Here is a 110,295-nt window from a genome sequence, read left to right as displayed (position 1 = left end):
AACGATGTAGCCTGGCTACATGGACGTGCGGCGATTGGACCTGCTTCGAGAACTCGCCGAACGCGGCAGCGTGACGGCGGTCGCCGAGGCCACCGGCCGCACACCGTCGGCGGTGTCGCAGCAGCTGAAGGTGCTCGAGCGCGAGGCCGGCATGCCCCTCACCGAGCGCAGCGGCCGCGGCGTCGTGCTGACGAGCGCCGGGCACGCCCTCGCCCGCAGCGCTGCCGACGTCGCCGTCGCCCTCGAACGCGCCACCGCCCTGTGGGACGAGTTCCGAAACCACCCGAGCGGCGAGGTCTCGCTCGTCACGTTCCCCACAGTCGGCGCGACCCTGCTGCCGGCGGTGCTCACCGACCTCGCCGAGGTCGCCGGCCTCGTCGTGCGAGCGACCGACCTCGACCCCGAGGCGGCCGAGTTCGCCGACCTCACCTCCGACTTCGACATCGTGCTCGCGCACACGATGCCGGGCGTGCTGCCCTGGGGCGGCCGCGGCCTGAAGGCCGTGCCGCTGTTGACCGAACCGCTCGACATCGGTCTTCCGGCCGACCACCGTCTCGCCGGACGGGCGCACCTGACGCCCGCCGATCTGGTCGACGAGACCTGGCTCGGGGTGCCGCCCGGGTTCCCCTTCGAGCGCATCCTGCACGCGATCGAGCAGCAGGCCGGGCAGCGGGCCACGGTCAGCCAGCGCTTCAGCGACATGCGCATCATCGAGGCCTTCATCGAGGCCGGTCTCGGCATCGCGTTCGTGCCACGGTTCACGAGCGGCGCCGTGCCCGATTCGATCGTGTTGAAGCCGCTGCGCGGCGTGGCATCCGCTCGGCAGATCGTGGCGCTCGTGCGTCCGGATGTCGCGGAGCGCCTCGCCGTGCGCACCGTGCTCGACGTGCTCGTGGCGCGCGCCGCGCGGCTCGAACATGCGCACGCCGCGGTCTGAGCGCTCTGCTCAGTGGATGCACTGAGCATCCGAGGGCGTCGCTGCTCTATCGTGTCGACATGAAGACACGGATGGTGGCCGTACTCGTCGCGCTCGCTGCGGTGACCGCGCTCGGCGCGTGCGCGTCCGCGCCCCCGACGCCCTCTCCCGTGCCGAGCGCGAGCACGTCGCCGACGCCCTCGCCGGCACCGGAACCGGTCGCGGCATCCGTCGCCATCACGGCCGAGACCATCAGCGTGCTCGATGCCGACGGAGGGGTGCTCGCGAGCTTCGACTACTTCCAGCCCACCACCGAGGTGGTCGCCGGCCTCACCGAATACCTCGGCGAGCCCGTCGACACCCCGAACCCCGGCAGCATCGAGTCGTCACCCGGCGTCGACCACGAGTGGGGCGGGCTCCGTCTCTACGACACCGACACTCCCGGCACACCGCCCGAGATCCCCAACCACTCGGTCTTCGTCACGGGCCCGACGGCCGGACCACTGCCGATCGGCACCGCTGCCGGGGTCGGCGCCCCCTCGGGCCTGCACGTGGGCGACCCCGGCACGAGCGTGACGGTCGGAATCGAGTCGGCCGGCGAGTACACGAATCCGACGACCGGGCGCACCGTCGTGCTCTCCCGAGTGGGGCTGATCGAGCTGCCGCCGCACCCCGCCGCCCCGACCGAACCGCGCAACTTCGCCGTGATCGTGCACAGCTACACCGACACCGGGCTCATCGAACAGTTGATCGCGCCGAGCGCGAACTTCGGCGTCTGACGAGCACCGGGTAGGCTTCCGCTCCATGAGCGATGACGCGATCCTGTTCGAGGTCGAGGGTGGGCTCGCCCGCCTCACCCTCAACCGCCCGAGCCGGCTGAACGCGGTCGACCCCGAGGCGATCGGGCGCTGGCAGGCCCTCGCCCATGAGATCGCCGAGCGCGACGACATCGGCGCGGTGCTCTTCGACGCCAACGGCCGCGCGTTCTGCGCGGGCGGCGACGTGCGGGCGATGTCCGAGCTCGCGGCCTCCGCCGTCTCGAGCGGCGGGGAGTCCGCCGCCGCGACGATCACGGCTCTCGCCGACGCGATCCACGACGGCCACCGCACGCTCCGCGAGAGCTCGAAGCCGATCGTGGCCGCCGTGCAGGGCCCGGTCGCCGGCGGAGGGCTCGGCTTCATGCTCGTCGCCGACCTCATCGTCGCCTCCGAGCACGCGACGTTCGCGAGCCGGTACGCGGATGTCGCGCTCACGCCCGACTGCGGCGTCAGCACCCTGCTGCCCGAGGCCGTCGGCACCCGACGCGCGCTCGAGCTCACGCTGACCTCGCGCACCCTCACCGCTGCCGAGGCACTCGACTGGGGACTCGTCGCCGAGGTCGTCGCGCCCGATGCGCTCGAGGCGCGAGCGCGGGAGATCGCGCAGAGCTGGATCGACGGGGCGACCGGTGCCTTCGGCCAGGCGAAGCGCCTGGTGCGCTCTGGGCTCACCCGCGACTTCCAGTCAGCGCTCGACGACGAGGCGCGCACGATCGGCGCCGCCTTCGAGACCCCGGAGGCGAGCGCCCGCATCGCGGCATTCGGTCGATCGAGCCGCCCGAGCTAGCCGGCGTTCGCCTGCGCCCGGAGCGCCCCGAGCGCCCGGAGCGCCTCGACGATCTGCTCGACGGTCGGCACGCCGGCGAGGCCCACCGGAGTCGGGGAGACCCGGCAGGCGAGCGAGTCGGTCGCGCCGTCGGACGGGCAGTCGTCGATGTGGAGGATCGCTCCGTGCACGGCCCCATTCTCCTCCTCCCTGCTGCGTCTCAGTGCCTGCCCTGATTCCCGACGGGGAGCGCCCGTCGGTAGGGTCGTGCCATGCGCCCGCTCCGCCTCAGTGCACTCCTCGGTCTCGGCATCGCGACGCTCGCCGGGGTCACCGCATGCACCGCGCCGCCGGCGGACCCCGCGCCACCGTCGGCGTCGAGCACGTCGACGCCCGTCCCGACGGCCGCGCCTGCAGCCGAGGTCGCCACGAGCATCGTCATCTCGCCGGAGTCGATCACCGTGGTGGGCGATGCCGACGCGGTACTCGCGACGTTCGACTACCACCAGCCGACCGGCGAAGTGGTCTCCGGACTCAGCGAATATCTCGGCGAGCCCACGGACTCCCGCGTCGAACCCGGCTCCGAGACGCCGCCCGCGACCCTCCACGAATGGGGCGGGCTGCAACTCCTCGACACCGACCAGGTCGAGGAGGCCCCGTACTGGCCGAACCATGTGGTCTACGTCACCGGTGCCGAAGCGGGCGGCCTGCCCGTGACGACATCCACGGGCATCTCGGTCGGCAACGCGCTCGACTCGATCGACATGGCGGGCGCCACGGCTCCCGTCGACTACACCGTGCAGGAGACCGGCCGCATGCAGCGCATGTTCCGGGTCGACCTCGTCGCGCTGCCGCCGGGCGAGGGCACCGGCGCCTCGCCCGACATCGGAGTCCTCGTCACCGGATACCTCGACGACGCCGTCGTCGACTACATCGAGTCGCCGAGTTCGAACTACGGTCACTGAGCGTCCGACCCGCGCCGCACCCCGCGCGCACTAGTCGTGCTGCGGGAACCCCAGGTTCAGGCCGCCGTGGCTCGGGTCGAGCCAGCGCGACGTGACCGCCTTCTCCTGCGTGAAGAAGTCGAAGCCGCGCGCGCCGTAGGCCTTGGCGTCGCCGAAGAGCGAATCTTTCCAGCCGCCGAACGAGTGGTACGCGACCGGCACCGGGATCGGCACGTTGATGCCGATCATGCCGACCGTCACCTCGCGCTGGAACCGCCGCGCGGCCCCGCCGTCGTTCGTGAAGATCGCCGTGCCGTTGCCGTAGCGCGAGGCGTTGATCACGTCGAGCCCCTCCTGGTACCCGTCGACGCGAACGATGCCGAGTACCGGGCCGAAGATCTCGTCGCGGTAGACGGATGAATCGAGCGGCACCTTGTCGACGAGGGTCGGGCCGAGCCAGAACCCGTCGTCGTCCCCGTCGATCGGAGTGTCGCGCCCGTCGACGACGACGGTCGCCCCGTCGGATGCCGCCACGTCGAGGTAGCCGACGACCTTGTCGCGGTGCTCGCGGGTGATGAGCGGCCCCATGTCGCAGCCGCGGGTGCCGTCGCCCGTGGTGAGCCGCGACATCCGCTCGCTGATCTTGGCGACCAGCTCATCGGCGACCGAGTCGACCGCGAGCACGACCGAGACGGCCATGCAGCGCTCCCCCGCCGAGCCGAAGCCGGCGTTGACGGCGGCGTCGGCCGCGAGGTCGAGGTCGGCGTCGGGCAGCACGAGCATGTGGTTCTTGGCGCCGCCGAGCGCCTGCACCCGCTTGCCGTTCGCAGTCGCGGTCGCGTAGATGTACTTCGCGATCGGCGTCGAGCCGACGAACGAGATCGAGCGCACGACGGGGTGCTCGAGCAGCGCGTCGACGGCGACCTTGTCGCCGTGCACGACGTTCAGCACGCCGTCGGGCAGGCCCGCCTCCTGCATGAGGCGGGCGAGCCAGATGGCGGCAGACGGGTCCTTCTCGGAGGGCTTCAGCACGACCGTGTTGCCCGTCGCGATCGCGAGCGGGAAGAACCACAGCGGCACCATCGCCGGGAAGTTGAACGGGCTGATGATGCCGACGACACCCACGGGCTGCTTCGTCGAATACACGTCGATGCCGGTCGACACGTTCTCGGAGTACTCGCCCTTCGTGTAGCCCGGCATCGCGCAGGCGAGCTCGACGACCTCGAGGCCGCGGGCGATCTCGCCGGCGGCGTCGGAGAGCACCTTGCCGTGCTCGCTCGTGAGGATCGCGGCGAGCTCGCCGCTGCGGGCGTTGAGCAGCTCGCGGAACGCGAACATCACCTGCTGGCGCTTGGCGATCGAGGTGTCGCGCCACCCCGGGAACGCGCGTGCGGCCGCCTGCACGGCGACGTCGACGTCCTCGGTCGAGGCGAAGCGCACGCGCTTCTGCTCGACGCCGCGCGCCGGGTTGTAGACGGGCCCGCTGCGGGCTCCGTCGCCGGCGACGGATGCCCCGTCGATCCAGTGCTCGATGCTCGCGAGTCCGCCGTCGAGCGGCTGGGTCTCGGCGAGCGACGCGGCCTGCGCGGCGCTCCGATCGTTCTGGTCTGTCTGGCTCATGGGTCAGCCCTCTCCTTCGAGTGCGGTGCGGAGTACGTCGTCGTAGATCACCATCGCGTCGGCGACCTCGTCGGCCGTGACGACGCACGGCGGCACGACGTGGATGCGGTTGTCCTGCACGAACGGCAGGAGCCCGCGCTCGACGAGCGCGGACTTGAGGCGGCCGATCGCGGCCGCAGGCAGCGGCTCGCGGGTCGCAGGATCGGCGACGAGCTCGATCGCCCAGAAGACGCCCTCGCCGCGCACCTCGCCGATGGCGGCATGGCGTTCGGCGAGCTCGGCGAGCGCCGGTCCGATGATCGTGGAGCCGATCTCGCGAGCGTGGTCGACGATGCCCTCCGACTCCATCGCGTCGAGCGCCGCGACGATCGAGGCCATCGCGAGCGGATGCCCCGAATAGGTGAGCCCGCCGGGGAACACCCGGTCGTCGAACGTCGCGGCGATGGGATCCGAGATGATCACGCCGCCGACCGGCACGTACCCCGAGTTCACGCCCTTGGCGAAGGTGATGAGGTCGGGCCGCACGTCGTAGCCGTCGAAGGCGAACCAGCGGCCGGTGCGGCCGAACCCCGCCATGACCTCGTCGAGGATCAGCAGGATGCCGTGCCGATCGCAGAGCTCCCGCACGCCGGAGAGGTACCCGGGCGGCGGCACGAGGATGCCGGCGGTGCCGGGGATCGTCTCGAGCAGGATCGCCGCGATCGACGACGGTCCTTCGGCTTCGATCACGCGGCGCAGGTGCTGCAGCGCCCGCTCGGACTCCTGCTCGGGCGTCGTCGCCCAGAACTCCGAGCGGTAGAGGTACGGGCCGAAGAAGTGCACGTGCCCACGCGCGAACTCGTTGGGGATGCGACGCCAGTCGCCGGTCGAGACGATCGCCGCACCCGTGTTGCCGTGGTACGACCGGTAGGTCGAGAGCACCTTGTCCCTGCCGGTGTGCAGGCGCGCCATGCGGATCGCGTTCTCATTGGCATCGGCGCCGCCGTTGGTGAAGAAGACCTTGCGGAATCCGGACGGCGCGCGCGCGACGATGCGCTTGGCGGCCTCGCCTCGCGCGAGGTTCACCGTCGACGGGGCGACCGTGGTGAGGAGTTCGGCCTGCTCCCTGATCGCCTGCACGACCGACGGGTGCTGGTGGCCGATGTTGACGTTCACGAGCTGGCTCGAGAAGTCGAGGTATTCGCGGCCGGCGTGGTCCCACACCCGACTGCCGCGACCGCTCGCGATCACGAGACCCGACGGGTTCGCCTGCGCGGACCAGGAGTGGAAGACGTGGTCTCGGTCGAGTTCGCGAGCGAGCTCGTCGAGGCCCTCGGTGAGGTTGTCGGTCATGGCACGGTGCCTTTCCTTCGCGTGCGACACGGGTCGCAGATGGTGCGGTGGCGGATGCCGCGCGGCCGGCCGGTTGCGCCGGCCCACGCGGCATCCGACCGATCAGTTGCCGCCCTCCTCGAGGGTGACGTCGATGGGTTCGAAGCCCTCGCCCGTGAGGTCGAGTCCCTCGCCCTCGAGCTCGTCGAGCGCCTTCTGGATCCAGTCGTTCGTGTACGCGGTCGACGGCGGCTCCTCGGTGATGAGGTGCGCCCCCGACTCGTTCACGGCCGCGAGGGCACCGGCGACGGTCTTGTCCCATGCGGCCTGGTCGATGATGCCGATGCCGTCGGGTGACGGCCAGATGAGCTTGTTCGTCTCGTTCACCATCCAGAGCTCGTGGCTCGGGCCCCAGCCGGAGCCCGCGGCGATCGTGATGTCCGACGCCTCCTGGGGGTTCTCGGCGGCGTAGACCCAGCCCTTGATGACGGCCTTCAGGAACTTGACCGTCGTGTCCTGGTAGTCGGTGTCGTCGGCGAGCCGTGCCGTGTCCGCCCAGATGGCGTCCTGGAGCATGGCGCCCTCGGTGTCCTCGTAGCTGATCACGTTGAAGTCCTCGGGCTGGTAGAGCTCGCCCGTGTCGGGGTTCACCGTCTCGAGCAGCTGCGCGTACTCGTTGTAGGTCATCGCCTGGGCCGCGTCGATGTCGCCCTGCAGGAAGGCGTTCATGTTGAAGTCCTGCGTGATGATCTGCACGGTCGTGGCGTCGAGTCCCTCGGCGGCCATGGCCGCGAAGATCTCCCACTCGTTGCCGAAGCCCCACGAGCCGATCTTCTTGCCCTCGAAGTCGGCGACGGAGTCGATGCCGGAATCGGCCATCGAGACCTGCAGCGTTCCCGACCTCTGGAAGATCTGGGCGATGTCGGTGAGATTGGCTCCCTGCTCGATCGAGCCGAGCACCTTGGGCACCCACGCGATCGCGTAGTCGACGTCGCCGTTCGCGAGCGCGTCCTGCGGAACGATGTCGCCGCCCGAGGGGATGATCTCGACGTCCAGGCCCTCCTCCTCGAAGAAGCCCTGGTCGACGGCCGCGAAGTAGCCGGCGAACTGGCCCTGCGGCAGCCACTGGAGCTGGAGCTTCACGGGGGTGAGGTCGCCGTCGCCGCCTCCGTCGGTCTCCCCGGTCCCGCCGCCGGATCCAGAACATGCGGTGAGTGCGAGCGCCGCCGCGAGGGCGAGCCCGCCGATCGTCGCGAAGCGACGTCTGCTGTGGTTCATGTCAGTCCTTTCGTGGTTCTCGGTGCGTGCGGTGGTGCGGTGGTGCTGGTTCCGCCGGGCGCGAGGCCGCGGGGGTCGGTGTCAGGGGCGTCGTCGCGCCTGGGGTGTGTGACGCTGCAACAGTCGCTCGAGCGCGAGCGTCGCCAGATAGAAGAGGAGCCCGAGGGCGATGGATGCCAGCACATACGCCCAGGCGCGGGCGTAGGCGCTCGATGCGGCAGAGGTGGAGATGAGCCCGCCGAGGCCGCCCCGCGGGCCGCCGAAGTACTCGGCGACGAGGGCGGAGATCACGGCCAGCGACGAGGCGATGCGGATGCCGGTGAGGATGAAGGGTCGCGCGGTCGGCAGGGTGAGCGTTCGCAGCACCTGGCCGGAGCTCGCCGCGTAGGCCTTCATCAGGTCGCGGTGCACGGGCGTCGTCTGCCGGAACCCCCGCAGCGTGTTGATGAAGACGGGCACGAACGACGCGATCGCGGCGATCGCCTGACGGCCGAACTGGCTGTCGGCGCCGAACATCGAGTTGAGCACGGGGGCGAGGGCGACGATCGGGATGACCGCGAGCGAGGCCACGACCGGTGCGCTCATCTGGTCGATCGGGCGCCACCGCGCCGCGACGGCGGCCAGCAGGATGCCGAGGATCGAGCCGACGACGAGGCCGACCAGCGCGTTGGTGCCCGTGATGAGCATCGCCTGCGCGATCGAAGGCCAGTAGGCGACGAACTCCTCGATGATCGAGGCCGGACTCGGCAGCAGGTAGTCGGAGACGCCCACCACGCTGACGAGGAACTGCCACGTGCCGAGCACGATGAGCCCCACCGCGATGGGCGCGATGATGCGCAGCGTCGTCTCGGTGCGCGGACCCATGCGCGCCGGCCGGGTCGTACGGGCCGTACGGGTCGTTGCGGCGGGCGCACTCATCAGCGCGTCTCCACTCCGCGCGGTCCGGTGCCGACGGGTGCGCCGCCGTGCAGCGCCTCGCGCACGGCGGTGACCATGTCGAAGAACGCGCGCTCCTCGCGGAGCTCATCGGTGCGGGCCGCGCGCTTCGCATCGGCGCCGAGGCGCATCGGCACGATCTCCCGGATGCGCCCGGGCCGCGGCGACATCACGACGACGCGATCGGAGAGGAACACGGCCTCGGGGATCGAGTGGGTCACGAACACGACGGCGGCGCCGGTCTCGGCCGAGATGCGCACGAGGTCGGACTGCATCTTCTCGCGCGTCATCTCGTCGAGGGCGCCGAACGGCTCGTCCATGAGCAGCAGCCGCGGCTGCTCGGCGAGCGAGCGGGCGATCGCCACGCGCTGCTGCATGCCGCCCGAGAGCTGGTCGGGGTAGCGGTCGGCGAAGTCGGCCAGCCCGACCATGTCGAGCAGCTCGGCGACGCGGTTCGCGCGGGCCCCGGATGCCACTCCGTGCAGCTCGAGCGGCAGTGCCACGTTCGCGGCGACCGTGCGCCATGGCAGGAGCCCGGCCGACTGGAACGCGATGCCGTACTCCTGGTCGAGGCGCGCCTGGCGCGTGGACTTGCCGAAGACCGTGAGCGTTCCGCTCGAGGGGTCGTCGAGGTCGGCGATGAGGCGCATGAGCGTGGACTTGCCGCATCCGCTCGGACCGATCAGCGAGACGAACTCGCCCGCGGCGACCGTGAGATCGATGGCGTCCAGCGCCTGCACCTGACCGCTTCGGGTCTCGAACCGCTTGTCGACGCCGCGCACCTCGACGGCGGTCGCGGCCGCGGGCGTCGGCACTGCTGCGGGTTGAGCCGGTCGAAACCCCTGGGGCTCGCTCATGCGGCCTCCTCCGTTCGTCGGTAGTTCTTGAGGATCACGCCGAGCAGGGCGATCGAGCCGGCGGCCACGAGCCCCAGCACGATCGCGCCGAAGATCGGCGCCCACGCCTTCGCCGGGTCGCCGGAGGCCTGCCCGGCGAACTGGATGAGGATGCGACCGATGCCGCCCTGCAGGCCCGTCGAGACCTCGGCGACGACCGCACCGATCACGGCGTTCGCCGCGCCGAGCCGGAGCGCCGGCAGCAGATAGGGCACGGATGCCGGGAAGCGCAGCTTCACGAGTGTCGACCAGTATCCCGCCGCGTAGGTCTGCATGAGCTCCTCGTGGATGCGGTCGGGCGACTGCAGTCCCTTGAGCGCGCCGATCGCGATCGGGAAGAACGCGAGGTAGCTCGCGATGAGCGCGACCGACATCCAGTCCTGCCACTCGAACGAGCCGATCTCGACGCGGGACCCCCAGCTCTTCACGACCGGCGCGAACGCGATGAGCGGCACGGTCTGGCTGATCACGATCCACGGCAGGAGGCCCCACTCGGCGAGGCGCCAGCGCTGCATCACGAGTGCGAGACCGATGCCCACGACGACGCCCACAAGCCATCCGGCCGCGGCGATGCCGAGCGTTGTGAGCGCAGCCAGCGCGACGACGCTCCAGAGCGGCAGCGCGTCGTCGGCACGGGTGACGGGTTCGGCGAGACGGGTGCCCATGTCCCAGATGTGAGGCATGGCGAGATCGGTCGTGCGCGGCAGGACTCGCAGCTCGCCGAGCACCACGCCGTCGGCGGGGCCGAGCAGCTTGTAGCTCTCCCAGATGAGCGCGATGACGAGGATGCCGGCGAGACCCCAGGCCCAGCGGCCGAGCTCGCGGCCCGCCCGCCCCGGGCGACGCGGCGCGCGGCGGCCCGGCGCCGGCGCCGCGGCATCCGTCGCCGTCGTCTCGCGCACGCCGGCCTTGATCATGCCTTCGCCGTGAGGTGCTCGGAGAGCGCCGGGATCACGGTCTCGCCGTAGACCCGCAACGTCTCCTCTTTGTTGTCGTGCTGGAGGTAGCCGGCGAACTGGTCGACGCCGAGCGCCTTCAGCTGCTCGAGCTTCTCGATGTGCTGCTCGGCCGTGCCGAGCACGCAGAACCGGTCGACGATCTCGTCGGGCACGAAGCTCGTGTGCACGTTGCCCGCGCGGCCGTGCTCGTTGTAGTCGTAGCCCTCGCGGGCCTTGATGTAGTCGGTGAGCGCGTCGGGCACCGCGCCGTGCGCGCCGTACTTCGCGACGATGTCGGCGATGTGGTTGCCGACCATTCCGCCGAACCAGCGGCACTGCTCGCGCATGTGCTCCCAGTCGTCGCCGATGTACATGGGCGCGGCGACGCAGAACTTGATCGACATCGGGTCTCGCCCCGCGGCCTCGGCCGCGTCGCGCACGTGCTGGATCATCCAGGCGGCGATGTCGACGTCGGCGAGCTGCAGGATGAATCCGTCGCCCACCTCCCCCGTCAGCTTCAGCGCCATCGGACCGTACGCGGCCACCCAGATGTCGAGCTCCGAGCCGTGGCTCCACGGGAACTGGAGCTGCGAGCCGTGGTACTCGACCGGCCGGGAGTTCGCGAGCTCTCGGATCACGTGGATCGCCTCGCGGAGCTCGGCGATCGTCGTGGGCTTGCCGTTGGTGACGCGCACCGCGGAGTCGCCGCGGCCGATGCCGCAGATCGTGCGGTTGCCGTACATCTCGTTCAGAGTCGCGAAGATCGACGCGGTCACCGTCCAGTCGCGCGTCGCCGGGTTGGTGACGAACGGCCCGACCTTGACCTTGCGGGTCTCGGCGAGGATCTGGCTGTAGATGACGTACGGCTCCTGCCAGAGCAGGTGCGAGTCGAAGGTCCACACGTGCGTGAACCCGTGGTTCTCGGCGAGCTTCGCGAGCTGGATGGTGCGCGATGCCGGGGGGTTGGTCTGCAGGACCGCTCCGAAGTCCATCCGTGCTCCCTTTCGTCTGCGGGTCGAGGAGGCCACTCGCGGCCGTCTCGCAACCGGGTGGCTAGATGAGGTACTGGCTCAGGCCGCGCCTGAGGAACCGGCCGTCGCCCTTGGCGCCGAGGTACTGGTCGCCGTCGACGATGACCTTGCCCCGCGAGAGCACGGTGTCGACGTGGCCGTCGATCTCGTACCCCTCCCATGCGGAGTAGTCCATGTTCATGTGGTGGGTCTTGTCGAGCCCGATCGAGGTGTGCCCGTTCGGGTCGTAGACGACGATGTCGGCGTCGGCGCCCGGCTGGATCACGCCCTTCGTGCCGTACAGGCCGAACATGCGGGCGGGCGTCGTGCTCGTGAGCTCGACCCACCGCTCGAGCGTGATCTCGCCGGTGACGACGCCCTGGTACATGAGGTCCATGCGGTGCTCGATCGAGCCGATGCCGTTCGGGATCTTGCGGAAGTCGCCGAGGCCGAGCTCCTTCTGGTCCTTCATGCAGAACGGGCAGTGGTCGGTCGAGACCATCTGCAGGTCGTTCGTGCGCAGCGCCTGCCACATCGAGTCCTGGTGGCCCTCCTCGCGGGAGCGGAGCGGCGTCGAGCAGACCCACTTCGCTCCCTCGAACGAGCCCCACTGCTCGCCCTTCGCGCCGAGCTGGTCTTCGAGACTCAGGTAGAGGTACTGCGGGCAGGTCTCGCCGTAGACGTTCTGGCCCTTGTCGCGCGCCCAGGCGAGCTGCTCGACCGCCTGCTTCGCCGACACGTGCACGATGTAGAGCGGGGCGCCCGTGAGCTTGGCGAGCATGATCGCGCGGTGGGTGGCCTCCTCCTCCATCTCCCAGGCGCGGGCGACACCGTGATAGAACGGCTCGGTCCTGCCCTGCTCCACGAGCTGGGCCGCGAGCACGTCGATCGCCGGGCCGTTCTCGGCGTGCATCATCGTGAGCATGCCCGTGTCGCGCGAGACCTGCATGGCCTTCAGGATCTGCGCGTCGTCGGAGTAGAAGACGCCCGGATAGGCCATGAACATCTTGAAGCTCGTGATGCCCTCGTCGGGCAGGCGGCGGAGGGTCGCGAGCGACGCCTCGTTCACGTCGCCCACGATCTGGTGGAAGCCGTAGTCGATCGCGCAGTTGCCGGCCGCCTTCTCGTGCCACGCCGCGAGCCCGTCTTCGATGCGCTGCCCGTAGGTCTGCACGGCGAAGTCGATGATCGAGGTCGTGCCGCCCCACGCGGCCGCGCGGGTTCCGGTCTCGAAGGTGTCGGATGCCTCGGTGCCGCCGAACGGCAGCTGCATGTGGGTGTGGGCGTCGATGCCGCCGGGGATGACGTACCGGCCGGTCGCGTCGATCACGCGGTCGACGGATGCCGCGACATCCGTACCCAGGAGGCTCGAGCCCGGCTCGAGCAGGGCGCGGATGGTCTCGCCGTCGACGAGCACGTCGGCAACGGCGCGGCCCGTGGCGCTCACGACGGTGCCGCCGGTGATGAGGGTGGTGGCCATTGGTACTCCTTCGTCTCTGCGGGTCGAGGAGGCGCTCCGGCGCCGTCTCGAAACCGGTGACCTACGGCTTGGGGATGGAGGTGTAGGAGTCGGGCCGGCGGTCGCGGTAGAACTGCCAGGCGTTGCGGACGCCCCGGATCATGTCCATGTCGAGGTCGCGCACGACGACCTCCTCGTCGGTCTCCGAGCCGTACCCGCCGACGATGTTGCCCTGAGGGTCGCAGAACTGGCTCTTGCCGTAGAAGTTCACCGCCAGGTCGCCGTACTCGTTGTCCTCGAGGCCGACGCGGTTGGCCGCTGCCACGAAGTAGCCGTTCGCGGCGGCCGCGGCCGGCTGCTCGATCTCCCAGAGGCGGTTCGAGAGGCCGGGCTTCGTCGCGTTCGGGTTGAAGACGATCTGCGCACCGTTCAGGCCCAGCTCGCGCCACCCCTCGGGGAAGTGCCGGTCGTAGCAGATGTAGACGCCGATGGGCCCGACGGCGGTGTTGAACACGGGGTAGCCGAGGTTGCCGGGGCGGAAGTAGAACTTCTCCCAGAACTTGTCGAGGTTCGGGATGTGGTGCTTGCGGTACGAGCCGAGGATCGTGCCGTCGGCGTCGACGACAACCGCGGTGTTGTAGTAGACGCCCGGCTGCTCCTCCTCGTAGATCGGCAGCACCATGACCATGCCGAGCTCCTTCGCGAGCGCGGCGAAGCGCTGCACGATCGGGCCGTCGGCCGGCTCGGCGTAGTCGTAGTACTTCACGTCTTCGGTGATGCCGAAGTACGGGCCGTAGAAGAGCTCCTGGAAGCAGATGACCTGGGCGCCCTGCGCCTTCGCATCACGGGCGAACTGCTCGTGCTTGTCGAGCATGGACTCCTTGTCGCCGGTCCAGGTCGTCTGCGTGATGGCCGCTCGGACGATCGTCATGTTGCCTCCTGAGTCGGTCGGCGTCGTTGCCGTGCACTCGATGGGCGTGGAACAGAGGTGCTCACCGGGTGGTGCTGTGACGCCGAGGCTGTGCTGCGGACTGCAAGTCCGGAGCTTCCGAACGGGTGCGCGACCCGTTCTGTTATTGTTCGGCGTGAACATTTCTCTTGTGTTTCACACTGTGACGTTGTGGTTACTTATCTTGTCCCTCACGTCGTGAGGAGGCAATGGTCGTGTCAGGTATTCATGTGAATGGATCTCGGATGACTGCGGTTCGACTGGAGGGCGCGGAGCTCATCGCGCTCGCGGAGTTCGGCGAGACGACCCCGCGCGGCATCGCCGGGGTGATCGCGCGGCTCGTGAACTCGGGCGAGCTCGCCGCCGGCACCCGGCTGCCGACCGTGCGCGAACTCGCCGGCGAGCTCGGCGTCAGCCCCGCCACCGTGAGCCAGGCCTGGCAGGCGCTCTCGCGAACCGGACTCATCGAGTCGCGCGGGCGGGCCGGCAGCTTCGTGCGTCCCCTCTCGCAGGGCTGGCTCGCGCCTCGCATGCGCGGCATGGCCGCCCCGAACGATCCCGTGCGCCTCGACCTCTCGCGAGGCACGCCCGACCCGCTGCTGCTGCCGGCGCTCGGCCCGGCGCTCTCGCGGGTCTCGGCGCGCGCCGAGACCGGCAGCTACCAGGCGGAGCCCGTGATCCCGGGGCTCGCGGCGGTGCTCGCCGACTCCTGGCCGTCGGAGACCGAGACGATCATGGTCGTCGACGGCGCCCTCGACGCGATCTCGCGCGCGCTCGACGAGGTCGTGCGGTACGGCGACCGGGTCGTCGTCGAGAGCCCCGGCTTCCCGCCGTTCCTCGACCTGCTCGACCTGCTCGGCGCCGAGGCGGTGCCCGTCGCCGTCGACGAAGCCGGCATGACGCCCGACGGGCTCGCCCGCGCGCTGCACCAGCAGCCCGTCGCGGTGCTGCTGCAGCCGCGGGCGCAGAATCCCACCGGGGCGTCGATGACGGTCGGCCGCGCCGAGGCGCTGGCGCGCGTCATCCGATCGGCCGAACGCGCGGGCGATGTGGTCGTGATCGAAGACGACCACTCGGGCATGATCTCGACCGCGGGCGACGTGACGCTCGGCACGTGGCTGCCCGAGCAGGTCGTGCACGTGCGCAGCTTCTCGAAGTCGCACGGCCCCGACCTGCGCATCGCCGCCGTCGGCGGGCCGCGCGACCTCGTCGACCGCATCGCCGCGCGGCGCATGCTCGGCCCCGGCTGGACCTCGCGGATGCTGCAGACGATCCTGCTCGACCTGCTCACCGACGGCACGTCGCTCGACGCCGTCGCCGAGGCGCGGCGGCAGTACTTCACCCGGCAGCGCGCACTCGGCGATGCACTCCGAGCTCGCGGCGTGCCGGTCGCCCCGGCCGACGGCGTCAACCTGTGGATGCCGGTGCTCAGCGAACGCTCGGCGCTCGTGCAGCTCGCGGCAGCCGGGGTGCGCGTCGCGGCGGGCACACCGTTCCTCGCCGCGTCGACGGCCGGCGGGAACGGCTCGGGCAACGGCCGCTCCCGATCCGGCGGCGACTACGTGCGGGTCACCGTCGGCATGGTGCGCGATGGCGTCGACGAGGTCGCCGATGCGCTCGCCACCGCCGCTCAGCACGTCGTGGCCGGCGGGTACTGACCGGGAGCCTCCCCGACACGAGATCCTCGGCGTGCCGGCGTGCGTGAGCCACCCGTCACCCCTTGGCGCTGCTCGGCACCTTCGCGTAGTGATCGGCGCTCATCGACAGCTCGGCCCGGCCCCCCGTGATCGAACGCAGGTCGAGCACGTAGCGGCCGAGTTCGGCCTCGGGCACGTTGGCCACGATGCGGGCGCGGCCGTCGCCGACGACCTCGGTGGCGCTGACCCGCCCGCGGCGGCCCGAGAGATCGGTGAGCACCGTGCCCTGCAGGTCGCTCGGCACCGTGACGGTCACGAGCGACACAGGCTCGAGCAGCACCGTGCCCGCCTCGGCGAGCGCCGCCTTCGCCCCGATCGAGGCCGCCGTGCGGAACGCCATGTCCGACGAGTCGACCGAGTGCGACTTGCCGTCGACCAGTTCGACGCGCACGTCGACGACCGGATGCCCCTGCGGCCCTCCTGCCGCGAGGGCGTCGCGCGCGCCCTTCTCGACGGCCGGGATGTAGGAGCGCGGCACGGCGCCGCCGACGACCGAGTCGACGAACTCGAACCCGCCGCCGAGCGGCAGCGGCGAGACCCGCAACTGCACGACGGCGAACTGGCCGTGCCCGCCCGACTGCTTCTTGAGCCGCCCCTCGACCTCCGCCCGGCCCGCGATGGTCTCGCGGTACGCGATCGGCGCCGGCGCGGTCGTGACGTGCACGCCGAAGACGCGCGCGAGCCGCTCGACGGCGACGTCGAGGTGCGTGTCGCCGAGGCCGCGGAGGATCGCGTGCCCGCCCGTGCGGTCGATCACGAGCGTCGGATCCTCGGCGACGATGCGACCGAGGGAGGTCATGAGCTTCTCGTCGTCGGACTGCGTGACCGGGGTGAGGCTCAGCGCGAACACCGGCTCGCGATGCGGCAGCGGCGCGGGCTCGGCGCTGCCGCTCCCGCGAGTCCAGAGCAGGGTGCCGGTCGGCGAACCGGTGAGCTTCGCCACCGCGCCGACCTCGCCGGCCCGCAGCGCATCGGCGGGCAGGTGCTCCGCCCCGCGCAGGCGGAAGAGCCCGTGCAGGCGCTCGTCGGCGCCGGTCGTGGCATTGACCAGCCGATCGCTCGGGTGCACGACGCCCGAAAGCACCTTGAACATCGACACCTGCCCGACGAACGGGTCGGCCACGGTGCGGAAGACGTGCAGCACCGTGTCGCCGTCGGGGTTCGGCGCCACGGCGACCTCGGTGCCGCCCATCACGATGCGGCTGTCGTGGTCGAGCGCCGACGGCGCAAGCGCGCACACGAGGTCGGCGACCCGGTCGACGCCGGCGCCGGTGAGCGCCGAGCACACGACCACCGGGATCGCCCGGCCCGCCGCGACCTCGCGTGCGAGCGTGCGTTCGAGGTCGGATGCCGCGGGCTCGCGCCCGTCGAGGTACGCCTCGAGCTGCTCGTCGTCGTGCGACACGATCTCCTCGGTGACCTCGACGTGCAGCCGGTGCTCCTCGGGTTCGACCGCAGCGGGCAGCGGTTCGTCGCGATGATGGCCCGAGCCGTCGTAGACGAGGGCCTGCTCGCTCAACACGTCGGCGAGTGCGGTGAAGTCGTGCTCCTCGCCGAGCGGGAGCTCGAGCGCCACGAGGCGGTCGCCGAACAGCTCGCGGAGCTCCCCCAGCACCCGGCGGAAGTCGGCCCGAGCCTTGTCCTCCTGCGTGATGACGACGATGAGCGGCGCCCCGGCCGCCTGTGCGGCGGCCGCCGCGAAGCGCGTGCCTGCGGTCACGCCGTCGACCGCGCTCACGGTCAGCAACGCGGCATCCGCCACCGCCAGCGCCGTGTCGAGGCCGCCGACGAAATCGGGATGCCCCGGTGCGTCGGCGAGCGTCATGGTGTGCTCGACGCCGTCGGGCGCGGCCCAGCCCAGATGGGCGAGCGAGAGCCCGAGGGTCATGCCTCTCGCGATCTCCTCGGGCTCGTGGTCGCCGGTCGTGGTGCCCTGCTCGACGCTGCCCGCCCTCGGGATCGCGCCGGCCCGCAGCAGCAGCGCTTCGAGCAGGCTCGTCTTGCCGGAGCCTGCGGCGCCCACGAGGGCGACGGTCCGGTGGGTGGGGGTCGATGCCGAGTTCATGTGGCCTCCCGCGCCGGTGCGGTGCTGTCCGTCCCATCGTGTACCCGGAGGGCGATGACCGCCAGCCCTCTGCGGCTCGGGCGTGCGGTCGGCGTACGATCAGCGTGCGGAGACGAACCGCACCCCGGCCCGGTCGAGTTCGCGCATCGCCGGCGAGGCCGCGTCGGCGTCGGTCACCACGCCCGCCACCTCGTCGAGCGACATCACCCGGTAGGTCGAGGCCGCGCCGATCTTCTCGGTGCTCGCGAGCACGTAGGTCTCGGCCGCCGATCGCGCGAGCGCGCGCTTCATCGCCGCCTCCTCCGAATCGCCGGTGGTGAGGCCCGCCTCGGCGTGCACGCCGGTGACGCCGAGGAAGAACAGGTCGGCACTCACCTCGCGCAAGGCCTCGACGGCGATCGCGCCGCACGTGACCATCGAGTGCCGGTAGACCCGGCCGCCGATGAGCTGCAGCTCGATGTGCTCGTGCTCGGCGAGCGCCACGGCGATGGTCGGGCTGTGCGTGATGACGGTCGCGTGCAGCGAACGCGGCAGTGCGCCGACCAGGGCGAGCGTGCTCGTGCCGCCGTCGAGCAGCACGGTCGCGCCCGGCTCGATGAGGGCGGCGGCGGCCACGGCGATGCGGTGCTTGCTCTCGGGCTCGATGCGGGTGCGCTCGTCGTACGGCGACGTGGCCGGCGACGCCGGCAGCGCTCCCCCGTACACGCGCTGGCAGAGGCCCGCCGCCGCGAGTTCGCGGAGGTCGCGGCGGATGGTGTCCTCGGAGATGCCCAGGTCGGCCGCGGCATCGGCGGCCACGATGCGGCCGTCGCGGTGCAGTCGTTCGAGCAGCAGTTCACGACGTTGCGCGGTCAGCATGCACGTTCCTCCTTGTTTCTACACATTCTTGCACGTTATGGTGACCGACATGTCGAAACCACTGCTCATCCTCATCGCCGGCCCCTACCGCTCGGGCACCGACGGCGACCCCGCCCGCATCGCCCGCAACCTCGAACGCCTCGAAGCGGCCTCCTGGCCGATCTACGAACGCGGCCACGTGCCGATGATCGGCGAATGGGTCGCGCTGCCGATCCTGCGCGTGGCCTCGACGGATGCGTCGGGCCCCGGCGCATCCGATGGAAGCATGCCGACCGGCGCGGGCCCCGTCGAGGGCGACGTCATGTACACGACCGCGCACCGCCTGCTGCAGCACTGCGACGCCGTGCTGCGCCTCGAGGGCGCCTCGCACGGCGCCGATCAGGACGTGCGCATCGCGGAGGCCAGGGGCATCCCGGTCTACCGCTCGATCGACGAGATCCCGGTGTTCGCGGCCGACGCCGCGGCGTGACGCCTCGCAGCTCCCACGAGTCGTGTGCGAGTCGGGATCGGGCTCGCACACGGCCGTAGGGTTGAACGGTGCAGATCACGGTGCTCGCGGGCGGAGTCGGAGGCTCGCGCTTCGTGCGCGGCGTGCGCGAGGAGTGCGCGCGGCGCTGGCCAGACGGCAACGGGGGCACCGAGGCATCCGTCACCGTGATCGTCAACACCGGCGACGACATCTGGCTCGCGGGCGTGCGCCTCATGCCCGACTTCGACTCGCTGCTCTACTCGCTCGCGGGCGTCAACGACACCGAGCGCGGCTGGGGCCGGGCGGGCGAGACCGAGCGCGTCGCCGCCGAGCTCCGCGAGTGGGGCGTCGGCTGGCCGTGGTTCACCCTCGGCGACCTCGACCTCGGCACCCACCTCGCGCGCACGGCCTGGCTCCGCGAGGGTGCGACGCCGTCGGAGGTGACGCACCGCCTTCAGCAGCGCTGGCCGCTCGGCGTGCACCTGATTCCCGCGACCGACACCGAGGTCGACACCGACGTGCTCGTCGCCGACCCCGACAAGCTCGACGGCGAGCGCGAGATGCACTTCCAGGAGTGGTGGACGCGCTACCGCGCCACCCTGCCCGCGATCGCGTTCCGACAGCGGAACATCGAGGCGGCACGCCCGGCGCCCGGCGTCGTCGAGGCGATCGCCGGAGCCGACGTCGTGCTCATCGCGCCCTCGAACCCGGTCGTCTCGATCGGCACGATCCTCTCGGTGGCCGGCATCCGCGAGGCGCTCGCCGAGACCTCGGCGCCCGTCGTCGGCGTCTCGCCGATCATCGGCGGCAAGGTCGTGCGCGGCATGGCCGACGCCTGCCTGCCCGTCATCGGCGTCGAGACGAGCGCCGAGGGGGTCGGCCGGCACTACGGCGCACGGTCGGCGGGCGGCCTGCTCGACGGCTGGCTCGTCGATGAAGCGGATGCCGCGGCGCTTGCGCCGCTCGCAGCGATCGGGCTCACCGCGGCATCCGTGCCCCTCTGGATGCGCGACCTCGACACCTCGGCCGATCTCGCCGGTGCGGCGCTCGACCTCGCGGTCTAGGATGGTGGCCGACCCGCTGGTCTGGATCTGATCGGCGTGTGCGGCCCGGCATTGGGCTGCGAGTCCCCGACCTTGTCGGTGCCCTACTCGCACGCCACCCGGAGGCCTGATGCCCATGTTCCGTCCCCTCTTCATCGCCGCGCCCGTCGCCGCCCTCCTGCTCCTCGCCGGATGCGCGAGCGGCAGTACGGCCGGCCCGGCCGAATCCGCTGGTGCCGACGACGCCGCGGCGTCGGGATTCCCGCTCACGATCGACAACTGCGGCACCGAGGTGACGTTCGAGTCGGCGCCCGAGCAGGTCGTCACGATCAAGTCGTCGACCCTCGAGCTGCTGCTCGCCCTCGGCCTCGAAGACCGCGTCATCGGCTCGGCGTTCAGCGACGGGCCGGTGCCCGAGGCATACGCCGACGCGGCGTCGGGCATCGAGGTGCTCTCCGACAAGGTGCCGTCGCAGGAGGCGACGCTCGCCGCGGAGCCCGACCTCGTCTTCGCCGGATGGGAGTCGAACCTCTCGTCCGAGGGCGCCGGCGACCGCGCGACGCTCGAGAAGCTCGGCGTTGCGACGTATGTCGCCCCCGCGGCGTGCAAGGGCGAGGGCTACATGCCGAACCCGCTCACCTTCGACGAGGTCTTCCGCGAGTTCGAGGAGGCTGGCGACATCTTCGGTGTTCCGGATGCCGCGGCCGAACTCGTCGCGAAGCAGCAGGCCGAGCTCGACGCGATCGAGCCGAACGCCGACGGCCTCACGGCCCTCTGGTACAGCTCGGGCGACGAGACGCCGTACGTCGGCGCCGGCATCGGCGCACCGCAGATGATCATGCAGGCCGCCGGCCTCGAGAACATCGCCGCCGATGTCGAGGACACGTGGACCGCCATGGGCTGGGAGGCGATCGTCGCCGCGAACCCCGACGTCATCGTGCTCGTCGACGCGCCGTGGAACACCGCCGAGCAGAAGATCGCGCACCTCGAGTCGAACGCCGCGACGGCGGCACTGCCCGCCGTGCAGGCGAAGCGGTACCTCGTCGTCGACTTCCCGGCCACCGAGGCGGGCGTGCGCAACGTCGGCGCGGTCGCGTCGCTCGTCGAGCAGCTCGGGACGCTCGGCTGATGACGCTCCGGCGGGTTGAGGAGCCTCTGCGGGTTGAGCCTGTCGAAACCTCCCCCGGGGGAGGTTTCGAGACGCTCGCTGCGCTCGCTCCTCAACCCGCGAAGCGGCGGCGCGCACGCACGGCGCTCTGGGCCGTCGCGCTCGGCGCGGCGCTCGTGGCATCCGTCGTCGCGGCCGTCACCATCGGTCCGGCCGGACTCGCTCCGAGCGACGTCGTCGCGAGCGTGCTGGCGCACCTCGGCATCGGCGAATCGACGCTCAGCCCGCTCCGCGACGGCATCGTCTGGGAGCTGCGGATGCCCCGGGTGCTCACGGCCGCCGCCGTCGGCGCCGGACTCGCGCTGTGCGGTGCGGTCATGCAGGCGCTCACGCGCAACCCGCTCGCCGACCCGTACCTGCTCGGCCTCTCGTCGGGCGCCTCCGTCGGCGCGGTGATCGTGATCGTGCTCGGCGTCGGCCTGCTGCTGCCGCTCGCGGCATTCGCCGGCGCACTCGCCGCCCTCGTTGCGACCATCGCCCTCGCGGGCGCGGCCGGTCGCGGCTCCGGCGGGCCAGGCGGCGGGCTCTCTCCCACCCGCACGGTGCTCGCCGGACTCGCCGTCTCGTCGATGTTCGGCGCCGTCACGAGCCTCGTCATCTTCTGGAGTGCCACCGGCGACAGCTACCGCGAGATCCTCAACTGGCTGCTCGGCTCGCTCGCCGGCACCGACTGGGTCTCGGTCGCGATCGCGGGCGGGGCGCTCGTCGCCATCGGCATCCCGCTCATCGCGAGCGCCCGCACGCTCGACGCCTTCGCGTTCGGTGATGCCGCGGCATCCGCGCTCGGGGTGCACGTCGGCCGCAGCCGGGTGCTGCTGCTCGGCGGCACCGCGCTGCTCACCGGAGCGCTCGTCGCCGTCAGCGGGTCCATCGGGTTCGTCGGCCTGATCCTCCCGCACGGTGTGCGCCTGCTCGTGGGCTCGCGCCACCGCGCGTTGCTGCCCCTGTCGGCACTTGCGGGCGCGCTGTTCCTGGTCTGGGCCGACACGGCCGCGCGCACGCTCTTCGACCCGCGGGAGCTGCCCGTCGGCATCATCACGGCCCTCATCGGCGGCCCGGTGTTCGCGGTGCTCCTCATGCGGAGGAGGGTCTCATGACCGACGGACTCGACCTCTCCCGCGTGCGCTTCTCGCGCACCGGCCGCCTCATCGTCGACGACGTCGACGTCACCGTGCCGGCGGGCGCACTCGGCGCACTGCTCGGCCCGAACGGCGCCGGCAAGTCGACCCTGCTGCACCTCATCGCGGGCATCGAGCGAGCGGATGCCGGTGCACTCGCGTTCGCCGGCAGCGACCTCGCCGCGCTGCGCCGACGCGACCGGGCACGCCGCATCGCCCTCGCCGAGCAGGAGACGCACGATGCCCCCGAACTGCGAGTCCACGAGGTCGTCGCGCTCGGTCGCACCCCGCACCTCGGCCCGTGGTCGGGCCTCGGCGAGCGCGATCACGCCGTCGTCGCCGAATCGCTCGCGGTGCTCGGCCTCGAACCGCTCGCGATGCGCGAGTACGCGACGCTCTCGGGCGGCGAGCGCCAGCGGGTGAACCTCGCCCGTGCACTCGCGCAGGAGCCCGAGCTGCTGCTGCTCGACGAGCCGACCAACCACCTCGACGTGCGCGCGCAGCTCACGAGCCTCGAGCTGCTCCGCACGCTCGCCGCCTCGGGGCGCACAGTGCTCGCTGCGCTGCACGATCTCGGACTCGCGGCCGCGTACGCCGATCACGTCATCGTGCTCGACGGCGGGCGGGTGGTGGCATCCGGCGTCCCGGCCGACGTGCTCGAACCGCGGCTCATCCGCGAGGTCTGGGGTGTCGAGGCCGAGGTGCTCGCTCATCCCTCGACGGGGCGGCCGCTCATCGCCTACTCCGGCGTGGCGGCGCCGCATGCAGTCGAGGGCGCGCTCGACGTCCGCAGATGACGCACCGCCCGCCGGACTCAGCGTCTACTGCGGCGCGTCGGCATCGACGTCTGCGCGGTCTCGGGTGTTCTGTGCGATCTCCTCGGTGGCGTCCGCGATCCGACGCAGTGCGCCGATGATGCTGATGCCGCCGAGGATGACCAGCACGCCGAATGCTGCGACCAAGAAGTCCATGCGGCGAGCTTAGAGCGCATACGGCACGGAATGCCCAGCCCGTCGACTCGCCGGCGCCCGACCGCGACAGGAGTACCGAAGTACCGAAGTACCGGCGGCATCCGACCCGACATCTCCTGGGGATCCATGAATCCTGCTCGCGCGCGTAGCCTGAGGGGATGACGCGAACGGCCTACGAGGCGCAGCCTCGCGAGGAACTGCTCGAGGGCATCGCCGAGGAGTTCCTGCACCATGCATCGCACGGTCGCCGGCTCATCGCGGTCGACGGGGGCGGCGCCGGCGTCGCCACGCGATTCGCCGACGACCTGGCCGGAGTGCTCGCCGAGCACGGGCAGCCGACGCTGCGGGTCTCGGTCGGCGACGTGGGTGCCGGCGCCGGCGAAGCCGTGCTGCGCGCCGACACGGTCGACCCGTTCCGCGCGGGCACCCTGCCCGGGGCATCCGACGACACCGTGCTCGTCGTCGACGGCCGGGGCCTCCTCGACGGCGGCGCGCGCGGCATCTGGCACTTCTCGCTGTGGCTGCTCGCGGGCGATGAGCTGCCGCACTCCGGGGCAGCCGTCATCGTCGACGTCACCGATCCCGACGCGCCGAAGCGCTTCTACTACGACTACTGCGCGCTGCCGCCGAGTGTGAACCGGGCGGGCCTGGGCTGAGCGAGCGGATGCCTCATGAGAGCACGTCCTTCGTGACGAACCGTGCCGCGGCGAGCAGCCCGAACACCACGATGTAGCCCGCCTGCAGCACGGCGTTGTCCGCGAAGGAGTCCCACACGGGCGGCTCGCGCAGCAGGTCGGCGAAGTCCAGCCAGTACCTCGTGAACAACCACGGATGCAACCACTCGAGCTGCGGCAGCGCGCCGAGGATCTGCGCGACCACGGCGACGATCGCGGTCGCCGCCATCGAACCGACCGGCACCGTCGTGAGCGTCGAGAGGAACAGGCCGATCGCCGAGAGGCCGAGGAGCGACACCGTGACGTACGCGGCGATCATGAGGAAGCGCAGCAGCCCCTCGCCGACGCTCACCTCCGTTCCCGAGAGCAGGGTCACCGGGCCGATCGGGAACAGCGCCCACCCGATGAGCGTGCCCACGACGACCACGGTCAGCGTCGCGGCGGCGCAGAAGGCCGCCGCCGCGAGGTACTTCACGACGAGCAGGCGGATGCGTCCGGCGGGCGCGATCAACAGGTAACGGAGGGTGCCGTGGCTCGCCTCGCCGGCGATCGAGTCGCCCGCGACGACACCGATCGTGAGCGGGAGGAAGAGCGGGATCGCGACGATGATCGCGGTGACGCCGACGAAGAGTCCGTTCTGGGTGATGCGGTCGAGGAAGGCCGGGCCGCGCCCCGACGGCGAATCACCGGCGATGCGGATGGCGACGGCGATGAGGATCGGGATGAGCGCGAGCGCGCCGAGCATCGCCCACGTGCGACGACGCCGGAAGAGCGTGCGCAGTTCGGAGGCGAGGAGGGAGAGGATGCCGCCGAGCTTCGACGGTCGCGCGGCTTGAGGCCCGGGTCCGTCCGCCGATCGAGTCGCCGACGACACCGCCGGTCGAGTGGCCGACGACGACGTCTCGAGACCCTCCGGCCCGCGCTCACCCTCACTGGACGACATCGAAGCCCTCCCCCGTGAGCTCGACGAACCGCTGCTCGAGACTCGCGCGCTCGACCTCGAACCCGCGCACCCGCACTCCGTCGGCGACCAACGCCGCGACGACGGCCTCGGGCGGGGTCGTCTCGAGCGTTGCGGTGACGACGACGTCAGCCGAGGCATCCGCTGGTCTCGAGACGCCGCCGTCGTCGGCGACTCGACCGGCGGAGATGGAGCCGTCGACGTGCATGCCGAGACCCTGCAGCACCCGTCGTGCCGCATCGGCGTCGGGCGTGCGCACGAGCGCCCGCGCCTCGCCGGCATCGCGGAACTCGTCGAGCGTGCCCTGAGCGACAAGTCGCCCGGCGCTCATGACCCCGACATGCGAGCACACCTGCTCGACCTCGGCGAGCAAGTGGCTCGAGACGAACACCGTCGTGCCGTCGCGGGCGAGCGAGCGGATGAGGCTGCGCACTTCGCGGGTGCCCTGTGGATCGAGCCCGTTCGTCGGCTCGTCGAGCACGAGCAGTTCGCGCGGCATCAGCAGCGCGTTCGCCAACCCGAGACGCTGCTTCATGCCGAGCGAGTAGGCGTGCACCTTCTTCTGCGCCACGTGCGCGAGGCCGACCTGCTCGAGGGCGTCTGCGACGCGCGCGGCACGGGTGCGGCTCGGCGCCCATCGGTCGGCGGCGTCGAATCGGGCGAGGTTCGCGGCGCCCGAGAGGTACGGCGAGAACGCCGGCCCCTCGACGAGCGCGCCCACGCGCGGCAGCACCGAGTCGACGTGGCGCGGCATGCCGGCCCCGAGCACGCGCGCCTCACCGGCGGTCGCGGCGACGAGACCGAGCAGCATGCGGATCGTCGTAGTCTTGCCGGAGCCGTTCGGACCGAGGAACCCGAACACGGCGCCGTGCGGCACTGCGAGGTCGAGGCCGTCGACGGCCAACTGCGAGCGGAAGCGCTTCGTGAGTCCATGCGTCTCGATCGCGAGGCCGGCCGAATCCGCCGACTCGGCTGAGACGCCGAGGCCACCGGGGTCGCCCACGCCGGCGCCCGTCAGCGCTCGCTCGCGGCGGCCGCCAGCCGGTCGGCGCTCACCGCGCCGGCGAACACCCGGCCGTCGTCGGTGAAGAGAACGTTCACGAGCGAGGTCGAGAGCAGTCGGCCCCCCGCGACGGGCTGCGTGATGGCATCGAGCATCGCGGATGCTTCGGCGCCCGCCCCGCCCGTCGGTGCGCCCTGAGCCGCGGCCGGCTCGAGTTCGACGACCGCCGACCATCCTTCGCCGTGCACGGTGACGGGCGGGGCCGGGTGGTCGGTCGCGGCGCCGGTCGCGCCTTCGGCCTGCCACTGCTCGAGCTCAGCGACGGTCGGCACGGGGATCACCTGCTCGGTGACATCGGTGCCCTCGGGCGGGGTGAATGCGAACACCGAGGCATCCGGTGCCGTGTAGCCGATGTCGGTGAATGCGACGCTGAACGCCGGTTCGCTCGCGCCGCGTGCGGTGACGGATGCCGCGAGCGGCACCCCGTTCTCGCCGTCGATCGCGATCGAAACCTCGCCGACGAGCGTGTCGGGGTCGCCCGGTTCGAGCACGAGTTCGTAGGCGTCGCGACCGGCCACCCGGGAGTCGGTGCCGACCGAGACGTCGGTCGAATCGCCGAGCCGTGCGAGCGCCTGGTCGAGCATGGCTTCGGGCGTGGGGAGGGCAGCGCCGAGCTCGGCCTCGAGCCGGGCCTTCGCGGCATCCGCTTCGCCCTGCATCGCGGTGGCGAGCGCATCGAGATCGGCATCGGGCGGCAGCACGACGTGCGTGGCCGCCTGCGCCGACGAGTCGTAGATCCACGCACCCGACGCCGACGCGTACACGTCGCGCTCGGCGAGGCGGTCGAGCACCTGCAGTCGAGCGTTCGACCCGTCGACGTAGACCTTGGCCGTGTGGTCGGTCGTGATGAGCGAGAGCAGGTCGTCGAGTCCTGCGCCCGCGGAACCGGCGCCGCCCGTGCTCGGCGCGGCGAGGTCGCCCTTCAGCGCCGACAGGTCGGGCAGGCCGAGCTCGGAGGTCTGCTCGATCGTGCCCGACAGCGTCGTGACGTCGCTCGCGGCGGCGAACTCCAGGAGCTGCTTGGGCGTGAGATCGGGCAGGTCCACTGCGGCGTTCGCCTGCATCGGCACGACCACGACGCCGACGGCGATCGCGATCGGCACGGCGACGGCCGGAATCCAGCGAACCGCCTTGCGCGACGGCCCGGCGCTCGGGACGCTCATGGTCTCAGGGTACGCCGCGCCGGGTCATCCGTCACCGGTCGGCGGGCAACGCTCAGAATCCGCGCCTGCGATGCGGCCGCCATTGCCACCGCCCCGCCGCAAGGTCTACGTTGAGGGCAGTCGTCACTGATGTACCCAATTCGGGGGGTTCTCATGGTCAACGTCACTCATCGCTCCGCCTTCCGCGGTCTGAGCCTCGTGCTCGGCGCCGCCCTTGCCATCACCGGCGTCGCGGTCGCCGCACCGGCATCGGCCGCGGGCCGCCCTGCACCGCCGGCACCATCGACGTCGAGCGGATACGGCGGCGCCGTGTCATCCGTCGACTCCGAGGCGAGCGCCGTCGGCCTCGAGGTGCTGCGCAAGGGCGGCAACGCCGTCGACGCCGCCGTGGCCACGGCTTCCGCGCTCGGCGTGACCGAGCCCTACAGCGCGGGCATCGGCGGCGGCGGGTACTTCGTGTACTTCGACGCGGCCAGCGGCGAGGTCACCACGATCGACGGGCGAGAGACCGCGCCGGCGACGATGCCGCTCGATGCGTTCATCGATCCGGCCACCGGCCAGCCCTACCCGTTCGCCGCCGCCGTGTCGTCGGGCCTGTCGGTCGGCGTGCCCGGCACGCTCGCGACCTGGGAGACCGCGCTCGACCGGTTCGGCACCGAGTCGCTGCACGACATGCTGAAGCCGTCGATCCTGCTCGCCACGCGCGGGTTCCGGGTCGACGAGACGTTCGCCCAGCAGACGGCCGCCAACCAGCCGCGATTCGCGGCGTTCCCCGCCACGGCCGAGCTGTTCCTGCCGAACGGCGCACCGCCGGTGGTCGGGTCGACCTTCAGGAACCCCGACCTTGCGAAGACGCTCCGACAGATCGCGGTGCACGGCACCGACGTCTTCTACGAGGGCGCCCTCGCAGACGAGATCGCCGCGATCGCGCAGGACCCGCAGACCGATCCCGCGGCGACGCTGCCGGCGTACCCGGGCTACCTGACGGCCGACGACCTCGCCGAGTACGAGGTGCTCGAGCAGGATCCCACGCACTTGGAGTACCGCGGTCTCGACGTCTACGGCATGGCGCCGTCGTCGTCGGGCGGCACGACGGTCGGCGAATCGCTGAACATCCTCGAGAACTACGACCTCGCGGGCGAGCCGACGCCGCAGGCCCTGCACCTCTACCTCGAGGCCACCGCCCACGCCTTCGCCGACCGCAACGCCTACGTCGGCGACCCGGCGTTCGTGGACGTGCCGACCGACACCCTGCTGAGCCAGGACTTCGCCGACGCGCGCGCCTGCGTGATCGATCCGGATGCCGCGTCGGTCAAGCCCGTGGCGCCGGCGCCGCTGGACGCGGCGGGCTGCGAGATCGCCGCCGCCGCCGACCCCGTCGACACCGAGAACATCTCGACCACGCATCTCTCGGTCGTCGACCAGTGGGGCAACGCGGTCTCGTACACGCTCACGATCGAGCAGACGGGCGGCTCGGGCATGACCGTGCCGGGGCGCGGATTCCTGCTGAACAACGAGCTCACCGACTTCAACTTCGTGCCGAACCCCGCCGACCCGAACACCGTCGAGCCCGGCAAGCGCCCGCGCTCGTCGATGTCGCCCACGATCGTGCTCGACGGCGGCGACGTGCGCTACGTGGTCGGCTCACCGGGCGGATCGACGATCATCACGACCGTCGCGCAGGTGCTCGTGAACCGCATCGACCTCGGCATGACGCTCTCCGAGGCGGTCGCGGCACCGCGGGCGTCGCAGCGCAACACCGCGAATGTCTCGGCCGAGCAGGCGTTCCTCGACGCCTACGCCGCCGAACTCGCGCCGTACGGCCACACGTTCGGGCCGCCTGCCGAGATCGGTGCGGTCGCGGCGATCGAGGTCGGCGACGACGGGCTCATGACGGCGGTCGCCGAACCCGTTCGGCGCGGCGGCGGCACTGGGCTGGTGGTCGACCCGGCGCCCTGAGCCCGGTCTCCTCGCCCGTGGGCGTCAGAGCGCGCGCAGGCGCGGCGCCAGGTCGCGCGCGAAGAGCTCCTGGAATCGTGCCTGGTCGTGCCCGGGCGCGTGGAAGACGAGGTGGTTGAAGCCCCAGTCGACGTACTGCTTGATGCCGGCGACGACCTCGTCGGGGTCGCTGCCGACGATCCAGCGCTTGGCGATCTGCTCGATCGGCAGCGCGTCGGCGGCCCGCTCCATCTCGACTGGGTCGGTGATGTCGTGCTTCTGCTCCGCCGAGAGCGACAGCGGCGACCAGAACCGCGTGTTCTCGAGCGCGGCCGTGGCGTCGGTGTCGTACGAGACCTTGATCTCGATCATGCGGTCGAGCGCGTCGTACGAGCGGCCGCCGGCCGCGACGCCCTCCTTGACCGCCGGGATGAGCTGCTCGGTGTAGAGCTCCATGCCCTTGCCCGAGGTGCAGATGAAGCCGTCGCCCGCACGCCCTGCGTACTTCGCGACGGTCGGACCGCCGGCGGCGATGTAGACGGGCACCGGGACATCCGGTCGGTCGTAGATCGACGCGTCGTGGGTCGAGTAGTACTCGCCCTCGAAGCTCACCTGCTCGTCGTCGGTCCAGAGCGCGCGCATGAGGCGCACCGACTCGCGGAGCCGCGCGAAGCGCTCGCGGAACTCGGGCCAGTCCTGCTCGCCCGCGCCGCGGAAGCCCGTGGCGATCTCGTTCAGCGCCTCGCCGGTGCCGAAGCCCGCGATGATGCGCCCCGGGTACAGGCAGCCGAGGCTCGCGAACGCCTGGGCGAGCACCGCCGGGTTGTAGCGGAACGTCGGCGTCATGACGCTCGTGCCGATCTTGATGGTCGAGGTGCGCTCACCGACGGCGGCCATCCAGGTGAGGGAGAACGGCGCGTGCCCGCCATCGTGCCGCCACGGCTGGAAGTGGTCGCTCGTGAACACCGACTCGAAGCCGTTGGCTTCGGCCGCGACCGCGATCTCCACGAGCTCGCGCGGGGCGAACTGCTCGGCTGAGGCCTTGTATCCGAGGGTGAGCGTCATGCTTCGATCCTCGCACGATCGGAGAAGCCCGGCGCCGAAACAGACGGAGCCGGCTCAGGGAAGCAGCGCGAACAACGACTACGGGGCGACGCTGCCGCCGCGCAACGGAATGCCCGCGGTCGCCCGGCGCGTCAGCGGCCCGACCCCGAGGGCGAGCGCGTCGGCGAGCGCGTCGATCGTGTCGACGTCGCGCCGGAGGCCCGCGGATGCCGCGAGCTCGACGAACCCGGCGGCGGCATGGCGTGCGGCCGAGTCGGCGCCGAACCGCGGTGCGAGCCCCACGCCCGCGGAGGCCGTCGCGAGGGTCGTGCCGGTGCCGTCGGCGTCGCGCACGAAGGCGAGCGGATGCCGCGACGCGGCCGCGAGCGCAGCGTCGAGTTCTTCGGGCGCGAGGGCCGGCAGGTCGCCGAGCAGCACGGCCACGGGTCGAAGCCCGGGCCCGTCGTCGCCCGCCCGGGCGTGGTCGATGCCGGACGCGATCGCGCGGGTCAGCCCCCGCAGCGCGTCGGCCGGTTCGGGCAGGAACTCGGCCGCGCCGGCGAGCGAGGGGTCATCGCCGACCACGATGACGCGGGCGACCGTGCGAGCGGCGAGTGCCGCGGCGATCGTGTCGAGGGCGAACGCCCGGGCGAGGGCCTCGCGCTCGGCCGGCGCCACAGCCGCGGCGAGCCGCGTCTTCGCACCGGCGGGCGCCTTCACGGGGATCACGACGGTCCAGACGGGGGTCGGGGCCGAGGCCCGCCCCGCGGCATCCGCTGCGCTCGTCATGCCCGGAGCCCGGGCAGCACGTCGCGACCGAAGACCTCGAGGAAGGCGGCCTGGTCGCGACCCGCGTTGTGCAGGTAGATGCGGTCGAAGCCGAGGTCGAGGTGGCGCTGGATGTCGGCGCGGTGCACGTCGGGGTCGGCCGAGACGACCATGCGGCCGGCGAAGTCCTCGGGGCGCACGGTGCGGGCGAGCTGCTCGAACTCGAAGGGCGAGCGGATGTCGCCGCGCGGGATGCGCAGCCCGCCGTTCGGCCACTCGGTGAGCGCGCCGCGCATCGCCTCCTCATCGGTGGGCGCCCACGAGAGGTGCAGCTGCAGCACCTTGGGCATGCGCGCGGCATCACGGCCGACCTCGCGCGCGCCCTCGCGGAACCGGGTGAGCAGGGCCGTGAGCTTCTCAGTGGGGGCACCCGTCGTGATCATGCCGTCGACGGTGCGCCCCGCGCGCTTGGCGGTCACGGGGCCCGACGCCGCGACGAGGATCTCGGGCGCGACGGCCGGCATCGTCCAGAGCCGGGTGGCCTCGAGCTTGAAGTGCTGGCCGGAGTGGCGCACGTCGCGGCCCGCGAGCGAGCCGGCGAAGAGCTTCCTGATCACGTCGACCGCCTCGAACATGCGGTTGATGCGGTCGGGCGCCTCGGGCCAGTACGGACCGACGACGTGCTCGTTGAGCGCCTCGCCCGAGCCGAGGCCGAGCCAGTGACGACCCGGATGCATCGACGCGAGCGTCGCGCTCGCCTGGGCGACGACGGCAGGATGCATCCGATACCCCGGCGTCGTCACGCCCGGACCGAAGTCGCCGCGAGTGCGTTCGCCGATCGCGCCGAGCACGCTCCACACGAATGAGGACTCCCCCTGCGCGGGAACCCACGGCTGGAAGTGGTCGCTCGCCATGACGCCGCGGAACCCGTGGGACTCGGCGAGCGCGCTGAGCGCGACGGCCTCTGCGGGCGGGAACCGCTCGAGCATGGCGGCATAGCCGATGTGTGCTGACACGTCTCCATCTTCGCGGGTCGGCGGCGCTTCGTGCGCCGGCGGGCCGTTCACTCCGCTTCGGCCAGCGACCCCTCGGACTGCGACTCGTCGAAGCCGTCGCGGTACCCCTCGTTGTACGCCTCGTCGGCGCCGACGCGGAAGAGGTCGCGCTCGGCCGGGCGCTGGATCGACCTCGCACCCGGCAGGTCGAGGTCGCCCACGAAGCGCCCGAGGCCGCGCACGACTGCGACGGGCACGCCCGACGACTTGCCCTTCACGAGCTCGGCGGCGCCGGCGATCTCGTCGGCCACGCACGGCATGGTCACCGAGAGCGGCTTGCCCGAGGCATCCGTCGACCCGCGCAGGTCGTCGAAGACGTGCATGCCGGCCGCACCGATCGCGAGATCGGTCTGACCCTCGCGCCAGGGCCGGCCGAGGGTGTCGGAGAGGATGACGCCGACGCGGGCGCCCGTGAGTGCACGGATGCCGGTGGCCAGCGCCCGCGCCGAGGCATCCGGATCGACCGGCAGCAGCAGCACCTCGCCGTCGGGCGCGTTCGACGCGTCGACGCCCGCCGCCGCGCCGATGATGCCCTGCCGGTTCTCGACGATGCGCGTCACGCCGCCCTCGTAGACGCGGCTCGCCACGACGCGCACCGTCTCGTCGGTGATCGCCTGTTCGCGATCGGCGGCCTGCACGACGCGCCCCTCGGCCTTCGAGACGATCTTCGAGGTGATGACGAGGATGTCGCCGTCGGCGAGATCGGTCGCGTCGACGATGAGCGCGGCCAGATCGGCGCCCTTCGTGATCTCGGGCAGACCCCCGATGCCTTCGATGCTGAACTTCACGGCCACCCCCCGCTCCATGGATACTGACTCGATCCTTGCAGCTTCCGTGGCGCCGCTGCCAGAATTCGGCCATGGCGCACGAATCCGAAGCCGCCGCCGACGACGTGGAACCCGCCCGCGCCGATCCTGCCGACGTCCACGGCGAGCACGCCGAGATCCGGCGGGAGACCTACGGCGAGCGTCTCGACCGCAAGTGGAACGATGTCCTGCAGGAGCTTCGCGCCGTGCAGGCCGGCACGCAGATCATCACGGGCTTCCTGCTCGCGGTTGCGTTCCAGCCGACGTTCGCCGAGCTCGAGCGCTACGAGCTCGCCCTCTACCTCGTGCTCGTCGTCCTCGCCGCGACGGCGACGATGCTGGGTCTCGCGCCCGTGATCCTGCACCGCGAGCTCACCGGACATCACCAGAAGGAACGGGTCGTGCGGATCGCCAACCGCATCCTGCTGACGCTGCTCGTCGTCGTCTCGTTCCTCACGGCGGGCGTCGCGAGCCTCATCTTCGACGTGGCCGTGAACCAGGTCGCGGGATTCATCGCGCTCGGAATCAGCCTCATCCTGCTGGCGGTGTTCTGGATCGTGGTGCCACGTGTCGGTCGTCCCTCGTTGCGGGAGCGGCTGCGCCCCTGACTCCCCCGGGCGCGGCATCGCGTCGGTGCCGCCGAATAGGCTGGGACCATGCGCATCGCCACCTGGAACGTCAACTCGATCCGCGCCCGCGTGGCGCGCACCGTCGATTGGATGGTGCGCGAAGACGTCGACGTGCTCGCGATGCAGGAGATCAAATGCAAGCCCGAGCAGTTCCCGATCGAGGCGTTCGAAGAGGCCGGCTACGAGGTCGCGATCCACGGGCTGAACCAGTGGAACGGCGTCGCGATCGCGAGCCGTTCTCCGATCGGCGAGGTCGAGACCTCCTTCCCCGGCATGCCGGGCTTCCTCAAGGGGCTCGAGGGCCCCGACCAGCCGCAGGAGGCACGCGCGATCGGCGCGACGGTGAACGGCGTGCGGGTGTGGAGCCTCTACGTGCCCAACGGCCGATCGCTCGACGACCCGCACTACACGTACAAGCTCGACTGGCTCGCGGCGCTCACGGAGTACACGCGCGCCGAGACATCCGCTCGGCCCGAAGTGCCGTTCGCGCTCATGGGCGACTTCAACATCGCACCGCTCGATGAAGACAACGGCGACCCGGCCGTCGTCGAGGGGCAGACGACCCATGTGTCGCCGGCCGAGCGGCAGGCGTTCTTCACGCTCGAGAACGCCGGCGTGACGGATGTCGTGCGCCCGCGCATCCCCGAGGGCTACACCTACTGGGACTACAAGCAGCTGAAGTTCCCGCGCAACGAGGGGCTGCGCATCGACTTCATCCTCGGGTCGGCGGCATTCGCCGAGGCCGTGACGGATGCCTCGATCCACCGCAACGAGCGCAAGGGCGACGCCCCGAGCGACCACGTGCCGGTGCTCGTCGACCTCGCGATCGGCGATGACGACGACGATCGCCCGATGATCTTCTAGCGGCACCGGCCTGCAGGTTCGCGACGCGAACGGCTCGAGCCGGGCCATCCGGTCGATACAGGGTTTCGTGAATACACGATCTGCTGTATCGTCGCCGACGTGACCGAGCACCTCGTGGCCGAGACGGCGACCCTGACCCACACCGCGGCGCTCGCGCGCCTCGGGCATGCGCTCTCCGACGAGACCCGCGCCCGCATCCTGCTCTCGCTCCGCGAGACGCCCGCCTACCCGTCGGACCTCGCCGAGTCGCTCGGCGTCTCCCGCCAGGTGATGTCGAACCAGCTCGCGTGCCTGCGCGGCTGCGGGCTCGTCGAGGCGGTGCCCGACGGTCGGCGCACCTCGTACCGGCTCGCCGGCGAGTACCTCGCACCGGCGTTCGGCGACCTGCTGCGGCTCGTGCTCGTCGTCGACCCGGCGTGCTGCTCGAGCGAGGGATGCACCTGCGCATGACCTCCGTACCGCTGACGCCCGGCCCGGGCACCCCGGGCACGCCGGGCCGGCGCGCCGACGCCGCCCTCTCCCCCGAGCGCCGCTCCGTGCTCGTGCGACGCATCCGGCTCATCGTCGCGGCGACCATCACGTACAACGTGATCGAGGCGATCGTCGCTCTCGCCGCCGGCTCGGTCGCCTCGTCGGCCGCCCTCATCGGCTTCGGCCTCGACTCGATCGTCGAGGTGCTCTCGGCCGCCGCCGTGGCCTGGCAGTTCGCCGCCCCCGACCCGCACCGGCGCGAGCGCGTCGCCCTGCGCCTCATCGCCGTCTCGTTCTTCGGCCTGGCGCTGTTCGTCTCGATCGACGCGGCACGCGCCCTGCTCGGGGCCTCGGAGCCCGAGCACTCCCCGGTCGGCATCGTGCTCGCCGCCGTGAGCCTCGCCGTCATGCCGCTGCTGTCGTGGTTCGAACGCCGCACCGGCCGCGAACTCGGCTCCGCCTCCGCCGTCGCCGACTCGAAGCAGACGCTGATCTGCGCCTACCTCTCGGCGGCGCTGCTCGCAGGCCTGTTGCTCAACAGCCTGCTGGGCTGGGCGTGGGCCGACTCGGTGGCCGCACTGGTCATCGCCGCATTCGCGGTGCGCGAGGGCATCGAGGCCTGGCGCGGCGACGCGTGCACGGTGCCGGTGTCGGTGCTCACGGGCGAGCGCGAGGCCGAGCACGACGGGCAGGACGACTGCTGCTGACCGGGCGGGTCGGCGCCGGTGGCGCCCGCACCCTGACGCGCCCGCGCCCCGACGCTCCCGTCAGCGCGGCGCTCGCACCGCGAGCTGCGCGCGGAGCTCCTCCTTCGCTCGCTGGTAGCGACCCCGCACGGTCGACGCCGGCATGCCGAGCAGCCGGCCGATCTCGACGAGCGACCAGCCGTCCCAGTGCACGAGGGTGACGATCTCGGCGAGGTCGGGATCGAGCCGCTCGAGCAGATCCCGCATCGCGACGACGTCCGCGGGGTCCTCGACCTGGCGGGCCGTCAGCACCTCGCGGAGGGCGCCGCCCAGTCGCTCGCGCCGCAACTCGCTTCGGGCGGCGTTGCGGAGCACGTTCCGCGCGACGCCGAACAGCCACATGCGGGCGGGCTCGACCTCCCGCGGGAGCTCCGACCTGCGGCGCCAGGCGATCAGCATCGTCTCCGCGAGCAGGTCGGCACCGTCGGCACCGACCCGGCGTTCGAAGTACGCGAGCAGGTCGGGGGAAGCTTCGGCCATGAGCGCCGCGTAGTCGCGTTCGTCGCGCGACCGGCTGCGGCCGATCACTCGTCGACCCCGGTGCACTTCTCCTGGCCCAACCAGCCGACGCCGACCATCGGCAGGCCTCGACCCTCGACGTACTCCGTCATCCGGTCCTGGATCGCGCTCTTGACGGCCATGTTGTACTCGACGTCGGCGTCGTAGTTCTCGGTGCCGTACCCGAATCGGGTCCTCGAGCCGTCGTCCTCCTCGATGAAGTTCTCGTCGACGGGCCGGCCCGAGACGATCGCGTTCTCGACATCGGCTTCGGTGAACAGGTCCCCGGCCCGCAGGTAGTCGCGCACCGCATCGGCCGACCGCGGATCCGCCTCCACGCCGTCGGGGCGATCCGGGTCCGGACTGTAGGTGACGTCGCCGAGGCGCAGCTCGCAGGCGCCGCCGCCCGGCAACGAGTAGGTGACGATCGCATCGGGCTCCTCGGCCCACGCCTGCCACTCGGTGGTCGTGCTCGTGCTCGTGCCCCAGAACTGCGACCAATCGACCATGGTCGCGGCGAACGCCGCACCCGCTCCCCCGACCAGCAGCACCGGTGCCAGCACGGCAGCCGCGAGAGCCGCCCGCCGCCGATGCGGTGGCCGGTCCGGCGCCATCGCCGACTCCGCCATCGCCGCCAGCCGGGAATGCACCTCGGGTGTCAGCCCGGTGCTGGGGCGAGCCGCCGCACCGAGCAACCGGTCGAGATCGGGATCCTCATCGAGCCCGCGCAGTCCATCGGTGTTCGTGGTGTTCATCGCCACGTCTCCATTCGTCGAATCATGCCCTACCCAGGTCATGTCCGGCATCGCGCGATTCGTCCGTCTCCCAGCCTGCGACGATACGCTCGAAGGCGTGACCAGCTCCCCCGACCGCCTCGCCGACGGCCCCTTCACGGGCGTGACGCTCGGCAGCCGATACCGCCTCGACGGGCTCATCGGCCGCGGCGGCATGGCGAGCGTCTATCGCGGCGAAGACCTGAGCCTCAGCCGCTCGGTCGCCGTGAAGGTGTTCGCCGAAGCCGCCGAGGGCATCGACGACGCGGCACGCCGCCGCTCCGAGACGGCGCTGCTCGCGAGCGTCGAGCATCGCGCGCTCGTGCGCCTCTACGACGCCGCGCACGACGCCGCGATCGACCGCGAATACCTCGTCATGGAGCTCGTCGACGGCCAGGACCTGCGCAAAACCCTGCAGCACGGCCCGGTCGGTGCAGCGGATGCCGCGGGGCTCGCCGCCGACCTCGCCGAAGCGCTGCACGTGATCCACGCGCGCGGCATCGTGCACCGCGACGTGAAGCCGGCGAACGTGCTGCTCGCCCCCTCGCACCTGCCCACGCGCAGCTGGGACGCGAAGCTCGCCGATTTCGGCATCGCCCGCCTCATCGACGATGCGCGCCTCACCCGCACCGGCGCCTACGTCGGCACCCCCGGCTACCTCAGCCCCGAGCAGGTGAGCGGCCGCGCGCCGGGCACCTCGTCCGACATCTACTCGCTCGGGCTCGTGCTGCTCGAGGCGCGCACCGGGCGGCTGGCCTTCCCCGGTCCGGCAGTCGAAGCGGCGGCGGCACGCCTCGTGGGCGACCCCGAGATCCCGGCAGGGCTCGGCCCCGAGTGGGTCGAGCTGCTCCGCGGCATGACCGCCCGCGAGGCATCCGATCGGCCGACGGCGCTCGACGTCGCGATCGCGGCCGGCCGGCTGCCGAGCGTGCCGGAGCCCGCATCGGCGGAGACGAACCGAGCGGATGCCGCCACGACCGTGCTGCACGAGGCATCCGATGCCCCGACCCTGGTGATGCCGGCCTCGCGCACCGCCGCGGCCGCGTCGACCGCGACGACGGCGACGACGGCCGTGCTCGGCGCCCCCGAGGAGGCCGACGGGGCCGTCGCGTCTCGAGCGGTGGCGTCCGCCTTCGAGCCGGCGCCGACCCGCTCGCGCCGCTGGGTGCGACCGGCGATCGCCGTCGGGCTGCTCGTCGTCATCGTCATCGGCATCGCCTTGCTCGTGCCGCCCGTGGTCGCGAGCCTCACCGGGCCGCAGCCCGTACCCACCGAGACGCTGCCGGCCCTGCCCGGCGAACTCGGCGTGCATCTCGAGCAGCTCGAAGAGGCGGTGACGCGATGACGCGCGTACGACTTCGCACCGTCGTCGGCGCCGGGCTCCTCGCCGGATCGCTCGTGTTCGGGCTGGCCGCCTGCGGCCAGACGCCCGATGCGGTCGGCGCCGGTCTCCACTCCTCGGTGGTGCAGGTCGCGAAACGGGCTGCCGACGGCGACTACCTCGGCGCGATCGCCGCCCTCGCCCTGCTCGACAACGATGTGACCGCGGCCGTCGACTCCGGCGTCATCGGGGAGGAGCAGGCCGCGGACATTCGCGAGGCGATCGCGCTCGTGCAGGCCGATCTCGAAGCCGCCGAGGTCGCCGATTCCGTCACGCCGACCCCCACGCCGACGCCGTCGGACGACGACGACAACGACAACCGCGGCCCGGGCAACAACAACGGCAACAAGGACAAGAAGGACAAGAAGCAGGAACAGGGCGACGACGACTGAGCGCCCGCCGTGACGGCGGGGCCGACCGCAGTGCGTAGCATCGGGGGATGCCAACGCTCACGGTTCCCGGTGCCGAACTCCGCTACGAGTCGGCGGGCCGCGCCTCCGCCCCTGCCCTGCTCCTGATCCCCGCCGGCATCGCGACGCTGCGCATGTGGGACGAACAGATCGACGCCCTGGCCGAAGACCACTTCGTCGCCCGCTACGACCCGCGGGGATTCGGAGGCTCGCGCCACGACGAGTCGGTGCCGTTCGCGAACCACGCCGACGCGATCGCGGTGCTCGACCACCTCGGCATCGCCGAGGCGACCGTGATCGGCGCGAGCCGCGGCGGGCGCATCGCGCTCGACACCGCCCTCGCCTCCCCCGGCCGCGTGCGCGGCGTCGTGACCGTCGGCTCGGAGCCGGGCGGATCCCCCGACCTGCCGCTCACCGACGAGGAGCAGCGACGGTTCGACGAGGTCGAGGCGATCGACCCGGCGGTCGATGCGGCACTGCTCATGCGCCTCGAAGCAGCAGTATGGGCGGTGGGGCCGCTCCGCTCCGAGGCCGAGCTCGACCCCGGGTTCGTGCGACGGGCGTACGAGCTGAACGCCCCGAACGCCGCCCACGCGACCGACGACGGCACCATGCTCCCGCTCGAACCGCCGGCGTACGAGCGGCTCGGCGACCTCCGCATGCCAGCGCTCGTGACGGTGGGCGAGTACGACGTCAGCCCGGTGCTCGCGGCGTACGACCACCTGCTCGAGCGCCTGCCGAACGCGACGGGTGTTCGCTTCGCCGACACGGCGCACCTGCCGAGCGTCGAGCGTCCCGAGGAGTTCGCGCGCGTGCTGCTCGACTGGCTGGGCGAGCACGGGTTCTGACCGATTCGGCGCCCGGGCTGCGGCGCGAGCGCTGGGGCGCCGTCGTCACCGTCGCCCGGTGAACCGCTCCATCGAGCGGTAGACCCCGAAGCCGTCGCCGACGACCCGGTCGAACACGCGCGTCGGCAGCAGGCCGCGCAGTGCCCGGGAGAGGCGAACGCTCTTCGGCAGCTCGAGCAGGGGCCGGCCCTCGAGCATCGCCCGCCACACGCGGTCGACGACGTACTCGGGGTCGAGCACCGGTGCGAGCGCCGGGCCGCGGACACCGGCGAACATACCGGTCGCGATGTAGCTCGGCGTGACCGTGGTCACCTTCACGTTGCCGTGGTCGGACTGCTCGAGTTCGAGGCGCAGCGAGTCGCTCCACCCGATGAGGGCCGCCTTCGACGCGGCGTACACCGCCATGCGCGGGTTCGCGAGCGTGCCGGCGGCGCTCGCGACGTTCACGATGCGGGCCGCCCGGTAGGCGTTCGAGATCATGCCGGGCAGGAACTCCCGCGCGATGTACATCGGCGCGAGCGCGTTCACCTGCATCGTCGTTCGGGTGTCGTCGCCGTTGTCGGTGTTCCAGAAGTAGCGGTTGCCGCGCACGATGCCGGCGTTGTTGATGAGCACGTCGGGGTTGCCGACCTCGCGCCGCACGCGCTGGGCGGTCTTCGCGATCGCGCCGAGGTCGCCGACATCGACGACGAACGACTGGATGCGCGTACGCCCGCGCGAGATCGCGCCGAGCTCGTCGACGGTGCGCGCGAGGGCGGCCGCGTCGCGGTCCCAGAGGGTGACGGATGCCGCGTGCTCGGCCACGGCCCGCTCGGCGTACATGCGACCCATGCCTCCGGCCGCGCCGGTGATCAGGACCCTCGCGCCGCGCACCGTTCTCGTCATCCCACCATTTTCGCCCACCACGGGGCATCCGCCCGCCGCGGTCAGTCGAGGCGCTTGGCCATGCGCATCGAGGTGGTCTCGTAGCCGAGCGATTCGTAGAGCCCGCGGGCTGCGGCGTTGAACGCGAAGACGTTGAGGCCGATCGAGTGCGCGCCCTGCGCCCTGGCGTGCTCTTCGGCGAGGCGCATCGCCTCGCGACCGAGACCGCGGCCACGGTGCTCGGGCTCGATGAGCACGTCCCAGATCCACCACGACCCCTCGTCGCCGCTCGTGTCGGGGCCGATCCAGAGGTAGCCGACCGCGACGCCGGAGTCGTCGACGACGTCGAAGACCTCGTGACCGGGCGTCGGTGCGCCGCCGGGGAACGACTCGGCCATCCCCTCCGCGGCATGCTGCTGCGCCCAGTGCTCCGAGCGGCCCGTCGCGATCAGGTCACGGGCGTACTCGGCGGCACTTCGGTCGATCCACTCGGGCAGGCGGGCGCGGTCGAGGGGTCGGAGCGAGGCGGTCATGGGCGAAGCCTGCCACACGATGTCGCCGCAACGGCGATCCGGCGCTTGCCACCCTCCCGCTGAATCCGCCGGCATGGCACCATGGGCGCATGACCGACGACGTTCGACTCCGACCGAAGACCGCTGCCGAGACCGCCGCCTGGCTGCCCGTCGCGATGGCGGCGTACGAACAGGCGAGACGGGATGCCGGCGAGAACGCCGAGCAGGCGGCGGTCGGCCGACGTGCGTCCGAGGACCAGTACTTCCCCGACGGGCGACTCGTCGACGGACACCTGCTCTTCACGGTCGAGGCCGACGGCGACGACGCCGGCTGGCTCTGGATCGGACCGATGAGCGACCCGGCCAACTGGTACATCTGGGACGTGGCGATCCATGAGTCGCACCGCCGTCGCGGACTGGGCAGCCGCGTCATGCAACTCGCCGAAGACGTCGCGCGCGAGCAGGGCGCGGTCAACCTGCGCCTGAACGTGTTCGGGTACAACACGCCCGCGATCCGCCTCTACGAGTCGCTCGGCTACGAGACGGCGGCGATCCACATGCAGAAGGTGCTCTGACGACCGAGCGGATGCCGCGGCATCCGCTCGCTCAGTGCGCGGTGTTCACCAGGGCTCGCCGGCGGCGGGCAGCAGAGTTCGCACCTTCTCGACGGCGTCGGGGAAGCAGGCGTCCAGCACCTCGGTGGCCGAGACCTCGTCGCCGTAGTCGCCGGTGAGCCGGAGGCCCACGATCGTGTTGATCAGCATGCCGGTGGCGATGAACTCGCGAGCCTGCTCGGGCGTGAACCCCGCCTCGTCACGCAGGAAACGCCAGATGCGGCTGAACCCCGCGCGGGCGACGCGGCCGATCTGGGGCTCGCCGCCGAGCGCCGTGGAGTTCGCGACGACCGGCAGCATGCCGCGCTCGACCAGGAGTTCGGTGTAGGCCGTGCCCATGCGGTCGCCGACCGCCTCCGGCGCCCCGGGTAGCGCTGCCCGGAACACGTCGATCATGCGGTCGTACGCGCGATCGATGACCTCGATGAAGAGCTTCTCCTTCGTGCCGAAGAGCCGCACGACGTAGGGCTGGCTGACTCCGGCGGCCCGGGCGACCTCGTCGGTCGTGGTGCCCACGTAGGTCTTCGCGCCGAAGACCGCGGTCGCGGCCTCGAGGATGAGCTCGCGGCGGTCGGCCGCCTTCATGCGCGGAGCCGTGGGAACCGATTCGACCGTCATGGTTGACATGTTATCAGTCGATTACTACAGTTCGAAGTAATCATCCGATAACAACAAGGAGCGCCGTCGTGTCCACCACTCTCGATGCCGCAGTTCGCCCTCCCACGCGCCCCTCCGGCGCCCGCCGATCACGACCGATCTGGCTCGTCCTCCTCGCCACGGCGCTGCCGATGTTCATGGCGACGCTCGACAACCTCGTCATGACCAACGCACTGCCCGTGCTGCACTCGGAGTTCGGGGCATCCGTCGAAGAGCTGCAGTGGTTCATGAACGCGTACACTCTGGCGTTCGCGAGCACGATCCTGATGGCGGTCGCCCTCGGCGACCGGTTCGGGCGACGCACCCTCTTCATCATCGGGATCGCGGTGTTCACGCTGAGCTCGGCGCTCGCGGCCCTCGCCACCGACCCCGGCCAGCTCATCGCCGCGCGCGCCGCCCAGGGCTTCGGCGCCGCCGCGATCATGCCGCTCTCGCTCACCCTGCTCGCCGGCGCCGTTCCGCTGGCACGTCGCCCGCTCGCCATCGGCATCTGGGGCGGCGTCGCGGGCCTCGGCGTCGCGACCGGGCCACTCGTCGGCGGCGCGGTCATCGAGGGGTGGGCCTGGCAGGCGATCTTCTGGATCAACGTGCCCGTCGGCGTCGTCTCGATCGCACTCGTGCTGCTCGCGCTGTCGAACAGCTTCGGCGCCCGGCTCCGCGCCGACATCGTCGGCCTCGCACTGTCGGGGCTCGGCCTCCTCGGCATCGTCTACGGCATCGTGCGCGGCAACGACGCGGGCTGGTCGAGCTTCGAGGTGCTCGGCAGCCTCATCGCCGGCGGCCTGCTCCTCGTCGGCTTCGTCGTCTGGGAGTCGCAGGCGCCCGCGCCGCTCCTGCCGCTCCGGCTCTTCCGCGATCGCAGCTTCACGGTCGCGAACCTCGCGGGGTTCGGCTTCAGCTTCGGCGCATTCGGGTCGATCTTCATCCTCATCCAGTTCCTGCAGGTCGTGCAGGGCGCGACGCCGCTCGAGGCGGCGGTGCAGACCTCGCCGTGGACGCTCGCCCCGATGGTCATCGCTCCGCTCGCCGGGGCGTTCGCCGGGCGCGTCGGCACGCGCATCTTCATCGTCGCCGGCCTCGCGGCGCTGTCGGCCGCGCTCTTCTGGCTGACCACGCTGCTCGAACCCGACACGCCGTACGTGTCGTACCTGGCACCGTTCATCCTCGCGGGCGTCGGCATGGGCCTCGTGTTCGCCCCGTCGTCGACGGCCGTGCTCGCGACGATGCAGCCCGACGACCACGCGAAGGCGAGCGGTACGAACTCGATGCTCCGAGAGGTGGGCGTCGCACTCGGCATCGCGGTCTCGACGGCGGTCTTCACCGGCGCCGGCGGTTCGCTCACGCCGACCGACTACAGCGTCGGGGCCGTGCCGGCCGTCGTGGTCGGGGCCTCCGTGCTGCTCGCGTCGGCACTCATCGCCCTGCTGCTGCCCGCCGGGCGGGCGACGCCGGCAGCGGCCGGCGCGACGATCCGCGAGGCCGAACTCGTTCCCTGACGGCCGTCAGACGACGAAGTCCCCACCGGCAGCGCCGCGTGGGGACTTCGTACGAGTGGTCTCGTCGACGACTCAGTAGGACGTCACCGAGGGGGTCGCCGCAACGAACGCGAAGGTCGCGATGAAGATGATGATGTAGAGCACGATCGATGCGAAGCCGATGATGACGGCAGCGAGCGCGAGGCCGCGGCCGCGCTCACCCGACTTCTTCACCTGGCTCAGGGCGATGAACCCGAGCACGATGGCGACGATGTTGGTGCCCAGGAGCGAGAGCACGAAGCCGACGATCGCGAGGACGTTCCACTTCTCGGCGGGCGCCGACGGTGCAGACACGGGGGCGGGAGCGGGAGTGGTCATGTGGGAGGTTTCCTTGCTCTAGGGATCGACGATCTGCCGAATCGCATCCTGACAGCGCCCGAGAGCCGGCGTCAATGGAGAGGAGTGCCCATGTCTCAGCACGCGACTCGGTGCGTCACAGCATGACGTTCCGATTCACCGCTGCGCGCAGAACACCGCACGATCCTCGGGGGCGAGATGTTGTGTGGCGTACGACAGCATCGTTCGAGGCATCCGCGCGCATGCGACGGGGCCTCGGCATCTGCCGGGGCCCCGTCGGGTCGTCGCGGGTCACCGGAGTCGGTCCGATGACGCGCCGTGCTCGAGCTCGTGCTGACGAAGGGACTCGACGTCGGCCCGAGCCTCCGACTGCTTCGCAGTGCGGATCCCCTCGACGCTCGACGGCGACGGGCCGGCGACCGAGCGGGCCTCGGTCTGCTTGGCGCTGCGGATCCCCTCGGCGGTCGCGAACGACTGCACGGAGGTCGCTCCGGCGTGGAGCTCAGCACGCATCTCGGCGGACTCCTGTCGGGCCGACTTCTGGAGCTCGTGCTGCGACTGCGGCACGTTCCCCGACTCGACGTCGGCGCGCACACCGGCGCATGCGGTGAGTACGACGAGGAGCGCCACTGCACCGATGGCCGCCGCCCCCGTCTTCGTGGTGTTCATGATCCTGTCCTTCCATTCGATTCAATAACTGAATAACCCTCACGATAGGAACGCGGTGTTGCCGCGACATCCGGACCCCCACTGGACCGCCCGTCGACATCGGCGCGCTCCGCGCACGTGCCCGCACCTGCACGACTCAGTGGCTGCACCCGCTCCGATGCCATCGCGCCTCGGCGAGGGCTCACGAGAGCTCTTGCGCGCGGCAGCGATCTCAGCCGCGAGATTCGGGGCTCACGCAAGAATCCCGCGCCGGGGCACAACCAATCGCAGACCTTCGGCTCGTAGCCTTGAAGGGCCCGGCGAATCGCGCCGCGCAGCATCCCATCACGTCACGCACCCTCATCGAGGATCGGAGGTTCACATGTCGAGCAACACCACGATCGACGCCATCATCGGCGAACCCGAGGTTCTCGAGGACGCGGTGACCGCCGCCGACCTCGCACTCGCCGAGGGCGTCGAGACGGATGCCGCGTGGCTCCGCCTCAAGGAGTCGGCGACCGCCCTCCAGGCGCTGCAGGTGAAGGACGGCTCGGTGCCCGAGGCATCCGACCCTTCGACGGGCTCAGGGAGCAGGGAACAGGCGTCGACGCTCGTCGACGCGATCGTCGAGTCGATCGAGGCGCTCGCGCCGCGGTTCCCGCACGAGGCCGAGTACCTCGCGGCATCCGTCGTCGACTTCCGCCGCTGGCAGGCCGAGGGCTTCGGCGTGCCCGACTTCCTCGACTCGCTCGTGGCGTTCCAGCCGCAGCGGCACCGCATCGACGGCATCCGCCACCTCGTCGTCTTCCCCATGTACACGCAGAACGGCTCGTCCGACCGTCACGTCGAGGCGCTCGTCGTCGAGACGATCTGGCCCGAGTTCATCGCGGAGCTCGAAGCCGGCGACTACGGCAACAAGCTCTTCGTGAGCCTGCGCCTCGTCGACTTCACGCCCGGCTACGACACGAACTCGGCGGTGCTGTTCCCCGAGACCGTCGCCATGCGCGAGATCCCGACGTTCACGTGGGGCGCGATCTTCCAGGACCGCGAAGCGGCGCGCTACCGCCGTGTCGTGCGCGCGGCATCCGACATCACGAAGCTCGAGCTGCCCGCCGACGCGGCGGCGCTGCTCGACGACCAGGAGCTCGCCGAGCGCACGTTCGTCATGTGGGACATCATCCACGACCGCACGCACATGCGCGGCGACCTGCCGTTCGACCCGTTCATGATCAAGCAGCGCATGCCGTTCTTCCTCTACTCGCTCGAGGAGCTGCGGTGCGACCTCACCGCGTTCCGCGAGTCGGTGAAGATCGAGCGCGCACTGAACGCGCGCCTCGCGGCCGGCGAGGAGCTCACCGACGTCGAGGAGCAGATGCGCTCGACCGGCAAGCTCGTGCAGTACGCGGTGATCTTCGACCGCATCTTCCGGTTCGCGATCACGGGCTCGCGCGTGCGCAACTACGACGGGCTCGGCGGCCAGCTGCTGTTCGCGTGGCTGCACCAGAAGCACGTGCTCGACTGGACCGACGTCTCGCTGAGCTTCGACTGGGACGCCGTGCCCGACGCGGTCGTCGAACTCGGCGACGCGATCGACGAGCTCTACTGGAAGTCGATCGACCGCCCGAAGACCGTGCACTGGCTCGCCGCCTACGAGCTCGTCACGAGCGTCGTGACGCCGAACCCGGCGTCGGTCTGGGCCGAGGGCCTGCCCCGCGAGGTGCTCGCCGGCCCACCCAAGGGCTACACCGACCTCGTGATGGACGACGAGTTCCCGCTGTCGATGTTCTACGAGGCCCTCGACAAGAAGATGAAGCCCGTCATCGAGTCGACGGTCGGCATCACGGCCGCCGACGCCTGACGCCCGCGCCCGCACCGAGGGTCAGGACGACGTACGCTGCTCAGGACCGGATCATGGATTCCGTCCTGAGCAGCGTCCGTTCGCCTGATCCCGAGAGCTCGAAGTGGAGCCGAACATGACCGACCAGCCCTCCGACACCCCCGGCCCCTCCGACGCCACCCGCCTCGCCGGCCGCACCGTGCTGATCGCGGGCGCGACGAGCGCCTCCGGCCGTGCGGTCGCCCGTGCACTGCTCGACGCCGGGGCCCGCGTGGTCGCCGTCGGCAGCGACGAGGGTCGTCTCGAGGCGCTCGAGGCCGAGCTGCCCGGCGTCATCGGCGAACGCGCCGACCTCACCGACGGCGACGACGTGCTCGAACTCGCGATGCGCGTGCACGCCCGAGTGGGCGACGTCGACGGGGTCGTGCACCTCGTCGGCGGCTGGCGCGGCGGCGGCGGCATCGCCGGCCAGACCGAAGAGGACTACCGCGTGCTCGACCGCTCGTTCACCGCGCTGCGCTACGTCAGCCGCGCGTTCTGGGACGACCTCGTCGGCTCCCCTGCCGGCCGCATCGCGATCGTGTCGTCGACGACCGTCGAACGCCCCACCGCCGGCGGCGCGAACTACACCGCCGTCAAGGCGGCGAGCGAGTCGTGGATGCGCTCGCTCGCGCAGGGCTTCGGCAAGGCGGGCGACACCGCCGCGGCCGTCACCTTCCGCGTGCAGGCGCTCGCGGGCCTCGAGGAGCGGCTCGCCGCCGACGTCGTCGAACTCTGGGCAGCGGATGCCGCCGAGCTGAACGGGCGCGTCGAGACGCTGTCGGCCTGAACCGGAGCCGGGCGCCCGACACCGACGGGCCGGGCGGGGTCGCCTCACGCGACGCGCGATACGCGACGTCAGTCGGTCGGTGCCGCTCCGGCGTCGGGCGTCGGCGCCTCCGGCGCCTCGGTCGCGGCAGGCGGAGGCGGCGGCGCTGCGGCCGGGGGCACGACCGGGTGAGCCTGGTCCTCGCGAACGGCCTCGCCGAGACATCCGTCGCTCTCGCCGCCGTCGCCCTCGAGCGCGAGTCGCCACGCGGCCTCGCCCTCGTCGGTGAGTCCTTCGGGCATCGCCGGCGCCGTCGACGTCGGGTCGCGAGGTTCGGTGGTCCACCATTCCCACTCGCGGTACTCGTGGCCCGCCTCGACCATGCACTCGCGCACCAGCTGCTGGAAGCCGAGCCATGCCTGCTGCTCTTCGGGCGTCGGCACGGGGTCGGCAACCGGCGGGTTCGTCGGGCCCGGCGTCGGGGACGGCGCAGGAGTCGGTCGTGGGGACGTCTTCGGCGGAGAGGTCGGACTCGGCAGCGGGGCGTCGTCGGTGTCGGCACCATCGGCCGGAACCTGCGATTCACCGCCCTGAGCCTCGCCCGCGTCGACGTCGAATCCGTCGGAACCCGTCGCGACGGGCTGCGGCGAGCGCGCGTCGTAGAGCACCGGCGCTCCCGTCGTGGCGGCGGCGACGCCGATGAAGATCGACCCGACGAAGAGGGCCGCGACGGCAGCACTGAAGACAACGGTCTTCCGCATCGGGCACCTCCCGCCGCGATTCGGGAACGGCCGGTCGACCGCTCGGGCGTGTCCGAGCCATGGTACACGCCCCCCGAACGGGGGGCGAACCCGGGAAATCGCCGATGAGCGCCTGATCTACCCGACCGGCGGCCCCGACTCCGTGATCTCCTCGGGTCGCTCGGGCGACTCGTCCGTCGCGACATCCGCCGGCGACCCCTGCCGGCGACTCAGCCACAGGAACGGCACGGCGAGCGCCTGGATGCCGCCGCTGACGAGCAGCGAGCCGGGGTAGCCCCACAGGTCGGCCGAGCGTCCGAGCACCGGCTGGATCACCGCGCCGCCCGTACTGCCGAGCAGCGAGTCGAAGGAGAGCACGGTGGCGCGCTGCTGCGACGGGATCATGTCGTTCAGGTATGCCTGCTGCACCGGCCCGGCGGCCGCGTCGACGAGCCCCCACACCGTGAGCAGCACGAGCGCGATCCAGAAGTTTCGGTTCACGCCGAGAGCGAGCAGCACGAGGCTCGAGACGACGAGGCTCAGGATGATCGTCGTCGTGCGCTTGCGGAATCGACGGCGCACCCACGGGGCCACGAGTCCGCCGATCACCTGCGAGCCCGACAGGATCGCCGCGGCGAGACCCGCGATCGAGTAGGCGCCGGTGTCGCCCCAGAGCTCGACGAGGTAGGGCTGCAGCGCGTAGAACACGTAGAAGCCGACGCCAGTCGTGAAGAACGAGGCGAACATGACGTAGCGCACCGGGCGCCGGCCGAGCCCGTACTTCACCGAGGCGTCGAAGACCTCCTTCGTCGCGCGGATCGGGTGCGCTCGCCCGGCCGGCGTGAACCCGAGGTCGTGCATCACGATCGCCGCGACGACGAACATGACGACGAGGATGCCCGCGCGGATGAGGAACGGCACCCCGAGATTCGTCGCCTGCGCGATCACTCCGCCCAGGATCGAGCCGATGAACATCGCCGCGCCCGCGAGTGCGAGACCGCGCCCGAAGACCCGTTCGAGCCCGCCCGTGTAGCCGGTCGCGGCGAGCGCGTCGACGAGCCACGCCTCGACGGCGCCCGAGAAGAACGTGAAGCCGAGGCCGAGCAGCACCGAGACGATCGCCCACATCCAGAACGGCGAGTGGGCCACCCAGAGCAGGTAGTAGAGCACGGTCGTCACGGCGAGCGTGACGGTGCCGAGCAGGTACGAGACGCGCCGACCGAGCGTGTCGGCGACGACGCCCGTCGGCACCTCGAAGATCACCATTCCCACCGAGAAGAAGGCGTTGGCGGCGAACGCCTCGAAGTTCGTGAGGCCGGCGTCGAGCAGGAAGAGCGTGTTGACGCCCCAGATGAACGAGGCGGCGAGCGTGTTGCCGATGAGCAGCGTGAAGTAGGCCGCCTGCACCCGGCGCGCCGCCGGGTTCGGTGCCTGCTCCTCACGCGTCGCGCGTTCGGCCATGCGACACATCTTGCTCGCTTCGCGCGCGCACCGCCACGGTCGGCGGTTCGGGCCCGCGGTGCGAGCGGATGCCGCGCTGCGAGCGGATGCCGCTCCGGCGCGCTGCTCGACGCGGCATCCGTCGCCCCGCTACGCTCGCGGCATGATCCGCTTCCTCATCCGCACGCTGATCTCACTCGTGACGGTCGCCCTCGGCCTGCTCGTCGCCTCGTGGATCCTGCCTGACTTCCACATCGAGTGGGGCGGGTTCCTGATCGCGATCGTCGTCTTCACGATCGCCCAGGCGGTGCTCGGCCCGTTCATCTTCAACGTCGCCCGACAGCACGCCTCCGCGATCCTCGGCGGCATCGGCCTCGTCTCGACGTTCGTGGCGCTGCTGATCGCCTCGCTCTTCCCGGGCGGCATCACGATCGACGGCTGGGTGACCTGGGTGCTCGCGACCCTCACGATCTGGATCATCACCGCGCTCGGCACCTGGCTCCTGCCCCTCATTTTCCTCAAGGAGAAGGTGAAGGGCGCCAAGGCCTGAGCCGCGGCATCCGCCTGGCTCAGGCCTCGTGACCGGTGCGGGCAGGCGTGCTCAGTGCATGTTGTCGTTGCCCGACTCGTGCACGGCGCGGCCCCAGCAGCCCGCGTCCTCCCAGCGGTAGGCCGCGCCGAGCCCGGCATCGCCGTCGAGGGCGAGCGACCACTCGGCCTTCTCGGACTCGCTGAGCCCAGCGGGCTGCGCCGGCAGAGCGAGCGGGGCCTCGGGGTCGGCGATGCCCGCCTGGGCACCGTACTCGGGGTTCCACCACTCCCAGTAGAGGTACTCCTGTCCGGCTTCGGTCATGCAGGCGCGGACGAGGTCTTGGAAGTCGAGCCATTCCTGCCGCTCGGTCGGCAGGGTCGGGTCGTCCTCGGGCACCGGGGCGCTGAGCGGCTCCCCCGCAGCCCGGGCTGCGGCCTCGGCCGCGGAACCCACATCGGCGCAGCCGCCGCCCGGGTTGTAGATGTCGGGCCCGTAGAGCGCCTGCGTCCAGAGGATCGAGCTCTCGTAGTCGAGCCCCTTCGGCTGCGCGTCGTTGCCGAGCCACCACTGCCAGTCGAGGTACTCGAAGCCGGCGTCGGTCATGCACTTGCGGATGACGGCCTGCTTTCCGAGCCATTCGGAGCGGGCTTCGGGCGTCACGTAGTCGGCGTTCAGCGGGTCGAGGTACGGGTTGTAGTCGGCGGCGTTCGTGTCGGTGCCCGACGCGGCCGCGAGCTGCGAGCTGTGGCCGGCCGCGGCCGGCGCGGCCGCCGAGGTCTGGTCGGGCTGCTGACGGGCGCTGTCGTCGATCTCGGAGGAGACGATCTCTGCCGTGGCCTGCGGCTGGCCGGCGGTGTACGCGGCCGCGCCGAGCGCGACGATGGATGCTCCGCCGAGCACTGCGCCCGTGATCGCGGCGATCGCGGCGATGCGTTGCACGTTCATGCGATGGTTCCTTCCGGGTCGATGACGGGCGAGCGGTGCACCCGCTCGGGTCGCGCGGCCCACAGGGCCTTGGCCGACGGCAGCCACCAGGCGGCCATCGAGACGAAGAAGAGCACCCCGGCTGCGGACAGCACGCGATTGATGAGGATCGCCTCGATGAGCGCCGAATTGTAGAACGCGCTCAGCGTGGTGCTCGTGGCGATGAGCGCGTACATGCCGAAGCGGAGCAGCACGTAGCTCGCGACGGCGAGCCAGAGCGCGCCGAGCCATCGGGCCTCGGGCACGAGCGTCAACGCCGAGCCGATGAGCGCGAGACCGAGGCCGACGAGACCCGCGGCGACGAGGTCCCATGCCCCGGCCCATGAGCCGTCGAGCATCCCCGCCCCGACGCGCACGACGATGAGCACGCCCCAGGCGAGCAGCATCGCCGTCGCGACGTGCGCGAGCGCGGGCAGCATGAGCGGGAAGGTGCCCTTCGGCGCCGTCAGCGAGAGGCCGCGCAGCCGGGCGACCCGCCACGCGAGGTCGGCGGGAACGCCGCGGATCGCACGGCCGACGATCGAACGGCCCGCACCCTGCGCTCCGCCCGCGGCCGCGCGCTCCTCGAAGACGTCGGACTCGAGCTCGGCGAGACGGTCGGCGGCGACGTCGTCGGGCAGGTCGCGCGTGTACCAACGTCCCCACGCGAGCACGGCGCGGTCGCTGCGATGCATGGCACGGTCGCTGCCGGGCACGTCACGGTCACCTCCTTGAGCGGATGCCGCGGGCTCGCGCTCCTCGATCACCACGCCGACGCGCTCGACGGTCATGCGAACGCCGCCTTGCCATGCACCGCGGCCACACGTCGGGCGTCGAGTTCGGTGCGGTAGGCGACTTCACCGGCACCCGTGACGCGATAGAGGCGGCGCCGCGGCCGCCCCTCGGCCTCCCCGATCGCGGCATCCTCCCAGACGGATTCGAGCAGGCCCCGTTCACTCAGACGGGCCAGCGCCTTGTAGAGCGTGCCGTGCGCGGTGAGCGCAGCGGCATCCGATCGTTCGGCGATGCGCTTCGCGAGCGCGAAGCCGTAGAACTCGCCGTCGTCCCCTTGAAGCTCCATGCCGGCGGCGAGGATGTCGACCTCGAGGTCGACGAGCCGTCCTTCGCGTCTGCGTGCCATGTGGAGAGAATAGGAAGATATCTTCCTCTTGGCAAGGGGACGCAGGATACTGAGCAGGATTCGGAATTCGGCGCAGCTCCTCTCCGGTGTGGCGATGAACGAGCACACGGCGGCGAGCCGCTCGCGCTCCGCGTCGGCCGGGCCACCTCCTGTGGAGAACTCCCGCCCGGCGGCCCTGTGGAGGAAGAGTCGTTCGAAACAGCCGATGAGCAGGTGTTTTCGTGATGACTGGAATGTCAGTGGGTGGTGGCAGTGTGGTCGACATGGCAGGCATTCCCGAGGCGCTCGAGCAGGTACGCTCGGCGCTTCATGCCGCGCTCGATCTCGACCCACCGCGGGGACTCGGTGATGACGAACTGCTCGTCGCGATGGGGGGCCCTCGAAGGCGTCGGGCGGTTGCTCGACGCGCACCGTGCCGCCTTCGCCGGTGAGGTCGCCGAACGCAGCCGGGTCGAACTCGGCGCCGGGCGCCTGTCGACGCGCAAGGGGTGCCGGTCTGCGGCCGAACTGATCGAACGGGTCACGCAGGTCTCGGGCGCCGAAGCGCGCCGCAGAGTCTCGGTCGGTACGGCGACCCTGGCCGATACCGGCCTGACCGGGCAGCCCGTGCCGGCGGCGCATCCGCACGTGGCCGCTGCACTCGTCGCAGGCTCGCTCGGCCTCGACGCGGCAGCGACGATCGTTCGGGAACTCGGTCGCACCCGCACCGTGGCCGACCCCACGCGACTCGATGTCGCCGAGCGTGAGCTCGTCGACCAGGCGACCGGAACGGGTGACGCGGCACCGGTGCGTGCCAGCGCCGACGAGCTCGCCGTGCAGGCCCGCGCGTGGGCGGTGTTCCTGGATCAAGACGGGCCAGAACCCGACGACGAACGCGCGATGCGCCGGCGTGGGTTCCGGGTCGGGCGCGCACGCGACGGACTCATCCAGATCTCGGGCGAGTTGCTGCCCGAGGTCGCGGCGAAGCTGAAGCGCCTCCTCGATGCGCACCTCTCGCCCCGCAGCGGCGGCGGATTCCTCACCGACACCGAACGCTCCGACCTCGCGGTGCAGGCCGAGACCCGCACCACCGAACAGCAACGGCACGACGTGCTCGCCGCGATCATCGACACCGCGGCGCGCTCCGGCGAACACCCGAGCATCGGCGGCGCAGCACCGACGGTGCTCGTCAGCGTTCGGGCAGTCGACCTCGAGACCGGCTCCGGTGCCGGGCACGCCGACGGCGTCGAACTGCCGATCTCACTCCGCGCGGTGCGGCACATGGTCTGCACCGGCGGCATCCAGACCGTGATCTCCGACGCCGCGGGCCGCATCATCCGCCTCGGTTCACCTGAACGCTGCTTCACCCCGCACCAACGACGGGCGATCACCCTTCGCGACGGCGGCTGCCTCATCCCCGGCTGCACCGTGCCCGCCGCGTGGTGCGAGATCCACCACGTCATCCCCGACGCGCGCGGCGGCCCCACTCACACCGACAACGGTGTGCTGTTGTGCTGGTTCCACCACCGCACGATCGACACCTCGGGATGGGCGATCCGCATGCGGCGCGGGGTGCCCGAGATCCGGCCACCCGTGTGGCTCGACCCGGGCGGCAGCTGGCGCAAGTCGACCACCTCACCCACCCGACTCGCCGATCGACTCGACGACGACCACGCTCCACCTGAACGCAAGACGGCGTGACAGGTCGAGGGCGGCTTCGAGATCACATCGGGCTCCGTCACGGTTCGCTGGAGGTGCGACGCTCAGGGTGTCGGCGAGCCGATGCATCCGCTGCGCTCAGAACCGCCGTGTGAACGGCGAGGGCTTCCGCATGCGCACGAGCAACACGATCGGAATGAGCACGTACGGCAGGTTGAACGCCAGGAACTTCACGGGGTTCGTCGTCTGCCACTCGGGCTCGCCGAAGAACTCGACGCCGAACACGATGATGCCCGTGATCGTCGAGATCATCGTCGCGTAGATGACGCTCGGCAACTGGATCCAGTTCCACCCGCGGATCAGTGAGAGCACCAACACGATGTAGAACGGCATGTAGACGAACGCCGAGAGCCCGGTGACGATGCGCATCCACACGGGCGGCTCCATGAAGAGCGGGTCGGTGTCGCTCGCGTACCAGTAATTCGAGTTCACGAAGAAGTTCGACGAGGGCGACGAGATGTCGACGCCGAGCGTCGGCAGCATGTCGCTGATCAGGCTCGTGATCGTGAAGAGCGAGAAGACGACGATGAAGAACCAGTCGAACGGACGTTCACGCAGCGGCAGGTTCGGCACGGGCCCCGGTTCGGCAGTCATGGATCGAGAGCGTAGCGGCGAGCGCGGCATCCACGCAGCGGCGACCGTGTGACATGATGATTTCATCAATCCATAAACCCAGGGAGATGCCGATGCTCTCGGACCCCAACCGCCCGCTGTACGAGGTGAAGGCCGGCCTCTTCAAGGGCCTCGCCCATCCGATCCGCATCCGCATCCTCGAGGTGCTCTCGACCGCGCCCGAGGCATCCGTCTCGGAGCTCATCGCGGCGACCTCGCTCGAGGCATCGCACTTGTCGCAGCACCTTGCGGTGCTCCGTCGCAATCGGCTCGTCGTGGCCGACCGACGCGGCAGCCTCGTCTACTACCGGCTGGCCTACCCCCAGGTCGCCGACCTGCTGCGCGTGGCTCGCGCGCTGCTCGGTGAGATCCTCGAGACCACCCAGCGCCAGCTCGTCGACCAGGGCGGGCTGCCCGAGATCCCGCCGGTGAGCGTGCCGGCATGAGTTCGACGCCGTCCGGCCTGCCCGCCACCGGGTCGACGACGGCCCCTGCGAGCCAGTGGCGACGGGCGGTGCGCCACCTGCGCAGCCTCGCGCCCGCGGCATCCGACTACCGCGACCTCCGTCGCACGTGGCGCGGCGACCTGGCCGCAGGTGTCACCGTGGGCATCGTCGCGTTGCCGCTCGCGCTCGCGTTCGGCGTGAGCTCCGGCGCCGGCGCCGAGAGCGGGCTCGTGACGGCGATCGTCGCCGGGTTCGTCGCCGCGGTGTTCGGCGGCTCGAACGTGCAGGTGTCCGGTCCGACCGGCGCCATGGTCGTCGTGCTCGGCTCCATCATCGCCGCGCACGGCACAGGTGTGCTCGCGGTGGTCTGCCTGTTCGCGGGCCTCATCGTGCTCGCCGCCGGCGTACTGCGCCTCGGCCGCGCGGTGACCTACATCCCGTGGCCGGTGATCGAGGGGTTCACGCTCGGCATCGCGGTGATCATCTTCCTGCAGCAGGTGCCCGCGGCGCTCGGCGTCGCCCCCGGACCCAGCCCGAACGCGGCGCTCGCCGCCGCCGAGGCGATCCCCACGGCCGCATGGCCGGAGCTCGGATGGAGCCTCGGCATCGTCGCCGTGGTGGCGGCGATCATGCTGGTGGCGCCGCGCATCCATCCCCGCTTCCCCGGCTCGATCGTCGCGATCGTCGCGGTCAGCGCGATCGCGGCCGGCTTCAGCCTGCCGGTCGACACGATCGGGCAGCTGCCGGTCGGCCTCCCGGCACCCACGCTGCCGAACGCCGACTGGGCGACGCTCGCCGGCCTCGCCGGTCCGGCGTTCGCGGTCGCGGCCCTCGCCGCGATCGAGTCGCTGCTCTCGGCGCGCGTCGCCGCCTCGATCTCCGACACCGGCCCGTACGACGCCGACCGCGAACTCGTCGGCCAGGGCCTCGCGTCCGTCGCGGCGGGCTTCTTCGGCGGGATGCCGGCGACCGGGGCGATCGCCCGCACCGCGGTGAACGTGCGCTCGGGCGGTCGCACCCGGCTGGCTGCGATCACCCACGCGGTGCTGCTGCTCCTCGTCGTCTCGTTCGGCGCGACGGTCGTCGCCGAGATCCCGTTGGCCGCACTCGCCGGCGTGCTGATGGTCACGGCGTTCCGCATGATCTCGATCGCGACGGTGCGCACCATCGTCGGGTCGACCCGGGCCGACGCGATCGTCTTCGGCGTCACCGCGATCATCACGGTGAGCTTCGACCTCATCTACGCCGTGCTCATCGGCATCGCCGCCGCGGCGTTCTTCGCCCTGCGCGCACTCGCCCGCTCGAGCGGTGTGCACCGCGAGGAGCTGCCGGGCCCGGCCGAGCCCGGCGACGAACGCATCGCCCTGTTCCGACTCGAAGGGGCGCTCTTCTTCGGCGCCGCCGAACGCATGCTCGAGCGCGTCGGCGACATCCGGGGCATCGAGGTCGTCATCATCCGGATGTCGCAGCTGCAGATCCTCGACGCCACCGGAGCACAGGTCATCACCGAGCTCATCACCGCACTCGAACGGCGGGGCGTGACCGTGCTCGTCAAGGGCATCCAGACGCAGCACCTGCGCCTCGCCGAGCGAGTGGGCGTGATCGCCTCGCTCCGGCACCAGAACCACCTCTTCGACGAGCTCGCCCCCGCGGTCGAGCACGCACGGAGCCACGTGCGTCGCGCTGAGACGTCTCGCGGCTGACCTCGACCGAACGAGTTTCGGGCGCATTGTCGATTCCCGGCCGACGAGCGCGTCGGTATGGTGACGGCACGAATCGGTGCCGCAGGAGAGAGGATGACGACATGTCCAAGTACCTGATCCTGATCTACCAGGACGATGACGCCGCCCAGTCGGAGGGCGAGACGGTCAACCCGGCCTACCGCGAGTTCATGGAGCGCCGTGCGGATTCACTGCTCGGCGGTGCGGCGCTCGAATCACCCGCCTCCGGCACCTCGATTCGGCACGACCACGACGGCAGGGTCGTCGTGACCGACGGCCTGTTCACGGAGTCGAAGGAGGTCATCGGCGGGTATTTCCTCGTCGAGGCCGCCGACCTCGACGAGGCGCTCGCGATCGCGTCGGAGGTGCCGGCCGGCGCGGGCGTCGAGGTGCGGCCGGTGCGGCTGGTGAGCTGATGGCGTCGGCCGCCAGTCCGACCCCCGCACCCGCCGATGTCGCCGCCGCGGTCGCGGAGGCGCATCGCCGGGAGTGGGCGTTCGTGCTGGCGGCCACCATCCGGGTGGCGGGCGACATCGACACGGCCGAGGAGGCCGTGCAGGACGCGTACGCCAGCGCGCTCGCCATCTGGGGCGCCCGCGGCATCCCATCGAATCCGGGCGCGTGGCTCACGACGACGGCACGCCGCCGGGCCCTGGACGTACGTCGGCGCGACGCCACGGCCCGCCGAGCGCTGCCGAAGCTCGTCGACCCCGAGCCGCCGCCGCTCGACGAGCTCGCCGACACGGGCGAGTCGATCCCCGACGACCGGCTCGCGCTCGTCTTCACCTGCTGCCATCCCGCCCTCGCGGCCGAGGCGCGCGTCGCGCTCACGCTCCGCCTCGTGTGCGGGCTGTCGACGGCGGATGTCGCGCGCGCGTTCCTGGTACCGGAGGCCACGATGGCCGCCCGCATCACGCGGGCGAAGCAGAAGATCACGACCGCCGGCATCCCGTATCGGGTGCCGTCTCCCGATGAACTCGGCCCGCGCCTCGAGAGCGTGCTGGCCGTCGTGCACCTCGTCTACACAACCGGCCACACCGCGCCGTTCGGCGTAGAGCTCATGCGCCGCGACCTCGCCGAACGCGGCCGGGAGCTCGCACGCCTGTTGCGGGTGCTGCTGCCGGACGATCCGGATGTCGCGGGCCTGCTCGCCCTCGTCGTGCTCACCGACGCCCGCCTCGACGCCCGACTTGATGACGACGGCGAAGTCCTGCTCATGGAGGAACAAGATCGTTCGCGCTGGAACCGGCGGGCGATCGCGGAAGGTGCGGCCCTGGTACGTGAGGCGTTACGGGCCCGACCCCCGGGCCGGTACGCCCTGATGGCCGCCATCGCGGCGGTGCACGACGAGAGCCCGTCATGGTCGGAGACGGACTGGGTCGAGATCCTGGGCCTGTACGACCTGCTGGTGGACGTCTGGGTGTCGCCGGTGGTGCGACTCAACCGGGCGATCGCGCTGGGCTTCGCCGAGGGCCCCGCCGAAGCGCTCGCCGAACTCGACGAGCTCGCCGCCGACCCACGACTCGCGCGCTACCCCTACCTCTCGGCAGCACGTGCCGATGCGCTGCGGCGTCTCGGTCGCAGCACCGAGGCGCGACTCGCGTACGAGGAGGCGCAGATCCTGACCGATAACGCGGCGGAGCTGGCATTCCTGCAACGACGGGTCGACTCCATCGACGACCCGCACTGACTTCTCCGTCGCATGGCGGATCCCGTGGCTCCGCCGCGTCGATAACGTGGACGGATGACCGAGAACACCGCTCCCCCCGTCGTCGAGGGCGTGGAGTGGGTACGCCCGCGACCGGGCCGTCACGCCATCCGCAACGACGTGATCCTCGCCCTCGTGCTCGCCGTCGGTACCGCCGCGACGGTGGTGCTCTACCGCTTCGCGGGTTGGGGCGAGGGCGACGGGGAGGGCGAAGCCGCCCCGTGGTGGGGGTCGGTGATCTGGATCGCGGCGATGACGCTGCCGCTCGCAGCACGCCGCCTGCAGCCCGAGATCGTGGCGCTCGTGGCATCCGTCACCTTCATCGTCGGCGGCGTCGTGCCCGTCGGCGATGCGCTCTTCAGCAACATCTGCCTGTTCGTGGCGATCTACACGGTCGGGGCGTGGGGCCGCAGCCGCCGTCGGGCGACGATCGTGCGCGGCATCATCGTCGCCGGCATGTTCGGGTGGCTCTTCTGGGGCCTCGTCTACTACTCCGCCGTGCAGGACTACCTGCCCGACTTCTCCCGCGAGGGAACCCTCTCGCCCTACCTCGCGTACGGGCTCATCAACGTGCTCACGAACCTGCTCTACTTCGGAGGCGCGTGGTACTTCGGCGACACGGCCTACCGCTCGGCGCGGTCGCGCGCCGAGCTCGAGCAGCGCACCGCCGAGCTCGCGTCGGAGCGCGAGCGCACCCGCGCCCAGGCCGTCGCCATCGAGCGGTTGCGCATCGCCCGCGAGCTGCACGACGTCGTCGCCCATCACGTCTCGGTGATCGGCGTGCAGGCGGGCGCCGCCCGACGCGTGCTCGCGAAGGATCCGGCCGCAGCTGCCACCGCGCTCTCGTCGATCGAGTCGAGCGCCCGCGACGCCGTCGACGAACTGCACGGCCTGCTCGGCACCCTGCGCGGCGACGCGGAGACCGGGCCGGGGGTCGCCGTGCTCGACGACGCCCTCGGCCTGGCCGGCGATGACCGCGAGCCCGCGACCACGAGCACCTCGACACGGGGCATCGCGCGCCTCGACGAGCTCGTGGCCGAGTGCGCGGCGAGCGGCCTGCCGACGACGCTCGCGATCGTCGGCGACCCGGTCCCGGTCTCCGCGGTCGTCGACCTCAGCGCCTATCGCATCGTGCAGGAGGCGCTCACGAACGTGCGGAAGCACGCGGGCGCCGCCGCGACCGCCGAGGTCAGGGTGCGCTGGGCCGATGGGTCGGTCGAGATCGAGGTGACCAACTCCGGCCCCGTGCTGCGACCGACGAGCGACTCGGCAGCGGATGCCTCGAGCCGCCGCCTCGGCCAGGTGGGCATGCGCGAGCGGGTCGCCGCGGCCGGCGGCCGACTCGAGCTCGGACCGCGGGCGCGCGGCGGCTACCTCGTGCGCGCCGAGTTCCCGCTGCGGCGGACCGAGGAGGTGCGCGCGTGAGCATCAGGGTGCTCGTGGTCGACGACCAGTCGCTCGTGCGCGGCGGATTCCGCACGATCCTCGACTCCGAAGACGGCATCGAGGTCGTCGGCGAGGCCGCGAACGGCGAGGAGGCGATCGACGCAGTCGCGGCGCTCTCGCCCGACGTCGTCTGCATGGACGTGCAGATGCCCGGCATGGACGGACTCGAGGCCACGCGGCGCATCACCGCCGACGAGGCATCCGCTGCCGCCGTGCTCGTGCTCACGACCTTCAATCGCGAGGACTACCTGTTCGCCGCGCTCGAGGCGGGCGCGAGCGGGTTCCTGCTGAAGAACTCGAGCCCCGAGCAGCTCATCGAGGCGGTGCAGGTCGTCGCGCGCGGCGACGCGCTGCTGTCGCCGGATGTCACGCGGCGCGTGATCGAGGCCGTGGCGAGCCGCGCCGGCCGCGCGAGTGCGGCGCCCGCCGACAGCGCGGAGTCCACCGGCAGTGAGCCGAAGCCGTCGCCCGAGCTCGACACCCTCACCGACCGCGAGCGCGAGGTGCTCGAGCAGCTCGCCGCCGGCCTCTCGAACGCCGAGATCGCCGAGCGGCTCTGGGTAGGCGAGGCGACAGTGAAGACCCACGTGTCGAAAGTGCTCATGAAGCTGGGCCTGCGCGACCGCGTGCACGCCGTCGTCTACGCCTACGAGCACGGGGTCGTACGCGCCCGGCGCTGACGGCCTGCTCCGTCAGGCGACGGACTGCGGCGAGCGCTGCGCTCCGCTCGCTCCCGGTTCGCCTGCGTCGTTCCCGAGCGCGACGACGGCGTTCGCGGCATCGACGTGCACGATGCGCGGCTCGAACGTGCGCGCGTGCGCGTCGTCGAACTGCGCGTAGCTGATGACGATGACGAGGTCGCCCTCGTGCACGAGATGCGCAGCCGCACCGTTGATGCCGAGCACGCCGGAGCCGCGTTCGCCCTCGATGACGTAGGTCTCGAGTCGGGCGCCGTTCGTCACGTCGACGATCGAGACCTGCTCGCCGGGGAGCAGGTCGGCCGCGTCCATGAGGTCGCGGTCGACCGTGACGGAGCCGACGTAGTGGAGGTCGGCGTGCGTGACGGTGGCGCGGTGGATCTTCGACTTCAGCATGGTCCGGAGCACGACTGCCAGCCTACGGATGCCGCGTCGACTCCCGGACACGGAAGTGTCATACTCACCGAATGTCCGAGCCTCTCGCACCGCCACTGACCGATGACGGCCTGGCAGAAGAAGGATGGTACCCAGACCCCGAGACGCCGGGGATTCTTCGTTGGTGGGACGGCGGATCGTGGTCTGAGACTGATTCCAAAGTCGACGGAGACGACGGCTACCCGGCCTGGCATCCGGAGTTCCACCGGCAGTTCATCAGATCGGCCCTCGAAACGGTCTTCGTCAAGGTCGCAGCGCGGACCTGGTGGAGGTGACCCTCAGCCGAGCTCGCGCAGCTGCGCAGTGCGCTCGCTCGGGGTGTCACCCGTGTTCACGGTGCCGCGCGGCTCGATGAGCATCGCCGAGACCTCGCCGTCGGCGCGCGGGCAGTGCTCGACGCCGCGCGGAACGACGTAGACGTCACCCGCGCCGAGCTCGACGTCTCCGTCGCGCAACTGGATCACGAGTCGGCCCGAGACCACCATGAAGAACTCGTCGGTATCGGGATGCGTGTGCCAGGTGAATTCGCCCTGCGCCTTGAAGACCTTCACCTCGTAGTCGTTCACGCTCGCGAGCCGGTGGGGTTGCCAGGGCTCGGTGAAGGAATCGAGGGCGGCCTGCAGGTTGCGCACATCGTGCTCGTTGCGAACATCGTCGGTCATCGCGTCATTCTCCTCGCAATTCCGGAGTGTCCCTTGACGCGGGCGCGTGGTCGACGTAATGTAAGCAAATCATTAATTAAGGAGTTGCTTACATGCAGCAGGGGCCCGACGAGCTCAGCCTCGTGTTCCAGGCGCTCGCCGATCCGACGCGACGCGAGATCCTCTCGCGCCTGCGCGGCGGACCGACGACCGTCGGAGAACTGGCAGAGCCCTTCGCGATGAGCCGGCCCGCGATCTCCCAGCACCTCAAGGTGCTCGAGCGCGCCGGGCTCATCGAGCGAACCGCGTCGGCCCAGTGGCGCACCTGCACCCTCCGCACCGAGCCGCTCGACGAGGCATCCGCCTGGGTCGAGCGCCATCGCGGCGAATGGAACGCGCGCTTCGACCAGCTCGACGAGCACCTCCGCACGAGGAAGGGAACGACCGATGCCTGAACAGACTGGCACCGCGACGAAGCAGTTCACCATCACGCGCGTCTTCGACGCGCCGCGCGATGTCATCTGGCACGCGTGGACAGACCCCGACGAGGCCGCGGCGTGGTGGCACCCCGCCGGCGTCGTCACGCCGCGCGAGTCCGTGGAGCTCGACGTGCGCCCCGGCGGGCGCTACCGCTACACGATGATCGCCCCCGACGGCTCGGAGTACCCGACGGCGGGCGTCTACCGCGAGGTCGTCGAACCCGAGCGGCTCGTCTTCACGTGGGGCATGCCGGGTGACGACGACGCCCCGCTCATCACGGTGACCCTGGTGGACCTCGGCGAACGCACCGAGATGACGTTCCACCTCGTCGGCATCGCCGGGGTGCCGGGCGACGAGAACGTCTACGACGGCTGGGCGAGCGCCTTCGACGTGCTCGACGCGCGACTCGAGACCCCGGTCGACGACGGAGGGCAGCGCTGATGGGCCGGCTCACCGTCGAGCAGATCGTCAGTGTCGACGGGTATGCGGCCGACCTCGACGGCGGCCTCGACTTCATCGGCGTCGCCCGGGGCGGCAATCCGAACGACCACGATCAGCTCGCCTTCCTCGCCGACGTCGATGCGATCCTGCTCGGCGCGAACACCTACCGGATGTTCGCCGAGTACTGGCCGGTCGCCGACCCCGAGGTCGAAGTCGTCGCCGAGCCGATCAACCGCCTGCCGAAGTTCGTGATGTCGAACACCCTCGAGGCGGCGCCGTGGGGCGATGGATCGATCGAGATCCTCCGCGGCGCCGCGACCGAGGCCACCGCCGACCTCAAGACCCGGCACGAGCACATCGTCGTCTGGGGCAGCCTCACCCTGGCCGACGCGCTCTTCCGGGCGGGGCTCGTCGACGTGCTGCGCCTGCGCGTCGTGCCGGTGCTGATCGGCGCCGGGCGCCCGTTCACCCCGGCGGACCTCGGTGATCGCCCGCTGGAACTCGACCACGTGGCCCCTCACCCGAGCGGCCACCTCGGCCTGACCTACCGGCTGAGCTGAGCGGCGCCCGACTCACACGGCGCGGGCTCAGCCCACACGTGCTCAGCCGACGCGCGTGACGCGCGAGGCGACGACCTCGGCCGCGAACGCCGTCGCGAGCCGGGCGCAGCGCGCCGCGGACTCCTCCTCGTGCACGAGGGCCGCATCGACGAGCTGCTGCTTGTCGATGCCGGCGGCGGCGAGCGCGGCGTCGTCCCACTTCTCGAGGTCGAGCGCTCCCGCCTCGGGGTGGAACTGCACCCCGCGCACGTGGCGGCCGAGCCGGAAGGCCTGGTTGACGCAGGCATCGCTCGAGGCGAGGAGCACTGCGTCATCGGGCAGGCGGGTGATCATGTCCTCATGGTTCTCGATCACGTGCGCGACCGGCGAGAGCGGCGACAGCACGGCGTCATCGAGCCCCTGCTCCGTGACGAAGACCGGCGTCGCGCCGCGCTCGGGGGTGCCGAAGGAGGCCCGCACCTCGCCGCCCGCGACATGGGCGAGGATCTGGGCGCCCAGGCAGACCCCGAGGGTCGGGATGTCCCCGGCGATCGCCTCGGCGGCGAGCTCCCGCTCCCGGGCGAGCCACGGGGCGCGATCGTCGTCGTCGGGCATGAGCCCGCCGCCGAGCATGATCAGGCCGTCGAACGAGCCGAGGTCGTCGGGCAGCCCCTCCTCGCCGACGACCACGACGAGATCGAGCCCCGACTCCTCGAGCCACGGCCGCATGCGCCGCAGGCTGCTCGGGCGGGAGTTCACGACCACGAGCACCTTCGGGCCGTCGTTCACTGTCTCCATCTCGGTTCTCGCTCTCACATCTCGACGGGTCGGCTGGCGCCGGCACCCGTGAATCCCAGGTAGTCGTCATCGGATGCCGCGACCACGCGCAGCACGTTCTCGGTGCCGAGCTTGCGCAGCTCGGCCTCCGTCCACCCGCGGCGGGCCAACTCGGCGAACAGCACCGGGTAGCCCGAGACGTCGCCGAGCCCGTCGGGCATGTCGTCGGTGCCGTCGTAGTCGCCGCCGAGGCCGACACCGTCGATGCCCGCGACGTTGCGCACGTGCTCCACATGGTCGGCCGCGTCGGCGACGGTGACGGGCGGCTTCGGTCCGGTCTCCCCCGCGTTGACCCAGTCGCGGCGGCCTGCCGTGAGGAACGACGGCACGAAGGTGACCATGTAGACGCCGCCGCCGTCGGCGACCCGGCGGATGATGCGGTCGGGCATGTTCCGCGGATGCGGGTTCAGGGCCGCGGCACTCGAATGGCTGACGAGCGTCGGCCGGGTCGAGGTGTCGAGCGCCGCATCGGCCGTCGCGACCGAGACGTGCGCGAGGTCGACGAGCATGCCGATGCGGTTCATCTCCGCCACGACCTCACGGCCGAACTCGGTGAGCCCGCCGTGCCGCGCCTCATCGGTCGCAGAGTCCGCCCAGTCGCTCGTCGACGTCCAGGTGAGCGTCATGTAGCGCGCACCGAGCCGGGCGTACTCGCGCAGCACCGCGAGCGAGCCGTCGATCTGGCCGCCGCCCTCGACGCCGATCATCGAGGCGATCCTGCCCGCGCCCATCGCGCGTCGCGCCGTCTCGGCGGTCGTCGCGAGCTCGAACGTCTCGGGGTAGCGGGCGGCCATGCGGTGCACGAAGTCGATCTGCTCGAGCGTCGCGCGCACGGCCGCGGCCCCCTCGATCGCCGAGTCGACCCACACCGACCAGAACTGTCCGGCGACGCCGCCGTGGCGCAGCTTCGGGATGTCGGTGTGGAGGAGGGTCGGCTCGGTGCCGTCGAGTCCCTCGACCGAGTAGCCGTTATCCGCGCGCGCCGTCCACGGCAGGTCGTTGTGGCCGTCGAAGACCGGGATCTCGAATCGCTCGTACTGCATGTCGCCGTCCTCAGTGGTCTCGGGAGATCAGGTGGGTCTGGAGCCGGGTCGTCAGCTCGGCGTCGAAGGCTCGCGGCACGCCGTCGAGCTCTGCGACCGCGACGGCCGAGCGGGTGCTCGAGAGCAGCCAGATGTCGTCGGCCGAAGCGAGCTGTTCGACGCGCACGGGCTCGCGGTGCGTCTCGTGGCCGAGCGCGGCGAGCATCTCGATCGCGCTCGCGAGCGTCGTTCCGGCGAGGATGCCGTCGTCACTCGGCGGGGAGACGAAGCGATCGCCGAACCGCAGCAGCACCGTCGAGGAGGGCCCTTCGAGCACGAAGCCGTCGATGCTCGTGAAGATGACGTCGGCGGCGCCGCGGCGTGCCGCCTCCCGCAGCACCGACTTGTTGACCGCGTACGACAGCGACTTCGCCCCCTGCAGCAGCCACGGCGAGGTGCGGGCGACGTCGTGCCGGTAGCCGCGGTCGAGCGTGACGACGGCGACGCCCTGCTCGCGGGGCACGGTGAAGTCGGCGGCATCGGCGAGGTAGACCCAGCCCACCGGTACGCCGGCTCCCTCGACGCCGCGCGTCATCACGAACTTGACGAAGCCGTCGGCGGAGCTGTCGTGCGCCGCGATCGCGGCGTGGATGGCGTCGCGCCACACGTCGAGCTTCGGCGCGGGCAGGTCGAGCAGCGCGGCGGAGCGGGCGAAGCGCTGCAGATGCTCCTCGATCGCCTGCGGACGGCCGCGGTGCACGCCGAGCGTCTCGAAGATGCCGTCGCCGCGGGTCGCGCTCAGGTCGCGCACGTCCAGCTGCGGCGCGTCGACGTCGGCACGGCGGAACGGGGTCTCCACGACCGGCCCGCCCTCTGCCGCGTCGTCGACCATGACGAGCACGGCTGCGGATGCCCCGGCCCGCGTGTCGTCCGGCGAGGCGCGCGCATCGGAATCGAAGCTGCGCTCGAGGTTCTGCTCGATCCAGGCCAGGTCGACCTCGAAGCCGATGCCGGGCCCGGTCGGCACGTTCACGACGCCGTCGCGCGCGGTCACGGCCGGCACGATCACGTCGCGTGCGTAGTACTTGTCGGACCCTGAGACATCCGAGGGGTAGCTGAAGTGCTCGAGGGAGGAGAGGGCGAGGTTCGCGGCTCGCCCGATGCCGAACTCGTGCATGCCGCCGCACCACACCGGGATGCCCGCCTCGACGGCGAGGTCGTGCGCCGCCTTGGCGACCGTCAGACCGCCCATGCGGGAGACCTTGATGTTGAGCACCCGGCCCGAGCCGAGCGCGATCATCGTTCGCAGGTCGTCGAGCCGCACGATGGACTCGTCGAGGCAGACGGGCGTCTCGATGCGCTCCTGCAGGCGCGCGTGGCCGACGAAGTCGCCGGGCGCGAACGGCTGCTCGATCATGCTGAGCGACTCGGCGTCGAATGCCGCCAGCCGCTGGATCGTGTCGTCGTCGCTCGGGTAGGCACCGTTCGCGTCGACGTGCATCAGCAGGTCGGGGAACGCGCGGCGCACCTCGCGCACGGGGTCGAGATCCCAGCCCGAGGCGATCTTCAGCTTCACCCGGGCGTAGCCGGCGTCGAGCTGCGCCGCGACCTGTGCGAGCAGTTCGTCGATGGTCGGTTCGATGCCGAGCGAAACTCCGGCGGCGACCTCGGTGCGGGTGCCGCCGAGCGCCTCGGCGAGCGGGATGCCGCGCGAGGTCGACCAGAGGTCCCACGCGGCGCCGGCGAAGCCCGCCTTCGTGAACTCGTATCCGCGGATCTTCGCCCAGAGGGCGTCGACCTCGCCCGGGTGCCCCCACTCGGCGTCGAGCACGAGCGGCACGAGGTAGCGGGTCGCGATCGACCAGGCCGTCTCGGTGTTCTCGGCCGTGAAGTACGGGTCGCTCGGCGAGGCGATCTCGCCCCATCCGGTGGCGCCGGTGTCGTCGGTGAATCGCACGAGGATGTGCTCGAGGCCGGTCTTGCGGTGCGAACTCGTCTGGAAGCCGTGCACGAGGGGCAGGCTCACCTGGAAGAGTTCGATGCGGGTGACCCTCATGGTGCGTCCTCGTCGTTCCGGTGGTCGAAGTACAGGTTCATCTCGTGGTTCAGCTCGTCGCGCGTGGCCAGCCGTCGACGGGCGCCCTTGGCGCTCGCGGTCGTGAGCGTGCTGAGCAGGTGGCAGACGGCGGCGACCGAGGTCGGCGAGTCGGCATACGATGCGGATCCGGTCTGCAGCACGATGAGCGAGGTCGCGAAGGGCGCGAGCGGCGCCGCCTCGCTGTCGGTGAACACGACGAGTTGACCGCCCGCCTCGCTGAAGAGCCGGCCGAGCGTGACCGTCTCGCGACGGTAGCGGCGCAGCGAGAAGAGCACGAGCACGTCGGTCGAGCGCACGTCGCTGAGCACGTCGAGCGGGTTCAGTGCGTGCCCGTCGATCAGGTAGACGTTCGGCACGGTTGCGGCGAGGTCGGCGTTCAGAAGCGCGGCGTAGGCCGCCGACTTGCCCTCGCCCGCGATGAACTTGCGACGCGAACCGAGGATGATCGCGGCCGCCTGCGGCACGGCCGCGCTCGCGCGGAGGTGCGCGAACGTGCTCTCGAGCGAGGCCGCCTCGGTCTCCATCACGCGGTCCTGGAGCCCCTCGGCCGAGAGGTTCTTGCGCATGCGCACACCGAACCGGGCCTCGGGCGAACTCAGCGTGCGGTTGAGTTCGTGCTCGAGCTGATCGTGCTCGAGCTGTTCGTCGCTGCGTGCCTGCATCGTCATCGGAGCCGCCCGCCTGCCGCCGGCACGGCGAGGTAGGCCGAGACATCCGCATCGACGCGCTGGCAGCTCACGAGCACGAAGCCCTGCTCGTGCAGGTGCTGCATGGTGTCGTGCAGCCGGGCCGTGCCCGCTTCGCCGGTCGGGACGACCACCCACCGGCCGGCGCCGTGCGCGATCGCCGCGCCGGGCTCCGCACCCGCGAGCGAGGCGGGCGGACGCTCGGCGCGAACCTCGGCGTAGGGGTCGGCGCCTGCCGCCAGCGGCCAGTCGACGAGCAGCCGGTCGGTGCCGGGTCGCCCGTAGTAGTCGCGCACGAAGGCGGCGCTGTGCGCGCCGAGGATGTCGAAGTTGAAGTGTGCGTTGCGCCCCAGTGCGGGGTCGAACGCCCAGCGCATCGTCGAGACCCCCGAGGCGAGCACGACCTCCCGCTGGCGCAGCTTGAGCAGGCGCCCGATGCCGCGGCCCTGGGCGTGCTGCTCGACGACCGCGGCCTGGGAGTAGTGGAAGACGCCCGACTCATCGGACCCGAGGAATCCGTAGGCGAAGCCGATGAGCTCGCCGTCGGCCCCACGCACGCCGACCGCCGACCCGCCGTTCCGCACGAGGGCGCTCAGCAGGTTGCTGTTCAGCGCGAGTTCCTCCGAGGAGTAGCCGAAGACGCGTCGGTACAGCGCACTCGCCTGCTGGAAGTCTTCGTACCTCGAGAGTTCATGGGTGGTCAGCGGCTCGCCCACCCCGCGGTCTCGCGCCTGTGCTTCAGTCACGCTGTTCATTATACGAATCATATAATTGACTCGTCCAGCGAAATCAGCGCGTTCTTCGCCCGGAATTCTTCGCCCATTGCTCGACGGTGTTGCTACCATATGCTTCATATCTTCGACAAGGAGCGACATGACGCCAGCAGAGGTCGGGGCAGCGGTGGATGCCGCGTGGCACACGGTGCTCGAGCGGCTCGAGCAGCTCGTCCGCATCGAGACCCCCTCGTTCGACGCGGCGGCGAGCGCGCGCATCGCCCGGTTGCTCACGGAGTGGTTCGAGCCGCTCGCGAGCGAGGTGCGGGCCGTCGTCACGGAGGCGGGCACGCACCTGGTCATCGACGTTCCCGGCACTGGTGATGCGGCGCCGCTCCTGCTGCTCGGCCACTCCGACACGGTGTGGGACCACGGATCGCTGACCGGCGACGTGCCGTGGTCGGTCGACGGCGATGTCGTGCGCGGCCCGGGCGTCTTCGACATGAAGAGCGGGCTCGTGATCATGCTCACGGCGCTCGAGATCCTGCGGAATCGCCCGAGGCGCACCGTGCGGATCCTCGTCAACTGCGACGAGGAGGTCGGCTCGCCCACCTCGCAGGAGCTCGTGCGCGCGGCGCTCGACGGCGTCGCCGGCGTCATCGGCTTCGAGTCGCCGCACCCCGACGGCGCATTCAAGGTCGGGCGCGCGGGCAGCACGCGGCTCCGGCTCGAGGTCGAGGGCAGGGCGGCGCACGCGGCGCTCGACCCCGACAACGGCGTCTCGGCCATCGACGAGCTCGTCGACCAGTTGCTCGTCGTGCGCGAGATCGTGGCCGAGGCCTCCGCGACCACGCCGGTGCTCTGCAACGTCGGCACCGTCTCGGGCGGCGCGAGGGCGAACGTGGTGCCCGACGCGGCCTCCGCCGAGATCGGGCTGCGCTTCGTCGACGGCGGATCGGAGCGCCACGTGCTCGACGCGCTCGCCCGGCTCGAACCGATCCGTTCGGGCGCGGTCGTGCGCGCGGTCGTGCTGACGAGCCGCCCGGCTTGGCAGGCGGGCGTCGGCGACGAGGCGCTGCTCGAGGAGGTCGGGCGCGCGGCATCCGCGCTGGAGCAGTCGGCGAGCGGCCGGCCCGCCGCCGGAGCCGGCGACACGAACCTGGTCGGCTCGCTCGGTGTCCCGACGATCGACGGATTCGGTCCCCGCGGCGGCGGCGCCCACGCGGTGACCGAGCACCTGCTGCTGTCGTCGCTGCGAGCGCGCATCGAGCTGCTCACGGCGGTGCTCGCCGGCTGAGCCCCGCTCACCAGTTGCGTTCCTCACCGGGCACGGCCGGCAGGCGCACGTCGGCGGGGCGCATCACGTAGACCACGCCGCCGCTGCCGCCGGCGCTTCGCAACCAGGCGCGTTCGAATGCCGCGCGCGGATAGCTCCGGCGAACGGCCGTGTTCTCGGGCGCCGCAGGGTCGTTCACGACGACGTCGCCATCGACCGTGAACCCGGCGATGACGAGCAGATGCCCCTCGGTGACGTACCCGGCCTCGGGGAGCTCGTCACGAGTGAACGCGACCGAGGCGATGAGCGGGATGCCCGCGGCGATGAACCGTTCGGCCTCGTCGAGCGAGCGCAACCGGGTGACGAACGACTCGAGCCCGTTCCGTGCGGCGAATGCGGCGTTGAACGCCCAGTTGCCCGTGCCGGCGTACCCGTGGTCGTAGCACCCGGCGGCGGCCCAGACGACCTGGGGGTCGCCGTTCGGCGCCTCGATGCCGGTCAGGGCGTCGTCCGAAGGCAGTCGGTCCCAGAAGCCGAGCACCATGGCGGTCGAGGTCGGAGAGCACCAGGCCTCCCCGCCCCCGCCGAGGTCCACGCGCGCTCCGCGGTGCAGCTGCTGCGAGAACCGCGGCACGTCGAGCGCCATGCCGCGGGCGCCGAGCCGGTCGGCGTGGTCGTCGTGGTCGGCGTGGTCGGCGTGGTCGTCGTTCCCATGCCCGTGCCCGTCGTGGAATGGCTGAGGCTCGGGCGTCGGGTCGTCGATCGCCGAGACCATCGCCCCCACCATCACGAGCGAGGCATCGACTTCAGCTTCGACCTCGTCACCGCGGGCGAAGGTCACGCGAAGCCGGTACGCGGTGAACGCCCGACCCTGGGCGGCGACGAAGGTGTCGGCGTGTACGGATGCATCCGCGTCACGCTGCCCGGAAACGGTCGTGCGCCGGATGCCCCCCGCTGCATCGTCGCGCTCCGTCCACCGGGCGAGCACGAACCAGGCGGTCCACGACCCGTCGGCGTTCCGGACGCTGAGCTCGAGTTCGATCCACGTGCCCGGCGGGGTGATCGCGTGCCACGACAGGATCGCCTCGGTCGCCGGGAACGGCACCTCGACGGCGGCGGAGGTCCACCGGTGCGGCGGCGGCGCCGAAGCGGCATGGCCCGCAGGCGCCGGCCTCAGGCGAGCCGCCTCGTCGACGACGGTGCCCTCGAACGTTCCCCGGGAGAACCCGGTCGCCCCGCGCACCTCACTGAACTGCACATGCCGTGCCATCCGATTCCCCGTCTCAGCCGTGCAGGAGATGGTCGCGGATGACGTCGCCGGCCTCGCGCATCGTCGCGAGCGCCTCGTCGCGGTGATCCGAGCCCCGCTCCCAGTTCGCGAGCACCGAGTACGCCACGCGGCGCTTCGGCGACATCGCCACGCCGATGTCGCCGCGCACGCGGCTCGTGGTGCCGGTCTTGTTCCACATCCAGATGTCGCGGTCGTAGAAGTAGTGCGCGAGCGGGTCGAGGCCCCAGGCCGCCGCCACCATCGAGCAGTCCATGCCGGCGCCGAGCCACCGGCGCAGGGTGTCGCACCCGGCCTCGGTCAGCACCTCGTTCTTCGCGACGCGCGCGACGAAGTCCGTGAGCTCTCGGGCACTGCCGGTCGAGAGGTTCGGAGGGAAGCCCGTCGGAATGGGCCAGCGCACGATGTCGTCGAGCGAGCTCCGGGTGTAGCCGAGGGCCGCGGTCGACGCGTGCACCGCATCGAGCCCGACCCGGCGGCACATCGTGTTCGTGGCCGCGTTGTCGCTCACCGCGCCGATGAGGGCGCAGAGGTCGTAGATGCTGAGCGTGTCCGCCTGCAGCAGGTACCAGAGTCCCGAGTTGTCCATCCACTCGCTCGGGCGGCGAGTCACCGGCTCGTCGAGACGCAGCTCGCCGCGCTGCTCGAGCTCGAGCACCGTGTGCAGCAGGAACACCTTGCCGATGCTCGCCGTGTCGAGGGCGAGGTCCTCGCCCTGCTCGAAGAGCACGTGGCCCGAGTCGAGGTCGACCGCCTTGGCCGACCAGGTGATGCCCGATCCCGTCGCGAACTCCATGCGCTCCCCCGTTCCGCCCCGCGTCATGCCCGCGCCCCCTTCATGCCCGCGCCTCGGTCTCGAGCACTCGGCCGGCCGCGAAGGCACCGAGCCCCAAGGTCGTCGGCTCGCCGCGCCCCTGCACGATGATGCGGTCGTTCGCCAGATCGGCCACCGTCGTCGTGAAGGTCCAGAGGCCGGTCGAGCGGTTCAGCACGCCGTCGGACCGGAGGGCCGCGAACACCGACTCCGCGTCGAGCACGGCGCCCTGCCGCCCGGCCTGCCGTTCGTCGAGCTGCCCGCTCAGTCGCTCACCGCGCGTGCGGCTCTCGACGAGCGACTCGTCGCCCGCCGCCGGCTGCAGGCCGGGCCCCGGCTCCCCGACGAACCGCAGGTGGTTCGTGTGCCAGAGGCAGGGGGCGTCGGCCGAGGCATCCGTCGTCACGACCATGCCCGCAGCGTTCTCGATCATGACGGCGCGACCGGTCTCGCGGTCGCCGATGTTGAACGAGAACCCGCCGGCGCACGGCACGGACCGGACGCGTTCGATCGCCTCGCGACCCGAGCGGCTCCGCTGTGCGTGCCGGGCGACGAAGTGGCGTCCGGCCCCGTTCTCATCGGGTTCGACGACGGGCAGGTGGTCGAGCCCCCACACCGTGCCCGCCTCGGTGGCGACGAAGGAGTTGGCGGGCAGGAAGCCCGGATACCAGACGACCGTCATGCTCGGGTCGCCCTCGATCACGAGGGTGACGAGGCAGACGTCGTCGGCCGAATCGCCTGCGCCGTCCTCGTTGTGGCCGACGACGAGGGCATCGGATGTCGCGAGTGACACGTCGCTGCACCCGGTGCCGTCCCGGCCGAGGTCGCCGCGGAGGTTGTAGACCCACAGGTCGAACGCGGGCACGCCCGCGCCCTCGGCGAGGAGGTCGAGCTCGCGCGACTCGACCGGGCAGAGCCGGCGCGTGGACGCCTCGATGCGCCGCATGCGCTCGCCCACGACCTCCTGCTCGACACGGGTCATGAGCGCCGACCACTGGGCGTCGGCGTGCGAGCGGATGTCGCGGATGCGCTCGGCGAAGTGCGCGCCGAGCTCGCGGAAGACCGTCTCGCGGTCGCCCGTGACGACGATCCAGGGCAGGCCCGACACCGGAGCGTTCTCGTGAACGGTCACCCGCGGATCACCGGGCCGTCGCGAGCACGCCCTCGCGCCCCACGATCTTCGGCGCCGCGGCGAGGAGCTTCTTGGTGTACTCGTGCTGGGGGTCGAGGAGCACCGTCTCGGTGGCACCCCGCTCGACGATCTCGCCGTGGTACATCACGGCGACCGTGTCGGCGATGTTCCATGCGAGTCCGAGGTCGTGCGTGATGACGAGCGCGGAGAGGCCGAGCTCGTCGCGCAGGCGGAGCATGAGTGCGAGGATCTCGCCTCGCGCCGAGGCGTCGAGCGAGGCGACCGGCTCGTCGGCGATGAGCATCTGCGGGTTCATCGCGAGGGCGCCCGCGATCACGACGCGCTGGCGCTGCCCGCCCGAGAGCTCGTGCGGGATGGCCTCGAAGAAGTGCTCGGGCGGCATCAGCTCGGCGTTCTCGAGGCTCGCGGCGACCTGGGCGCGTTCGTCGCCCGGGTAGCGCTGGATGCGGAGCCCCTCGGCGACCGACTCGTAGACGCTGAGCTTCGGGTTCAGGGCGGCCGACGGGTCCTGCAGGATGAGCTGGACCTGGCGACGGAACTCGCGGAGCCGCTTCGTCGAACGCCCGAGCGGCTTGCCGCGGAAGAGCACCTGCCCGCCCTGGTCGGGCGCCTCGAGACCGAGGAGCGTGCGGGCGAGCGTGGTCTTGCCCGAACCCGACTGCCCGACGAGCGCGACGATCTCGCCCTGGCGGCACGCGAGGTCGACCCCGCGCACCGCCCGAACGCTCTTGCCTCGCGAGCGGAACGTCACGCTGAGATTGCGCGCCTCCAGCAGCACCTCGCCGGTCGACCACGCGTCGCCCTCGACCGCCGTGCGCGCGGGCGCCGAGGCATCCGCTGCGTCGATCGCGTCGATCGAGCCGGTCCTGGCCGAGTCGGTGCGACGCGTGACCGGCTTCAGCCGCGAAGCCGGGTCGCCGATCGTCGGGAAGGCGTCGGCGAGCTGCTTCGTGTACGCCTCGCGCGGCTCGGTGCAGATCTGCTGCGACTCGCCGACCTCGACGAGCTCGCCGTTGCGCATGACGGCGATGCGCTCGCAGGCGGTGGCGAGCACCGAGAGGTCGTGGCTGATCATGAGGAGCGAGATGCCCCGTCGGGTCACGAGGTCCTTCACGACCTCGAGGATCTGGCCCTGGACGATGACGTCGAGCGCGGTCGTCGGTTCATCGGCGACGATGATGTCGGGCTCGCACGCGAGCGCCATCGCGATCATGATGCGCTGCTTCTGGCCGCCCGAGAGCTCGTGCGGGTACGACGCCGCCTTCGCGATCGGCAGGTCGACCTGGTCCATCAGCTCCGCGAGGCGCGCCTTGCGGGCCTCGGCGGTGCGCCAGCCGTCCTTCACGTGCAGCTCGAGCGCCTCGATGATCTGCTGACCGACGGTGCGCACGGGGTTCAGCGAGTGCATCGCCCCCTGGAAGACGATCGCGACCTCCGACCAGCGCAGGGCGCGCAGCTCGCCGAAGCTCAGGTCGGCGACGCTCCGGTCGCCGACGCGCACCTGGCCGTCGATCACGGCGTTGTCGGGAAGCAGGCGCAGTGCACTCATCGCGAGCGTCGACTTGCCGGAGCCCGACTCGCCGGCGATGCCGAGCGTGCCGCCGGCCGGCAGCGAGAGGCTCACGTTCCGCACGGCGGCGATGTCGCCGCGACCTCGCGCCGCGGCCGTGCGATAGGTGATGGAAACGTCGTCGAAAACGAGATCGGGCATGCTCAACGGCTCCTGAGGGTCGGGTTCACGATGGCTTCGAAGGTGCGCCCGACCAGGGTGAACGCGAGCACCACGAGCACGATCGCGAGACCGGGGATGACGACGTACCACCAGTAGCCGCTCGTCGCGGCCGAGACGTCCATCGAGTCCTTCAGGATCGTGCCCCACGACTGCTGCGTGGGATCGCCGAGACCGAGGAAGGCGAGCGTCGATTCGGCGATGATCGCCGAGCCGACGGTGAGCGTCGTGTTGGCGAGCACGAGCGGCAGCACGGCGGGGAAGAGGTGCTTGCCGATGATGTGCCAGTGCCCGGCGCCGAGCACCTGGGAGCGCTCGACGTACGGACGGGCCTCGACCGCGAGTGTCTGGGCTCTCACGAGTCTGGCGGTGGCCGCCCATGAGGTCACGCCGATCGCGATCACGATCGTGAGCACGCCGCGGCTCAGCACCGACGACAGCACGATGGCGAGCACGAGCGAGGGCAGCACGAGGAAGAAGTCGACGAATCGCATGATGACGCCGCCCGCGACCCCGGTGAAGTGGCCCGCGGCCATGCCCACGAGGGTGCCGATGATCATCGACATCGCCGTGGCGGCGACGCCGACGAGGAGCGAGGTGCGAGCGCCCCAGATCATGCGCACCCACAACTCGCGACCCTGGTGGTCGGTGCCCATCGGGTGCTCCCACGACGGCGGCGCGAAGCGCGGCTGATCGGTGAGCTGGGTGACGTCGAGCATCGAGCGGTCGGCGATGACCGGGGCGAGGATCGCGAGGAGGATCACGACGCCGAGGAAGATCAGCCCCGACATTCCCGAGGCGCTCGCGCGGAACTCGCGCCACAGCTTCGCGGCGGACGCCCGGCGCCGGCGGCTCGCGACCTGCCGGGTCGTCATCGGGGCGACGGGCCGCGCCTGTTCGGTGGTGCTCATGCGCGCCTCACTCTCGGGTCGAGCTGCCGATAGATGAGGTCGGCGATGAGATTCATGACGATGATGATCGTCGAGAAGACGACGAAGGTGCCCTGCAGCAGGGGCATGTCGGGGCCGCTGATGGCCTCGTAGGTGAGCTTGCCGAGACCGGGCCAGGAGAAGACCGTCTCGACCGTGACGGCGCCGGCCACGAGACCGCCGATGTGCATGAAGACGAGGGTGACCGTGGGCAGCAGCGCGTTCGGCACCGCGTGCCGGCGACGCACGAGGTCGTCGCGCAGGCCCTTCGCCCGCGCGGTCGTCAGGTAGTCGGACGACTTCTCCTCGAGGAGCGACGCGCGCATGACCATGAGGTACTGGGCGAAGACCACCGCGACCATCGTGACCACGGGGAGCACCATGTGGCGGGCGACGTCGACGACGTAGTCGAAGGTGCCCGGCTCGACGCCGGGGCTGACCATGCCGCCCGTCGGGAACCAGCGCAGTGTGCCGCCGAAGATCATGAGGAGGATCAGCGCGAGCCAGAACGTGGGCACCGACCACAGGGTGAGCGAGGTGCCGGTGGCGATCTTGTCGAAGAGCGAGCCGTTGCGCCAGGCAGCGCGCTGGCCGAGCCACAGCCCGAGTGCGATCGCGATGATCGCGGAGGTGCCGGTGAGCAGGAGGGTCGGGCCGAGGTACTGCCCGATCAGCTCGCTCACCGGGGTGCGGTACACGTAACTCTCGCCGAGGTTGCCGGTGAAGATGTTGACCAGGTAGTCGAGGAACTGCTGCGTGACGGGCTTGTCGAGGCCGTACTGCCTGCGGAGCTCCGCGATCTGCTCGGGGCTCATCGGGCGTTCCTGCGCGATGCGCCGCACCGGGTCGCCCGGCAGCACTCGGAACGCGAAGAAGCCGAGCAGCACGACCATGACGAGGCTGATGAGCGCCCCGCCGAGCTTGGTGCCGAAGTAGCCCAGGAACGAGGAACGCGTCGGCGATTCCTCGGCGAGCTTCTCGTCGTGCACCTCCGCGTTCACGGGGGTGATCGTGTCTGTCATTGCGCTCCGTCTCCTTCTTCCTGCGCCCGACGTCGGTCGCCCGGTCGGATGCCGCGGGGTGCGGCACCCGACCGGGCAGTGCGAGAACGCTACTCGCGGTCGCCCGCGGTCTTGCGCCGTCGCACGATCACGATCGCCACGACACCGGCGGCGACGACGAGCACGCCGAGGCCGATCCAGAGCGCGGCACCCGGGCCGGACTGCTCAGCGGCCGACGAAGCCTCGTCGACGACGGGCTCCACCGTGTAGTAGCCCCAGTAGCCGGCCTGGTTCGCGATGATGCCGTTGTCGGCGGGCTGCGTGGTGAAGCCCGTGAAGCGGTCGGAGCGGTACGCCTCGAGCGACTGGCCGTACCAGAGGGTGATCTGCGCGACGTCCTCGTAGTGCATGCGCAGCATGTCGTGCACGATCTCGGCGCGCTTGGCCTCGTCGAGCTCCGAGTGCTGCTCTGCGTAGAGGGCGTCGAACTCGGGGTTGCAGTAGCCGTCCTGGCTCGTGGCGCCGTTGCCCTCGGCGTCGGGACGCGAGGAGCACAGGTTGATGCCGAGCTGGTAGTCGGGGTCGGGGTTGACGCTCCACCCGGAGAAGTACAGGTCGTAGTCGCTGACCGCCGTGCGGTCCGAGATCGTGTCGCTGTCGGTGGTCTCGAGCTTCAGCTCGACGCCGATGTTCGCCATCCAGGGCACGAGGTACTCGGCGGTCGACATCTCGACGATGTCCTCCGCGTCGGCGAGCAGGCGGATCGAGAGTCGGTTCCCGTCCTTCTCGCGGATGCCGTCGGCGCCGGCGACCCAGCCGGCGTCATCGAGCTTGGCCATCGCGGCGTCGGGATCGAACGACACGATCGCCTCGTCGTCGTCGGGCAGGTGCCACTTCTCGAACGCGATCGGGATGAAGCTCGTGGCGGGAGCGCCGTAGCCGCCCAGCACGTTCTTCAGCAGCGACTCCTGGTCGATGCCGAGGCGGATCGCCTCGCGCACGGCGGGCTCCTTGAGGGCAGGGCTGCCGGTGCCGTAGGCGACGCCCTCGGGCGTCTCGGCTCCGGCGTTCACGCTGATCGAGGTGAAGCGACGGCCCGTGCCGGCGTGGGTCGTGATGCCCTCTTCGCCTTCGAGCGCCGTCATCTGGGTGTCGGTGAGCCCGGTCACGAGGTCGACCTCGCCGGCGCGCAGCGCCTGGATCTGGGCGTCGGAGTTCGTGTAGTAGATGTACTGGATGCCGTCGATCTTGGGGGCGCCCCGCCAGAAGTTGGGGTTCGCCTTGAGGATGATCGACTGGTTCGCCGAGTAGCTCTCGAGCGTGTACGGCCCGGAGCCCACGACGTCGGCGTCGTTGGCGAAGGTCGTCGGATCGTCGACTTCGGACCAGATGTGCTCGGGGAGCACGGGGATCTCGGTGCCGGGGTTCGGCGCCTGCGGCGTCTTGAGGTTGATGACGACGGTGAGGTCGTCGGGCGTCTCGATGCTCTCGAAGTTCGCCACGAGGTTGCCGTTGGCGGTGCCGAGCATCGGGTCGTTCATCATCGACTCGTAGGTGTACTTCACGTCGGCCGAGGTGATCGGCTCGTCGTCGGACCACTTCATGCCCTCGTGCAGGGTGAAGGTCCAGGTCATGCCGTCGGGGCTGGCCTCCCATTCCTCTGCGAGGCCCGCGGTCGGGGAACCGTCTTCGGCGTCGTTCTGCACGAGGCTCTCGTAGACGTACCGGATGATGTTCGTCGGCGTCAGGTAGATCGAGATGAACGGGTTGAAGGTGTCGACGAAGCCGGCCGTCGCGATGCGCAACGTCTTGGCGTCGGCGCTCTCCGTCGCCGAAGGGCTCGCTTCAGCGACGACCGGTGCCGCGAACGCGGTCGCGGCCGGGCCGATCGCGAGACACGCCGCGAGGGTGACCGCGGCGACGGTGGACAACCGGCGTCGCGCCTTCCCGTTTCTGGGGGCTGGTGTAGCACGCATACGTTTCATATTCCTTCGCTGATGAGTCGGACATGTGATGCAGAACTCGGATCTCTAGCAAGGGAACATGATGAGGAGATGAATAGTCAACAACGAAGATACGATTCGTATCGGAATTTACCGAACGGCAACAATCCGCGCGATCCCTGCTGGGTGCGGCGAAAATCCGAGATACCGGAGCTCTCGTCGGAAAATTGCCACTCGGATGGCATCACAATCAACCCGGAGCACATCTGCCGCATATCGCGGAGGGGGCCGCTCGATCCTCGGGTCGGTCGAGCCGGGCTCCATTGCTCCAGGCTGAACATCTGAACCCTATCTCATGCGCCGAACGAGACGAACCCCGCCGAAGCCCTCACCGGTTCCGCGCACTATCGTGGAGCGCATGAGCGAGCCGACCGCGACACCACGTCTCGACAACGACATCGACCAGCGCATCGTCTCGGCGCTCGCCGTCGACGGCCGCACGACGCTCGCCACACTCGCGACACTGACCGGCCTCTCGACCTCGGCCGTGCAGTCGCGCGTGCAGCGCCTCGAGCAGCGCGGCGTCATCACCGGCTATCGCGCAGTCATCGACCCGCACGCGGTCGGCCTGCCGGTGTCCGCCTTCCTCGAGATCTCCGTGCTCGACCCCGCGTCCGTCGGCGACCTCGGCGCCCGGCTCGGCGCCTACCCCGAGATCGAGTCCTGCTACGCGGTCTCGGGCGACGCCGGCCACCTCGCGGTCGCCCGGATGGCGACGACCGCCGATCTCGCCGACCTGCTCGTGCGCCTGCGCACCTCCCTCCCGGCACAGGTGCGCGCGACGATCGTGCTGCGCACCCTCTTCGAGGCCCGCCCGCTCACCGGCTCGGCCTGAGGGGGCCCACTCGCGGCGAGCGCCTCCCCCGCACGGGCGAGTCGCGAGCGGCGCGACGTCCGAGAACCCGCCGCACGACGGATGCCGCGAGCGCGCGCCATCCGTACCGTGGAGCCATGCTCGAACTCCACGACGTCACCAAGCGCTACGGCGAGCGCCTCGCCCTCGACCAGGTGAGCTTCACCGTCGGCGACGGCCGGCTCACCGGCTTCGTCGGCGGCAACGGCGCCGGCAAGACCACGACGATGCGCATCGTCCTCGGCGTGCTCGCCTCCGACGGCGGCACCGTCACGCTCGGCGGCGAGGCGCTGACGAGCGCCGACCGTCGCCGCTTCGGCTACATGCCCGAGGAGCGCGGGCTCTACCCGAAGATGCGCGTGCTCGAGCAGACGGTCTACCTGGCCCGCCTGCACGGCTGGAGCGCGGCCGCCGCACACCGCAACGCCCTCGAGCTGCTCGAGCGACTCGGCCTCGGCGAGCGCACGAACGACACGATCGAGTCGCTCTCGCTCGGCAACCAGCAGCGGGCCCAGATCGCGGCGGCGCTCGTGCACCGCCCCGAGGTGCTCGTGCTCGACGAGCCGTTCTCGGGCCTCGACCCGATGGCCGTCGAGACCGTGCAGGGCGTGCTGGCGGATGCCGCGGCATCCGGCGCCCCCGTGCTGTTCTCCTCGCACCAGCTCGACATCGTCGAGCGGCTCTGCGACGACCTCGTCATCATCGCGGGCGGCCGCATCGCCGCGGCCGGCAGTCGCGACTCCCTCCGCGCCGAGCACGGCTCCGATCGCTGGGAGCTCCTCACCTCGGGCGATCTCGGGTGGCTGCGCCAGCAGCCCGGCATCCGCGTCGCCGACTTCGACGGCGGCTGGGCCGTCTTCGAGTCCGAGTCGGATGCCGCACGGCGGGCCGCCCTCGCCGAAGCCGTCACCCGCGGCGACGTCATCAGCTTCACCCGCGAGCACACGACGCTCGCCCAGATCTTCACGGAGGTCGTGCAGTGACTCTCGATACCAGCGCAACGCGCACCAGCGGCCGAAGCGACGACCGCAGCACCCCCGGCTTCGTGGAGACCGTCAGGCTCATCTCGGGGCGCGAGATCACGATGCGCATGCGCAGCAAGGCGTTCCTCATCTCGACGGGCGTGCTCATGCTCGCCGTGCTCGCCTCGGTCGTGCTCGGCAGCGTCTTCGGCTCCCAGTCCGAGCTGCCGAAGGTGGCCGTGGTCGCCGGCGCGACCGACGTCGTCGAAGGCAACCCGGCGCTCGAGGCGGTGCCCGCCGCCGATCAGGATGCCGCGGAGCAGATGCTGCGCGACGGCGACGTCGAGGCGATCGTGGCCCCCGCGGCATCCGAACCGCTCGGCATCGTGGTGCTCGGGCTCGAGTCGACGCCGAACGAGGTCGTCGCCGCGCTCTCGGTGAGCCCGACGGTCGAGCTGCTCGATCCGGCCGCGGTCGACCCGATGCTCGCGTACTTCGTGGCGTTCGGCTTCGGCATCGTGTTCTTCATGTCGGCGCTCACCTTCGGCACGACGATCGCGCAGTCGGTCGTCGAGGAGAAGCAGACCCGTGTCGTCGAGATCCTGCTCTCGACCGTGTCGGCTCGTGCGCTCCTCACGGGCAAGGTGATCGGCAACAGCGTGCTCGCATTCGGGCAGATCCTCGCGATCGCGGTGCTCGCACTGCTCGGGCTCATGCTCACCGGCCAGCGGGTGCTGCTCGGCGGGCTCGGCCCGTCGGTCATCTGGTTCATCGTCTTCTTCGCGATCGGCTTCGTGATGCTCGCCGCCCTGTTCGCGGCGACGGCGGCGCTCGTCTCGCGGGCCGAGGACATCGGCACCGTCACGACGCCCGTGACGATGCTCGTGATGATCCCCTACTTCCTCGTGATCTTCTTCAACGACAACCCGACCGTGCTCGCCATCATGAGCTACGTGCCGTTCTCGGCACCCGTGGGCATGCCGATGCGGGTCTTCCTCGGCAGCGCCGAGTGGTGGGAGCCGTTCGTGTCGCTCGCGATCCTGCTCGCCACTGCGGCGCTCGCGGTCGTGATCGGCGAGCGCATCTACCGCAGCTCGCTGCTGAAGACCGGCGCGCGCGTGCCGTGGGGCGAGGCGCTGAAGAGCTGAGCACGGGGCTCTCCTCCTGCTCCACGCGCAGCACCACGAGGCGCGAACGGACGCGTGTTGTCGGAATCCAGCGCCCGATTCCGACAACACGCGTCGTCTCGAGCGCGCGACGCGGAGTCTCCGCAGCAATGCGAGGATGGTTCGGTGACTGAACAGCTCCACGACACCACCGTCCGCGGATTCGCCTCCGACAACTACTCGGGCGTGCACCCCGAGGTGCTCGCGGCGATCGCCGCCGCCAACGACGGCCACCAGGTCGCCTACGGCGAAGACGTGTACACCGAGCGCCTGCAGCAGGTCTTCGCGCGGCACTTCGGCGAGGGCGTCGAGGCGTTCCCCGTCTTCAACGGCACGGGGGCGAACGTCACGGGCCTGCAGTCGATGCTCCCCCGCTGGGGCGCCGTGATCTCGGCGAGCACCGCGCACATCAACTCCGACGAGGGCGGCGCACCCGAGCGGGTCGGCGGCATGAAGCTGCTCACGGTTCCCGCGCCCGACGGCAAGCTCACGATCGACCTCATCGACCGCGAGGCGTGGGGCTGGGGCGACGAGCACCGCGCGCAGCCGCTCGTCGTGTCGATCACGCAGACCACCGAGCTCGGCACCGCGTACACCGCCGACGAGGTGCGCGCGATCGCCGATCACGTGCACGAACGCGGCATGACCCTGCACATGGACGGCGCGCGCCTCTCGAACGCGGCGGCATCCCTCGACCTCCCGCTCCGCGCCTTCACGCGCGACGCCGGGGTCGACGTGCTGAGCGTCGGCGGCACCAAGAACGGCGCGCTCGGCGCCGAGGCGATCGTGGTGCTGAACCCCGAGGCATCCGTGGGTCTCAAGTACCTGCGCAAGCTGAACATGCAGCTCGCCTCGAAGATGCGCTTCACCTCGGCGCAGCTCATCGCGCTGTACGAGGGCGACCTCTGGATCGACAGCGCGCGCCACGCGAACGCGATGGCCCGGCGCCTCCGCGACGCGCTCGACGCGGGCATCGCGGCCGGTGAGCTGCCCGGCCTCGGGTTCTCGCAGCAGACGCAGTCCAACGGCGTCTTCGCGACGCTCCCGGCGGGCGTGGCCGACCGGCTCCGCGAGCGGTTCCGCTTCTACGACTGGGATGCCGCACGCGGCGAGGTGCGCTGGATGTGCTCGTTCGACACGAGCGAAGCCGACATCGACGCGTTCGTCGCCGGCATCCGCGAGGAGCTCGCAGCGGCGTAGCGCGTACCGGCCGGGTCCTGGGCTCGGCCGGACCCCCTCGCCGGGCCGTGGGCTCGGCCGGACCCCTTGCCGGGCCGTGGGCTCGGCCGGACCGCCCGGGCCGTCCGGGCCGTCCGGGCCGTCCGGCTCGCCGGACCCTACTCGGGCGCGAGCACCTCGGTGTCGCGGTTCAGCGAGCGCTTCTGGAAGTAGTCGCGCGAGCCCGGGAAGAGCGCCCACACGAACATGAGCACCACGCCGAGCAGCAGCGAGCCGACGCCGACGATGAAGGCGCCGCCGACCCCGGCGAGCTGCGAGTAGCCGTAGTCGGGGTCGAGCATGTCGATCGCCGACTGCACGAACGCCCACGCCATGAAGAGTCCGCCGAGCAGCGGGAAGACGAGACGGTAGAAGACGTTCCGTCGGCTGGCGAAGAGGGTGCGTCGGAAGTACCAGACGCACGCGAAGCTCGCGATGGCGTAGAAGAACGCGATGGCGAGGCCCATGGAGAGCAGCGAGTCGGCGAGCACGTCGGTCGAGACGAGGTTCATCCCCGCGTAGTAGACGATCGCGATGACGCCGACGAGGGTCGTCGAGAAGGTCGGCGTCTTCGATGCCTCGCTCACCTTCGCGAACCGCGCGGGCAGTGCCTGGTAGACGCCCATGGCGAAGGTGCCGCGGGCGGTCGGGAGGATCGTGGTCTGCGAGGAGGAGAGCGCCGAGATCGCGACGGCGATCACGAGGAACCAGCCCATCGGCCCCATCGCCATCGCGGCGAGACCCGAGAACACGTCGTCGGCGTGCGCCTCGTTCGCGAGGCCCGTGCCGGTGTCGCCGAGGCCGGCGTACATCATGGCGACGACGGTGATGCCGACGTACGTGACCAGCAGGATCACCGTGGTGAGCGTCGCTGCGCGACCCGGGGTGCGACGCGGGTCCTTCGTCTCCTCGGTCAGGGCGAGGCAGGTGTCCCAGCCCCAGTAGATGAAGAGCGCGAGCAGGATCGCCTGCACCATGCCGGTGCCGTCGGCGAGGAACGGGTTGAACCAGTCGAGCGACACCGGGGTCGCGTCGGGCGCGTTGCCGCTGAAGAAGCCGATGAGGCAGCCGACCACGAACGCGGCCATCGCGAGGTACTGGATCGCGAGCAGCACCTGCTGCATGCGCTCGCCGATCTCGACGCCGCGCAGCGACACCCAGGTCATGGCCGCGATGATGACGCAGCCGAAGCCGGTGACGAGGACGCGATCCTCGGCCAGGGAGCCGTCGCCGATGAGGCTGAGCAGGTACACCGAGGCGATCTCGGCGAGGTTCGCCATGACGAGCACGCCGGCCACGGCGATGCTCCAGCCCGCCATCCAGCCCGTGCGCGGGCCGAACGCCTTCGCCGCCCAGGTGAACACGGTGCCGCAGTCGGGCACGTCGTTGTTGAGCTCTCGGTAGGCGAAGGCCGTGAAGAGCATCGGCACGAAGGCCAGGATGAACGCGATCGGGGCCTGCGCACCCACGGCGATGATCACATAGCCGAGGGTCGCGGCGAGCGAGAACAGGGGGGCGGTCGACGCGATGCCGATGACGGTCGAGCCCCAGAGCCCGAGCTTGCCGATCGCGAGGCCCTTCGTGGGCGCTGGATCGATGGCGGGTGCTGTGCCGACCATTGGAGTGCTCATCAGGTACCTTCTCGCCCTCGAGGATGGAGACGCATGCGGGCGGGGCCGACAGGCGCGAGGTCCAAGTGTACACAGACCGACCAGACGGTCGGTCACCGGGTGCGCCGCCGCGACCGCCTCCGACCCGCCGTGCCGCTCAGGCCGCGGTGCCGCCGGACTGCATCGCCTCGAACGCGACGATCAGCTCCTCGACGTGCTCGGGGGTGAGCACGTCCTCGCCGACGGGCAGGTCCATGAGTGCGTTGTGATTCATGCCGTCGCCAGCGAACAGCACCATGCGCGCAAGACGCTCGTCGCCGGTCGCGGCGGCGAGCACGTCGAGCCACTCGCGGCGGCATTCGCGGAGCACCTCGAGCGCCGCCTCGTGACCGGTCTGCGCGATGCGGTACGCCGCCTCGATGAGGAGCTCGAGCTCGCTGTCGCGATCGAGCGACGACACGATGTAGTACCGCACCACACCCTCGGGCGCAGTGCGCATCTCGTCGGCATCTCGGCGGGCCTGCGCCCGCAGTTCGATGAACAGCGCGGCCTGCAGCGCGCTCACGGACGCGAAGTGGTGCAGCGCCCCCGACTTCGAGAGGCCGGCCCGGGCCGCAACGCCCTCGAGGGTCGCACCGCGGATGCCGCGCTCGACCATGAGATGCGTGTAGGCGGAGAGGACTCGGGCGGCCGGGCCCTCGAGGGTGATCATCCGCCCATCGTACGAGGGCGGCGACCTCGTCCGGATTCCGGCCCGGCGCGCCGGATCCGCACCCGAGGTCGTCATCGAGGGACTTTCTGGGAATGCCTCACAGGTCCATGCGTTGCAATGGAACGGGACGACGGCGCCCCGGCACCCGTCCCTCCAGAGAAAGCAGTCGCACGATGACGCTCGTCACCGACCTCACATCCCGCAAGGCCGACACCACCGCCCAGCTGATCGACCCGCTGGTCGACCGCTGGAGCCCCCGCGCCTTCGACCCGAACGCCGTCGTCGACGCCGAGACGCTGCGCACCATCCTCGAGGCCGCCCGCTGGGCGCCGTCGGCGAACAACTCGCAGCCGTGGCGCTTCATCGTCGCCCGCCGCGGAACCCCCGCGTTCACGACCGCGCACGACGCGATGCTGGGCTTCAACCAGGCCTGGGCCGACTCCGCCGCCGCGCTCGTGCTGAACATCGCCGAGACCGCCGACGCCGACGGCAAGCCCCGCCCGTGGGCCCGCTACGACCTCGGCCAGGCGGTCGCGCACCTCACGGTGCAGGCCCAGCACGAAGGCCTGCACACGCACCAGATGGGCGGCTTCGACGCCGCCGCGCTGCACGCCGCGTTCGACCTCGCCGACAACCTCGAGGTCGTCTCGATCACCACGATCGGCGTGCTCGGCGACGTCGACGCGCTGCCCGAGGCGCTCCGCGAGCGCGAGAGCGCCCCGCGCCTGCGCAAGCCCCTCTCGGAGCTCGTGCTCGTCGGCGAGTAGCGCCGAGCACGGTGAGTAGCGCCGAATCCTCGACCTGAGCGCCGCGAGTCGGAACACGACTCGCGGCGCTCTGCTCATGCGTCGACCGGATCACCCGTGGACGACCGGGCCGATCAGTGGGCCATCGGATCGATCAGGCGTCGACCGGATCGACGACCGAGATCGGGCGCGTCGGCGGCTCGCACGTGGCTCTTGACACCCCGCCTCCCCCCGGGTTAGCCTTCCCGCAACCATTCTGACAGCGTTGTCATCCAGACCGACATGACTCCTGTCGATCCACACGCGGCACCCCGAAGGCCGCTGAATCCAGGAGACACCATGGCCCGCTCCGGCCCCACCCCCGATCGCCACGCGACGACGCCCCGACGACGCCGCGCCGTCGGCCTCGCCCTGGCGGCGGCCCTCGCCGCACCGCTCGCCGCCCTCGCGCCCGCTGCCCTCGCACCCGCAGCCCAGGCATCCGCCGCTCCCGTCGTGAAGACCGCCTTCGGCGCCCCCGACGAGATCGCGGCCGACTACTACGCCGCCCTGCTGCGCCACACGCGCTGGGTGAACACGGTGTGGGACCCGGCGATCAACGCCTACCAGTTCAAGGACTTCAACTTCGCGGTCGTGCTCGGCAACGCCGTGATCGTCACGCACGGCGAATACGACGCCGAGATCACTGGCGTCTCGAAGGACCAGCTCACCCAGCGCACGATCGACACGATCCGCTACTACGCCGCCAAGAACCGCTTCGTCGACCCGAACGGCACCTGGGGCAAGAAGATGTTCTGGGACTCCACGTTCCAGTCCTACTTCCTCGACGCGGGACGCGTGCTGTGGGACCAGCTGGACGCCACGACGCAGAAGAACCTCGAGACGATCGCCGTAGGGCAGTCGGCCTACACGTCCGACCTCGACTACGGCAACGACCCGCTGTCGGGCTCGTGGACAGCCGACTGGCCCACCGGCAAGCACGAGGGCGACACCGCGCAGGAGGAGGCAGGCGTGTACACGCAGGCGCTCGCGCCCGGTCTCGCCTGGGCACCCGACAATGCCGATGCTGCTCGCTGGAACGAGCAGCTCGGCGACTGGGCGCGCAACGCCGCCGGCCAGCCCACCGCCGACCTCAACAACCCCGCCGTCGTCGCCGGGAAGCCGGTGTCGACGAACACGATGCAGACGATCTACGACACGTACCTCGTCGAGAACCATGGGTCGTTCGGCCCGCACTACCAGTCCGACATCTGGCGCTCGGGCGGGCGCAACGCGATCCAGTTCATCCTGAACGATCAGCCGATCCCCGAGTACCTGAAGCACCAGCCGAACTCGGCCGAGCTCTGGCGGTCGATCAAGATGACGATGTCGAATCAGGGCGAGCCGTTCATGCCGATGGTCAACGACCGCGAGTACCTCTACGGCCGCGACGTGATTCCGATGGCCTTCCTCGGTCAGGTGCTGCGCGACCCCGACGCCGTGCGCGCCGAGGCGAACATGGCCGCGTCGCTCGAGGCCTACCAGGCGTACGCGCCGGTCGACCGGCTCGCCAAGTTCTCGGGAGAGCCGAAGTACGAACCCGAGGCGCGCGCCGAGATCGCGATCTCGTATCTGCTGCACGTCGAGGCCGCCGAATCGGCGGAGGGGGTCGTTCAGGCCACACCGCAGGACGAGTTCTTCGCCCGTCTCGCCGGCGTGCGCGACTTCGGCGCCGGACCCGGCCTCTCGGTGCAGCAGTCCTCGAACGCGTGGGCGGCGGCATCCAGCAAGAAGGGCTTCCTGAAGTTCCCGTGGGTTCCTGGCCATGACTCGTGGCTGTTCGCGCTGTCGGGCTCCACGCCGTACCTGTACCCGAACTCCTCAGCGACGGTCGCCGCCCGGAACACGAGCACCTACACCGGGCCGCGCGACGGCTTCGAGGGCACGGCATCCGTCTTCCGCATCGGCGACGGCTACGCGGGCCAGGTGACGCTGCCGAGCGGCGCGGCGCTGTATGCCTCGACCGGCGCCGGCTGGCAGGACGGTACCGTCTCAGTGCGCAACCTCGACCTCGGCGGCTACAACGGCCTCGACGGGTCGCGCACCTACTACACGGCCGAGGGATCGGCCACCGCCACCCTGCCCGTCGTGACGCCGCCGAACCCGGCCGACGCGAACGCCGCCCGCATCGACGACCTGTCCTTCGACCCGGTGGCGGCGCGTTTCGTGCGCATCCAGGGGCAACAGGGCAACGCCCGGTACGGCTACTCGCTGTACTCAGTGCACGCCTATGGCACGGATGACGAGGCCACGACCGACCTGGCCGCCGGGCACCCCGCGACCGCATCGAGCGAGGACCCGGCCCGCCGGGCCTCGACGGTCACCGATGCCGACCCCGCCACTCGCTGGGCCGTCGCCGTCGCCGAGCGCACGCGTGCGGACTCGTGGATCCAGGTCGATCTGGGCGCAGAGAAGCCCGTCGGTTCGGTGCGTCTGGCCTGGGAGGCGAGCGCCGGCGAGCGCTATCTCGTGCAGACCTCGTCGGACGGCCAGACCTGGACCACCCAGGCCGCCTACACCGGCAGTGCCGACGCCAACGTCGCACGCCTCGACACGGTCGACCTGACGCCGGCAGGAGCGACCGCCCCGGCTCCGGTCGAAGCGAGGTTCGTGCGGATGCAGGGTGTGCAGGGCGACCCCGCCTACGGCTACTCCCTCTACTCGATGCGCGCGCTGACGGCGACCGGCGTCGACGCAGCGGCGGGCAAGCCTGCGACGGCATCGAGCTCGGACGCGGGTCGCGCCCCGTCGAGCGTGACCGACAGCGACCCCGCCTCCCGCTGGGCCGTGTCGCGTGCCGACCGCACCCGGGCCGACTCCTGGATCCAGGTCGACCTCGGCGCGCCCACCGCGATCACGCAGGTGCAGCTGGGCTGGGAGGCCTCGGCCGGTCGCGAGTACCGCATCCAGGTGTCCGCCGACGCTGAGACCTGGCAGGATGCCGCGAGCTTCCGCTACACCGGGGACCAGGTCACCACGACCGAGGGGTCGTGGCTCAATGTCGAGGGCACGGCCGGCTACGTCGTGCGCGGCGGGCAGGCCCCGATCACCGTGTCGAGCGAGAAGGAGGGGATCAACACCGTCCGCCTCGGCGGTGGAGACCGTCCGATGCTCGTCGAGATGGTGCCGGGCGATGCCGCAGCGACGGCCGCGCAGGATGCCGCGCCGCAGCCGAGCGCCGAGGGACTGCTCGTGAGCTCGCTCGACGGCTACCTCACCGCCTTCAACCTCACGGGCGCCGACGTCACGACCGACGTCACGGTTCCCTACGTGGGCGACACCGTGGCGCTGTACGCCGGCGATCAGGTGCTCGGACGGGATGCCTCGCAGCTCACCGTCACGGTGCCCGCGGGCGACGCCGTCGTGCTGGCTCCGCGCGCCACGGTTCCGACCGCGGCCGCGAAGGCGGCCGGCGTCTCGGTGTCGGTGCTCGACGGCCGCACGCTGCGTGTCGCGAGGCTCGACGGCGGGGATGCCCGCGGCGAGGCAGCCGGCATCGCCGCCGCGCCGACGCTCGATGTGACGAACGTCGAGACCGGCCGGACGCGGACGGTGCCCGTGGTGAAGCCGAAGGTCGCGGCCGCCACGTCGTTCCCGGGCGCGACGCCGTTCCCGGTGCCCGACCTGGCGCTGAGCACGCTCACGTTCCCGGCGTCCGTGCTGCCCGAGGGCATGAACTCGCCGCAGCGCGCCGTCGACAACGACACCCGCACCGCCTGGACCCCGGGGGCGAACGGCCGCATGGTCACCGACCTCGGTTCGGCGCAGCCGATCGGCACCGTCTCGACGCTGTGGAACGACGACAGCGCCCCGGCGGCGACCGTGTCGGTGAGCGACGACGGCATCACGTTCCGCGATATCGGGTCGATCAAGGCCGGCACGACGCGCGGCTCGGTGAAGGTCGACGCGACGGCCCGCTACGTGGCGCTGACCACCGAGTGGACCGAGGGCGACCCGAGTCTGATCGCGCTGCGAGTGCTCGTCCCGGGAGTCGACTGATCCGCTGAGCGCCGCGAGTCGGAACACGACTCGCGGCGCTCTGCTCAGGCGTCGACCGGGTCGACGACCGAGATCGGGCGCGTCGGCGGCTCGTGCCGCACCGACGGCATCGCGGCGATCACGCGCTGCAGACGCCACGCGGCGAAGACCGCGAGCACGCTGAGTGCGAGGTGCATGCCGAGGAACGCGTCGCCGAGACCGGCGCCGAGCAGCACCCCGGCGACGAGCGGGCCGGCCGCGGTGAACGCCGTCTGCAGCGCCGACATCGCACCGAGCGTGCTACCGACCATGCCCTTGCGTGCGAGCGAGGCGATGAGCGGGTTCAACACGGGGCTGTAGATCGTCTCGCCGACCGCGAAGATGCCGTAGGTCATGACGAACATCGCCGATGCGACACCAGGCGCGAGCTGGGCACTCGCGAGCACGAGCCACGCGACCACCCAGATGCCGCCGACCGCCATGAGCAGGGCGGGTGCGCTGACCTTCGCCGTGAGTCGTACGACCACGACCTGCAGGGCCACGATCACGATGCAGTTCACGGCCGCCGCGGTGCCGACCGCCACGGGGTCGACCTCGAGCACGGTGATGCCGAATGCGGGAATACCCGACTCGAACTGCGCGTAGAACCCGAGCGCCAGCGCGATCATGACGACCGAGGTCCAGCGGAGCGCGGGGTTCGCGAACACCAGGCCGAAGGCGCCGGGGCGTCGCTCATCGCTCAGGCCCGCGACCGCATCGGCGGCGAACTCCGAGCTGCGGCGAACACCACGACCGGCGAGTGCGATGATCGCCGACGACACCGCGAAGCCGGCGGCGGCCATGAGGAAGCCGATGTCGAGTCCGTCGTGCCGACCGAGGTCGATGATCTGCCCGGCCAGGAACGCGCCGGCGGCCATGCCGAGGGCCTCTCCGGTGAACTTGTACGCGAAGACCTTGCGTCGGTCGTCGGCCGACGACCACTCGAGCGCGAGCACCTGCTTGGCGGGAACCGCGGCGGCCAGGCCCAGGCCGAACACGAGCATGCCGCCGAGGAAGACGGCGGGGCTGTCGGCGAGGATGAGCGATGCCGCTCCGGCTGCGCCGAGCAGCTGCGCGACGACGGCGACGTGCACGGGGTTGTGCCGGTCTGCCAGCCGGCCCGCGATCGGCGCGGCGACGAGCGCGCCCACCGAGAAGAGCGATGACGCCGCGGCCGCGACGAGCGCGCCCCAGCCACGCGTGTCGGCCGCGTAGGCGTACTGGTACGGGAGCACGGCGCCCCACCCGAGCATGCCGATGCTCGATGCGAGAATGAGCAGCTTCGCGCGCATGGGCACGCCACCTTTCCGGAGTCGATGGTCTCGAACGAGACGGATGCCTCACCCGCGGGGCGATCGGAGGGGAGGCGATGATTCGAATACGAACTATTCGATATCGAAATATTAGCAACCGAACTTCGCGTGCGACAATTCCCGTATGGCCAAACGCACCCCGTCAGCGCAGGAACTGCACCGCCGCGCCGTCGCGACCTACGTCGCCGCAGGCGGCGAGGAGTCCGTGCAGCGGGTCATCACCGCCGTGCAGGGGCTCACGAAGAAGCTCGACCAGTGGTACGCCAGGCAGCTCACCGACCTCGACGTGAGCTCGGGCGAGTGGGCCGTCGTCACCTCGCTCGCGAAGGCCGGAGAGGCGCTCACCCCGAGCCAGCTCGCCGAGCTCACGAACGTCGCGCCGTCGTCGATGACGCATCGGCTCGACAAGCTCGCCGAGCGGGGCCTCGTCGAGCGCGCAGCCGATCCCGAAAACCGCACCCGCATCCTCGTGAGCCTCACCGAGCAGGGATGGGGACTGTTCAGTCAGGCCATCCGCGACTCCGACGTCGTCGAGTCCGACGTGCTGCAAGACCTCGGCGACACCGAACGCGCCGAGCTCGCGCGCCTGCTCGAAGTCGTCATCGCGCGCCTCGACGACATCGACGCGTGACCGCGCACGCGCGACGCTCGAACTGACCTGCGTCACGGCCGGCGCCGGCATCACCGACGACGTGTCAGCCGGCGCGCTGCTCGCGCAGGTGCGCACGCAACTGCGCCACGACGAACTCGTGATCGGCCAACTCGGGCAGCCCCGACACGCCGACGGCGCCGATGACCCCGACCTCGCGGATGCGAATCGGCACGACCCCGCCGTGCGCCGCGAACTCGCGCGGGTCGAGGCGGGCGTGCACGTCGAAGTCCTCGCCCTTCGCGCGGAACTCCTCGCCGACGAGCATCGAGGCCTGCCCGTAACGATCGACGACCCGGTGCTTGCGATCGAGCCAGGCATCGTTGTCGGCGGTCGCGCCCGGCAGTGCGGCATGGAACACCCGCTGCGAGCCGAACCAGATCGCGATCGCGACCGGATGCCCCGCCTCGGCGGCGGCAGCTCGCAGCTTCCCTCCGACCAGCCAGGCGTCGTCGAGGGTGAACCGGTCGAACTGCAGTTCGGATGCTTCGGCGACGAGCCGTTCGAGCAGCTCGCTCATGGCCGCAGCAGCACCTTCGTGGCGCGGCGCTCGTCCATCGCGGCGTACGCCTCCGCGGCCTCGGCGAGCGGCAGCTCCAGGTCGAACACGAGCCCGGGCTCGATCGCCCCCGACCGCACATCGGGCAGCAGCTCCTCAATGTAGCCGCGCACGGGCGCGACGCCGCCGTTGACGCCGACGTTGCGGTTGAAGAGCGGGCGCACCGGCAGCTCCGGCCCGCCGTTCGGCGCACCGACGTACCCGACCATGCCGCCGGGGCGGGTGGAACGGATCGCCTGGTCCATCGATTCCTTCGTGCCGACGCATTCGAGCACCCGGTCGGCGCCGATGCCCCCGGTGAGCTCCTGCACACGCGCGACGCCCTCGGCGCCGCGCTCCTCGACGATGTGGGTCGCGCCGAACCGACGGGCGAGCGCCTGCCGTTCGGGATGCCGCGACATCGCGATGATCGTCGTGGCGCCGAGTCGCTTCGACGCGATGATCGCGCAGAGGCCGACCGCACCGTCGCCCACGACGGCGACCGAGTCGCCCGCCGAGACGCCGGCAGAGACCGCGGCGTGGTGGCCGGTGCCCATGACGTCGGCGAGGCTCAGCAGACCCGGCACCTCGTCGTCGCCGACCGGTCCGGGCACGACCACGAGGGTGCCGTCGGCGAGCGGCACGCGCACCCGCTCGCCCTGACCGCCGTCGGCGAAGCCGCCGACGCGGTCGTCGGAGCCCCACCATCCGCCGTTCAGGCACGAGGTCGAGACGCCGTTGCGGCAGTTCGCGCACGTGTTGTCGCACACGTAGAAGGGTGCGATCACGAAGTCGCCGACGGCGACCACTGTGACCTCCTCGCCGATCGCCTCGACCACGCCGATGAACTCGTGCCCGATGCGATGCGGCTCGTGCGTGGGGGTCACGCCCCGGTACGGCCAGAGGTCGGAGCCGCAGACGCACGCGGCGACGACCTTCACGATGGCGTCGGCACCGGTGGAGAGCACTGGGTCGGCGACGGTTTCGACACGGATGTCGCGGGGCGCGTGGATGACGGTGGCGAGCATGCTCCGAGCCTACGCGCGCTGCCCCCGGCTGCGGCGGTCGAACCTGCCCGGACTCACACGTGCGGCACGAACTCCTGCCAGGCGAGCCGCTTGTCGCGCCGCGGGTCGAGTTCGATGCGGTCGGTCCGGTCGAAGACGAGGGTGCGCCTGACCACCTCGTCGTAGCGCGGCCAGTCGTCGAGCGGCGCACCGGATGCCGCGAACGCGACCCAGTGCGCCTGCATGCGCCGCCCGACCGCACGGAACATGCGACGCCCGCCGAGCATCGTGAGCCCCGCACCCGTCAGCGTGTCGAACTTCTCGAAGAGCGCGAAGAGCTCGAGACCGTGGGTCGCATCGAGACCGAGGAGCCGCGGCATCCGCGGCGCCGCATCGAATCGGTACATGTGCGTCGGTGCATACCGCGCATGCCGTTCCGCCACCTTCACCGACGGGAACCAGAACGTGAAGTCGCCGGCGAAGTCGGCCGCCGGCCGTCGCTCTGGCAGTCCCGGATACTGACGCTTGATGGCCTTGCGCGACTTCTTCCTCGTGTTCGCGAAGATCGCGCGGATGCGCGGCTTCGTCGTGGGCAGGATGCTGATGCGCCCCTCGAAGAGCGATCCCTCGCGATCGTTGGTGCCGATGATGAGCGGCACCCGGTGCGCGAGCCCGTCGCGGAACGCGTCGAGCGGACGGTGCGGCAGGAACTCGCCGTCGATGACGGGCGCGAGGCTGATCGTGCCGGGATCTTGGTCGGGGGTGCGGATCGTGAGGGCGGTGGTCGCCTCGGCGAGCTGCATGGCGTCTGCGGCGCACAGCATCGCCGCGGCATCCTCGACCGATTCGCTCTCGAGGTCGTCGTCGTCGACCACGCGGCTCAGCAGCTGCACGTACTCGCGGGCCCATCTCGCCGTCGTCTCGGGCAGGTAGACGGCGTTCGCCGGCGAGCTCTGCGCGATCGCGCGGGCGAAGAGGCCCTCGGCATCGGGCACGGTGAGCAGCGTGGTCACCGAGTTCGCCCCGGCCGACTCGCCGAAGAGGGTCACGCGGTCGGGGTCGCCGCCGAACGAGCGGATGTTGCGGCGCACCCATTCGAGGGCGGCGACCTGGTCGCGCAGCCCGAGGTTCGCCTCGATCGGGCGCTCGGGCGTCGAGTAGGTGCGGAAGTCGAGCCAGCCGAGCGCTCCGAGCCGGTAGTTCATGCTGACGTAGACGATGCCGTGCTCGCGCACGAGCCGTTCGCCTTGGCGGGGGTACTCCCCCGAGGAACCGACGCTGTAGGCGCCGCCGTGGATGAACACCATGACCGGTCGGCCGGACGACCCGACCGTCTCGGCCGACTCGTCGGGCGCGATCACGTTCACGCTCAGGCAGTCCTCGCTGCGCACGAGGCCCGGCGCCGCGCCGATGAACTGTCCCTTGCGCTTCTGCGGCGCCACGGGCCCGAACTCGACGGCATCGCGCACTCCGTCCCAGCCCGAAGCCGCCCGAGGGGCGCGGAAACGAGCGGCACCTCCCGTCGACGCCGCATACGGGATGCCCCGCCAGCAGCGCACGCCGTGCCGACGCACCCCGCGCACCGCGCCCGTCTCGGTCTCGACGACGAGTGCGCGATCGACCTGCACCCCTGTCCCCAGCAGCATGTCAGGGAGCCTACGCCCGTCTCATGAACGGACGGGGCACTGTCAGGCCGCTGCGGGCGGAGCCGTGGCTCTCGCCGACACCCTCGCCGGCGAGGGCACGAGCATGCGCAGCGCCCACCCGAAGAGCACGAAGATCACGCCGACCCCTGCCGCGAAGAGCGCGACGCCGAACGAGACGACCGAGGTGAAGAGCGAGGCCCGGAGGAACGACGCCTGCATCACGGTTTCGCGCACGGGGTCGTCCTGGTCGAGTTCGGCGTACGTCTTGCCGCCGCTCGCCTCGAGCGCGTGGGCGTTGATGACGCCCGCCTGGATGAAGGCGTCGACCGGGCCGTCGACGGTCTTGCCCGCGAAGTACGGGGAGTCGTCGGGGATCGTGATGTTCTCGGCGCGGAGCTGGTTCGAGACCCCGATCCAGGCGATGATCGCCACGACGATCAACAGGATGCCGCCGATCACGCCGGCCAATCCGATCAATCGGATGCCTCGTCGCTGGCCGTGCGTCAGCACGACCTCGCCGATGTCGTCTCCACTCACTGCAGACATGTCGCCTCCCCCGGGATCGAACTGCTGTCGCCACAGTAGCGCTGCGAGCGGCAGCGGCGGAAGAGCCTGCCCGGGCGAGTGGCGGAATGTCGGCCGTCTCGAACAGAATGCTGAAGTGATCAGCGCGAGGACGTTCTGGGGTGCCCTGCCCACCGAGGGCCGGTGGCTGCTCTCGACCGTCGCCATCCAGACGCTCGGCCGGGGGCTCACGCTGCCGTTCACGATCATCTACCTGCACGAGGTGCGCGGCTTCGATCTCGGGCTCTCGGGCGCGCTCATGAGCCTCATCGCCGTGGTCGGGCTCATCGTCACCGGCCCCGGCGGCACGCTCATCGACCGCTTCGGCGCGAAGGCGGTGCTGCTCGCGGGCCTCGTCTCGATGATCGCCGGCTGCACGCTGCTCGCGTTCGCGACGCATCCGGCCGTCGCCGCCGTCGCCCTCGTGCTCATCGGCGTGAACTTCGGCGTCTCCTGGCCCGGCTTCAACGCGCTCATCGCGGCAGTCGTCTCGGGCGACCTCAGGCAGCAGTACTTCGGCGTGAACTTCGCGCTCGTGAACCTCGGCATCGGCGTGGGCGGCATCATCGGCGGGTTCTACGTCGACGTCGACTCTCCCGAGACCTTCACCGTGATCTTCCTCATCGACGCCGCCAGCGCCCTGATCCCCATGGCGCTCCTGCTCGGCCCGCTCCGCCATGTGCGCACCCAGGCCGAGCCGACCGAGGAGTCGGTCGCCGCCGGTGGCTATCGCGAGATCCTCCGTCAGCCCGCGGTGCTGTGGCTCACGCTCCTCACGTTCATCGCCATGTTCATCGGCTACGGCCAGATGGAGGCCGGCTTCCCGGCATATGCGCGGCAGGTGGCCGAGGTCTCGACCCGCGTCATCGGGCTCTCGTTCGCGGTGAACACCGCGGTCATCGTGCTGCTGCAGTTCACCGTGCTCGCGAAGATCAGCGGCAAGCGGCGCACTCGGGTGATGTGGGTGATGGCCGGCGTCTGGGCGACCTCGTGGCTGATCCTCGGCGCGGCCGGGCTGCTGCCCGACACCCTCGCCGCGGCCATCGGCGTGCTCGCGTTCATGGGCGTCTTCGCGTTCGGCGAGACCCTCCTGCAGCCGACGGTGCCGGCGATCTACAACGACCTCGCCTCCGACCACAATCGCGGCCGCTACAACGCGATCAACTCGGCGGCGTTCCAGGGCGGCGCGATCGCGGGGCCCATCGCCGCGGGCCTGCTGCTCGACCACGACCTCGACGCGGTGTACATCGCCGTGATGGTCATCGGTTGTCTCGGCATCGGTGCGCTTGCGCTCGCCCTCGAGCGCCGCATCCCGGAGAGCGCGAACGGCGTGCGTGCGCCCGAGCCCGAGAGCGACGTCGCCGTCGAGTGACAGCAGAACGCGGCATCCGCTCGATGCGTCGAACGGATGCCGCGTGGTGTTCGCCTAGTCGGCCGAGGCGTCGGCCCGTGCCACCGTGAGCGAGTCGCCATCGTCGGCGAGCCCGACCACGACGGTGTCGCCGTCGCGCACCTCGCCCGTGAGCAGCGCCCGGGCGAGCCGGTCGTCGATCTCGTGCTGCATGAGCCGGCGCAGCGGCCGCGCGCCGTACAGCGGGTCGTATCCGCGCTCGGCGAGCCAGGCCCTGGCATCGGGGGTGACCCCGAGCTGGAGCCGCCGCTCGTGCAGCCGCGACGAGAGCCGGTCGATGTAGAGGTTGACGATCTCGCCGAGCTCCTCCTCGCTGAGCGCGGAGAACACGACGATGTCGTCGAGCCGGTTCACGAACTCGGGCTTGAACGCCTGCCGCACGGTCTGGAGCACGGCCTGCTCCTTCTCGTCCCAGCTGAGGCTCGGATCGACGAGGTACTGCGAGCCGAGGTTCGACGTGAGGATCAGGATGGTGTTCCTGAAGTCCACCGTGCGGCCCTGGCCGTCGGTGAGACGCCCGTCGTCGAGCACCTGCAGCAGCACGTCGAAGACCTCGGGGTGCGCCTTCTCGACCTCGTCGAAGAGGATCACCGAGTAGGGGCGACGACGCACGGCCTCCGTGAGCTGGCCGCCCTGGTCGTAGCCGACGTACCCGGGGGGCGCGCCCACGAGCCGGGAGACCGAGAACTTCTCGCCGTACTCCGACATGTCGATGCGCACCATGGCGTGCTCGTCGTCGAAGAGGAACTCCGCGAGCGCCTTCGCGAGCTCGGTCTTGCCGACGCCCGTCGGGCCGAGGAACAGGAAGGACCCGGTCGGCCGGTTGGGGTCGCTGATGCCGGCGCGCGAGCGGCGCACCGAGTCGGCGACCGCCGCGACGGCGCGCTTCTGGCCGATGAGTCGCTTGCCGAGCTCCTGCTCGAGGTGCAGCAGCTTCTCGGTCTCTCCCTGCAGCAGCCGACCGACGGGGATGCCCGTCCACGCGGCGATGACCTGGGCGATGTCCTCTTCAGTGACCTGCTCGTTGACCATGCGCGGCTCATCGGGGGCCTGCTCGGCCCGCTCGGCCTCCTCGAGGTCGCGCTGCAGCCGGGCGATCGTCTCGTACTCGAGCTTCGAGGCCTTCGCGTAGTCGGCCTCGCGCATGGCGCGGTCGCGCTGCGTGACGGCCTCGTCGAGCTGCTTCTTCAGCTCGCCGACGCGGTTCAGCGACATCCGCTCGCGCGCCCAGCGGGCTTCGAGGCCGGCGAGCTCGCGCTCCTGCTCGACGAGCGTCTCGCGCAGCTTCGCGAGCCGCTCCTTCGACGCGTCGTCCTTCTCCTTCTTGAGGGCGAGCTCCTCGAGCTTCATGCGATCGACCTGCCGCTTCAGCTGGTCGATCTCTACGGGGCTCGAGTCGATCTCCATCTTGAGGCGCGACATGGCCTCGTCGACGAGGTCGATCGCCTTGTCGGGCAGCTGGCGCGCCGAGATGTAGCGGTTCGACAGGGATGCCGCCGCCACGAGCGCGGCGTCGGAGATCGTGACCCCGTGGTGGGCCTCGTAGCGGCCCTTGAGTCCGCGGAGGATCGCGATCGTGTCTTCGACGCTCGGCTCGCCGACGTACACCTGCTGGAAGCGGCGTTCGAGCGCGGCATCCTTCTCGATGTATTCGCGGTACTCGTTGAGCGTGGTCGCGCCGATGAGCCGCAGCTCACCACGGGCGAGCATGGGCTTCAGCATGTTGGAGGCCGCGACGGATCCCTCGCCGCCGCCCGCACCCATGAGCAGGTGCAGTTCGTCGACGAAGGTGATGATCTCGCCCTCGGCGTCGTTGATCTCCTTGAGCACGGCCTTCAGCCGCTCCTCGAACTGGCCGCGGTACATCGCACCGGCGACGAGCGCCGAGATGTCGAGCGAGATGAGCTGCTTGCCCTTCAGCGACTCGGCGACGTCGCCCGCGACGATGCGCTGGGCGAGTCCTTCGACGACGGCGGTCTTGCCGACGCCGGGCTCGCCGATGAGCACGGGGTTGTTCTTCGTGCGTCGCGAGCACCTGGCTGACGCGGCGGATCTCGGAGTCGCGCCCGATCACGGGGTCGAGCTTGCCCGCCTTCGCGATTTCGGTGAGGTTGACGCCGTACTGTTCGAGCGCCGACTTCTGCTCCTCCTGCGTGCTCGGCGCACCCTGCATGTTGGCCACAGGCTCTCCCTTCGTTCAAAACTTGAGTGTACTTAACTCAACTTTGTCGAGAGGGCTGGTATTCCGGCTTCCGCGCCGAATCTCCCCCGAACCTCACGCTAGACGGATGCCCCGTGGCCCGCCAGCAATCGGCCGGAGTCCGCGAGACCCGCGGCCGTCAGCGCACGACCTCGACGGCGAGCACCGTGGTGCGCACGACTCCGGCGGGCGTGGGCGATTCGAACCGCACCGGCATGCCCGGAAGGGCCCGGGCGAACCAGAACGTCTCGACCGGGGCATCCGGAGCCTCGTCGTCGCGAGTGTCGAAGCGCAGGCACTCGACCCGGCCGATCGGCAGATCGAGCATCTCCTCGCGCCGGCTCGTGGTCGCCGCGGGGAATGCGGCGTGCCCCTGCAGCTCGCGCCACGTCACCCGGCCGCGTGCGACCTCCCCATCGACACCGCCGCCCGGCGCGACGCGCCAGCGTTCGAGAATCGCGCCGTCGTCGTCGCAGTCACTGAAGCGGTTGACGCGCTCGAACGCGCCGCCGTCTGGCTCCTCGACGAGGATGCGGATGGTCGTGCCCGAGCCGCTCGCGTTCCGAATCTCGTCGGCGGTGAACGGCGTGGGCAGCAGGTCCGGCCCGAGCAGGTGGGAGTCGATCGCGTCATCGGGGTCGCTCATGCACGACAGTCTGCGTCATCCGCCGTCATCTCGACAGTGTCGCGACGCATTCACTGCGTTCTCATACCGTGATCGGCGAAGCTCGAAGCCCGACCCCGAGGAGCCGCAGTGCAGAAGCGCACGAAGATCATCACCGCCTCGATCGTCGCCGGCGTGCTCGCGCTCGGTGCGACCGCCGCCATCGCAGGACCGATCGTCTACCGCGACCTCATCGTCGGCGAGGCCGAGTCGGCACCGTCGGTGACGGCGGCGCCGCCCGCGACGGCCGAGGCGGGCACCGAGGCATCCGATCTCACCGGCGAGTGGATCGTGGCGGGCGGTTCGTTCGCCGGCTACCGCGTCGACGAGATGCTGAACGGCACCGACGTGACGGTGACCGGGCGCACCTCCGACGTGACGGGCTCCTTCACCGTCGACGGGCTGAGCCTGACCGCCGCCTCGCTCGAGGTCGACGTCGCGTCGATCGCGACCGACTCGGGCAACCGCGACGAGTACTTCCGCTCGACCGCCCTGCGCACGGACGAATTCCCCACCGCGACCTTCGTGCTGACCGAGCCGATCACGGTCGACACCACGCCCGTGGTCGGCGGGGTGCAGACGGTGCAGGCGACCGGCGAGCTCACCCTCGCGGGCGTCACGCGTGCGGTCACCGTCGACCTCGACGCGGTCTGGAACGGCGGTGACGGCCAGGTCGCCGGCAGCATCCCGATCACCTTCGCCGACTTCGGCGTCGAGGCGCCGAACCTCGGCTTCGTCTCGGTCGAGCCCGACGGGGTCATCGAGTTCTCGCTGGTGCTCGCGCGGGGCTGAGGTCAGGTACGGCGTCGCTCGAAACGGGCGCGCGCTGCGGCATGCGCCTCGGTGAGCAGCCGGACGACCAGCTCCAGTGTCGCGGCACCCGGGTTCACCACGGCGAGCCAGCCGAGTTCGCCGTAGACCGGGTGGGGCATCACCACATCGACGGCCGCGAGGTCACGACTTCGGCTCAGGCGTCGCGGGTCCTCGCCCGCGAGTTCGACGAACGTCGCGCGGCCGACGTGGACGTTCACCCGCCACCGGCCGTCGCCGAGCTCGGAAGAGGTGTCGTCGGGATAGTCCTTGGTGACGATGGTGCCGTACGGCTGCACGTTCGTGGGCATCCGCCCATCGGGTGCGTAGTAGAAGAACGCGTCACCCCAGGCCAGCTCCGGGAGCCCGCTGTCGGGCCCGGGCTGCACCACGAGCACGCCGTCGAACGTCCGAACCTTCTCGATGATCTGCTGCATACTCATGGTTCAAGTGTCACCTTCAAGTGCTTCTGTGGGGTTCAGCCATGAACGAGCCGGAGAGCGCCACCGGTCCCGTGCTCCGGACCATCGATGTCGCCCGCGCATCGGGCTACTCGGTGCAGCAGGTCCGCGACCTGGAGCGATTCGGCGTCATCCCGCCTGCCGTTCGCTCCGCGAACGGCTACCGCTCGTACGGGCCGATCCATGTCGCGGCTCTCCGCGGCTACCGGGCACTCGCCGGCGCGGCCGGCCCGGTGAGCGCGCGAAGCACGATGGCGGCGTTTCGAACCGAGGGCGTCGCCGAACGCGTGGCGACGATCGATGCCGCTCACGCGACGCTCGCACGCGAACGGGCCGAGACGTTGCGAGCCGGGCAGGCGATCATGGCGATCAGCGGTGAACCGGAGGCGCTGGAGCGCGAACCGGATCGTGACGCGATGACGATCACTGAGCTCGCGGGCGCGCTCGGCGTGCGCACGTCGACGCTGCGGTTCTGGGAACAGGAGGGGCTCGTCCGGCCGGATCGAGTGACCTCGCATCGAACGCGTCGCTACGAGGTCCCAGCGATTCGTGCCGCCCGGATCGTGGTGGCGCTTCGCAACGCCGGCACCGGCATCCCGACCGTCCGTGAGCTCCTCGGGGCGCTCGAATCGTTCGAATCGTTCGAGGATGCCGACGAGGCGACTCGAATCCTGCGACGGCGCCTCGATCGAATCGCGACGCGATCGCTCGCCCTCCTCGACGCGGGCGCTGACCTCGCCGCGCTCATCAACGCGATCCCCGAGCCGAGGTGATGCGGCCGGAGACGGCACCGCGAGGCATCCATGCACAGGAATAGAGGCTGGCGCCCGATCGTTCCACCAGTCGTGCAACGCTTCGGAACGCTCTCATTCGGACACTACGGCCCCCTTGGCGGCGGCCGCGAACTCTCCGCCGCCGACTCCATGCTGCAGGCGATCGACCTCGCCCAGGGCATGGACGAGCTCGGCGTGAACGGCGCGTACTTCCGCGTGCACCACTTCGCCCGCCAGCAGGCGTCGCCGATGCCGCTGCTCGCGGCGATCGCGGCGCGCACCAGGCACATCGAGGTCGGCACCGGCGTCGTCGACATGCGCTACGAGAACCCGCTCCACCTCGCCGAGGAGGCGGCTGCCGTCGACCTCATCTCGGGCGGCCGGCTCGCACTCGGCGTCAGCCGGGGATCACCCGAGACGGTCGTGCGCGGCTACGAGGCATTCGGCTACACGGGCTCGCAGGACCCCCGCGGCGCGGACATCGCCCGCGAGCACTTCGACCGCTTCCTCGAGGCCGTCGAAGGCAAGGGCATAGCCGAAGCGGATGCCTCGTCGCCGTTCGGCGGCGGCAGCGGCCTGCAGCGCATCGAGCCGTACTCCCCCGGCCTGCGTTCGCGCATCTGGTGGGGCGCCGGCAACAGCGACTCGGCGGAGTGGGCCGGGCGTCGCGGCGTGAACCTCATGTCGTCGACGCTGCTCACCGAAGACCGCGGCCTGCCGTTCGACGAGCTGCAGGCGCAGCAGATCCAGACGTTCCGCGCGGCCTGGCGCGAGGCCGGCCACCCGGGCGAACCGCGCACCTCGGTGAGCCGTTCGATCTTCCCGATCACGACGGCCGAAGACGAGCTCTACTTCGGCGGCCGCCAGGACGGCGACGGGGTCGGCTACATCGACGGCATGCGCTCGACGTTCGGCAAGACCTACACGGGCACGCCCGACAAGCTCGTCGAGCAGTTGCTGCGCGACGCGGCGATCCGCGAGGCCGACACCCTCATGCTCACGATCCCGAGCCAGCTCGGCGTCGAGTTGAACCTGCGGATGATCGCGGCCTTCGCCGAGCACGTCGCGCCGAGCCTCGGCTGGGAGCCCGCGAACCGCTGAACGCGCCGCCGATGACGGCATCGTTCAGCCGAGCCTGCCGAAGTCCGTGGCGAACCAGCGGCCGATCGAGGCATCAGGGAAGTCCCGACGCCGATAGGTGCCCGGAACTCGCTCGACGTCGGAGATGCGGTCGAAGCGGAACGTGCGCCACTCCTCACGATCGAGATCGAAGCCGACGAGGTACCACCGACCAGCCCTGAGCACATGTCGGTACGGGTCGACGAGCCGGGCAGACGAGGCCGCGTTGCGGTCGAGGTAGGCGAACCGGATGCGTCCGCCCTCGGCCACCGCATCGGCGACGATGCCGACGTCCTGCGCCGCGACGGCATGATCCTCTTCGAGTACCTCGGTGGCGAGGTCGATCGCATCGGCTCGACGGCGAAGCCCGGGCGGCAGCACCTGCTCGAGCTTCGCGAGTGCGACTCGGGCACTCTCGTCCCCCTGCAGACGCGGGGCGATCAGCCGCAGCCCCGCGACGATCGCCCCGATCTCATCGGCGGTGAAGAGCAGCGGCGGGATCGTCGACCCAGGGCCCAGCCGGTACACGCTCCCCGGCCCCGGTCGGGCGACGATCGCGTACCCCAGTCCGCGGAGCCGATCGACGTCTCGCCGCACGGTTCGCGCACTGACCCCGAGCCGCTCGGCGAGCGCGGCCGCGCTCCAGTCGGCGCCCGTCTGGAGCACCGACAGCAGCGACAGGGCACGCGCGGTCGGATCGCTCTCCATTCCTCCATTGTGCGGGTAATGGCGGCCAGGATCTGTCCGCCTCCGTCGCTACGGTGGGTCGATCATCTCGACGAAAGGACTCAACTCATGCGAATCGCCGTCACCACCCCGACCGGCAGGGTCGGTCGCCACGTCGTCGCCATGCTCGTTCGCGCGGGCGTGCGACCTCTCGTGCTGGCCCGCGACCCCGAGCGGCTCGACCCTGAGATCCGGCCGCTGGTGGACGCGTTCGCGGTCGACCAGTTCGATGCCGAGGCGGTGAGCGCAGCGACATCCGATGTCGACGCGCTCTACTGGGTGGACCCGCCCGCGGCGAGCGCCGATCCGCTCGACGACTACCGTCGCGCCACCGCCAGCGTGGTGCGAGCCGTCGACGACAACGGCATCGCGCGCGTGGTCCTCCAGAGCAGTGTCGGTGCCGAGAAGCGTCACGGCGCAGGTGAGATCGACGGTCTCGCCGCCACCGAGGTCGCGCTCGACGGCACCGCGGCGTCGGTGACCCATCTGCGCTGCGGGTACTTCTTCAGCAACCTCGAACTCCAGCTCGACCAGGTGCGATCGGGCAGCCTGCAGGTCATCCTCCCCCTGGATCACCCGATGGCCTGGGTCGCTCCGCGCGACATCGCCGAGGTCGCGGTCGCCCGACTGCTCTCGACGGGGTGGAGCGGCCGGCACGTGCAGGCCGTGCACGGGCCGGAGGATCTCACCTGGCGACGGGTGGCCGAGATCCTGTCCGAGGCGACCGGCCGACCACTCCGCGTCGAACGGATCCCGGATGACGCAATGCGCGACGGGATGCGCGGCGACGGGATGCCCGGCACCCTCGTCGACGCGTTGATGGGCATGTCCACCGGCCTCCGCGACGGCTTCGTTCCCGAGCAGCCGCGATCCGCGCAGAGCACCACGCCGACGACGCTCGCCTCCTGGGCGTACGACGTGCTGCGGCCGCAGCTCTGACGCAGCCGGAAACCGGCCTTGAAGCGGCGACGAGGCCCCGGAGTCCGGTCGACGGAACCGAGCCGACGCCCTCGAGCGCGTCGGTCTCGGTGTTGCCGATGTTCGCGATCACCTCGGGATCGATCGGCGGTCACTCCGACTCGGATCGCTCACGGCATGGGCGGTGCCGGCATCGTGCCGGAGAGCGACCAGCCGTTCTCGTCCACGCTGAAATGCGCCGGATCGGAGGCGTCCGCCTCTGCGGCGGCGCGATCGGCATAGACCAACCTCACCAGTCCTCGGGCTTCCCACATCTGCTCCGGCAGGTATGCGTCTTCCCACATCACGAACCAGCCGCCCGCCGTGCGGCGCCGCAGCTCGGCGAGCCAGGCGGCGTACTGCGGGTCCGGCCGTACGGCCGAAGGAACCTCCTGAGCCGCTCGGGCGAGCCGGTCGGCGAGCGCGACGACGCCCCAGTCGGTGCGGCCATCCCGGAAGACGTCCTGACCCGAGGCGTTCGTGTACGCCAGGAGGATGTTCCGCTCGCCGGCCCAGCCGATCGAGTCGCCCGGCTCCGGCACCAGAACGCGACACCGCCAGTGCCCGGTGGCGTAGTAGTTCGCCGCCACCCGCACCCCCTGGAATCCGAGCTCGTGCAGCCGCGACACGGCAGCGATGATGGCGGCCTCGGGACGTACCGATGCGTCGAGCGACATCCTCGAAGCCTAGGCGACGCCCGCTCCGACAGAACCGCGCCTCCCTGATGGCTGTAGGGGAGCCCAGGGAGGCGCGGGTACGGTGCCGGAACCCCGCCGTCGGGCTTGAGGCGACGGCGAGGCCCGGGAACTGGTGGACGCGACCTAGCCGACGCCCTCGAGCGCGTCGGTCTCGGTGTTGCCGATGTTCGCGATCACCTCGGGGCGGCGCTTGGCGAGGTGCAGGTACCAGGCGAGCGCGGCGATCATCGTGATGAGGAACAGGTAGGGGATGACGTTGAGCGGCCACGCCGGCACCGGCCACACGTTCGCGAAGAACACGTAGACCATGGCGACGACGGCGACCGTGGCGCACACCCAGACCAGGCCGTTGCGCATCTTCTCGCGTCGCGTGTAGACGACGCACGCGATCGCGACGAGGGCGTAGGCGACCATGTAGCCGTAGGTGCCGTAGGTGTCGACCCACACGACGATGTCCATCGGGTGCACGCCGATCGCCAGCAGCACGACGTCGAGCACGATCGCGGCGGGTCCGGCGACGAGCAGCACGCGGTGCGGGGTGAGGTGGCGCTCGTGGGTACGACCGAATCGCTCGGCGACGACGCCCTCCTTGCCCATCACGTAGATGATGCGGCCGACGACGTTGAGCGGGGCCACGACGACGGCGAAGAACGAGGCGCCGACGCCGAAGGTGAGCACTGGGCCGAACCAGGCGGGCATGCCGATCTGCGCCGAGATCGCCTCGAGCGGGCTCGCGACCGTCGCGAGGTCGTCGCCGAGGATCGCGATCTGCGTGTACGCCGAGAAGACGTAGAGCACGCCGACGCCGAGGGCGCTCCACATGATCGCCCGCGGGATCGCCTTGTACGGGTTCTTCGCCTCGCGGCCGAGGGCATCGGCCGAGGAGAAGCCGACGAAGCCGAGGATGCCGAGCACCATGCCCGCGGCGACGCCCTGGAACGGCACACCCTCGAGCGAGAACTGCGCCGGGTCCCACGCGTTCGGGCCGGCCCACACGAGCGCGAGCACGAGCAGCACGAGGATGATCGCGACCGAGACGAGCTCGAGCACGAGCGAGACGCGCGCCGAGAGGCGGATGCCCCGGATCGTGAAGAGCGTCGCGAGTCCGCCGAGCACGATCGCGAGCGTGATCTGGGCGAACACGCCCTCGAACGGCACGCCGATGAGCAGCAGGAACTGGTTGATGTAGGAGACCGAGCCTCCGAGCGAGCCGGCGGCGATGCCCCAGCAGCCGATGAGCAGCGCGACGCCGGCGAGGTACGCCCCGAACGGGCCGAGGCCCTTGGCGACATAGGTGTAGAGCGAGCCCGCCGACGCGTGCTTCTTGGCGAAGACGGCGACGCAGTAGCCGACCGCGAGGATCACGATCGTGGCGAGCACGAACGAGAGCATCGTGCCGTTGCCCGCGCCGATGAAGATGCCGGCCGCGGTGAACGCGATGACCGCGCTCGGGGCGATGTTGGCGATCGCCTGGGCCGCGAGCTCGGGGCCGCTCATGACGCCGCGGCGGAGGCCGGCGTCGGTGGGGGCGTCGGCTCGGGCAGCCGGCGCTTCGGAAGTGGTGGTCATGGGGGAACTCTCCAGTGAGTCGGGTGCTGCAGCGGTCAGGGGATGAGGAGCGTGCGGAGCGCTTCGCCGGATTCGAGGTCTTCGAACGCCTCGGCGGCCTCGGCGAGCGGGCGGCGGGCCGAGATCAGCGGGTCGAGCTTCAGCTGGCCGTCCATGTAGCGGTCGACGAGCGCGGGGATGTCGATCGAGGGGCGCACGGAGCCGTAGTTCGAGCCGAGGATGCGCTGGTCGGCCTCGGCGAGCACGAGCGGCTCGAACGAGGCCTTGGCACCGGTCGGCGGCAGCCCGACGATCACGGCGGCGCCGCCGAGGCCCAGCATGCGGATCGCCTGCTCGGTCGTCGAGGTGCGCCCGATCGCGTCGAAGGCGTAGTCGACGCCGTCGGGGATGAGCGCGAAGAGGGCCTCGACCGCGTCGACCTGCGAGGCGTCGATCTGGTCGGTGGCCCCGAACTGCACCGCGAGCGCGGTCTTGTCGGCGCGCACGTCGACCGCGACGATGCGCTCGGCGCCCGCGAGACGGGCGCCCTGCACGACGTTCAGGCCGACCCCGCCGCAGCCGATGACGACGACGGTCGAGCCGGGCTCGACGGCGGCGGTGTTGAGCACCGCGCCCACGCCGGTCGCGACGGCGCAGCCGACGACCGCGACGACGTCGAGCGGGGCGTCGTCGCGCACCTTCACGGCGCCGGATGCCGGCACGACGACCTCTTCGGCGAACGACGAGACGCCGAGGTAGTGGTGCAGCGACTCCTCGCCCTGCGACAGGCGCGAGGTGCCGTCGAAGAGCACGCCCTTCGGCGCGACGACGGTGGCGACCTTCTGGCAGCGGGCCTCGTGGCCCGAGCGGCAATAGCGGCACTCGCCGCACGGCGGCACCCACGAGAGCACCACGTGGTCGCCGACGGCGAGCGACGTGACGCCCTCGCCGAGTTCGACGACCACGCCCGACCCCTCATGACCCATGACGAGCGGAGCCGGGGCGTCCCATTCCCCTCGCTTCACGTGCAGGTCGGAGTGGCAGACGCCCGCCGCCGCGATCTTGACGCGGACTTCGCCGGCCTTGGGGGCGGCGAGCTCGACATCGGCGACCTCGATCGGCGTCTCCGGTGCGCGGAAGACGATGGCTTTCATGATGCTCCCTTGGATCAGTGCTGGGGTACGCCCGATGCTAGGCAGGCTCGACGCCTCGAGTCACTGCGAAGAATGTCGAACGATGAGCGGATGCCGCGGCATTTCGTACACTCGATGGCATGGCTCGTGACGTGCTCTCCATCGCCCGCGTACTCGGCGGCGAGCTCATCGGCGACGGCATCGCGCCGGCGACACCGGTCGACGCCGCCCTTCGGCTCGAGGAGTTCAGCGTCGTCGGCCACCCCGGCTTCGCGACCCTCGTCGTCGCCGGTGCCGAACCCCTTGCGACCGCCCTCACCGCCGGCGGCCCGCGCGCCGACGCGCTGCGCGGCACCGTGCTCGTCAGCCACGGCGCGACCCGGGCGCTTCGACGGGCGGTCGAGTCGACGGGGGCCACGGCGATCGTCGGCGCCGAGGCATCCGATGCCGTGCTGCATCCGCTGCTCGTCGCCCTGCTCGCGACCGACCAGGCCGCAGAGGACCGGCTCGTGACCACGGGCACGAAGGTGCTCACCCAGGTCGCGCGACGCGGCGGCGTCGGCGCGGTGGTCGCCGAGCTCGCCCGCCGCATCGACGGCTGGGCGGTGCTGCTCGACCCGCACGGCCAGGTCATCTCGACCGCGGGCGCCGGCGGGCTGCACGTGCAGGACGCGGTCGCCGTCGCGTTCAGCAGGCCGGTGCGGGTGCGGCATCCGGGCCTGCAGGTGCACCCCGTCGGCACGGGCGAAGACCTCAGCGCCTACCTCGTCATCTCCTCGCGGGAGGCGTCGATGAGCCGCGGCCGCGACCTCGCCTCGCAGGCGGCCGCCCTGCTCGACCTCATCCTGCGCACGCACGACCGCACCACGACCGAACGGCTCGGACGCGAGGTGATGATCGACACCCTCCTCGACGGCGGCCCGGCCGCAGCCGCGCTGCTGCGCCGCTGGGGCGTGCACGAGAGCTCACTCACCGGGTTCGCGCTGACCGCCAGGTCGAAGTCGGTCGACCTCGAACGCCTCGTGACCCGCTGGCTCGACGAGCTCGGCAGCGTGCACCTCATCACCGAGGAGCCGGGGCATCTGCTCGGCTTCCTCCGTGACGACCGCGTCGACGACCTCGTGCGCCGCGTCGAAGACGTCACGGCCGACGCCCGTACTCCGCTCCGTCTCGGGCTCGGCTCCCCCGCGGCATCCGACGCACTCGCCCGCACCGCCGCCGAGGCGAGGCAGGCGCTCGACGTGGCCGTGACCGACGCCCTCACCGTGTCGCGGTACCGCGCGCTGCCCACGGTCGCCCTCGTGCTCGATCGGCTCGACCCCGGCGACAACGCCCGACTCGCCGAAGTGCTCGACCCGCTGCGCGGCGACGACGGCCTGCACGCCGAACTCACCCGCACGCTGCGCGTCTACCTCGCCGAGCACGGCTCGTGGGGCGTGGCCGCCGAGCAGCTCGGCGTGCACCGGCAGACCCTCACGAACCGCATCCACCGCGTCGAGGAGCTCACCGGCCTCTCGATGGGCAACCCCGACGATCGCACCGCCGCGTGGCTCGCGATCCGGGCGCTCGACCGCTGAGCCGGCCCGCGCCGGAGGTGCAGGGGCACCACCCTGTGGAATGCCCCGGTGCGGCGCCGGGTTATCGTCGACAGACAGCACATCGAGGAGGATCCATGCCATTGGAAGGCGAGTACGAGCCGGGCACGTCGGCCTGGGCGCGCAAGCAGGCCGAGGCGTTCGAGGCGTCGCACGGCGAGTCGTCGAACACCCTGAGGGGCATGCCGATCATCGTGCTCACCACGGTCGGCGCGAAGTCGGGCAAGCTCCGCAAGACCGCGCTCATGCGCGTCGAGCACGACGGGGAGTACGCGGCCGTAGCCTCGCTCGGCGGGGCCCCGAAGCATCCGGTCTGGTACTGGAACGTGAAGAAGCACCCGCACGTCGAACTGCAGGACGGCGGCGAGAAGCACGATTACGAGGCCCGCGAGCTCGAGGGCGAGGAGCGCGAGGTCTGGTGGGCGCGCGCCGTCGAGGCCTACCCGCCCTACGCCGATTACCAGGAGAAGACCGAGCGCCTGATCCCCGTGTTCAAGCTGACGCGCGTCGTGCTCTAACCCCCGGCGCGGCGACGCGCGGAACCGCCGCGTGCGCGAGGGCGTAGAACACCTCGTAGACCATAACGCAGGCCTGAAGATGGAAGAAGAACACCCACAAGGCCGCCCTTCGGGCGGCCCTGTGGTCTGAACGTGCGCACACACAGTGCGCGCTGACCAGCATGCGTCTTTGGTGTTAAACCAAAGAGAGCCGCCCAACCTTGGGCGGCTCTCTTCGAAATTATGTCCGGCGGTGTCCTACTCTCCCACAGGGTCCCCCCTGCAGTACCATCGGCGCTGCGAGTCTTAGCTTCCGGGTTCGGAATGTGTCCGGGCGTT

Annotated in this window: 110 protein-coding genes, 1 rRNA gene and 1 pseudogene; 50 read left to right on the top strand and 62 right to left on the bottom strand. The window is 71.0% G+C overall.

Going from position 1 to position 110,295, the window contains the following annotated elements:
• Positions 1-19: 19 nt before the first annotated feature.
• The 3 genes from BUR99_RS06620 to BUR99_RS06605 are packed head-to-tail and all read left to right on the top strand — an operon-like array spanning position 20 to position 2,521.
• On the top strand, positions 20-937 hold the full coding sequence (locus tag BUR99_RS06620) for a LysR family transcriptional regulator (RefSeq protein ID WP_074259613.1): 918 nt from the start codon (positions 20-22) through the stop codon (positions 935-937).
• Between the two features lie 59 nt (positions 938-996).
• A complete protein-coding gene (locus BUR99_RS06610; protein ID WP_143231521.1) occupies positions 997-1,695 on the top strand; it encodes a hypothetical protein in 699 nt (232 codons plus the stop codon).
• Positions 1,696-1,720: 25 nt separating this feature from the next.
• Entirely contained in the window at positions 1,721-2,521 is an 801-nt protein-coding gene (locus tag BUR99_RS06605) for an enoyl-CoA hydratase/isomerase family protein (protein ID WP_074259610.1), read from the top strand.
• Here BUR99_RS06605 and BUR99_RS20225 read toward each other — a convergent pair.
• Positions 2,518-2,691 (bottom strand): hypothetical protein, encoded by a 174-nt coding sequence (locus BUR99_RS20225; protein WP_159440959.1) that lies wholly within the window; start codon positions 2,689-2,691, stop codon positions 2,518-2,520. The genes BUR99_RS06605 and BUR99_RS20225 overlap by 4 nt on opposite strands.
• Before the next feature lie 81 nt (positions 2,692-2,772).
• Here BUR99_RS20225 and BUR99_RS06600 point away from each other — a divergent pair, with 81 nt between their 5' ends.
• A complete protein-coding gene (locus BUR99_RS06600; RefSeq protein WP_074259609.1) occupies positions 2,773-3,465 on the top strand; it encodes a hypothetical protein in 693 nt (230 codons plus the stop codon).
• A 30-nt stretch (positions 3,466-3,495) separates the two neighbouring features.
• Here the strand turns inward: BUR99_RS06600 and BUR99_RS06595 are convergent, their stop codons facing one another.
• From BUR99_RS06595 to BUR99_RS06555, 9 genes are all read right to left on the bottom strand, one after another.
• Positions 3,496-5,064: a CoA-acylating methylmalonate-semialdehyde dehydrogenase gene (locus BUR99_RS06595; RefSeq protein WP_084183747.1), complete on the bottom strand. Its 1,569-nt coding sequence runs from the start codon at positions 5,062-5,064 to the stop codon at positions 3,496-3,498.
• Positions 5,065-5,067: 3 nt separating this feature from the next.
• A complete protein-coding gene (locus BUR99_RS06590; protein WP_074259608.1) occupies positions 5,068-6,396 on the bottom strand; it encodes an aspartate aminotransferase family protein in 1,329 nt (442 codons plus the stop codon).
• Positions 6,397-6,498: 102 nt separating this feature from the next.
• Entirely contained in the window at positions 6,499-7,653 is a 1,155-nt protein-coding gene (locus BUR99_RS06585) for an ABC transporter substrate-binding protein (RefSeq protein WP_074259607.1), read from the bottom strand.
• An 81-nt stretch (positions 7,654-7,734) separates the two neighbouring features.
• Positions 7,735-8,571, bottom strand: coding sequence for an ABC transporter permease (locus BUR99_RS06580; RefSeq protein ID WP_084183745.1), 837 nt, complete (start codon positions 8,569-8,571; stop codon positions 7,735-7,737).
• Positions 8,571-9,446: an ABC transporter ATP-binding protein gene (locus BUR99_RS06575; RefSeq protein ID WP_074259605.1), complete on the bottom strand. Its 876-nt coding sequence runs from the start codon at positions 9,444-9,446 to the stop codon at positions 8,571-8,573. Before BUR99_RS06575 ends, BUR99_RS06580 begins: the two co-directional genes overlap by 1 nt.
• Entirely contained in the window at positions 9,443-10,402 is a 960-nt protein-coding gene (locus tag BUR99_RS06570; protein ID WP_084183743.1) for an ABC transporter permease, read from the bottom strand. The genes BUR99_RS06575 and BUR99_RS06570 overlap by 4 nt, the downstream gene beginning before the upstream one ends.
• A complete protein-coding gene (locus BUR99_RS06565; protein WP_074259604.1) occupies positions 10,399-11,415 on the bottom strand; it encodes a TIGR03842 family LLM class F420-dependent oxidoreductase in 1,017 nt (338 codons plus the stop codon). Before BUR99_RS06565 ends, BUR99_RS06570 begins: the two co-directional genes overlap by 4 nt.
• 61 nt (positions 11,416-11,476) lie before the next feature.
• Entirely contained in the window at positions 11,477-12,913 is a 1,437-nt protein-coding gene (hydA, locus tag BUR99_RS06560; protein ID WP_074259603.1) for a dihydropyrimidinase, read from the bottom strand.
• A gap of 61 nt (positions 12,914-12,974) precedes the next feature.
• Entirely contained in the window at positions 12,975-13,823 is an 849-nt protein-coding gene (locus tag BUR99_RS06555; protein ID WP_074259602.1) for a nitrilase-related carbon-nitrogen hydrolase, read from the bottom strand.
• A gap of 263 nt (positions 13,824-14,086) precedes the next feature.
• Here BUR99_RS06555 and BUR99_RS06550 point away from each other — a divergent pair, with 263 nt between their 5' ends.
• The gene (locus BUR99_RS06550; protein WP_074259601.1) at positions 14,087-15,499 is read left to right on the top strand and encodes an aminotransferase class I/II-fold pyridoxal phosphate-dependent enzyme; all 1,413 of its coding nucleotides are present in this window, start codon (positions 14,087-14,089) and stop codon (positions 15,497-15,499) included.
• 55 nt (positions 15,500-15,554) lie between these two features.
• Here BUR99_RS06550 and BUR99_RS06545 read toward each other — a convergent pair whose 3' ends face one another.
• Complete coding sequence (locus tag BUR99_RS06545) at positions 15,555-17,603, bottom strand: elongation factor G (protein WP_074259600.1); 2,049 nt, start codon at positions 17,601-17,603, stop codon at positions 15,555-15,557.
• Positions 17,604-17,702: 99 nt separating this feature from the next.
• The gene (locus tag BUR99_RS06540; RefSeq protein WP_074259599.1) at positions 17,703-18,461 is read right to left on the bottom strand and encodes a DeoR/GlpR family DNA-binding transcription regulator; all 759 of its coding nucleotides are present in this window, start codon (positions 18,459-18,461) and stop codon (positions 17,703-17,705) included.
• Positions 18,462-18,510: 49 nt separating this feature from the next.
• On the opposite strand from BUR99_RS06540, the gene BUR99_RS06535 reads away from it, so the two are divergent.
• The 5 genes from BUR99_RS06535 (at position 18,511) to BUR99_RS06515 (ending at position 23,056) form a co-directional block, all read left to right on the top strand.
• Positions 18,511-18,930, top strand: coding sequence for a DUF4406 domain-containing protein (locus tag BUR99_RS06535; protein WP_084183893.1), 420 nt, complete (start codon positions 18,511-18,513; stop codon positions 18,928-18,930).
• A gap of 68 nt (positions 18,931-18,998) precedes the next feature.
• Positions 18,999-19,994: a 2-phospho-L-lactate transferase gene (gene cofD, locus BUR99_RS06530; protein ID WP_074259597.1), complete on the top strand. Its 996-nt coding sequence runs from the start codon at positions 18,999-19,001 to the stop codon at positions 19,992-19,994.
• 109 nt (positions 19,995-20,103) lie between these two features.
• Positions 20,104-21,102: a putative F420-0 ABC transporter substrate-binding protein gene (locus tag BUR99_RS06525; RefSeq protein WP_074259596.1), complete on the top strand. Its 999-nt coding sequence runs from the start codon at positions 20,104-20,106 to the stop codon at positions 21,100-21,102.
• Positions 21,102-22,238 (top strand): putative F420-0 ABC transporter permease subunit, encoded by a 1,137-nt coding sequence (locus BUR99_RS06520; protein ID WP_084183739.1) that lies wholly within the window; start codon positions 21,102-21,104, stop codon positions 22,236-22,238. The genes BUR99_RS06525 and BUR99_RS06520 overlap by 1 nt, the downstream gene beginning before the upstream one ends.
• Entirely contained in the window at positions 22,235-23,056 is an 822-nt protein-coding gene (locus BUR99_RS06515; protein ID WP_074259595.1) for an ATP-binding cassette domain-containing protein, read from the top strand. Before BUR99_RS06520 ends, BUR99_RS06515 begins: the two co-directional genes overlap by 4 nt.
• 24 nt (positions 23,057-23,080) lie before the next feature.
• Here BUR99_RS06515 and BUR99_RS20220 read toward each other — a convergent pair whose 3' ends face one another.
• The gene (locus BUR99_RS20220) at positions 23,081-23,230 is read right to left on the bottom strand and encodes a hypothetical protein (protein ID WP_159440958.1); all 150 of its coding nucleotides are present in this window, start codon (positions 23,228-23,230) and stop codon (positions 23,081-23,083) included.
• Positions 23,231-23,388: 158 nt separating this feature from the next.
• On the opposite strand from BUR99_RS20220, the gene BUR99_RS06510 reads away from it, so the two are divergent.
• Positions 23,389-23,886, top strand: coding sequence for a nucleoside/nucleotide kinase family protein (locus tag BUR99_RS06510; protein ID WP_074259594.1), 498 nt, complete (start codon positions 23,389-23,391; stop codon positions 23,884-23,886).
• Positions 23,887-23,899: 13 nt separating this feature from the next.
• Here the strand turns inward: BUR99_RS06510 and BUR99_RS06505 are convergent, their stop codons facing one another.
• The 3 genes from BUR99_RS06505 to BUR99_RS19895 are packed head-to-tail and all read right to left on the bottom strand — an operon-like array spanning position 23,900 to position 27,091.
• Complete coding sequence (locus tag BUR99_RS06505) at positions 23,900-24,847, bottom strand: ABC transporter permease (protein WP_084183737.1); 948 nt, start codon at positions 24,845-24,847, stop codon at positions 23,900-23,902.
• Positions 24,834-25,868, bottom strand: coding sequence for an ABC transporter ATP-binding protein (locus tag BUR99_RS06500; protein ID WP_074259593.1), 1,035 nt, complete (start codon positions 25,866-25,868; stop codon positions 24,834-24,836). Before BUR99_RS06500 ends, BUR99_RS06505 begins: the two co-directional genes overlap by 14 nt.
• Before the next feature lie 11 nt (positions 25,869-25,879).
• Positions 25,880-27,091, bottom strand: a complete 1,212-nt coding sequence (locus BUR99_RS19895) for a LolA family protein (RefSeq protein ID WP_074259592.1) — start codon at positions 27,089-27,091, stop codon at positions 25,880-25,882.
• Between the two features lie 153 nt (positions 27,092-27,244).
• Between BUR99_RS19895 and ggt the strand changes: the two genes are divergently transcribed.
• Complete coding sequence (gene ggt, locus BUR99_RS06490) at positions 27,245-29,050, top strand: gamma-glutamyltransferase (protein ID WP_074259591.1); 1,806 nt, start codon at positions 27,245-27,247, stop codon at positions 29,048-29,050.
• Positions 29,051-29,074: 24 nt separating this feature from the next.
• On the opposite strand, the gene fgd is transcribed toward ggt, so the two are convergent.
• The 4 genes from fgd to cofE all read right to left on the bottom strand — a co-directional run bounded on the left by fgd (position 29,075) and on the right by cofE (position 32,702).
• Positions 29,075-30,094 (bottom strand): glucose-6-phosphate dehydrogenase (coenzyme-F420), encoded by a 1,020-nt coding sequence (gene fgd / locus BUR99_RS06485; protein ID WP_074259590.1) that lies wholly within the window; start codon positions 30,092-30,094, stop codon positions 29,075-29,077.
• 78 nt (positions 30,095-30,172) lie between these two features.
• Positions 30,173-30,862 (bottom strand): 2-phospho-L-lactate guanylyltransferase, encoded by a 690-nt coding sequence (gene cofC, locus BUR99_RS06480; protein WP_074259589.1) that lies wholly within the window; start codon positions 30,860-30,862, stop codon positions 30,173-30,175.
• On the bottom strand, positions 30,859-31,857 hold the full coding sequence (locus BUR99_RS06475) for a TIGR03557 family F420-dependent LLM class oxidoreductase (protein WP_268755070.1): 999 nt from the start codon (positions 31,855-31,857) through the stop codon (positions 30,859-30,861). Before BUR99_RS06475 ends, cofC begins: the two co-directional genes overlap by 4 nt.
• Positions 31,858-31,904: 47 nt before the next feature.
• Complete coding sequence (cofE, locus tag BUR99_RS06470; protein WP_074259588.1) at positions 31,905-32,702, bottom strand: coenzyme F420-0:L-glutamate ligase; 798 nt, start codon at positions 32,700-32,702, stop codon at positions 31,905-31,907.
• Between the two features lie 53 nt (positions 32,703-32,755).
• On the opposite strand from cofE, the gene BUR99_RS06465 reads away from it, so the two are divergent.
• From BUR99_RS06465 to BUR99_RS06450, 4 genes are all read left to right on the top strand, one after another.
• On the top strand, positions 32,756-33,310 hold the full coding sequence (locus BUR99_RS06465) for a DUF6328 family protein (RefSeq protein WP_084183733.1): 555 nt from the start codon (positions 32,756-32,758) through the stop codon (positions 33,308-33,310).
• A 48-nt stretch (positions 33,311-33,358) separates the two neighbouring features.
• The gene (locus BUR99_RS06460) at positions 33,359-34,195 is read left to right on the top strand and encodes an exodeoxyribonuclease III (protein WP_074259587.1); all 837 of its coding nucleotides are present in this window, start codon (positions 33,359-33,361) and stop codon (positions 34,193-34,195) included.
• A 99-nt stretch (positions 34,196-34,294) separates the two neighbouring features.
• On the top strand, positions 34,295-34,645 hold the full coding sequence (locus tag BUR99_RS06455) for an ArsR/SmtB family transcription factor (protein ID WP_074259586.1): 351 nt from the start codon (positions 34,295-34,297) through the stop codon (positions 34,643-34,645).
• Complete coding sequence (locus BUR99_RS06450) at positions 34,642-35,373, top strand: cation efflux transmembrane domain-containing protein (protein ID WP_084183892.1); 732 nt, start codon at positions 34,642-34,644, stop codon at positions 35,371-35,373. The genes BUR99_RS06455 and BUR99_RS06450 overlap by 4 nt, the downstream gene beginning before the upstream one ends.
• Positions 35,374-35,433: 60 nt before the next feature.
• Here BUR99_RS06450 and BUR99_RS06445 read toward each other — a convergent pair whose 3' ends face one another.
• Both BUR99_RS06445 and BUR99_RS06440 read right to left on the bottom strand, forming a co-directional pair.
• On the bottom strand, positions 35,434-35,892 hold the full coding sequence (locus tag BUR99_RS06445) for an RNA polymerase sigma factor (protein WP_074260240.1): 459 nt from the start codon (positions 35,890-35,892) through the stop codon (positions 35,434-35,436).
• 44 nt (positions 35,893-35,936) lie between these two features.
• The gene (locus tag BUR99_RS06440; protein WP_074259585.1) at positions 35,937-36,665 is read right to left on the bottom strand and encodes a hypothetical protein; all 729 of its coding nucleotides are present in this window, start codon (positions 36,663-36,665) and stop codon (positions 35,937-35,939) included.
• 97 nt (positions 36,666-36,762) lie between these two features.
• Between BUR99_RS06440 and BUR99_RS06435 the strand changes: the two genes are divergently transcribed.
• The 3 genes from BUR99_RS06435 to BUR99_RS06425 are packed head-to-tail and all read left to right on the top strand — an operon-like array spanning position 36,763 to position 39,322.
• The gene (locus BUR99_RS06435) at positions 36,763-38,028 is read left to right on the top strand and encodes a serine/threonine-protein kinase (protein WP_159440957.1); all 1,266 of its coding nucleotides are present in this window, start codon (positions 36,763-36,765) and stop codon (positions 38,026-38,028) included.
• Positions 38,025-38,456, top strand: a complete 432-nt coding sequence (locus tag BUR99_RS06430) for a hypothetical protein (RefSeq protein ID WP_074259584.1) — start codon at positions 38,025-38,027, stop codon at positions 38,454-38,456. Before BUR99_RS06435 ends, BUR99_RS06430 begins: the two co-directional genes overlap by 4 nt.
• A gap of 47 nt (positions 38,457-38,503) precedes the next feature.
• Entirely contained in the window at positions 38,504-39,322 is an 819-nt protein-coding gene (locus BUR99_RS06425; RefSeq protein ID WP_074259583.1) for an alpha/beta fold hydrolase, read from the top strand.
• Between the two features lie 45 nt (positions 39,323-39,367).
• On the opposite strand, the gene BUR99_RS06420 is transcribed toward BUR99_RS06425, so the two are convergent.
• Positions 39,368-40,207: an SDR family oxidoreductase gene (locus BUR99_RS06420; protein ID WP_074259582.1), complete on the bottom strand. Its 840-nt coding sequence runs from the start codon at positions 40,205-40,207 to the stop codon at positions 39,368-39,370.
• A gap of 41 nt (positions 40,208-40,248) precedes the next feature.
• Positions 40,249-40,719, bottom strand: a complete 471-nt coding sequence (locus BUR99_RS06415; RefSeq protein ID WP_074259581.1) for a GNAT family N-acetyltransferase — start codon at positions 40,717-40,719, stop codon at positions 40,249-40,251.
• 89 nt (positions 40,720-40,808) lie between these two features.
• Between BUR99_RS06415 and BUR99_RS06410 the strand changes: the two genes are divergently transcribed.
• Positions 40,809-41,273 carry a GNAT family N-acetyltransferase gene (locus BUR99_RS06410; RefSeq protein WP_074259580.1) on the top strand — a complete coding sequence of 155 codons (465 nt, stop codon included), beginning with the start codon at positions 40,809-40,811 and terminating at the stop codon, positions 41,271-41,273.
• Positions 41,274-41,318: 45 nt separating this feature from the next.
• On the opposite strand, the gene BUR99_RS06405 is transcribed toward BUR99_RS06410, so the two are convergent.
• Positions 41,319-41,930 carry a TetR/AcrR family transcriptional regulator gene (locus BUR99_RS06405; RefSeq protein WP_074259579.1) on the bottom strand — a complete coding sequence of 204 codons (612 nt, stop codon included), beginning with the start codon at positions 41,928-41,930 and terminating at the stop codon, positions 41,319-41,321.
• A gap of 68 nt (positions 41,931-41,998) precedes the next feature.
• Between BUR99_RS06405 and BUR99_RS06400 the strand changes: the two genes are divergently transcribed.
• Positions 41,999-43,465, top strand: coding sequence for a DHA2 family efflux MFS transporter permease subunit (locus BUR99_RS06400; RefSeq protein WP_074259578.1), 1,467 nt, complete (start codon positions 41,999-42,001; stop codon positions 43,463-43,465).
• 72 nt (positions 43,466-43,537) lie between these two features.
• Here the strand turns inward: BUR99_RS06400 and BUR99_RS06395 are convergent, their stop codons facing one another.
• Together BUR99_RS06395 and BUR99_RS06390 are read right to left on the bottom strand one after the other, a co-directional pair.
• Positions 43,538-43,822, bottom strand: coding sequence for a DUF4190 domain-containing protein (locus tag BUR99_RS06395; RefSeq protein ID WP_074259577.1), 285 nt, complete (start codon positions 43,820-43,822; stop codon positions 43,538-43,540).
• A gap of 270 nt (positions 43,823-44,092) precedes the next feature.
• Entirely contained in the window at positions 44,093-44,470 is a 378-nt protein-coding gene (locus BUR99_RS06390; RefSeq protein WP_074259576.1) for a hypothetical protein, read from the bottom strand.
• Between the two features lie 361 nt (positions 44,471-44,831).
• Between BUR99_RS06390 and BUR99_RS06385 the strand changes: the two genes are divergently transcribed.
• Together BUR99_RS06385 and BUR99_RS06380 are read left to right on the top strand one after the other, a co-directional pair.
• A complete protein-coding gene (locus BUR99_RS06385; RefSeq protein WP_074259575.1) occupies positions 44,832-46,307 on the top strand; it encodes a DUF6421 family protein in 1,476 nt (491 codons plus the stop codon).
• A gap of 115 nt (positions 46,308-46,422) precedes the next feature.
• Positions 46,423-47,115 carry an SDR family NAD(P)-dependent oxidoreductase gene (locus BUR99_RS06380; protein ID WP_074259574.1) on the top strand — a complete coding sequence of 231 codons (693 nt, stop codon included), beginning with the start codon at positions 46,423-46,425 and terminating at the stop codon, positions 47,113-47,115.
• Positions 47,116-47,183: 68 nt separating this feature from the next.
• Here the strand turns inward: BUR99_RS06380 and BUR99_RS06375 are convergent, their stop codons facing one another.
• On the bottom strand, positions 47,184-47,855 hold the full coding sequence (locus BUR99_RS06375) for a hypothetical protein (RefSeq protein WP_074259573.1): 672 nt from the start codon (positions 47,853-47,855) through the stop codon (positions 47,184-47,186).
• Between the two features lie 117 nt (positions 47,856-47,972).
• Positions 47,973-49,295, bottom strand: a complete 1,323-nt coding sequence (locus BUR99_RS06370; protein WP_074259572.1) for an MFS transporter — start codon at positions 49,293-49,295, stop codon at positions 47,973-47,975.
• Between BUR99_RS06370 and BUR99_RS06365 the strand changes: the two genes are divergently transcribed.
• Positions 49,294-49,824 (top strand): phage holin family protein, encoded by a 531-nt coding sequence (locus BUR99_RS06365; protein WP_234980769.1) that lies wholly within the window; start codon positions 49,294-49,296, stop codon positions 49,822-49,824. The genes BUR99_RS06370 and BUR99_RS06365 overlap by 2 nt on opposite strands.
• A gap of 51 nt (positions 49,825-49,875) precedes the next feature.
• Here BUR99_RS06365 and BUR99_RS06360 read toward each other — a convergent pair whose 3' ends face one another.
• From BUR99_RS06360 to BUR99_RS06350, 3 genes are read right to left on the bottom strand one after another with little or no spacing between them, the layout of a single operon-like run.
• Positions 49,876-50,751 carry a hypothetical protein gene (locus BUR99_RS06360; RefSeq protein WP_074259570.1) on the bottom strand — a complete coding sequence of 292 codons (876 nt, stop codon included), beginning with the start codon at positions 50,749-50,751 and terminating at the stop codon, positions 49,876-49,878.
• Positions 50,748-51,560: a hypothetical protein gene (locus BUR99_RS06355; RefSeq protein ID WP_074259569.1), complete on the bottom strand. Its 813-nt coding sequence runs from the start codon at positions 51,558-51,560 to the stop codon at positions 50,748-50,750. Before BUR99_RS06355 ends, BUR99_RS06360 begins: the two co-directional genes overlap by 4 nt.
• Complete coding sequence (locus tag BUR99_RS06350; RefSeq protein ID WP_074259568.1) at positions 51,557-51,910, bottom strand: PadR family transcriptional regulator; 354 nt, start codon at positions 51,908-51,910, stop codon at positions 51,557-51,559. Before BUR99_RS06350 ends, BUR99_RS06355 begins: the two co-directional genes overlap by 4 nt.
• Positions 51,911-52,219: 309 nt before the next feature.
• Between BUR99_RS06350 and BUR99_RS06345 the strand changes: the two genes are divergently transcribed.
• Entirely contained in the window at positions 52,220-53,590 is a 1,371-nt protein-coding gene (locus BUR99_RS06345; protein WP_074259567.1) for an HNH endonuclease signature motif containing protein, read from the top strand.
• Positions 53,591-53,686: 96 nt separating this feature from the next.
• On the opposite strand, the gene BUR99_RS06340 is transcribed toward BUR99_RS06345, so the two are convergent.
• Positions 53,687-54,202, bottom strand: a complete 516-nt coding sequence (locus BUR99_RS06340) for an EXPERA domain-containing protein (protein ID WP_084183725.1) — start codon at positions 54,200-54,202, stop codon at positions 53,687-53,689.
• Positions 54,203-54,294: 92 nt separating this feature from the next.
• Between BUR99_RS06340 and BUR99_RS06335 the strand changes: the two genes are divergently transcribed.
• The 6 genes from BUR99_RS06335 to BUR99_RS06310 all read left to right on the top strand — a co-directional run bounded on the left by BUR99_RS06335 (position 54,295) and on the right by BUR99_RS06310 (position 60,221).
• A complete protein-coding gene (locus tag BUR99_RS06335; protein WP_074260238.1) occupies positions 54,295-54,666 on the top strand; it encodes an ArsR/SmtB family transcription factor in 372 nt (123 codons plus the stop codon).
• Entirely contained in the window at positions 54,663-56,369 is a 1,707-nt protein-coding gene (locus BUR99_RS06330) for a SulP family inorganic anion transporter (protein ID WP_084183723.1), read from the top strand. Before BUR99_RS06335 ends, BUR99_RS06330 begins: the two co-directional genes overlap by 4 nt.
• A 101-nt stretch (positions 56,370-56,470) precedes the next feature.
• Positions 56,471-56,803: a YciI family protein gene (locus BUR99_RS06325; RefSeq protein WP_074259565.1), complete on the top strand. Its 333-nt coding sequence runs from the start codon at positions 56,471-56,473 to the stop codon at positions 56,801-56,803.
• Entirely contained in the window at positions 56,803-58,077 is a 1,275-nt protein-coding gene (locus BUR99_RS06320) for an RNA polymerase sigma factor (protein WP_074259564.1), read from the top strand. Before BUR99_RS06325 ends, BUR99_RS06320 begins: the two co-directional genes overlap by 1 nt.
• A 54-nt stretch (positions 58,078-58,131) precedes the next feature.
• Positions 58,132-59,520, top strand: a complete 1,389-nt coding sequence (locus BUR99_RS06315) for a sensor histidine kinase (RefSeq protein ID WP_074259563.1) — start codon at positions 58,132-58,134, stop codon at positions 59,518-59,520.
• Entirely contained in the window at positions 59,517-60,221 is a 705-nt protein-coding gene (locus BUR99_RS06310) for a response regulator (RefSeq protein WP_074259562.1), read from the top strand. The genes BUR99_RS06315 and BUR99_RS06310 overlap by 4 nt, the downstream gene beginning before the upstream one ends.
• Before the next feature lie 12 nt (positions 60,222-60,233).
• Here the strand turns inward: BUR99_RS06310 and panD are convergent, their stop codons facing one another.
• A complete protein-coding gene (gene panD, locus BUR99_RS06305) occupies positions 60,234-60,647 on the bottom strand; it encodes an aspartate 1-decarboxylase (RefSeq protein WP_074259561.1) in 414 nt (137 codons plus the stop codon).
• Positions 60,648-60,706: 59 nt separating this feature from the next.
• Here panD and BUR99_RS20670 point away from each other — a divergent pair, with 59 nt between their 5' ends.
• Entirely contained in the window at positions 60,707-60,949 is a 243-nt protein-coding gene (locus BUR99_RS20670; protein ID WP_074259560.1) for a DUF2510 domain-containing protein, read from the top strand.
• 3 nt (positions 60,950-60,952) lie between these two features.
• Here the strand turns inward: BUR99_RS20670 and BUR99_RS06295 are convergent, their stop codons facing one another.
• Positions 60,953-61,336: a cupin domain-containing protein gene (locus BUR99_RS06295; protein ID WP_074259559.1), complete on the bottom strand. Its 384-nt coding sequence runs from the start codon at positions 61,334-61,336 to the stop codon at positions 60,953-60,955.
• A 92-nt stretch (positions 61,337-61,428) separates the two neighbouring features.
• Between BUR99_RS06295 and BUR99_RS06290 the strand changes: the two genes are divergently transcribed.
• Genes BUR99_RS06290 through BUR99_RS06280 form a run of 3 tightly spaced genes read left to right on the top strand, consistent with a single transcriptional unit; the run spans position 61,429 to position 62,796 of the window.
• A complete protein-coding gene (locus tag BUR99_RS06290) occupies positions 61,429-61,770 on the top strand; it encodes an ArsR/SmtB family transcription factor (RefSeq protein ID WP_074259558.1) in 342 nt (113 codons plus the stop codon).
• Positions 61,763-62,236, top strand: a complete 474-nt coding sequence (locus BUR99_RS06285) for an SRPBCC family protein (RefSeq protein ID WP_074259557.1) — start codon at positions 61,763-61,765, stop codon at positions 62,234-62,236. The genes BUR99_RS06290 and BUR99_RS06285 overlap by 8 nt, the downstream gene beginning before the upstream one ends.
• The gene (locus BUR99_RS06280) at positions 62,236-62,796 is read left to right on the top strand and encodes a dihydrofolate reductase family protein (RefSeq protein ID WP_074259556.1); all 561 of its coding nucleotides are present in this window, start codon (positions 62,236-62,238) and stop codon (positions 62,794-62,796) included. The genes BUR99_RS06285 and BUR99_RS06280 overlap by 1 nt, the downstream gene beginning before the upstream one ends.
• Before the next feature lie 42 nt (positions 62,797-62,838).
• Here BUR99_RS06280 and BUR99_RS06275 read toward each other — a convergent pair whose 3' ends face one another.
• Genes BUR99_RS06275 through BUR99_RS06255 form a run of 5 tightly spaced genes read right to left on the bottom strand, consistent with a single transcriptional unit; the run spans position 62,839 to position 68,164 of the window.
• The gene (locus tag BUR99_RS06275; RefSeq protein ID WP_074259555.1) at positions 62,839-63,573 is read right to left on the bottom strand and encodes a type 1 glutamine amidotransferase; all 735 of its coding nucleotides are present in this window, start codon (positions 63,571-63,573) and stop codon (positions 62,839-62,841) included.
• Between the two features lie 14 nt (positions 63,574-63,587).
• Positions 63,588-64,655 (bottom strand): dipeptidase, encoded by a 1,068-nt coding sequence (locus BUR99_RS06270; protein WP_074259554.1) that lies wholly within the window; start codon positions 64,653-64,655, stop codon positions 63,588-63,590.
• Between the two features lie 10 nt (positions 64,656-64,665).
• The gene (gene menC, locus BUR99_RS06265; RefSeq protein ID WP_074259553.1) at positions 64,666-66,690 is read right to left on the bottom strand and encodes an o-succinylbenzoate synthase; all 2,025 of its coding nucleotides are present in this window, start codon (positions 66,688-66,690) and stop codon (positions 64,666-64,668) included.
• On the bottom strand, positions 66,687-67,400 hold the full coding sequence (locus BUR99_RS06260; protein WP_234980768.1) for a MurR/RpiR family transcriptional regulator: 714 nt from the start codon (positions 67,398-67,400) through the stop codon (positions 66,687-66,689). The genes menC and BUR99_RS06260 overlap by 4 nt, the downstream gene beginning before the upstream one ends.
• A complete protein-coding gene (locus BUR99_RS06255; RefSeq protein ID WP_143231518.1) occupies positions 67,397-68,164 on the bottom strand; it encodes a GNAT family N-acetyltransferase in 768 nt (255 codons plus the stop codon). Before BUR99_RS06255 ends, BUR99_RS06260 begins: the two co-directional genes overlap by 4 nt.
• A 127-nt stretch (positions 68,165-68,291) precedes the next feature.
• On the opposite strand from BUR99_RS06255, the gene BUR99_RS06250 reads away from it, so the two are divergent.
• Positions 68,292-69,428, top strand: a complete 1,137-nt coding sequence (locus tag BUR99_RS06250) for a M20/M25/M40 family metallo-hydrolase (RefSeq protein ID WP_074259550.1) — start codon at positions 68,292-68,294, stop codon at positions 69,426-69,428.
• 7 nt (positions 69,429-69,435) lie between these two features.
• Here the strand turns inward: BUR99_RS06250 and BUR99_RS06245 are convergent, their stop codons facing one another.
• From BUR99_RS06245 to BUR99_RS06215, 7 genes are all read right to left on the bottom strand, one after another.
• Positions 69,436-70,677: a C39 family peptidase gene (locus tag BUR99_RS06245; protein ID WP_143231517.1), complete on the bottom strand. Its 1,242-nt coding sequence runs from the start codon at positions 70,675-70,677 to the stop codon at positions 69,436-69,438.
• A gap of 13 nt (positions 70,678-70,690) precedes the next feature.
• Positions 70,691-71,518: a serine hydrolase gene (locus BUR99_RS06240; RefSeq protein ID WP_234980767.1), complete on the bottom strand. Its 828-nt coding sequence runs from the start codon at positions 71,516-71,518 to the stop codon at positions 70,691-70,693.
• A 13-nt stretch (positions 71,519-71,531) separates the two neighbouring features.
• Positions 71,532-72,641, bottom strand: coding sequence for a C45 family autoproteolytic acyltransferase/hydrolase (locus tag BUR99_RS06235; protein ID WP_074259547.1), 1,110 nt, complete (start codon positions 72,639-72,641; stop codon positions 71,532-71,534).
• Between the two features lie 7 nt (positions 72,642-72,648).
• A complete protein-coding gene (locus BUR99_RS06230; protein WP_074259546.1) occupies positions 72,649-74,373 on the bottom strand; it encodes an ATP-binding cassette domain-containing protein in 1,725 nt (574 codons plus the stop codon).
• Positions 74,374-74,375: 2 nt separating this feature from the next.
• Positions 74,376-75,302, bottom strand: coding sequence for an ABC transporter permease (locus BUR99_RS06225; protein WP_234980766.1), 927 nt, complete (start codon positions 75,300-75,302; stop codon positions 74,376-74,378).
• Positions 75,299-76,342, bottom strand: a complete 1,044-nt coding sequence (locus tag BUR99_RS06220) for an ABC transporter permease (RefSeq protein WP_084183721.1) — start codon at positions 76,340-76,342, stop codon at positions 75,299-75,301. Before BUR99_RS06220 ends, BUR99_RS06225 begins: the two co-directional genes overlap by 4 nt.
• Positions 76,343-76,431: 89 nt before the next feature.
• Positions 76,432-78,252 carry an ABC transporter substrate-binding protein gene (locus BUR99_RS06215; protein ID WP_234980765.1) on the bottom strand — a complete coding sequence of 607 codons (1,821 nt, stop codon included), beginning with the start codon at positions 78,250-78,252 and terminating at the stop codon, positions 76,432-76,434.
• A 430-nt stretch (positions 78,253-78,682) separates the two neighbouring features.
• Between BUR99_RS06215 and BUR99_RS06210 the strand changes: the two genes are divergently transcribed.
• The 4 genes from BUR99_RS06210 to BUR99_RS06195 all read left to right on the top strand — a co-directional run bounded on the left by BUR99_RS06210 (position 78,683) and on the right by BUR99_RS06195 (position 82,505).
• Positions 78,683-79,159, top strand: a complete 477-nt coding sequence (locus BUR99_RS06210; protein ID WP_074260233.1) for an Lrp/AsnC family transcriptional regulator — start codon at positions 78,683-78,685, stop codon at positions 79,157-79,159.
• Positions 79,160-79,275: 116 nt separating this feature from the next.
• Positions 79,276-80,160, top strand: coding sequence for an ABC transporter ATP-binding protein (locus BUR99_RS06205; RefSeq protein ID WP_074259545.1), 885 nt, complete (start codon positions 79,276-79,278; stop codon positions 80,158-80,160).
• Positions 80,157-81,287, top strand: coding sequence for an ABC transporter permease (locus BUR99_RS06200; protein WP_074259544.1), 1,131 nt, complete (start codon positions 80,157-80,159; stop codon positions 81,285-81,287). The genes BUR99_RS06205 and BUR99_RS06200 overlap by 4 nt, the downstream gene beginning before the upstream one ends.
• A 144-nt stretch (positions 81,288-81,431) precedes the next feature.
• Positions 81,432-82,505 carry a threonine aldolase family protein gene (locus tag BUR99_RS06195; RefSeq protein ID WP_074259543.1) on the top strand — a complete coding sequence of 358 codons (1,074 nt, stop codon included), beginning with the start codon at positions 81,432-81,434 and terminating at the stop codon, positions 82,503-82,505.
• A 137-nt stretch (positions 82,506-82,642) separates the two neighbouring features.
• On the opposite strand, the gene BUR99_RS06190 is transcribed toward BUR99_RS06195, so the two are convergent.
• Both BUR99_RS06190 and BUR99_RS06185 read right to left on the bottom strand, forming a co-directional pair.
• Entirely contained in the window at positions 82,643-84,154 is a 1,512-nt protein-coding gene (locus tag BUR99_RS06190) for an APC family permease (protein ID WP_143231516.1), read from the bottom strand.
• Between the two features lie 136 nt (positions 84,155-84,290).
• The gene (locus tag BUR99_RS06185) at positions 84,291-84,845 is read right to left on the bottom strand and encodes a TetR family transcriptional regulator (RefSeq protein WP_074259541.1); all 555 of its coding nucleotides are present in this window, start codon (positions 84,843-84,845) and stop codon (positions 84,291-84,293) included.
• A 173-nt stretch (positions 84,846-85,018) separates the two neighbouring features.
• On the opposite strand from BUR99_RS06185, the gene BUR99_RS06180 reads away from it, so the two are divergent.
• Positions 85,019-85,612: a nitroreductase family protein gene (locus tag BUR99_RS06180; protein WP_074259540.1), complete on the top strand. Its 594-nt coding sequence runs from the start codon at positions 85,019-85,021 to the stop codon at positions 85,610-85,612.
• Between the two features lie 318 nt (positions 85,613-85,930).
• Positions 85,931-89,629, top strand: coding sequence for a discoidin domain-containing protein (locus BUR99_RS06175; protein WP_074259539.1), 3,699 nt, complete (start codon positions 85,931-85,933; stop codon positions 89,627-89,629).
• Between the two features lie 44 nt (positions 89,630-89,673).
• Here the strand turns inward: BUR99_RS06175 and BUR99_RS06170 are convergent, their stop codons facing one another.
• Positions 89,674-90,939 (bottom strand): MFS transporter, encoded by a 1,266-nt coding sequence (locus BUR99_RS06170; protein ID WP_074259538.1) that lies wholly within the window; start codon positions 90,937-90,939, stop codon positions 89,674-89,676.
• Between the two features lie 145 nt (positions 90,940-91,084).
• On the opposite strand from BUR99_RS06170, the gene BUR99_RS06165 reads away from it, so the two are divergent.
• Positions 91,085-91,591, top strand: coding sequence for a MarR family winged helix-turn-helix transcriptional regulator (locus tag BUR99_RS06165; RefSeq protein ID WP_074259537.1), 507 nt, complete (start codon positions 91,085-91,087; stop codon positions 91,589-91,591).
• Positions 91,592-91,655: 64 nt separating this feature from the next.
• On the opposite strand, the gene BUR99_RS06160 is transcribed toward BUR99_RS06165, so the two are convergent.
• From BUR99_RS06160 to BUR99_RS06145, 4 genes are read right to left on the bottom strand one after another with little or no spacing between them, the layout of a single operon-like run.
• A complete protein-coding gene (locus BUR99_RS06160) occupies positions 91,656-92,129 on the bottom strand; it encodes a heme-degrading domain-containing protein (protein ID WP_074259536.1) in 474 nt (157 codons plus the stop codon).
• Positions 92,126-93,175, bottom strand: coding sequence for a zinc-dependent alcohol dehydrogenase family protein (locus tag BUR99_RS06155; RefSeq protein WP_074259535.1), 1,050 nt, complete (start codon positions 93,173-93,175; stop codon positions 92,126-92,128). The genes BUR99_RS06160 and BUR99_RS06155 overlap by 4 nt, the downstream gene beginning before the upstream one ends.
• A 53-nt stretch (positions 93,176-93,228) precedes the next feature.
• A complete protein-coding gene (locus BUR99_RS06150) occupies positions 93,229-94,800 on the bottom strand; it encodes a carboxylesterase/lipase family protein (RefSeq protein WP_074259534.1) in 1,572 nt (523 codons plus the stop codon).
• A gap of 42 nt (positions 94,801-94,842) precedes the next feature.
• Positions 94,843-95,346: an aromatic ring-opening dioxygenase LigA gene (locus BUR99_RS06145; RefSeq protein WP_084183713.1), complete on the bottom strand. Its 504-nt coding sequence runs from the start codon at positions 95,344-95,346 to the stop codon at positions 94,843-94,845.
• A gap of 115 nt (positions 95,347-95,461) precedes the next feature.
• Here BUR99_RS06145 and BUR99_RS06140 point away from each other — a divergent pair, with 115 nt between their 5' ends.
• Positions 95,462-96,736, top strand: coding sequence for an MFS transporter (locus tag BUR99_RS06140; protein ID WP_074259533.1), 1,275 nt, complete (start codon positions 95,462-95,464; stop codon positions 96,734-96,736).
• 54 nt (positions 96,737-96,790) lie between these two features.
• Here BUR99_RS06140 and BUR99_RS06135 read toward each other — a convergent pair.
• Positions 96,791-98,948, bottom strand: a pseudogene (locus tag BUR99_RS06135) (ATP-dependent Clp protease ATP-binding subunit).
• Between the two features lie 166 nt (positions 98,949-99,114).
• Positions 99,115-99,621, bottom strand: a complete 507-nt coding sequence (locus BUR99_RS06130; protein ID WP_074259532.1) for a hypothetical protein — start codon at positions 99,619-99,621, stop codon at positions 99,115-99,117.
• Between the two features lie 108 nt (positions 99,622-99,729).
• On the opposite strand from BUR99_RS06130, the gene BUR99_RS06125 reads away from it, so the two are divergent.
• Positions 99,730-100,431, top strand: coding sequence for a YceI family protein (locus BUR99_RS06125; RefSeq protein WP_074259531.1), 702 nt, complete (start codon positions 99,730-99,732; stop codon positions 100,429-100,431).
• Between the two features lie 2 nt (positions 100,432-100,433).
• On the opposite strand, the gene BUR99_RS06120 is transcribed toward BUR99_RS06125, so the two are convergent.
• Positions 100,434-100,892, bottom strand: coding sequence for a DUF6194 family protein (locus tag BUR99_RS06120; protein ID WP_200802697.1), 459 nt, complete (start codon positions 100,890-100,892; stop codon positions 100,434-100,436).
• A 41-nt stretch (positions 100,893-100,933) separates the two neighbouring features.
• Here BUR99_RS06120 and BUR99_RS06115 point away from each other — a divergent pair, with 41 nt between their 5' ends.
• A complete protein-coding gene (locus tag BUR99_RS06115) occupies positions 100,934-101,683 on the top strand; it encodes a MerR family transcriptional regulator (RefSeq protein WP_074259529.1) in 750 nt (249 codons plus the stop codon).
• Between the two features lie 72 nt (positions 101,684-101,755).
• A complete protein-coding gene (locus BUR99_RS06110; RefSeq protein ID WP_074259528.1) occupies positions 101,756-102,784 on the top strand; it encodes an LLM class flavin-dependent oxidoreductase in 1,029 nt (342 codons plus the stop codon).
• Positions 102,785-102,808: 24 nt separating this feature from the next.
• Here BUR99_RS06110 and BUR99_RS06105 read toward each other — a convergent pair whose 3' ends face one another.
• On the bottom strand, positions 102,809-103,510 hold the full coding sequence (locus BUR99_RS06105; RefSeq protein WP_074259527.1) for a helix-turn-helix transcriptional regulator: 702 nt from the start codon (positions 103,508-103,510) through the stop codon (positions 102,809-102,811).
• Between the two features lie 87 nt (positions 103,511-103,597).
• Between BUR99_RS06105 and BUR99_RS06100 the strand changes: the two genes are divergently transcribed.
• Complete coding sequence (locus BUR99_RS06100) at positions 103,598-104,467, top strand: NAD(P)H-binding protein (protein WP_074259526.1); 870 nt, start codon at positions 103,598-103,600, stop codon at positions 104,465-104,467.
• A 149-nt stretch (positions 104,468-104,616) separates the two neighbouring features.
• Here the strand turns inward: BUR99_RS06100 and BUR99_RS06095 are convergent, their stop codons facing one another.
• The 3 genes from BUR99_RS06095 to BUR99_RS06085 all read right to left on the bottom strand — a co-directional run bounded on the left by BUR99_RS06095 (position 104,617) and on the right by BUR99_RS06085 (position 107,885).
• The gene (locus BUR99_RS06095) at positions 104,617-105,162 is read right to left on the bottom strand and encodes a hypothetical protein (RefSeq protein ID WP_074259525.1); all 546 of its coding nucleotides are present in this window, start codon (positions 105,160-105,162) and stop codon (positions 104,617-104,619) included.
• A 144-nt stretch (positions 105,163-105,306) separates the two neighbouring features.
• Positions 105,307-106,680, bottom strand: coding sequence for an APC family permease (locus BUR99_RS06090; RefSeq protein WP_394327835.1), 1,374 nt, complete (start codon positions 106,678-106,680; stop codon positions 105,307-105,309).
• 107 nt (positions 106,681-106,787) lie between these two features.
• Positions 106,788-107,885, bottom strand: a complete 1,098-nt coding sequence (locus tag BUR99_RS06085) for an alcohol dehydrogenase catalytic domain-containing protein (RefSeq protein WP_074259523.1) — start codon at positions 107,883-107,885, stop codon at positions 106,788-106,790.
• 119 nt (positions 107,886-108,004) lie between these two features.
• Between BUR99_RS06085 and BUR99_RS06080 the strand changes: the two genes are divergently transcribed.
• Both BUR99_RS06080 and BUR99_RS06075 read left to right on the top strand, forming a co-directional pair.
• Positions 108,005-109,441: a PucR family transcriptional regulator gene (locus BUR99_RS06080; protein ID WP_074259522.1), complete on the top strand. Its 1,437-nt coding sequence runs from the start codon at positions 108,005-108,007 to the stop codon at positions 109,439-109,441.
• 95 nt (positions 109,442-109,536) lie between these two features.
• A complete protein-coding gene (locus tag BUR99_RS06075; protein ID WP_074259521.1) occupies positions 109,537-109,977 on the top strand; it encodes a nitroreductase family deazaflavin-dependent oxidoreductase in 441 nt (146 codons plus the stop codon).
• A 224-nt stretch (positions 109,978-110,201) separates the two neighbouring features.
• Here BUR99_RS06075 and rrf read toward each other — a convergent pair.
• A 5S ribosomal RNA gene (rrf, locus tag BUR99_RS06070) occupies positions 110,202-110,295 on the bottom strand; the annotation flags it as partial.

Origin of the sequence: Agromyces cerinus subsp. cerinus (assembly GCF_900142065.1) — a bacterium.
Taxonomy (GTDB): domain Bacteria; phylum Actinomycetota; class Actinomycetes; order Actinomycetales; family Microbacteriaceae; genus Agromyces; species Agromyces cerinus.
This window is presented reverse-complemented; position numbering and strand designations above follow the sequence as displayed.

What these genes read in the sequence shown, in the direction of transcription:
- BUR99_RS06620 (WP_074259613.1), top strand. Translation starts at nt 20, where the DNA reads ATGGACGTGCGGCGATTGGACCTGCTTCGAGAACTCGCCGAACGCGGC.
- BUR99_RS06610 (WP_143231521.1), top strand. Translation starts at nt 997, where the DNA reads ATGAAGACACGGATGGTGGCCGTACTCGTCGCGCTCGCTGCGGTGACC.
- BUR99_RS06605 (WP_074259610.1), top strand. Translation starts at nt 1,721, where the DNA reads ATGAGCGATGACGCGATCCTGTTCGAGGTCGAGGGTGGGCTCGCCCGC.
- BUR99_RS06600 (WP_074259609.1), top strand. Translation starts at nt 2,773, where the DNA reads ATGCGCCCGCTCCGCCTCAGTGCACTCCTCGGTCTCGGCATCGCGACG.
- BUR99_RS06595 (WP_084183747.1), bottom strand. Translation starts at nt 5,064, where the DNA reads ATGAGCCAGACAGACCAGAACGATCGGAGCGCCGCGCAGGCCGCGTCG.
- BUR99_RS06590 (WP_074259608.1), bottom strand. Translation starts at nt 6,396, where the DNA reads ATGACCGACAACCTCACCGAGGGCCTCGACGAGCTCGCTCGCGAACTC.
- BUR99_RS06585 (WP_074259607.1), bottom strand. Translation starts at nt 7,653, where the DNA reads ATGAACCACAGCAGACGTCGCTTCGCGACGATCGGCGGGCTCGCCCTC.
- BUR99_RS06580 (WP_084183745.1), bottom strand. Translation starts at nt 8,571, where the DNA reads ATGAGTGCGCCCGCCGCAACGACCCGTACGGCCCGTACGACCCGGCCG.
- BUR99_RS06575 (WP_074259605.1), bottom strand. Translation starts at nt 9,446, where the DNA reads ATGAGCGAGCCCCAGGGGTTTCGACCGGCTCAACCCGCAGCAGTGCCG.
- BUR99_RS06570 (WP_084183743.1), bottom strand. Translation starts at nt 10,402, where the DNA reads ATGATCAAGGCCGGCGTGCGCGAGACGACGGCGACGGATGCCGCGGCG.
- BUR99_RS06565 (WP_074259604.1), bottom strand. Translation starts at nt 11,415, where the DNA reads ATGGACTTCGGAGCGGTCCTGCAGACCAACCCCCCGGCATCGCGCACC.
- hydA (WP_074259603.1), bottom strand. Translation starts at nt 12,913, where the DNA reads ATGGCCACCACCCTCATCACCGGCGGCACCGTCGTGAGCGCCACGGGC.
- BUR99_RS06555 (WP_074259602.1), bottom strand. Translation starts at nt 13,823, where the DNA reads ATGACGATCGTCCGAGCGGCCATCACGCAGACGACCTGGACCGGCGAC.
- BUR99_RS06550 (WP_074259601.1), top strand. Translation starts at nt 14,087, where the DNA reads ATGACTGCGGTTCGACTGGAGGGCGCGGAGCTCATCGCGCTCGCGGAG.
- BUR99_RS06545 (WP_074259600.1), bottom strand. Translation starts at nt 17,603, where the DNA reads ATGAACTCGGCATCGACCCCCACCCACCGGACCGTCGCCCTCGTGGGC.
- BUR99_RS06540 (WP_074259599.1), bottom strand. Translation starts at nt 18,461, where the DNA reads ATGCTGACCGCGCAACGTCGTGAACTGCTGCTCGAACGACTGCACCGC.
- BUR99_RS06535 (WP_084183893.1), top strand. Translation starts at nt 18,511, where the DNA reads ATGTCGAAACCACTGCTCATCCTCATCGCCGGCCCCTACCGCTCGGGC.
- BUR99_RS06525 (WP_074259596.1), top strand. Translation starts at nt 20,104, where the DNA reads ATGCCCATGTTCCGTCCCCTCTTCATCGCCGCGCCCGTCGCCGCCCTC.
- BUR99_RS06520 (WP_084183739.1), top strand. Translation starts at nt 21,102, where the DNA reads ATGACGCTCCGGCGGGTTGAGGAGCCTCTGCGGGTTGAGCCTGTCGAA.
- BUR99_RS06515 (WP_074259595.1), top strand. Translation starts at nt 22,235, where the DNA reads ATGACCGACGGACTCGACCTCTCCCGCGTGCGCTTCTCGCGCACCGGC.
- BUR99_RS20220 (WP_159440958.1), bottom strand. Translation starts at nt 23,230, where the DNA reads ATGGACTTCTTGGTCGCAGCATTCGGCGTGCTGGTCATCCTCGGCGGC.
- BUR99_RS06510 (WP_074259594.1), top strand. Translation starts at nt 23,389, where the DNA reads ATGACGCGAACGGCCTACGAGGCGCAGCCTCGCGAGGAACTGCTCGAG.
- BUR99_RS06505 (WP_084183737.1), bottom strand. Translation starts at nt 24,847, where the DNA reads ATGTCGTCCAGTGAGGGTGAGCGCGGGCCGGAGGGTCTCGAGACGTCG.
- BUR99_RS19895 (WP_074259592.1), bottom strand. Translation starts at nt 27,091, where the DNA reads ATGAGCGTCCCGAGCGCCGGGCCGTCGCGCAAGGCGGTTCGCTGGATT.
- ggt (WP_074259591.1), top strand. Translation starts at nt 27,245, where the DNA reads ATGGTCAACGTCACTCATCGCTCCGCCTTCCGCGGTCTGAGCCTCGTG.
- fgd (WP_074259590.1), bottom strand. Translation starts at nt 30,094, where the DNA reads ATGACGCTCACCCTCGGATACAAGGCCTCAGCCGAGCAGTTCGCCCCG.
- cofC (WP_074259589.1), bottom strand. Translation starts at nt 30,862, where the DNA reads ATGACGAGCGCAGCGGATGCCGCGGGGCGGGCCTCGGCCCCGACCCCC.
- cofE (WP_074259588.1), bottom strand. Translation starts at nt 32,702, where the DNA reads ATGGAGCGGGGGGTGGCCGTGAAGTTCAGCATCGAAGGCATCGGGGGT.
- BUR99_RS06465 (WP_084183733.1), top strand. Translation starts at nt 32,756, where the DNA reads ATGGCGCACGAATCCGAAGCCGCCGCCGACGACGTGGAACCCGCCCGC.
- BUR99_RS06460 (WP_074259587.1), top strand. Translation starts at nt 33,359, where the DNA reads ATGCGCATCGCCACCTGGAACGTCAACTCGATCCGCGCCCGCGTGGCG.
- BUR99_RS06450 (WP_084183892.1), top strand. Translation starts at nt 34,642, where the DNA reads ATGACCTCCGTACCGCTGACGCCCGGCCCGGGCACCCCGGGCACGCCG.
- BUR99_RS06445 (WP_074260240.1), bottom strand. Translation starts at nt 35,892, where the DNA reads ATGGCCGAAGCTTCCCCCGACCTGCTCGCGTACTTCGAACGCCGGGTC.
- BUR99_RS06440 (WP_074259585.1), bottom strand. Translation starts at nt 36,665, where the DNA reads ATGAACACCACGAACACCGATGGACTGCGCGGGCTCGATGAGGATCCC.
- BUR99_RS06430 (WP_074259584.1), top strand. Translation starts at nt 38,025, where the DNA reads ATGACGCGCGTACGACTTCGCACCGTCGTCGGCGCCGGGCTCCTCGCC.
- BUR99_RS06425 (WP_074259583.1), top strand. Translation starts at nt 38,504, where the DNA reads ATGCCAACGCTCACGGTTCCCGGTGCCGAACTCCGCTACGAGTCGGCG.
- BUR99_RS06420 (WP_074259582.1), bottom strand. Translation starts at nt 40,207, where the DNA reads ATGACGAGAACGGTGCGCGGCGCGAGGGTCCTGATCACCGGCGCGGCC.
- BUR99_RS06415 (WP_074259581.1), bottom strand. Translation starts at nt 40,719, where the DNA reads ATGACCGCCTCGCTCCGACCCCTCGACCGCGCCCGCCTGCCCGAGTGG.
- BUR99_RS06410 (WP_074259580.1), top strand. Translation starts at nt 40,809, where the DNA reads ATGACCGACGACGTTCGACTCCGACCGAAGACCGCTGCCGAGACCGCC.
- BUR99_RS06405 (WP_074259579.1), bottom strand. Translation starts at nt 41,930, where the DNA reads ATGACGGTCGAATCGGTTCCCACGGCTCCGCGCATGAAGGCGGCCGAC.
- BUR99_RS06395 (WP_074259577.1), bottom strand. Translation starts at nt 43,822, where the DNA reads ATGACCACTCCCGCTCCCGCCCCCGTGTCTGCACCGTCGGCGCCCGCC.
- BUR99_RS06390 (WP_074259576.1), bottom strand. Translation starts at nt 44,470, where the DNA reads ATGAACACCACGAAGACGGGGGCGGCGGCCATCGGTGCAGTGGCGCTC.
- BUR99_RS06385 (WP_074259575.1), top strand. Translation starts at nt 44,832, where the DNA reads ATGTCGAGCAACACCACGATCGACGCCATCATCGGCGAACCCGAGGTT.
- BUR99_RS06380 (WP_074259574.1), top strand. Translation starts at nt 46,423, where the DNA reads ATGACCGACCAGCCCTCCGACACCCCCGGCCCCTCCGACGCCACCCGC.
- BUR99_RS06375 (WP_074259573.1), bottom strand. Translation starts at nt 47,855, where the DNA reads ATGCGGAAGACCGTTGTCTTCAGTGCTGCCGTCGCGGCCCTCTTCGTC.
- BUR99_RS06365 (WP_234980769.1), top strand. Translation starts at nt 49,294, where the DNA reads ATGCGACACATCTTGCTCGCTTCGCGCGCGCACCGCCACGGTCGGCGG.
- BUR99_RS06370 (WP_074259572.1), bottom strand. Translation starts at nt 49,295, where the DNA reads ATGGCCGAACGCGCGACGCGTGAGGAGCAGGCACCGAACCCGGCGGCG.
- BUR99_RS06360 (WP_074259570.1), bottom strand. Translation starts at nt 50,751, where the DNA reads ATGAACGTGCAACGCATCGCCGCGATCGCCGCGATCACGGGCGCAGTG.
- BUR99_RS06355 (WP_074259569.1), bottom strand. Translation starts at nt 51,560, where the DNA reads ATGACCGTCGAGCGCGTCGGCGTGGTGATCGAGGAGCGCGAGCCCGCG.
- BUR99_RS06350 (WP_074259568.1), bottom strand. Translation starts at nt 51,910, where the DNA reads ATGGCACGCAGACGCGAAGGACGGCTCGTCGACCTCGAGGTCGACATC.
- BUR99_RS06345 (WP_074259567.1), top strand. Translation starts at nt 52,220, where the DNA reads ATGCCGCGCTCGATCTCGACCCACCGCGGGGACTCGGTGATGACGAAC.
- BUR99_RS06340 (WP_084183725.1), bottom strand. Translation starts at nt 54,202, where the DNA reads ATGACTGCCGAACCGGGGCCCGTGCCGAACCTGCCGCTGCGTGAACGT.
- BUR99_RS06335 (WP_074260238.1), top strand. Translation starts at nt 54,295, where the DNA reads ATGCTCTCGGACCCCAACCGCCCGCTGTACGAGGTGAAGGCCGGCCTC.
- BUR99_RS06330 (WP_084183723.1), top strand. Translation starts at nt 54,663, where the DNA reads ATGAGTTCGACGCCGTCCGGCCTGCCCGCCACCGGGTCGACGACGGCC.
- BUR99_RS06325 (WP_074259565.1), top strand. Translation starts at nt 56,471, where the DNA reads ATGTCCAAGTACCTGATCCTGATCTACCAGGACGATGACGCCGCCCAG.
- BUR99_RS06320 (WP_074259564.1), top strand. Translation starts at nt 56,803, where the DNA reads ATGGCGTCGGCCGCCAGTCCGACCCCCGCACCCGCCGATGTCGCCGCC.
- BUR99_RS06315 (WP_074259563.1), top strand. Translation starts at nt 58,132, where the DNA reads ATGACCGAGAACACCGCTCCCCCCGTCGTCGAGGGCGTGGAGTGGGTA.
- BUR99_RS20670 (WP_074259560.1), top strand. Translation starts at nt 60,707, where the DNA reads ATGTCCGAGCCTCTCGCACCGCCACTGACCGATGACGGCCTGGCAGAA.
- BUR99_RS06295 (WP_074259559.1), bottom strand. Translation starts at nt 61,336, where the DNA reads ATGACCGACGATGTTCGCAACGAGCACGATGTGCGCAACCTGCAGGCC.
- BUR99_RS06290 (WP_074259558.1), top strand. Translation starts at nt 61,429, where the DNA reads ATGCAGCAGGGGCCCGACGAGCTCAGCCTCGTGTTCCAGGCGCTCGCC.
- BUR99_RS06285 (WP_074259557.1), top strand. Translation starts at nt 61,763, where the DNA reads ATGCCTGAACAGACTGGCACCGCGACGAAGCAGTTCACCATCACGCGC.
- BUR99_RS06280 (WP_074259556.1), top strand. Translation starts at nt 62,236, where the DNA reads ATGGGCCGGCTCACCGTCGAGCAGATCGTCAGTGTCGACGGGTATGCG.
- BUR99_RS06275 (WP_074259555.1), bottom strand. Translation starts at nt 63,573, where the DNA reads ATGGAGACAGTGAACGACGGCCCGAAGGTGCTCGTGGTCGTGAACTCC.
- BUR99_RS06270 (WP_074259554.1), bottom strand. Translation starts at nt 64,655, where the DNA reads ATGCAGTACGAGCGATTCGAGATCCCGGTCTTCGACGGCCACAACGAC.
- menC (WP_074259553.1), bottom strand. Translation starts at nt 66,690, where the DNA reads ATGAGGGTCACCCGCATCGAACTCTTCCAGGTGAGCCTGCCCCTCGTG.
- BUR99_RS06260 (WP_234980768.1), bottom strand. Translation starts at nt 67,400, where the DNA reads ATGACGATGCAGGCACGCAGCGACGAACAGCTCGAGCACGATCAGCTC.
- BUR99_RS06250 (WP_074259550.1), top strand. Translation starts at nt 68,292, where the DNA reads ATGACGCCAGCAGAGGTCGGGGCAGCGGTGGATGCCGCGTGGCACACG.
- BUR99_RS06245 (WP_143231517.1), bottom strand. Translation starts at nt 70,677, where the DNA reads ATGGCACGGCATGTGCAGTTCAGTGAGGTGCGCGGGGCGACCGGGTTC.
- BUR99_RS06240 (WP_234980767.1), bottom strand. Translation starts at nt 71,518, where the DNA reads ATGACGCGGGGCGGAACGGGGGAGCGCATGGAGTTCGCGACGGGATCG.
- BUR99_RS06230 (WP_074259546.1), bottom strand. Translation starts at nt 74,373, where the DNA reads ATGCCCGATCTCGTTTTCGACGACGTTTCCATCACCTATCGCACGGCC.
- BUR99_RS06225 (WP_234980766.1), bottom strand. Translation starts at nt 75,302, where the DNA reads ATGAGCACCACCGAACAGGCGCGGCCCGTCGCCCCGATGACGACCCGG.
- BUR99_RS06220 (WP_084183721.1), bottom strand. Translation starts at nt 76,342, where the DNA reads ATGACAGACACGATCACCCCCGTGAACGCGGAGGTGCACGACGAGAAG.
- BUR99_RS06210 (WP_074260233.1), top strand. Translation starts at nt 78,683, where the DNA reads ATGAGCGAGCCGACCGCGACACCACGTCTCGACAACGACATCGACCAG.
- BUR99_RS06205 (WP_074259545.1), top strand. Translation starts at nt 79,276, where the DNA reads ATGCTCGAACTCCACGACGTCACCAAGCGCTACGGCGAGCGCCTCGCC.
- BUR99_RS06190 (WP_143231516.1), bottom strand. Translation starts at nt 84,154, where the DNA reads ATGAGCACTCCAATGGTCGGCACAGCACCCGCCATCGATCCAGCGCCC.
- BUR99_RS06185 (WP_074259541.1), bottom strand. Translation starts at nt 84,845, where the DNA reads ATGATCACCCTCGAGGGCCCGGCCGCCCGAGTCCTCTCCGCCTACACG.
- BUR99_RS06180 (WP_074259540.1), top strand. Translation starts at nt 85,019, where the DNA reads ATGACGCTCGTCACCGACCTCACATCCCGCAAGGCCGACACCACCGCC.
- BUR99_RS06175 (WP_074259539.1), top strand. Translation starts at nt 85,931, where the DNA reads ATGGCCCGCTCCGGCCCCACCCCCGATCGCCACGCGACGACGCCCCGA.
- BUR99_RS06170 (WP_074259538.1), bottom strand. Translation starts at nt 90,939, where the DNA reads ATGCGCGCGAAGCTGCTCATTCTCGCATCGAGCATCGGCATGCTCGGG.
- BUR99_RS06165 (WP_074259537.1), top strand. Translation starts at nt 91,085, where the DNA reads ATGGCCAAACGCACCCCGTCAGCGCAGGAACTGCACCGCCGCGCCGTC.
- BUR99_RS06160 (WP_074259536.1), bottom strand. Translation starts at nt 92,129, where the DNA reads ATGAGCGAGCTGCTCGAACGGCTCGTCGCCGAAGCATCCGAACTGCAG.
- BUR99_RS06155 (WP_074259535.1), bottom strand. Translation starts at nt 93,175, where the DNA reads ATGCTCGCCACCGTCATCCACGCGCCCCGCGACATCCGTGTCGAAACC.
- BUR99_RS06150 (WP_074259534.1), bottom strand. Translation starts at nt 94,800, where the DNA reads ATGCTGCTGGGGACAGGGGTGCAGGTCGATCGCGCACTCGTCGTCGAG.
- BUR99_RS06145 (WP_084183713.1), bottom strand. Translation starts at nt 95,346, where the DNA reads ATGTCTGCAGTGAGTGGAGACGACATCGGCGAGGTCGTGCTGACGCAC.
- BUR99_RS06130 (WP_074259532.1), bottom strand. Translation starts at nt 99,621, where the DNA reads ATGAGCGACCCCGATGACGCGATCGACTCCCACCTGCTCGGGCCGGAC.
- BUR99_RS06120 (WP_200802697.1), bottom strand. Translation starts at nt 100,892, where the DNA reads ATGAGTATGCAGCAGATCATCGAGAAGGTTCGGACGTTCGACGGCGTG.
- BUR99_RS06115 (WP_074259529.1), top strand. Translation starts at nt 100,934, where the DNA reads ATGAACGAGCCGGAGAGCGCCACCGGTCCCGTGCTCCGGACCATCGAT.
- BUR99_RS06105 (WP_074259527.1), bottom strand. Translation starts at nt 103,510, where the DNA reads ATGGAGAGCGATCCGACCGCGCGTGCCCTGTCGCTGCTGTCGGTGCTC.
- BUR99_RS06100 (WP_074259526.1), top strand. Translation starts at nt 103,598, where the DNA reads ATGCGAATCGCCGTCACCACCCCGACCGGCAGGGTCGGTCGCCACGTC.
- BUR99_RS06095 (WP_074259525.1), bottom strand. Translation starts at nt 105,162, where the DNA reads ATGTCGCTCGACGCATCGGTACGTCCCGAGGCCGCCATCATCGCTGCC.
- BUR99_RS06090 (WP_394327835.1), bottom strand. Translation starts at nt 106,680, where the DNA reads ATGAGCGGCCCCGAGCTCGCGGCCCAGGCGATCGCCAACATCGCCCCG.
- BUR99_RS06085 (WP_074259523.1), bottom strand. Translation starts at nt 107,885, where the DNA reads ATGAAAGCCATCGTCTTCCGCGCACCGGAGACGCCGATCGAGGTCGCC.
- BUR99_RS06080 (WP_074259522.1), top strand. Translation starts at nt 108,005, where the DNA reads ATGGCTCGTGACGTGCTCTCCATCGCCCGCGTACTCGGCGGCGAGCTC.
- BUR99_RS06075 (WP_074259521.1), top strand. Translation starts at nt 109,537, where the DNA reads ATGCCATTGGAAGGCGAGTACGAGCCGGGCACGTCGGCCTGGGCGCGC.